The sequence below is a fragment of the Saccharothrix sp. S26 genome (assembly GCF_021390395.1).
Taxonomy (GTDB): domain Bacteria; phylum Actinomycetota; class Actinomycetes; order Mycobacteriales; family Pseudonocardiaceae; genus Actinosynnema.
On the sequence record NZ_JAJUWT010000010.1, the window covers coordinates 170,743 to 285,452 of the forward strand.

Below are 114,710 nucleotides of genomic sequence, written 5' to 3' on the forward strand. Positions count from 1 at the left end.
GCCCTCGACTTCTGCCTGCTGGCCACCCAGCGGCGGCACCGCGACGACCTCGCCGTCACGGCCGTGGGCGAGCACGCGCGGGCGTGGCTGCCGATCGCGCAGGCGTTCGCGGGTCCGCCCGGCCCCGGTCGGGAGAAGGGCCGGCCGTGATCCGCATCGGCAACGCCTCCGGCTTCTACGGCGACCGGTTCTCCGCCGTCCGCGAGATGCTCACCGGCGGCCACCTCGACGTGCTCACCGGCGACTACCTGGCCGAGCTGACCATGCTCATCCTCGGCCGCGACCGGGTGAAGGACGCCTCCCTCGGCTACGCGCGCACGTTCCTGCGCCAACTGGAGGAGAACCTGGCCGACGCCCTGGCCCGCGGCGTGAAGATCGTCTCCAATGCGGGCGGGCTGAACCCGGCCGGGCTGGCCGAGGCGATCGACCGGCTCGGGCTCGGCGCGAAGGTCGCCCACGTGACCGGCGACGACGTGCGCGACCGGTTCCCCGAAGCCCTGACCGCCAACGCCTACCTCGGCGCGTGGGGCATCGCCGAGTGCCTGAAGGCCGGTGCGGACGTCGTGGTCACCGGCCGCGTCACCGACGCGTCGCTGGTCGTCGGCCCGGCCGCGGCGCACTTCGGCTGGGGCCGCGAGGACTTCGACGCGCTGGCGGGCGCGACGGTCGCGGGTCACGTGCTGGAGTGCGGCACGCAGGCCACCGGCGGCAACTACTCGTTCTTCACGTCGATCGACGCGACCCGGCCGGGTTTCCCGATCGCCGAGGTGGAGGCGGACGGCTCGGCGGTGATCACCAAGCACGACGGCACGGGCGGCGCGGTCACCGTCGACACCGTGACCGCGCAGTTGTTGTACGAGATCGGCGCGCCCGCCTACCTCGGCCCGGACGTGGTCAGCCACTTCGACACGATCCGGCTCGACTCGCACGAACGCGGGGTGCGCGTCTCGGGGGTGAAGGGCTCGCCGCCGCCGGACACGCTCAAGGTGTGCCTGAACGCGCTGGGCGGCTTCCGCAACTCCACCACGTTCGTCCTGACCGGGTTGGACGTCGAGGCCAAGGCGGAGCTGGTCCGGCGGCAGCTGGAGTCGGCGATCGGCGCGGGAGGACTGACCTGGACCCTGGCCCGCACCGACCACGCCGACGCCGACACCGAGGAGACGGCGAGCGCGCTGCTGCACGTTAGGGTCAAAACGCCGGACGCCAAGCGCGCCAAGGCGTTCTCACGGGCCGGCATCGAACTCGCGCTGGCGTCGTACCCGGGCTTCCACGTCACCGCGCCGCCCGGCGACGGCACGCCGTTCGGCGTCTACCGAGCCGCGTACGTGCCGCGGTCGTCGGTGCCGCACCGGGCCGTGCTGCCCGACGGGAAGGTGGTCGAGGTATGAGGGTCCCGTTGGGAACCATCGCCGGAGCGCGCTCCGGCGACAAGGGCGGTGACGCCAACCTCGGCGTGTGGGTGCGCACGGACGCGCAGTACGAGTGGCTGCGCGCCGAGCTGACCGTGGCCCGGCTGAAGGAACTGCTGCCCGAGGCGGGCGAGGTCGACCGGTACGAGCTGCCGAACCTGCGGGCGCTGAACTTCGTGCTGCACGGCCTGCTCGGCGACGGCGTCGCCTCGTCCACCCGCTTCGACCCGCAGGCCAAGGCGCTGGGGGAGTGGCTGCGCTCCCGGCACGTCGACCTGCCGGAGGCGCTGCTGTGACCCCCACGTCCGAGCTGTTCGAGACACCCGAGCGCCGCGACCTGCGCGCGGTGGTGCGCAAGTTCACCGAGCGGGAGGTCGTGCCGCACCTGGCGGACTGGGAGCGCGCCGGCGAGCTGCCCCGGTCGCTGCACCGCGCGGCGGCCGGCATCGGGTTGCTGGGGCTCGGGTTCCCGGAGGCGGTCGGTGGCGCGGGCGACCTGCTCGACACCGTGGTGGCCACCGAGGAGCTGATCCAGGCCGGCGGGTCGTCCGGGCTGGTCGCCGGGCTGCTCACGCACGGCATCGCGCTGCCGCACATCGTGGACGCCGGTGATCCCGGGCTGGTCGACCGGTTCGTGCGGCCGACGTTGGCGGGCGAGCTGATCGGCGCGCTCGCGATCACCGAACCGGGTGGCGGGTCGGACGTGGCGGCGCTGCGCACCACGGCCCGTCGTGACGGCGACTCCTACGTGGTCAACGGGACGAAGACGTTCATCACCTCCGGCGCGCGGGCGGACTTCGTGACCACGGCCGTGCGCACGGGCGGTCCCGGTCACCAGGGCGTGAGCCTGCTGGTGGTCGAGAAGGGCACGCCCGGGTTCGCGGTGGACCGCCGGCTGGACAAGATGGGCTGGCACTGCTCGGACACCGCGGAACTGTCCTTCGTGGACGCCCGCGTGCCTGCGGCCAACCTGGTGGGCCACGAGAACGCGGGGTTCGCGCTGATCATGCGGCAGTTCCAGGTGGAGCGGATCTCGTTGGCCGTGCAGGCGTACGCGACGGCCCAGCGGTGCCTGGACCTCACGCTGGCGTACGTAAGGCAGCGCGAGACGTTCGGCAAGCCGCTCATCGCGCGCCAGGTGGTCCGCCACCGGCTGGTGGAGATGGCGCAGCGCATCGACCTGGCCCGCACCTACACCCGCGAGGTGGCGGTGAGGGTCGCGGCCGGCGAGGAGGTGGTGGCGCAGGTGTGCTTCGCGAAGAACGAGGCGGTGCGGGCGTGCTCGTCCGTCGTGGACGCGGCGGTCCAGCTGCACGGCGGCGCGGGCTACCTCCGCGTCACGGAGGTCGAGCGGCACTACCGGGACGCGCGGATCCTCGGCATCGGGGGCGGCGCGACCGAGGTGATGACGGAGCTGGCGGCACGGCGATTGGGGTACACGGCATGACTGTGTTGCACACGGCGGTCGACCCCCGGTCGCCCGAGCACGCCGAGAACCGCGAGGCGATGCTGGCGCGGATCGCCGAGCTGCACGCCGAGCAGGCCAAGGCGCTGGCGGGCGGTGGGCCGAAGTACACCGAGCGGCACCACAAGCGCGGCAAGCTGCTCGCGCGGGAGCGGATCGAGCTGCTGGTGGACCAGGACAGCCCGTTCCTGGAGCTGTCGCCGCTGGCCGCGTGGGGCACCGACTACCCGGTCGGCGCGAGCGTGGTGACCGGGATCGGGGTGGTCGAGGGCGTCGAGTGCGTGATCGTGGCCAACGACCCGACCGTGCGCGGCGGCGCGAGCAACCCGTGGACGCTGCGCAAGACGTTCCGGGCCAACGACATCGCGTTGGCCAACCGGCTGCCGCTGATCGGCCTGGTCGAGTCGGGCGGCGCGGACCTGCCCAGCCAGAGCGAGATCTTCATCCCGGGCGGCCGGGCGTTCCGCGACCTCACGCGGCTGTCGGCGGCGGGCATCCCGACGATCAGCACCGTCTTCGGCAACGCCACGGCCGGCGGGGCGTACGTGCCGGGCATGTCGGACTACGTGGTGATGATCGAGGGGCGCTCGAAGGTGTTCCTCGGCGGGCCGCCGCTGGTGAGGATGGCGACTGGCGAGGAGTCCGACGACGAGTCGCTGGGCGGCGCGCGGATGCACGGCACCACCTCCGGCCTGGCCGACTTCGTGGCCGAGGACGAGGTGGACGCGATCCGGCTCACCCGGCGCGTGGTGGCGAGGCTGAACTGGCGCAAGCTCGGTCCCGCGCCGCGCGCGGTGGAGCCGCCCCGCTACGACGAGGAGGACCTGCTCGGCCTGGTGCCGACGGACCTGCGCGTGCCGTTCGACCCGCGCGAGGTGATCGCCCGGATCGTGGACGGCTCGCGGTTCGACGAGTTCAAGCCCGACTACGGGGCGAGCCTCGTGACGGGGTGGGCCGACCTGCACGGCTACCCGATCGGGGTGCTGGCCAACGCGCGCGGCGTGCTGTTCAGCGAGGAGGCGCAGAAGGCCACCCAGTTCATCCAGCTGGCCAACTCCAGCGACACGCCGCTGCTGTTCCTGCAGAACACCACCGGCTACATGGTCGGCGCGCAGTACGAGCAGGGCGGCATCATCAAGCACGGCGCGATGATGATCAACGCGGTCTCGAACAGCCGCGTGCCCCACCTGACGGTGGTGATGGGCGCGTCGTACGGCGCGGGCAACTACGGCATGTGCGGCCGGGCCTACGACCCGAGGTTCCTGTTCACCTGGCCCAACGCCAAGTCGGCCGTGATGGGCCCGAAGCAGTTGGCGGGCGTGCTGTCGATCGTGGCCCGCCAGGCGGCGGCCGCGAAGGGCCAGGACTACCCCGAGGAGCACGACGAGGCCATGCGCCGGATGGTCGAGGACCAGATCGAGCAGCAGTCCCTGGCGGCCTTCCTCTCCGGCCGCCTCTACGACGACGGCGTGATCGACCCCCGCGACACCAGGACCGTGCTGGGGCTGTGCCTGTCGGCGATCCACAGCGGACCGGTCCAGGGCACCGACCGCTACGGCACCTTCCGGATGTGAGGCGACCCGTGATCCGCAAGCTGTTGATCGCCAACCGGGGCGAGATCGCCCGCCGGGTGATCCGCACGTGCCGCGAGGTCGGCATCTCGCCGGTGGCCGTGTTCTCCGACCCCGACGAGCGCTCGCCGCACGTCCGCGAGGCCGACGCGGCGGTGCGGCTGCCCGGCGCGACCCCGGCCGAGACCTACCTGCGCGGTGACGCCCTGGTGGCCGCCGCGCTCGCCGCCGGCGCGGACGCCGTGCACCCCGGGTACGGGTTCCTGTCCGAGAACGCCTCCTTCGCCCGCGCCGTGCTCGACGCCGGGCTCACGTGGGTCGGGCCGGACCCGGCGGTCATCGAGGCGATGGGGTCGAAGGTCGCCGCCAAGAAGAGGATGGCGGCGGCGGGCGTCCCGGTGCTGCCCGAGCTCGACCCGGAGTCGGCCCGGGAGTTCCCGCTGCTGGTCAAGGCGTCCGCCGGCGGTGGCGGACGGGGCATGCGGGTGGTGCGCTCGGCGTCGGAGCTGGCCGGGCAGGTGGCCGCCGCGCGTCGGGAGGCCGAGTCCGCGTTCGGCGACGGCACGGTGTTCTGCGAGCCCCTGCTGGAGCGGGCGCGGCACGTCGAGGTGCAGGTGCTGGCGGACGCGCACGGCACGGTGTGGGCGTTGGGGGAGCGGGAGTGCTCCATCCAGCGCCGCCACCAGAAGATCATCGAGGAGACGCCGAGCCCGGCCGTGACGCCGCCGGCCCGTCAGCGGTTGTTCGACGCGGCCACCGCCGCCGCCCGGGCCATCGGGTACGTCGGCGCGGGCACGGTGGAGTTCCTGTTCACCGACGACGGCTCGTTCCACTTCCTCGAGGTCAACACCCGCCTCCAGGTCGAGCACCCGGTCACCGAGGAGGTGTTCGGCGTCGACCTCGTCGCCTGGCAGCTCGCCGTCGCCGAGGGCGCGCGCCTGCCCGCCGAGCCGCCGACCCCGAACGGCCACGCCGTCGAAGCCCGCCTGTACGCAGAGGACCCCGCGCACGACTGGCGGCCCGCGAGCGGCACCCTGCACCGGTTCGCCGTGCCGGCCGGCGTGCGCGTCGACAGCGGCGTGGAGGACGGCAGCGAGGTGGGCGTGCACTACGACCCGATGCTGGCCAAGGTGATCGCCTGGGCCCCGACCCGGCACGCCGCCGTCCGCAAGCTCGCCGCCGCCCTGGACCGCGCCGAGCTGCACGGCCTGGTGACCAACCGCGACCTGCTCGTCCGCACGCTGCGGCACCCGGAGTTCGGCGCGGGCAACACCCACACCGGCTTCCTGGACCAGCACGGCCTCACCGCCGCCGAACCGGTCGACGTCCGCCCCGCCGCGCTGGCCGCCGCGCTCGCGCTGGCCGAACGGCGGCGCACCTCGCTGCCGCCGGGCTGGCGCAACGTGCCGTCCCAGCCGCAGCGGACCGCGTTCGAGCACGGCGACGACACCGTCGAGGTCGACTACCGGCACACCCGCGCGGGCGTGGAGACGAGCCTGGACCTGACCGTCGTCGCCGCCGCACCGGACGCGGTCACGGTGGAGCGCGACGGGGTGCGCACCACGTACCCGGTCGCGGTGTACGGCGACCGGGTCGAGGTGGGCGCGGTGTCGCTCCGGCTGCGGCCCCGGTTCCCCGAGCCGCGGGCGAAGGTGGCCGAAGGCGCGACCGTCGCCCCGATGCCCGGCACGGTGGTGCGGGTCGCGGTCGAGCCGGGGCAACGGGTCGACGCGGGCGCGGAGCTGCTCGTGCTGGAAGCGATGAAGATGGAGCACCGCGTGCTGGCCACCACCGGCGGCGTGGTCGCGGACGTGCTCGTGCGGGTGGGTGCGCAGGTCGATGCGGGCGACGTGCTCGCGGTTGTGGAGGCGGGGTCATGACGATCAACTTCACCGAGGGCGACGAGCGGCGGGCGTTGCGCGAGGCCGTCGCCGCCCTCGCCGGCAAGTACGGCCACGAGTACTTCGCCGCCAAGGCCAGGGCCGGCGAGAAGACCGACGAGCTGTGGGCCGAGGCGGGCGCGCTCGGCTACCTGGGCGTGGCCGTGCCGCAGGAGTACGGCGGCGGTGGCGGCGGGATCGGCGACCTGGCCGCCGTGTGCGAGGAGCTGGCCCGTGCGGGCTGCCCGCTGCTGCTGACCGTGGTCTCGCCCGCCATCTGCGCCACCGTGATCAGCCGCTTCGGCACCGCCGAGCAGAAGCGGCGGTGGCTGCCCGGGTTCGCCGACGGCACCACCAAGATGGCGTTCGCCATCACCGAGTCCGACGCGGGCTCGAACTCCCACAAGCTCGCCACCGCCCTGCACCGCGACGGCGACGAGTGGGTGCTCAACGGCGGCAAGACGTTCATCTCCGGCGTGGACGAGGTCGAGGCGGTCATGGTGGTCGCGCGGCACGTCGACGCCACCGGCCGGCGGCTGCTCCCTTCGCTGATGATCGTGCCGACGGACGCGCCCGGCTTCACCTACCAGCACATCCCGATGGAGGTGCTGTCGCCGGAGAAGCAGTTCACCTGCTTCTTCGACGACGTGCGGCTGCCGCTGGACGCGCTGGTCGGCTCCGCGGACGCGGGCTTGGCCCAGCTCTTCGCCGGGCTCAACCCGGAGCGGATCATGGCGGCGTCCTTCGCCACCGGCATGGCCCGCCGCGCACTCGACCAGGCGAGCGAGTACGCCCGCACCAGGACCGTCTGGGACACGCCGATCGGCGCGCACCAGGGCATCGCGCACCCGTTGGCGCAGTGCGCGATCCAGGTCGAGCTGGCGAGGCTGATGACCCAGAAGGCCGCGGCTCTCTACGACGCTGGGGAGGACCGGGCTGCTGGTGAGGCGGCCAACATGGCCAAGTACGCGGCGGGGGAGGCGGTGGCGGGTGCGGTGGACCAGGCCATCCAGGTCCACGGCGGCAACGGGCTGTCGTCCGAGTACGGGCTGGGCGCCATGCTGGCCGCGTCCCGGTTGTCCCGCATCGCCCCGGTCAGCCGGGAAATGATCCTGAACTTCGTGGCGCAGCACACGCTGAAGTTGCCGCGCTCCTATTGAGTCAGGCCCATTCCCAGCGCAGGCCGACCACGCCGGGACCGAAGTCGAGCGCGACCGCGTACGCGTAGCCCCACGTGTCCACCGGGGTCTCGCGTATGTCGGTTGGTTCTCCACCGGTCAAACCGGTCGTGAATTGCTCACAACGCACGGGCCGGCACCGCGAGTCGTACCGGACCTCCAGGACGTACTCGCGCACGGGGTGCCGGAAGCGCCGCGAGTGCGTGTTGTCGAACGTCGGGTGGTGCGGGGCGACGTGGATCAGCTCGTACTCGACGGCGGTGCGCTCACCCCGCCGCAGCGGGCGGTCCAGCAGCAGTTCGGCGACCATCAGACCGTTGCGCGGGTCGGCGGAAACCCGCCCCAGTCTGCACGAGCGCAGCGTGCCGATGACCGGCAGCGGGTCGCCGGGCAGGCGGGTGTCGTAGCCGAGCAGGACCCGGTCGACGCCCGAGCGCTCGGCGCGCAGCACCTGCCGGGACCGCACCCGGCGGGTGCTGCCGTCCATCGCGAGCTCCACCTGGTCGCGCAGGCTCAGCCGGGTCAGGTCCTGGTCGGTGCTCGTGTCGACGTCGGCCAGCAGCTCCGCGATGGTCGCGTAGTCGTTCTCGCCGACCCAGCCCTCCGGACCGGACACGCGCGCGCGCGGCCTGGCCTTGCCGCGCGGGCGCGGCGGCCCCAGCAGCGAGCTCAGCCCACCCGCGCCGACGTCGAGGATCTCCTCCAGGTGGCTGACGGCGGTCAGCGAGTCCGGTCGTTCGGGCCGCCTGCGGCCGGACTGCCAGTAGCTCAGCGCGGCGATGCTGACCGCCACGCCCCGCGTCCGCAGCTTGTGCTGGATGCGTTCCAGGCTGAGCCCTTTGGCGCGGATCGCCGCGCGCAATGCGTCCGCGAAGGGGTCGGCCCCCGCGTCGATCCGTCGGGGATCGCGCGTCCGCGATTCCGGTCCGACGACTGGCGTAGGCATCTTCGCTCCGTTCTCCCAAGGACAAGGCGAGCGACGTTATCGTGCGAAATCGCCGGCGCGGTACAGCCGATCGGGTTTCGGGTCGTGAATTTACCCGAATCGGACGGCAAAATCCGGTCCGCGGTGGAATGTTTGAATTCTCATTAACAGCAGCGCTGTGAAGAACCCGGTACCGGCGATCGGCGCACCGCGCTCGGTCGTCCGGCCCCTTCCCGGTACCCGAACCGGCCCAGGGCCTGGGTCACCCGGGTGATGCGCGGCACGACGAGCGAGTTCGAGGGCTTCGACGCCGATCGCAATGCGGTGCCGGTGGGCGTTGCCCGCGCAACTCGCGCGCCCCGCTATGCCGAAGCTCACGTTGACCGTCGCGCCAATACCCGTGACACGCGTGTACCCGCTGGTCGAGGACGTCGACTCGGCTCGGCCCGACGGCATCCGCCGCCCCGGCGGGGCGCTGATCCGGACAGTTGGTCGCATAGTTACCCCGAAGAACTCCTCGGCGGTGGCCGCGGACGCGCTCGACGCTCGTTTCGACGGACCGGTGGTCCTATTTCTCCACAGCGTTGAATCGGTTCTCAATCACGTTGTCGAACGCCTTCGATCGCGCCTCTCCGCCGTAGTGCGGGCCCGGCCGCCCCGACCCCCGTGGCGGTTCACCCGAACCGATCGCCCGGTTGGGCGCCCTGCGGCCCGGCGGAGTTAGGCACACTGGCAGGCCCGCGCGTGATCCGCGCCGGGGTTGCCTTACCCCGCAGAGGAAAGCCGATGCGCCAGCTCTCACCGGGCCTCGCCGTGGCCGCCCTGACCACCACCCCGCTCCCCGCGCCCGCCCACGCCGAGGGCGCCGTGCGGCACGCGGGTTCACCCGCCGCCGTGCCGGGCAGCCACCCGATCAAGGACCCGGCCGATGCCGTCGCGCTCGACCCGCGGCAGGCCCGGCGGCTCGCCGCCGACCCGGCGGTGGCCCACGTCGAGCACCGGATCGACCAGCCCACCCTGCCGCTGGACACCACCTACGGCCGCACCACGACGGGCGCGGGCGTCGCCGCCCACGTGGCCGACGCCGGCCTCGGCGGCCCGGCCTCGGTCGCCCACGCGCCGACCGACGAAAGGGCGTCGTTCTCCGACTACGGCTCGGGCGCGGAGCTGTACGCGCCCGGTGTCGGCACCACGTCGGCCTGGCACCCGAGCGACACCGCCACCACCACGCTCAGCGGCACGTCGACGGCGACCGGGTTCGTCACCGGCGTCACCGCCCGGTTCCTCCAGTCCAACCCCACCACCACCCCGGCCCTGGTGCACACCGAGCCGACCAAGCCGGGACCGGTGCGGTGGGGCGGGCGGCTCCTGCACTTCCCGCCCACCAGGTAGCGAGCAAGTCCCTTCCCCTGCAAAGGATCCCACCATGCGCACACTGCTGTCCGGCTTGGGCGTCGCCGCCCTCGCCGCCGTCACCCTCACCGCGCCGGCGCACGCCGAAGGCGTGGTGCTGCACGCCGGCTCGACCACCGCCGTGCCCGGCAGCTACATCGTCAAGCTCGCCGACGTCGCCGCCGCCGACGCGGTCACCGCCCGGCTCGACGGCCACGTCACCCGCACCTTCCCGGCGCTGCACGCGTTCGCCGCGACCCTGACCCCGCGGCAGGCGCGCCGGCTCGCCGCCGACCCGGCGGTCGACTACGTCGAGCAGGACCAGGTCGTGCGGGCGCACACCACCCAGACCAACGCGCCGTTCGGCCTGGACCGGATCGACCAACGCGCGCTGCCCGTGGACGGCAACTACAGCTACACGTCGACCGGGGCGCGAACCCGCGCGTACGTCATCGACACCGGCATCCGGGCCACCCACACCGAGATCGCCGGCCGCACGTGCCCCGGCTACGACGCGGTCGACAACGACACCGTGCCGCAGGACGACAACGGCCACGGCACCGCCGTCGCGTCGCTCATCGCGGGCCGCGTGAACGGCGTCGCGAAGCAGGCCCTGGTGTGCGGCGTCCGGGTGCTCAACGGCTCCGGCAGCGGCACCACCGCGGGCGTGATCGCGGGCATCGACTGGGTGGCGCGCAACCACGTCAAGCCCGCCTCGGCCAACCTGAGCCTGGGCGGCGGCGCGTCGACCGCCGTGGACGACGCGGTCCGCCGGCTGATCGCCGCGGGCGTCACGGCGTCGGTCACGGCGGGCGGCAGCAACACCGACGCCGCCAACACCTCGCCCGCCCGCGTGACCGAGGCGCTCACCTCCGGCGCGGCCACCCGGACCGACACCCGCGCGTCGTTCTCCAACTACGGCTCGGTGGTCGACGTCTACGCGTACGGCACGAACATCACCGTGGCGTGGCACACGAGCGACACCGCCACCAACACGATCAGCGGCACGTCGCTGTCCACCGCGTACGTCACCGGCGTGACGCTCCGGTTCCTCCAGCTCAACCCGACCGCCACGCCGGCGCAGGTGCACGCGGCGGTCGTCACCGAGGCGACACCGCTGTCGTGGGGCCGACTGCTGTACTGGTCGCCGACCCGCTGAGCTACTGCTCGGCGAGGTGGGCCGACGGGGCGAGCACGTGGCGCATCACGAGCTCGCCCCCGTCCACCTCGCCGGTGTCGGTGAAGCCGAACGCCGCGTACAGGCCGCGGGCCACCGCGTTGCCCGGCACCACGCTCAGCACGAGCTCGGTGCGGCCCTCCGACCGCGCCACGTCGGCGATCGCGGCCAGGCCCTTGCGGCCGAGTCCGCGGCCCTGCGCCCGCCGGTCGATCATGAACCGGACGATGTGCAGCGCCTCCGGCCGGTCGCGTTCCAGGAGGGTGAACCCGACCAGCTCCTCTCCCCCGTACAGCGCAAGGGGTTGCAACTTCGGGCGGTAGATCCAGGCGTCCGCGATCGACTTGAGGTTCGTCGCGACGAACGCCCGCTGCTCCTCGTGGACCTCCAGGCCGATGACGGCCCGGTAGTTGTCCTCGGTGACGGGTTCCAAGCGCATGTCCGGACGGTAGCGCCGCCGTCACGTGAGTGCTCTCGGATTCTGGGAACTGCCAGCTCAAGGCCGTTTTTTAACGCTGTGGGTTCAACTGGCAAATCTTCACACTTCCGAGTTAACGCGTCGGATGCCTACGTTGTGACTGTCAGCGAGGGCAAGGTGGCCCAATGTCACCCCCGAGCCCTGCAACGCTCCTCGGGGTGGGTTGGGGTCACCGTGGGAAAGAACGGAATCCGCATGCGACAGTCACGACAGGTCCGGGTCCTGGCCGGCGTCGGGGTGACGGCGCTCGCCGTCACCGCGACCTCCCTGTTGGCCGCCCCGGCGCAGGCCGCCGAGGGCGAGATCCGTGCCGCCGACGCGGCCCACAAGGTCCAGAACCACTTCATCGTGAAGCTCAAGGACGGCGCGTCCGCGTCCGCCGAGGGCCTCGCGGGCCAGTACGGCGGCAAGGTCGACACCGTGTTCCGCAGCGCGCTCAACGGCTTCGCCGTGTCGCTGCCCGAGAAGGCGGCGAAGCGGCTCGCGGCCCACCCGGCCGTCGAGTACGTCGAGCAGGACCAGGTCTTCACCATCCAGGCCACGCAGACCAACCCGCCCTCGTGGGGCATCAACCGGATCGACCAGCGCGACCTGCCGCTGGACTCCGCCTACAGCTACACCTCCACCGGGTCGGGCGTGAACGTCTACGTCATCGACACCGGCGTGCGGATCTCCCACAGCACGTTCGGCGGCCGGGCCCGCAACGGCTACGACGCCGTGGAGAACGACAGCGTCGCCCAGGACGGCAACGGCCACGGCACGCACGTCGCGGGCACCATCGCGGGCAGCCAGTACGGCGTCGCCAAGGGTGCGACGGTGTACGGCGTGCGCGTGCTGAACAACTCCGGCAGCGGCACCACCGCCGACGTGGTCGAGGGCATCGACTGGGTGACCAACAACCACGTCAAGCCGGCCGTGGCGAACATGAGCCTCGGCGGCGGCGTGTCCACCACGATCGACTCGGCCGTGAGCCGCTCGATCGCGGCGGGCGTCACCTACGCCATCGCGGCGGGCAACAGCAACGCCAACGCGTCCAACTACTCCCCGGCCCGCGTGGCCGCGGCCATCACGGTCGGCGCGACCACCAACACCGACGCCCGCGCCAGCTACTCCAACTACGGCTCGGTGCTGGACATCTTCGCGCCGGGCTCGTCGATCACGTCGGCGTGGAACACCAGCGACACCGCGACCAACACCATCAGCGGCACCTCGATGGCGACCCCGCACGTCGCCGGCGCCGCGGCCCGCTACCTGCAGGGCAACCGCTCGGCGACCCCGGCCCAGGTGGCGAGCTACCTGGTCGGCCAGTCGACGCCGAGCAAGGTGACCAGCCCCGGCACCGGTTCCCCGAACCGCCTGCTGTACCTGGCGCCGTCCGCCTGATCGAGCACCACGTCCCCGCCGGGGCCGTCCTCCGCTGGAGGGCGGCCCCGGCCGTTCGGGCAACGGCTCGCGGCCATCGCCCTGACCTGCGGATTAAAGGTTTGCTCAACGTTCGTTCAGCACCGACCGCGCACACTGGTGGCGCGGCGGCCCGGGGGAGGCCCTGGTAGGTGGGCCGAGGGGGAGGGCCGCCGCCCTCACACGTAGATCGACAGCGTCAGCGCCGCCACCCAGCACACCCCGATCACCTGGAGCACGTGGTCGCGCAAGGCGATGCGCTCCGGTTCGCCCGCGCCACCGTCGTCCACGTCCACCGCGTACCGCAGGACCGCCACCACGAACGGCACGATCGACACCATCGCCCAGCCGGAGTTGTAGTCGGCGCGCTCCCGCAGCTCGAACGCCCACAACGCGTAGGCCAGGATCAGGATCGCCGCCGCGGTGGCCCACACGAACCGCAGGTAGCTGGCCGAGTAGCGGCGCAGCGACGCCCGGATCCGCGCGCCCGTCCGCTCGTACAGCACGATCTCGGCGTACCGCTTGCCCGCCACCATGAACAGCGAGCCGAACGCCGTCACCAGCAGGAACCACTGCGACAGCGGGATGCCGGCCGCGATGCCGCCCGCGATGGCCCGCAGCAGGAAACCCGACGCCACGATGCACAGGTCGATCACCGGCTGGTGCTTCCACCCCAGGCAGTAGCCCAGCTGCGCGGCGCAGTACACCGCGATCACCACGACCAGCGGCGGGCCGGAGCACAGCGCGACGCCGACGGACGCGGCGAACAGCGCCGCCGCCGTGACGTACGCCGTGCGCGCCGAGACCGCCCCGGCCGCGATCGGGCGGTGCCGCTTGGTCGGGTGGGCGCGGTCGGCGTCCACGTCGATGGCGTCGTTGACCAGGTACACCGCCGAGGCGGCCAGGCAGAACGCGACCAGCGCCAGGGCGGTGTCCAGCAGCACGGCGGGCTCGCCGAGCCGGTTCGCCGCGAACGGCGCGGCCAGCACGAGGAAGTTCTTCACCCACTGGTGCGGCCGGGCCGCGCGAACCAACCCGGCGACCGCTCCGGTGGACCGGGTGGCGGCGGTGGTCGGGCTGGTCGCGGCGGTCCCGCTCACTTCGCCGGTGCTGTTCACCGCGCCGGTGCTGTTCACCGCGCCGGCCCCGCTCACCGCGCCGGTTCCGCTCAGACCGCCCGTCCCGCTCACCGCGCCGGTTCCGCTCAGCTCACCGGTCCCGCTCACCGCGCCGCTCCGTCCAGTTCGCGGCCGACCACCCGGCCGAGCAGCGCGCCCAACACCGCGCCCGCCGCCACGTCGGTGGGGTAGTGCACCCCGAGCACCAACCGGGACAACACCATCGGCGGCACGAGCACCGGTTCCAGCCGCCGCCCGGTCAGCCGCGAGAACAGCACCGCCGCGGCGGTCGTCGACACCGCGTGCGCGGACGGGAAGCTCAACCCGCTCGGCGTCCCGGCCAGCACGCGCACCGCCTCGTCGTCCGGCCGTCGCCGCCGGACCACCCGCTTGACCGCGATGGCCACGGCGTGCGACCCGGCCACCCCGGCGGTGGCCACCAACCAGTCCCGCCGCCGGGTCCGGTCCACCGCCGCACCCGCGAGCCCCAGCGCCAACCAGCCGGCGCCGTGCTCGCCGAAGAACGACAAGCCGCGCGCCGACGCCACCACCAGCCGGTGGCCGAGCGCGCGCTGCACCTGGCTCAGAACGGTGATCTCGGCACGCACGGCGGTCCTCCCGCGGTCGGTGGTCTTCACGGCACCTGCCCGGGTCGGAGGGTGGGTCCGCAGTGACCTCGGGGCGCGTCGCGCCGCGCGGCTTCGGCGCGGGCCAGGTCGGTGCGGACGTAGTCGCGCAGCGCCGCCAGTCGTGCCTCGTCCGCGACGGCGTCACGGCGCACCCAGTCCTGCGCGACCGGCCCGGCCGAGAGCACGTGGTAGTCCGCGGCCAGCCGCGGGTCGTCGGCGATGCCGGTGAGCCTCGACCACTCGCCGTGCGAGTGGATGAACGTCGGCTTCACCCGGTCGAACGCGTAGTCGCGCACGCCGGCCATGTCCCGCGCGCCCCACAGGTCCGCCATCCTCGGCTCGGCCAGCCCGACCAGGTCGACCACGGCCGGCCGGGCGGTCAGCGCGGTGCCGCCGACGTCGGGCAGCAGCAGGGTGGCGCGCTCGACGCCGAGGATGTCCGCCAAGCCGTTGAACCCGCGCCCGAACGTCTCGGCCACCAGGCACATCGGCACCGTCGGCGCGGCGCGGAACTCCCGCGCCGCGGTGGTGAACCGGGCCACCGTCGGCAGGACCGCCACGGCCAACGCCACCGCCGGCACCGCACGCCGCCGTGCCGTCCCGCGCCCCAGCACCCGGGCCGCGGCGAACACCGCGACCAACGCGCCCAGCACCCACACCGGCGTGGCGAACCGAAGCTCGCCCATCCAGTCCGGGGCCAGCACCGCGTACCCCAGCAACGCCAACCCCAGCGGCGCGAGCAGCGCGACCAGCACCGACCCCAGCCGCGAACCCCGCGCCAGCACCAGCCCCACGCACAGCGCCACCACCAGCACGGCCAACGCGCCCGCGTACTGCACCACCTCGCCGACCCGGGTGAACTGCGCGAGGGTGGGCGGGTCCTGGCTCTTCGCCACCGCGGGCAGCGCCAACCACCGGCCGAACTCCACCCGCCGCCACGCCACGTACGCGCCGAACGGCACCAGGAACACCGCCGTGGACAACGCCACCGACCGCACCGCCGCCGCCAACCCCACCCGCCGCACCGCCGTCAGCACCAGCAGCGGGTACGCGCCCGCGTAGACCAGCCCGTCCGGCCGGGTCAACGCCGCCACCGCGACCAGGAGCCCGACCGCGACCGCGACCCGCCCGGACAGCAGCCGGTCGTCCAGCACCGCCACGGACAGCACCACCGCAAGCCAGCACGTCACCAGCGCGTACAGCGGGTTCTCCAACCCGGAGAACACCCAGATCACGAACGACGGGATCGCCGCCAGCACCGCGCCGAACGCCACCGTCACCAGCCCCGGCCGGCGGAACACCCGGCGCGCGACCGCGTGGCACGCCAGCAGCACGCCCGCGCAGCACAGCACCGCCAGCGCCTTGGGGAACAGCACGTAGTCCGGCACGCCGAACACCGCACCCCGGTCGAACAGCCCCACCAACCGGCCCAGGGCCAGCAACGCCAACCACGCGGGGTTCGAGTACGCCTCGGTCGGCTCCGCGCCCGGCTGGAGCACCGGACCCAGGCCGTCGGTGATCGTGCGCGCGTAGGCGAACGTGATCGCGGCGTCGTCCACCAGCCAGTTGCCGTACAGCGCGCCGTGCGCGGCGATCAGCGCCGTGCCGCCCGCCACCGGCCACCACCACCGCACGCGCCGCGGACGCGAGGGCGCGGCGTCCGCGGCGTGCCGCTCGGGCGCGGTCGTCGCGGTCACGCCGGCAACCGCCGGAACACCGCGCGGGGCAGGTGCCGCAGCACCGACATCACCGCGCGCAGCGGCGCGGGGGCCCACACCAGCTCCCGCCGGTCGCGCGCCGCCCTCACCACCACCTCGGCCACCTGGTCGGCGGTGCTCGACAACGGCGTCGGCGGCAGCCCGTCGGTCATCCGGGTGCGCACGAAACCGGGCCGCACCACCGTGACGGTGACGCCGTGCGGGCGCAGCGCCTCGCCCAGCCCCTGGTAGAAGGCGTCCATCCCGGCCTTGGTCGACCCGTAGACGAAGTTCGACCGCCGCACCCGCTCGCCCGCCACCGACGACAGCGCCACGATCACGCCGTGCCCCTGCTTGCGCATCCGCTCGGCGAGCCCGACGCCGACCGACACCGCGCCGGTGTAGTTGACCCCGGCCAGCTCCAGCGCCGCCTCGTGGTCCTGCCAGGCCCGCTCGGCGTCGCCCAGCACCCCGAACGCCACCAGCGCCACGTCGATCCCGCCGTCGGCGAAGACCTTGTCCAGCACCGCGGGGTGGCCGTCGACGTCACGCGCGTCGAAGTCCACCGCCGTCACCGGCACGCCCGCCGCGGTCAGCTCCACCACCGCCGCGTCACGGCGGTACGAGGGCCGGGCGGCGAGCACCACCCGCGGCTTGCGCACCGCGGTGTAGCGCCGGACCACCGCCAGTGCGATTTCGGACGTGCCGCCCAGCACGAGCACGCTCTGCGGATTGCCCACCGCGTCGATCACAGCTCCAACCTCCTGGACATGTCGGATGCGAAAACGCCGTCCGGGTCGACCGAGGCGCGCACCGCGCGCCACTGCGCGAATCGGGGGTAGCCGCGGCGGACGGCCTCGGCCGTGGTCCGCGACTCCTTGGCCAGGTAGTGCCGCCCGCCCGCGCCGAGCACCAGCTCGTCCAGCTCGTCGCACAACCGCCCGAGACCCGGCCGCACCGGCAGGTCGACGCACAACGTCCAGCCGGGCATCGGGAACGACAGCGGCGCGCGGTTGCCCGGCCCGAACCGCTTGAGCACGTTCAACGCCGACACGTGACCGGAGGCGGCGATCCGCTCGACCACCTGCCGGACCACGTCGACCGCGGCGAACGGCACCGCGAACTGGTACTGGAGGAACCCCCGCGGGCCGTAGCCCCGGTTCCACTCGCCGATCACGTCGAGCGGGTGCAGGAACCGGGTGATGTTCTGCACCTGCCCGGACCGCGTGGGCGACTTGCGGTACCACAGCTCGCTGAACGCGCGGCCGGTCACGCGGTTGAGCAGCCCGGACGGCAGCCGGTCCGGCACGGTGAACAGCCGGGGCGCGTCGAAGGCCAGCGGGTCGCGCCGCAGCTTCGCGGGCAGCTCGTCCAGGCGGGCGTGGTTGGCCCTGGTGAGCACGCCGCGGCCCAGGCGCGGCCCGGTGGCCGTGACGTCGAACCACGACACCGACTCGGCGTAGCGGTCGTCGTCGGCGGACTGCCGGGCCAGCAGGTCGTCCAGGTTGTCCACCTGCTCGGTGTCCACCACGAAGTACGAGGTCTCCACCGGGACGACGTGCAGCGTCGCGCGCAGCACCACGCCGGTCAGCCCCATGCCGCCGACCGTCGCCCAGAACAGCGCCGAGCCCTCGCCGTCGGGGGTGAGGGTGCGGACCGAGCCGTCCGCGGTGAGCAGGTCGAGCGACCGCACGTGGTCGCCGAAGCTGCCCACCACGTGGTGGCCCTTGCCGTGCACGTCGGCGGCGATCGCGCCGCCCACGGTGACCTGGCGCGTGCCCGGCAGCACCGGCGGCCACAGCCCGAACGGCAGCAGCGCGCGCATCAGGGCGTCCAGCGAGACGCCCGCCTCGACGTCGACCAGGCCCGCGTCCACGTCGACCCGGCGGATGCGGTCGAACCGGGTCATGTCGAGCACGACGCCGCCCGCGTTCTGCGCCGGATCGCCGTAGCTGCGACCGAGGCCCCGGGCTATCACACCCCGTTCGCGGGACTTCTTCACGATATTCGCGACGGCCTCGAAATCGCGGGGCGAAACGAGCCGTGCGACCGTCGGCGCGGTGCGCCCCCAACCGGACAGCCGGACTAGCATCGGCGCAGACTAACGGACACGGTTATTCCATCCGAGAGGTGTCGAAAACAGTGGTGCGAAACGGTGGCGCGACCCGTCAGGTGCTGACGTTCGCGCTGGTGGGAGCGCTCTGCGCGCTGCTGGACTACGGGTCCTACCGCGCCCTGCTCGCATTCGGTGTGTGGGTGCACGCGGCCAAGTCGGCCAGTTTCGCACTCGGCACGACGGCGGCGTTCTTCCTCAATCGACGGTTCACGTTCGGGGTCTCCGCTGGGGGTGTGCGACAGGTCGCGGGGTTCGCCTCGCTGTACCTCAGCACATTCATCGTCAACGTATTGGTCAACGCGCTCGCATTGCACCTGTTGCCACCCTTTCGGGTGGAATACGCGGTGGCGTGGCTGGTGGCCCAGGGCGTCGCGACGGCGGTGAACTTCGCCGGCCTGCGCCTCGTGGTGTTCCGCGTCGGCAAACCTGGTGGCGTCGGGCACCGGGTCGTTGGCTAGCCTTGACGACCAGTCGTCAGTTGGGCCGACCCCCAAAGCAGCAACCACCGAGGAGAGCAGTTCCCGTGATGCGCACGCACGAGGCCGGGAAGCTCCGCGCCGAGCACGCCGGGCAGTCCGTCACCCTGACCGGGTGGGTGGCCCGCAGGCGCGATCACGGCGGCGTGATCTTCATCGACTTCCGGGACGCCTCCGGCGTGGCGCAGGTCGTCTTCCGCGAGGGTGAGATGGCCGAGCGCGCGCACAAGCTGCGCTCCGAGTACGTGGTCAAGGTCGTCGGCGACGTGACCCGCCGCCCCGAGGGCAGCGAGAACCCGGACCTGCCCACCGGCGAGATCGAGGTCTACGCCAGCGAGCTCGAGGTGCTCAACGAGGCCGCGCCGCTGCCGTTCCAGCTCGACGAGCACCTGGAGGTCGGCGAGGAGGCCCGCCTGCGGCACCGCTACCTCGACCTGCGCCGCAGCGGCCCGGCCAAGGCCATGCGGCTGCGCAGCGAGGCCAACCGGATCGCCCGCGAGGTGCTGCACGCCGAGGACTTCGTGGAGGTCGAGACCCCCACGCTGACCCGCTCCACCCCCGAGGGCGCGCGCGACTTCCTGGTGCCCGCCCGCCTGCGCCCCGGCTCCTGGTACGCGCTGCCCCAGTCGCCGCAGCTGTTCAAGCAGCTGCTGATGGTCGGCGGCCTGGAGCGGTACTACCAGATCGCCCGCTGCTACCGCGACGAGGACTTCCGCGCCGACCGGCAGCCGGAGTTCACCCAGCTCGACATCGAGATGAGCTTCGTCGAGCAGGACGACGTGATCGGGCTCGGCGAGAAGATCATCTCGGCGTTGTGGAAGGAGCTGGCCGACCACGAGATCGCCCGGCCGTTCCGCCGCATCTCCTACGCCGAGGCGATGGCCAAGTACGGCACGGACAAGCCGGACCTGCGCTTCGACCTCGAGCTGACCGAGCTGACCGAGTACTTCAAGGACACCCCGTTCCGGGTGTTCCAGGCGCCGTACGTGGGCGCGGTCGTCATGCCCGGCGGCGCGTCGCAGCCCCGCCGCACGCTGGACGCGTGGCAGGAGTGGGCCAAGCAGCGCGGCGCCAAGGGCCTCGCCTACGTGCTGGTCCAGGAGGACGGCACGCTCGGCGGCCCGGTCGCCAAGAACTTGTCCGACGCCGAGCGCGACGGGCTGGCCAAGGCCGTGGGCGCGAACCCCGGCGACTGCGTCTTCTTCGGCGCGGGCGACCCCGACGGCGCGCGCGCCCTGCTCGGCGCGGCCCGCGTGGAGATCGCGCACCGGGTCGGGCTGATCGACCCCAACGCCTGGTCGTTCGTGTGGGTCGTCGACTTCCCGATGTTCGAGGCGGTCGACAAGATCGGCGACGACGTCGCGGTCGGCAGCGGCAAGTGGACCGCGCTGCACCACGCGTTCACCTCGCCGACGCCGGAGTGGATCGACCGGTTCGAGGAAGACCCCGGCAACGCGCTGGCCTACGCCTACGACATCGTCTGCAACGGCAACGAGATCGGCGGCGGGTCGATCCGTATCCACCGCGCCGACGTGCAGCAGCGGGCGTTCCAGGTCATGGGCATCACGCCCGAGGAGGCGCAGGAGAAGTTCGGCTTCCTGCTCGACGCCTTCTCCTACGGCGCGCCGCCGCACGGCGGCATCGCGTTCGGCTGGGACCGCATCGCCATGCTGCTCGGCGGGTACGACTCGATCCGCGAGGTCATCGCGTTCCCGAAGAGCGGCGGCGGCTACGACCCGCTGACCGCCGCGCCCGCGCCGATCACCGCGCAGCAGCGCAAGGAGGCGGGCGTGGACTTCAAGCCCGCTCCGGCGGGGAAGCCCGCCCAGTAGCACCCGGCTGAGCGACCCCGTGCTGCACCTGCGCGCGATCTGCCCGGCCGAGCGCACCGAGGCGGTGCTGGTCGCGCTCGCGGAGAACCCCGGCGTCACGCACGTCGTGGTGCTGCGCGGCGCGGCCGTCGACCCGGTCGGTGACGTGGTGCAGTGCGACGTCGCCCGGGAGGCCACCGACGCGGTGGTGGCCTCCCTGTGCGCGCTCGGCGTGGACCGGGACGGCGGCGTCACGCTGGAGCAGGTCGACACCGCCCTGTCCGACGCGGCCGACCGAGCCGAGGAGGCCGCGCCGGGTGACGGCGCGGACGCCGTGGTGTGGGAGGAGCTGCTGTCCCGCACCGGCGAGGAGTCCCGGCTCAACGTCACGTTCCTGTCGTTCCTGGCCATCGCGTGCCTGCTCACGGCGGTCGCGGTGGTCACGGACTCGCCGGTCACGCTGGTGGGCGCGATGGTCGTCGGCCCGGAGTTCGGGCCGCTGGCCGCGATCGCCGTCGGGCTGGTCCTGCGGCGCTGGGACCTGGTGCGCCGGGCCGTGCTCGCCCTGGCGGTGGGTTTCCCGATCGCGATGGTGATCACCGCGGTCGGCACGTGGCTCGGGTCGCGCACCGGCCTGTTCGACCCCGACCTCGCGCTGGCCGGGCACGAGCTGGACTTCGTCTTCGAGGTCGGGCCGTTCTCGTTGATCGTGGCGCTGCTGGCCGGTGCGGCGGGGATGCTGTCGATGACCTCGGCCAAGTCCGCGGCGCTCGTCGGGGTGTTCATTTCGGTCACCACCGTGCCCGCCGCGGGCTATGCCGCGGTGGCCGCCGTTCTCGGCCAGTGGGACATATGTCTCCAGTCGATTGCACAGTTGGCGGTGAACCTCGTCGGCGTCGTGATGGCGGCGGCGCTGGTCCTGGCGTTGCGCAACCGCCGCGGACAGGTCCGCGACCTGGGGCGACCGCTCGGCAGCGGTTGACCGCGGCCGGTTTTCCACAAAAGGTGGAGCCGGGCGGTCCGTGAGCACTACCGTCACGGTGCCCGGACGGGTTCTGTCAGGACGGTCGCCACCGGGAGTAGGGTCGGAGGGGATGAGCGTGGAGATCACCGCCGGCCCGCAGGACATCGACGACGCTGCCCCCTCCGAGCTGGACGACGCGGTGGCAGCGGCCGAGTCGGTGTTGAGCGGCAGGTTCGGCGCACCGGTTCGGCTGGCCGACCCCGAGGACCTCGGGGGTGCGGGCCGGTCCGTGGTCGCGCGCGTCCGGGTGGCCCACACCCCGTTCTCCCTGCCCCGCACGCTCGTGGTCAAGCGCTACCCGTCGCCGGTCGCCGACCGCGACCCGTTCGCGCACGAGGTGGTGAGCCACAAGCTGCTCACCGCGCTGCCGTCCGAGGAGCGCCTGACGCCGGAGCTGGTCGCGCAGGACAACGCCAAGCGGCTCGTCGTGCTGGAAGACCTGGGCAAAGCGCCGCGGCTGGCGGAGAAGCTGCTCGGCTCGGACGCGCGGGCCGCCGAGCGCGGGCTGCTGTCGTGGGCGCACGCGATGGGTCGGCTGCACGCGACGACCGCCGGGCGTGACGCGGACTTCGACGCGTTGATGCGCCGCCAGGGCTCGCAGTGCTGCGCCGACCCGATCGCGGTGGACGTGCACGCCGCGTTGGCCGGGCTGCCGGAGCTGCTGCTCCACGTGCTGGAGGTCGACACGCCCGACTCCGTGCGCGCGTTCGCCGAGCAGGCCGTGCGCGGGTTCGCCACGTCCCGCCGGCGTGCGTTCAGCCCGTCCACGTCGTGCCCGGACAACCACCTGGTGACCAGCCGGGGCGTGCGGTTCCTCGACTTCGAGGGCGGGTGCGTGCGCGACATCGTGTTCGACGCGGCGTGCCTGCGGGTGCCGTTCCCGTCCTGCTGGTGCGCCTACGGGCTGCCCGCCGGCATGTCGGAGGCGATGGTGGCGGCGTGGCGGGCCGAGGTGTCCTCGGTGTGGCCGGACCTGGACGACGACGCGGTGTTCCTGCCCCGGTTGCTGGAAGCCCAGCTGTTGTGGGTGTGGCTGGGCACCTGGCGCGGCCTGCCGGGCCTGGACTCGGCCCTGCCCTCCGGCCACCGACCGCTGGACTCGCCGCCCCGGGTGGTCGTCCTGACCGCCCGGTGGGTGCGCCTGCGCTCCGACGCCCTGGCCGCGGGCGCGAAGCACCTCGCCGCCCACGCCGACGAGGTGATCGCCGCGCTGGTGGCCCGCTACGGCAAACGTGCCGCCGAACTGCCGCTGTACCCGGCGTTCCGGTAGAGGGCTGGTCCTTCCCGAGGCGGGTGGTGCTCGGCGTTCGGGGGTCGGAACTGCCGCTGTACCCGGCATTCCGTTGGCGTTGGGCTGTTCGTTCTCGGCCCGTCACGTCGCTGCGCGATCGTTCCCCTGTGGCCAAGACGGTGCGCAGCCTGGTGGTCCTGGGTGACTCGACGACGGTGGGCGTGGGCGATCCCGTGCCCGGTGGGTGGCGTGGCGTCGGCCCGCTGCTCGCGGCGGCGTTGCCGCACGCGCGGTACCTCAACGTCTCGTTCACGGGGGCGCGGGCGGTGTCGGTGCGGTACGAGCAGTTGCCGAAGGCGTTGGCCGCCCGACCGGACGCGGCCGTGGTGCTGGTCGGCATGAACGACACCTTGCGGTCCGACTTCGACGCGCGGCGGTTGCACGCCGACCTCGACGCGGTCGTGGGCGCGCTGGTGGAGGCCGGCGCGGCCGTCGTCACGGTGCGGTTCCACGACCACAGCCGGGTGTTCCGGCTGCCGGGCGCGTTGCGGCGGGCGTTGCGGGCGCGGATCGCGGAGCTGAACGCGGTCATCGACGCGGTCGTGCGGCGGCACGGCGCGCAGTGCGTCGACCTGGACCGGGTGGAAGGCGCGTACGAGCTGCGGACGTGGGCGGTGGACCGGTTGCACCCGTCGGAGTCGGGGCACCGGCGGTTGGCGGCGGCGTTCGCGGCGCGGCTGGCGGAGGCGGGCTGCGAGGTGCCCGGCCGGGTGTCGTTGACCTGCACGGGCGGGCTGGAGGTGACGCCGCTGCACCACGTGGGGTGGTTGGTGGTGAAGGGCATCCCGTGGCTGTGGCGGCGCGGCCGCGACCTGGTCCCGTACGCCGCCGCGATCGTGTACCGCTCGTGGGCGGGCCACCCCGAACCCGTCCGGCACGTCGCGGCGGAGGCGGTGGTCGGCCCGACCACCGCCTCCCCGGTGCTGCGTCAGCCCAGCTTGTAGACGGTCGTGCCGCCGACCTCCGCGGCCTGGTAGTTGGCCGCGACCCACGCGCTGATCGAATCGTCGCCGCGCATCCCGCCGCTGACGAAGTAGCCGATCCGGCCTTCCGCGACGTACTGCTGGAACTCCTCCAGCGTGGGCGCGGGGTCGCCGCCGCTCCAGCCGCCGATGCCGATCACCGCCTTGCCCGACTCCAACGACAGGTTCGCCGCGCTCTGCGCGCTGACCGTCGCCGCCGCCCACGTGCCGGTGGTGGCCTTGAGCAGGTCGACCACCTCATCGGACGTCTCGCCCATCGGCCCGCCGCCCATGCCGCCGTCGCCCGCGTACGACGCCGGGCCGGACATCGGGATGGAACCGGAGTGCGGGGTGGCGGCGGTGGCCACGCCGAACGCGGCGGTGGAGAGCACCGACGTGATCAGCGCGACCGCGGCGACCCGCCGCACGCCCATCACGATGGCCGTGGCCACCAGCACGGTCAGCGCCGCCACTACCCACCGCAGCGCGGGCATCCACTCGCCGAACCGCTGAAGCAGCGCGAACCCCCAGAACCCGGCGGCCGCGACCACCGCCGCCAACGCGATCCGCACCGGCAGGTGCTTGCGGCCGCGCCACAGCTCCCGGCCGGCGATGGCGACCAGCGCCGCGACACCCGGTGCGACGGCGACGGTGTAGTAGGGGTGCGTGATGCCGCTCATGAAGCTGAACACGACCCCGTTGCCCAGCACCCACAGCCCCCACAGGACCAGCGCCGCGCGGGTGCGGTCGGTGCGGGGCAACCGCCGGGTGAACCACAGCCCCGCCGCCATCCCGATCAGCGCGGCCGGGAGCAGCCACGAGATCTCGCCGCCCATGCTCGCACCGAACAGCCGACCGATGCCGGTGTCGCCGCCGAAGCCGATGTTGGCGTTGCCACCGCCCGCGACGGCGCCGCGGCCGCCGCCGAAGATCCGGCCGAGGCCGTTGTAGCCCATGGCCAACTCCCACAGCGAGTCGTTCGACGACCCACCGATGTACGGGCGGGACTCCTTCGGCCACAGCTCGACCAGCGCGATGAACCACCCGGCGGACACGACGACCGCCACGCCCGCGCCGAGCAGGTGCAGCAGCCGCTTGGCCAACGTCGTCGGCGCGGCCAGCAGGTAGGCGGCGGTGAACGCCGGCAGCACCAGCAACGCCTGGCCCATCTTGGCCAGGAACGCGAACCCGACCGCGACGCCCGCCAGCGCGAGCCACCAGCCGGAGCCCTTCTCCAACGCCCGCACGGTGCAGTACGCCCCGGCGACCATCAGCAGCACCAGCAACGCGTCGGGCAGGTTGAACCGGAACACCAGCACGGCCACCGGCGTCACGGCGAGGGCCGCACCCGCCATCAACCCGGCCACCTCGCCGGACGTGCGCTTCACCGTGGCGTACAACAACCACACGGCCAGCACGCCCTCGACGGCCTGCGGCGCGAGCGCGGTCCAACTGGAGAACCCGAACACTCGGGCGAACAACCCGCTCACCCACAGCGCGGCGGGCGGTTTGTCGACCGTGATCACGCCTCCGGCGTCCAGCCCGCCGAACAGCCACGCGGTCCAGCTCTGCGCGCCGGCCTGGGTGGCGGCGGAGTAGTAGCCGTTGCCCCAACCGGACGCGGTGACGTCCCACAGGTACAGCACCGCCGTGCCGACCAGCAGCACGACCAGCGCGGGCCTGGTCCAGGCGCGGCCCGGCGGTGGCGCGGCCGCGGTCGGTGCGGGTGCCGTCAGGGTTGCCGTGGTCATGGAAGGGATCCCTAGGGTCGACGGTGTGGTCATGAAGTGGCCCGCGCGGTGCGGCGGGGGCGGAAGACCCAGTTGCGCAGCAACAGGAAGCGCAGCACGGTGGCCAGCAGGTTCGCCCCGACGACCGCGACCAGCTCGGCCGGGCCGCCGGGCGCGGCGAACAGGTGCAGCAGGGCCAGCGAGCCGCTGGTCAGCGCGAGGCCGAGGCCGAAGACGAGCAGGCCCTCGAACTGGTGGCGACCCGCGCCGCGCCGACCGCGCACGCCGAAGGTGAACCGGCGGTTGGCCGCGGTGTTGGCGATCGCGGTGGCCAGCAGGGCGACCAGGTTCGCGCCCTGCGCGCCCAGCCCGCCGCGCAGCGCCACGAACAGCAGCAGGTAGGCCGACGTGCTCAGCACGCCGATCGCGGCGAACCGCACGAGCTGCTTGAACAGCCCGGCGGGCACGCCCGGCGTCTGCGGTTCCAGTGGTGCGCGCCCCAGCTGGGCGCGCAGCTCGCCGATCGGGATCCGCCCGGTGACCAGGCCGCGCGCCACCCGGGCCACGCCCTTGAGGTCGGCCACGGCGGTCGAGACGATGTCGACGCGGCTGTCCGGGTCGTCCACCCAGTCGACCGGCACCTCGTGGATGCGCGCGCCCGCCCGTTCGGCGAGCACGAGCAGCTCGGTGTCGAAGAACCACCCGGTGTCCTCGACGTGCGGCAGCAGCCGCCGGGCGACGTCGGCCCGGATCGCCTTGAACCCGCACTGCGCGTCAGTGAAGCGGGTCGCGAGCGTGCCGCGCAGGATCAGGTTGTAGCAGCGGGAGATGAACTCGCGCTTCGGCCCGCGCACCACCCGCGCCCCGCGCGCCAGCCTGCTGCCGATCGCGAGGTCGGAGTGCCCCGAGATCAGTGACGCGACCAGCGGCGCGAAGGCGGCCAGGTCGGTGGACAGGTCCACGTCCATGTAGGCCAGCACGGCGGCGTCCGACGCGGTCCACACGGCCTTCAACGCCCGGCCGCGCCCCTTCTCCGCCAGGTGCACGGCCGAGACGGCGGGCAGCTCGCGGGCCAGCTCGTCGGCCGCGGCACGCGTGCCGTCGGTGCTCGCGTTGTTCGCGATGGTGATCCGGAACGGGTACGGGAACGTCCGGGTGAGGTCGGCGTGCAGCTTGCGCACGCAGGGCGCGAGGTCGCGCTCCTCGTTGTGCACGGGCACCACCACGTCGAGCACGGTGGTCGTCGTGAGCGTGGTCATGGACCCACCCTCGGCGGCTTGGCTGGGCGGCTCGTGTGTCATCGCTGTGCGCCGGCTGTGAGGTCGTAGACGTCGACGCCGTCGACCGTGGTGGCGGTGAACGTGTCCGCGACCCACTCGGCGATGCGCTGGGACGCGTCGCTGCCGGTCTCGGCGGGCATCAGCGCGCCTCCGAGGAAGTAGTGGATCCGTCCACTTCGGACCAGCTCCTGGAACCGCTCCGGCGTGGGCGCGGGATCGGTGCCGTTGAACCCGCCCACGGCCAGCACCGGCGCGCCGCTGCCCAACTGGTACCCGGCCGCGTTGTTCGACCCGACGGCGGCCGCCGCCCACGTGAAGCCCTCGCTGTCGCGCAACAGCGCCACCAGCTCGTCGCCCGGTGTGGGCGCGTTGAGCAGACCGCCCATCCCGCCGCCGGGCCGCACCGTGTTGCCGCCGACGCCCATCAGCACCGGCCCGCCGGGCCGGATCGCCAACGCGGGACCGGCGCTGGGTATCGCGCCGGAGTGCGGTGTCGCCGCGGTGGCCACGGAGTACGCGCCCGGCCCCAGCAGCGTGGCCACGACCGCGATGGGCACCACCACGGCGGCCGGCGCGGTGGCGGCCAGGAACAGGCCGACCGCACCGACCAGGCCCAGGACCAGCACGACCGCGGCCAGCGCGGTGGACCAGTCCAGCAGCAGCAAGTAGCACTGCAACGCCGTCACGGCCAACGCGCCGGACAGCGCCGCCGCGGCGGCGGGCTCCTGCCGCCGGCGCCACAGCGCGACCGCGCCGATGCCGATCACCGCGCCGATCGCCGGCGCCAGCGCCACGGTGTAGTAGGCGTGGATGATGCCGTTCATGAAGCTGAACACCGCGGCGGTGACCAGCAGCCACCCGCCCCACAACGCGAGCCCGACCCGGTCGGCGGCACGGCCGGCCCACCACCCGGCGACCAGCAGCACCAGCGCGGTGGGCAGCAGCCAGGCGATCTGACCGCCCATCTCGTCGCCGAGCAGCCTGCCCCACCCGCTGGAGTTCCACCCGCCACCGCCGACGCTGCCGATCTCCTCGCCGGTCAGCCGGCCCAGGCCGTTGTAGCCCAACGCCAACTCCAGCACGCTGTCGCCCTGCGAGCCGCCGATGTAGGGCCGCGACCCGGAAGGCGTCAGCTCCACCGCCAGCACCCACCAGCCGCCGGTGACGACCAGCGCGCCCAATGCCACGCCCAGGTGCCAGACCTTGCGCACCAGCGGTGCCGGCGCGAACGCCAGGTACACCAGCCCGAACGCGGGCAGCACCAGGAACGCCTGGAGCATCTTGGCCAGGAACGCGAAACCCACCGCCGCCCCGGCCACCGCCAGCCACCGCACCGACGCCTTCTCCGTGGCGCGGACCGCGGCGTACGCGCCCGCCACGAGCAGCAGCACCATCAGCGCGTCGGGGTTGTTGAACCGGAACATCAGCACCGCCACCGGCGTCACCGCCAGCACCGCGCCCGCGATCAGCCCGGCGGCCTCACCGGCCGTGCGCTTCACCGCGGCGTGCAGCAACCACACGCTCGCCACGCCCATCAACGCCTGCGGGACCAGGATGCTCCACGCGTTCACCCCGAACAGCCGGGCCGACAACCCCATGACCCAGGTCGCCGCGGGCGTCTTGTCGACGGTGATCGCGCCCGCCGGGTCGGTCGCGCCGAAGAACCACGCGTGCCAGCTCTGGGCGCCGGCCTGGGCGGCGGCGGAATAGTAGGCGTTGGCCCAACCGGAATCGCCCAACCGCCACAGGTACAGCACCGCCGTCCCGGCCGACAGCAGCAACAGGGGGAGTCTCGCTCGCATGGGGCCGAGCCTGTCGGCGGACCCTAGGCGGTCCTTGTGCCCCGGCTGTGAGCGGGCTGTGCGCGATCAGGCCCGCGGCAGGTGGACGGTGAACGTGGTCCGGCCCGGCCTGCTCGCCAACCGCACGGAGCCGCGGTGCGAGGCCACGACGGCGGCCACGATCGACAGGCCGAGCCCGGTGCTGCCGGCGGCGCGGGACCGGGACGTGTCGCCCCGGCTGAACCGCTCGAACACCTCGGCCTGCAAACCGGCGGGGATGCCGGGGCCGTCGTCGCTCACCGCCACCCGCGCCCCGCCCTCCACAGTGGACAGCGACGTGGTGACCGTCGTGCCGGGCGGGGTGTGCGTGCGGGCGTTGGACAGCAGGTTGGCCAGCACCTGGTGCAGCTTGTGCGCGTCACCGGTCACCTCTACCGCGTCGGGCGGCAGCTCCAGCCGCCACTCGTGCTCCGGCCCGGCGATGCGGGCGTCGCTGACCGTGTCGACCACCAGCCGCGACAGGTCCACCGGCTCACGGGCCAGCGGACGGCCCGCGTCCAGCCGGGCCAGCAGCAGCAGGTCCTCGACCAGCGACGTCATCCGCACGGCCTCGGACTCCACCCGCCGCATCGCGTGCGCGATCCGCGGCGGCACCTCCTCGGGCGTGCGCCGGGTCAGCTCCGCGTAGCCGCGGATGGCGGCCAGCGGGGTGCGCAGCTCGTGGCTCGCGTCGGCGACGAACTGGCGGACCCGCGTCTCGCTGGCGTGCCGCGCCTGCAACGCGCTGCCGACGTGCCCGAGCATCCGGTTCAGCGCCAGGCCGACCTGCCCGACCTCCGTGCGGGGGTCGGCGTACTCGTCGGGCACCCGTTCGGCCAGCGCCACCTCGCCCTCGTGCAGCGGCAGCTCGGCCACCCGGCTCGCGGTCGCGGCGACCCGTTCCAGCGGGCGCAGGGTGCGGCGCACGATCAGCGCGCCCGCCAGGCTCACCGCCACCAACCCGGCCAGGGCGACCCCGGCCAGCACCCACCCCATCCGCCACACGGTGCTGTTCACGTCGGCCAACGGCATCCCGACGGTCACCACGTCGCCGTCGAGGGTGGCGACCGAGAGGACCCGGTGGTCGCCGAGCCCGTCCAACGGCAGCGTGCGCGCACGCCCGTCGGACGGCACGGTCCCCAGCTGCGAGGTCACGCCGGTGGACAGCCCTTCCCGGTCACCGGAGCCGGGCGGCTGCCGCTGGCTGTCGAACTCGCCGTCGCCGAGCCGGATCAGCGCGATCGTCCCCGGCGGGAAACCGGGGTTGTCCAGCGGACCCGGCCGCCGCACCCCCGGCGGCGGAGGGAACGGCAGCCGCTCGTGGTCGCGGTCGATCTTGAACGCGGCCTCGCGCAGCTTGTCGTCCAGCTGGGCCACCAGCGAGTCGCGCAACGCGAACCCCGTGGCCACGCCGATGATCGCGCACACGACCGCGAGCAGCACGACCTGGGCCGCCACCAGCTTGGTGCGCAGCGGCCAGCCCCCGGTCCGCGACGCGCGTTCAGGACGAGGGCTTGAGGACATAGCCCGCGCCCCGCATCGTGTGGATCATCGGGGCCCGGCCCGCGTCGATCTTCTTGCGCAGGTAGGAGATGTACAGCTCGACGATGTTGGCCTGCCCGCCGAAGTCGTAGCTCCACACCCGGTCCAGGATCTGCGCCTTCGACAGCACCCGCCTGGGGTTGCGCATGAGGAACCGCAGCAGCTCGAACTCGGTCGCGGTGAGGTCGATCGCCGTGCCGCCGCGCCGCACCTCGCGCGTCTCCTCGTCCAGCACCAGGTCGCCGACCACCAGCTCGGTGCCCGCGCCCGCCTCGGTGACGCCGGTGCGGCGCAGCAGGCCGCGCAGCCGCAGCACGACCTCCTCCAGGCTGAACGGCTTGGTCACGTAGTCGTCCCCGCCCGCGGTCAGCCCGGCGATCCGGTCCTCCACCGCGTCCTTGGCGGTGAGGAACAGCACCGGCAGCGCGGGCAGGTCCGCGCGCATCCGGCGCAGCACCTCCAGCCCGTCGAAGTCGGGCAGCATCACGTCCAGCACCACCACGTCGGGCCGGAACTCGCGCGCGGCGCGCACGGCGGACGTGCCGTCCAAGGCGGTGCGCACCTCCCAGCGCTCCATCCGCAACGCCATGGACATCAGCTCGGCCAACGTGGACTCGTCGTCCACCACGAGGACGCGCACCGGACTGCCGTCCGGGCGGCGGAGCTCAGGGGAGGTCCCCGAAGCGGACACTGGGCGCATGCTCCCATCCTGGACCCGGCACTTGAGCCGGACCTGTGCCGATCCTGTGTGCCGGCTGTGAACCCGCACGGCCCGCCGCGGCGCACGCACAGCCACCGCCCAACGGCCGCACAGCCGGCTCACAGGCTCGCCCGAGACCGTGGGTCGCATGACTTCCGAAACCGAGCAGCACCCGACGTGGGGTGAAGAGCCGCCGCCGCAGGTCGCCGCCGCGGGACCAGGCTGGAACGCCCGCAGGTCCCTCGCCGCGATCGCGATCGCCGCGGGCATCGCCGTGGTCGGGGGCGGTGTCATCTACGCCGCGAGCAACTCCGACGCGGCGCGGGGCATGGGCGGTCCGGGCGGCTACGGGCGCGGGCCCGGCGGGCTGATGATCATGGGCGGGCCGTTCGGCGACACCCAGCACGGCGAGTTCCAGAACGGCGAGGTCACCGCCATCAGCGACGCCTCCATCACGGTGCGGAGCCGCGACGGGTACAGCGGTACCTACAAGATCGACGACGACACGCAGGTCAACGGGGGCCAGGGGGACCTCGACGACATCTCCCAGGGCGACGTCGTGACCGTGATCGCCGACTCCACCGACGGCGAGGCCACCGTGGACAGCATCATGAAGGGCAACGTGCAGCGCGGCGGACCGCCGCAGAAGCAGGGTGACGGCCAGCCGCCGAACAGGCCCGTTCCGGACGACGACCAGCAGGGGACCCCGCCGACCCGGTAGAACTACCGCATGACCCGACTGGCGCTCTCGGCACTGCTGGCGACCCTGGCCCTGCTCGGGGCGGCGTCCCCGGCGTCCGCGCACACCGACCTGCGCTCCAGCGACCCGGCCAACGGCGCGTCGCCGGCGCAACGACCCACGCGGCTCACCCTCACGTTCACCGAGCCGGTGCCCGCCGAGAGCGCCACGGTCACGGTGACCGCCCCCGACGGCAGCACGTGGCCGACGGGCCAGGTCACCGCCGACGGGGCGACGCTGACCGTGCCGCTGCTGGACAGCGCTTCCCCCGCCGGGCTGCACACGGTGTCGTGGAAGGTCGAGTCGCTGGACGGCGACTTCGTCGACGGCACGTTCGCCTTCACGGTGCCCGCCCCGCCGCCGGCTCCGCAGCCGCCTGCCGCCACGACCCCCGCCGCCCCGCCCGCCGTGACGTCGGCGGACGCGGCCCCGACCTCGTCGTCCACCGGCGGCTCGGTCGCCACGATCACCGCCGTGTCCACCGGCACGTCCACCCCCGCGGCCGCGTCCGGCTCGGACGACGACGGCGGCGGCGTGCCGCTGTGGGTGTGGATCCTCGTCGTGGCGGTGCTGGCGGTGGTCGGCATCGCGGTCGGCGTCGGGCTGAACCGGCGGGCCAAGAACACCGCGGCGGGAAATCCGGGCGAGTAGTCAACGGTCAATGGCTACGGTCGCCGCATGATCCGATCAGCTCCGCACCGCCGCGCCCTGCTCGCGGCCGGTGGCGCGGCCGTGCTCGCCGCCGCCGGGTTCCGCACGGCGGCCCACGCCGCACCGGACGACCGGGCCGGCGGGCGGCGGTTCACCCTCACCGTCCTGGGCACCACGGACCTGCACGGCAACGTGTTCAACTGGGACTACTACGCCGACCGCGAGTTCGACGACGCCGCGCACAACGACGTCGGCCTGGCGAAGCTGTCCACGCTGGTCAAGGCCGTGCGGCGGGAACGCGGCGCGCACCGCACCCTGCTGATCGACGCGGGCGACACCATCCAGGGCACGCCACTGGCCTACTACTACGCCAAGGTCGAGCCCATCGGCCGCCGCCGCGTGCACCCGATGGCCGCCGCGATGAACGAGCTCGGCTACGACGCCGCCGCGCTGGGCAACCACGAGTTCAACTACGGCATCCCGCTGCTGCGGGCGTTCGAGCGGCAGTTGGACTTCCCGCTGCTGGCCGCGAACGCGATCGACACCGCCACCGGCACGCCCGCGTTCCGCCCGTACGTGGTCAAGACCGTGTGGCGGACCGGCGCGGCGCCGCTGCGGGTCGGCATCCTCGGCCTGACCAACCCCGGCATCGCGATCTGGGACAAGGCGCACGTCGACGGGAAGATGACCTTCCCCGGCGTGCTGGAGCAGGCGCGCGAGTGGGTGCCGAAGGTGCGCGCGGCCGGGGCCGACCTGGTGGTCGTGGCCGCGCACTCCGGCGCGGAGCTGTCGTCGTCGCTGGGCGATTTGCTGCCGTTCCCCGAGAACTGCTCCGCGCTGGTCGCCGAGGAGGTGCCCGGCATCGACGCGATCCTGGTCGGCCACGCCCACACCGAGATCGCCCAGCGGTTCGTCACCAACAAGGCCACCGGCCGGCCGGTGCTGCTGACCGAGCCGCTGTTCTGGGGCAAGCGGCTGAGCCTGATGGAGTTCGACCTGGTGTGGTCGCCGGGGCGGGGCTGGCGGGTCGAGGCGTCCCGCGCGCAGGTGCTCAACACCAACACCGTGCCGGAGGACCCGGCCGTCGTGCGCCGGCTGCGTGACGACCACGCCGCGGTGGTGGCCTACGTCAACTCCCGGATCGGCACGTCGAAGGCGGCGATGTCGGCCGCGACCGCGCGGTACGAGGACACCGCCGCGCTCGACTTCGTCAACCTCGTGCAGGGCGAGGCGGTGAAGGCGTCGCTGACCGAGGAGCTGCCGGTGCTCTCGCTCGCCTCGCCGTTCAACAAAGCGGCGGGCATCCCGGCGGGCGAGGTGTCGGTGCGCGACGTGGCCGGGCTCTACATCTACGACAACACGCTGCTGGCCGTGCGGCTGACCGGTGCGCAGCTCAAGGACTACCTGGAGCGGTCCGCGGGGTACTTCAAGGCCGTGACGACCCCCGGACCGCACCAGCCGGACGCGCTGACCAACGCGAACGGCACGCCCGACTACCTGTACGACGTGGCGGCGGGCCTGGACGCGCCGTTGACCTACGACATCGACCTGGCGCGACCGGTCGGGCAGCGGATCACCGGGCTGGCCTACGGCGGCGTGGCGGTGACGGCCGAGCAGGCGTTCGCGGTGGCGGTGAACAACTACCGGCAGTCCGGCGGCGGCAACTTCCCGCACATCGCCACCGCGCCCGTGCTGCACAACCGGCAGTCGGAGATCCGGCAGCTGATCATCGACTGGGTGCGCGAGCGCGGTGAGGTCGACCCGGCGGCGTTGCACCGCGTCGACTGGCGGCTGGTCGTCGACGGCGTGCCGGTGGTGGTCGGATGAACCTGCCCGACATCATCGGCCCGGGGCTGGACGTGCTGTTCTGCGGCATCAACCCCGGTCTGCTGTCGGCGGCCAAGGGGCAGCACTTCGCCCGGCCGGGCAACCGGTTCTGGCCCGCGCTGCACCGGTCCGGCTTCACGCCGCGCCTGCTGACGCCCGCCGAGCAGGAGGAGCTGCTGGAGCACGGGCTGGGCATCACGAACCTGGTGGCCCGCCCGACGGCGCGGGCCGACGAGCTCACGGCGGAGGAGCTGCGGGCGGGCGGCGCGCGGCTGACGGCGTTGGCGCGGCGGTACCGGCCGAAGGTGGTGGCGGTCGTGGGCGTGACGGCGTACCGGGCGGCGTTCGGGCGCAAGGCGGCGGCCATCGGCCCGCAGGAGGAGACGATCGCCTCGTCGCGGCTGTGGGTGCTGCCCAACCCCAGCGGGCTCAACGCGCACTACCAACTGCCCGCCCTGGCCGAGGTCTTCGGCCGGTTGCGCTCAGAGGTTGCGCAGGCCCACTAGCACCCGTTCCAGCAGGGTGAAGTCGGGGCCGGCGGGTGCGGCGGCGTTGTCGTGCACGGCGACCACGCCCATCGCGATCAGGTCGCCGAGCAGCACCCGCGCCACGCCCAGCGGCACCGAGAGCAGCGCGGACACCTCGGCCACCGACCTGGGGTAGGTGGCGCACAGCTCCACGATCGACCGCTGCTCCGAGGTGCTCTCCCGCAGCGCGATCGCGATGCCGTCCTCCTCCAGCGAGACCAGCGTCTCCAGCCTGAGGTCGTAGCCGGAGGACGTGCGGCCACCCGTCCACGCATAGGGCCGCACCAGCGGACCGGAGAACTCCTGCACCACCGGTTCCGGCTCGGGTTCGCGGTCCCGGACCGCCGGCATGGGCGGCGGGTCGAAGTGCAGGCCGCGGTCGAACGGCGCGGTGTCCTCCAGCGGCTCCTCCTCCAGGCTGCGCCGCAGCGCCGCCGAGCCGAACCGCGCTCCGGTCGCACCGACCTCGCCCCGTGACGACCTCCGCCGCCGGGGTGGCCGGGGCTGTTCCGTAGGCTGTTCGTCGAGGGTGCGCCGCAACGCGGGCGAACCGAACCGCGCGCCGGTCGTGCCGACGTCCCCGCGCAGGGACCGGCGGCGTCTGCGCTCGCCGCCGGTCGGCTCCGGGTCAGAGCTGCCTGTGCTCACATTCCGGGAACCGTAGACCGAACCGGGCCCGGCGGATGTCGGCCGTGTTTCGAGTGCGTGCAATCCTCGTTAACCGCGCCACCCGCGCCCCGTCGCGGGTGCGGTGGAGGATGATGGGACGATGCGCATCCGCGAGGTCGAGATCTCCGACGACATGATCAGGTTGGGCCAGTTCCTCAAGCTGGCGGGCTTGGCCGACAACGGCGCTCACGCCCGTGACCTGGTCGAATCGGAGGAGGTCACGGTCAACGGCCGCCTGGAGACCCGCCGCGGTGCGCAACTGCGCGACGGCGACGTGATCGCCGTGGGCAACGAGAAGGCCCGCCTGGTTACCGGTCGTTAGCATCCCGCCGGTCGTCCGCAGTCCTGCGTTGTGCATGGGCCGGTGATCGGCCGGATCGGCAGGGCGACGCGACCACGGCGATCGCACGGCTCAACCGCGTCACGTGGGCGGTGGGGTGCCTTGGCGCCGGTAGGCCCATTCCTCGTGCCAGCAGTGGGGGTAGACGCCGTGGCGGAAGTAGGTCCGCGGGTCGGTGATCGGGGACGCGGAGCGGTCGTGGTAGAGCAGCCAGTAGGGCAGGACGGTGGCGACGACCCAGTTCACCAGGACCAGGGGCAGGTAGAGGGGGCCGAAGAGGCGCGCTTGGAGGACGTGCACGGCTTCGTGGTCGTCCACGCCCATCGCGGTCCCGGCCTGCACCGGGCCGACGGTGGTGGCGAAGCCCTTGATCACGCCGTCACGCAGACCGATCGTGCCGCGGTGCCGGCTGAACGCCACGTCCACCCGGTTGCCCCGCGCCAGCGCGTACGCCAGGAACGCCGCGCCGGCCACCGTGTTCGGCAGGCTCCACGTGGCGTCCACCACAGCCAGCGCGACCCCGCGCCCGCCGCGCGGGTACAGCCGGGTCCGCCACGCCCACACCCCGTGGAACGCGCCCAGCAGTCCGCCGATCACGCACCCGACGACCACCCGGACATTGTGACCGGCGAAGTGGCGATGGTCACGCCAAGCCGGCCGACCACCGGTAAATGACGAACCACGGTCACCCGAAGTGCCCGCGCGGTTGCGCCGAATAGCTGCTTCCACCCTGTGAATGGGGGACCGCGGACCGCCCCGATGCGGTCTCGGCGTCGGGTCCGAGGCGCTTTTCGGGCATTTTCCCGCCCAGCTTCGACCGCGGTCGAAAACTCGCTGTAACGCAAGCCGTCCCAGATTCGATGGACGTGTCCACGTGCGTGCGCGAGCGCCCACCGGGCACAGTGGACCGTCGCGTCCCGCGAGCTGGACAGGGCTTTCACGTCACCGTTGTCGGTGACCCGAAGTCACCTGCCGACCCGTCTGGGTGTGCGCCGACTGTCATACCGAGGAATGGCCATCCGGACGCCCTTCACTGTCCGTGTAACGCGCGCCGCCGGCCCGACGAATGACGGTTTGGCTGGGCGAGAAATCACCGGCCGGCCATTTGCCTCACACCACGCGGGTCCGTCGGGGATGCCCTGCGCACGAGCACGTCCGCCAGCCGGTCCTACCCGGGGGAGTACCACGATGAGCGAGCAGGTCCAGCCCACGCGACGCAGACCCGTCGCGGGGGTCGGCGCCACCCATCGCACCACCAACCCCACCGTCGGGAGCTGGGAACCGGCCTACCGGTACGGCGTGATCGCCGCCGACGTCCTGTGCGCGGTGCTGGTCGTCGTGCTGGCGGGCTTCTTCCTGTCGTCGCGGCACGACTCGTTCGGCCCGCTGTCCCTGCTGGGGCTGGAAGCGGTCACCGTCGCGGTGGTCGTCGGATCGCTGTTCCTCAACCGCGTGTGGAACCCCGCGGTGCTGGGCCAGGGCGCGGAGGAGTTCCGCCGCCTGGGCCGCGGCTTGTTCGGCTCCGTCGTCGCGCTCGGCCTGGGCGCGCTGGCGGCCGGGCTGCCCGGCGCCCGCCTGTGGGTGTTCCTCGTCGGCCCGGCCATCGCGCTGGTCGCCTTCCCGGTCCGCTACCTGCTGCGCCGCCCGCTGCACCGCGCCCGCGGCGAGGGCCGCTGCCTGCTGCCGGTGCTCGCCGCGGGCAACCTCGACACCGTCGCCGACCTGATCGGCCGCACCCGCCGCGCGCCGCACCTGGGCTGGCGCGTGGACGCCGTGTGCACGGTGGACGGCCGCGCCGAGATCGGCCTCGAGCTGGACGGCGTGCCGGTCGTCGGCCGGTTCGGCGAGCTGGGCGAGCAGGTCCGCCGCGGCGGCTACCGGATCGTCGCGGTCACCGCCGACGCCTACTGGACGCCGCGGCGGTTGCAGCAGTTGGCCTGGGACCTGGAGGGCACCGGCACCGAGATGGTCGTCGCGCCTGCCCTGATGGACTTCGCCGGACCCCGCCTGCACGTCACCGGCGTGCTGGGGATGCCGCTGCTGCGGGTGAGCGAGCCGTCGTTCACGGGTTTCCGCCGCGTGGTCAAGACCGCGGTGGACAAGGTCGGCTCGGCCTTGCTGGTGGCGCTGCTCAGCCCCGTGCTGCTGGCCGTCGCGGTGGCGATCATGGTCGACACCAGGGGCCCGGTGCTCTACCGGCAGCGCCGCGTCGGCAAGGGCGGCGTGCCGTTCACCATCCTCAAGTTCCGCACCATGGTCACCAACGCCGACGCGCTGCGCGCCCAGCTGCACGCGGTGAACGAGGGCGCGGGCGTGCTGTTCAAGGTGCGCCGCGACCCCCGCGTCACCGCCGTCGGCCGGTTCCTGCGGCGCTACTCGCTGGACGAGCTGCCGCAGCTGTTCAACGTCCTGGCGGGCTCCATGTCGCTGGTCGGCCCGCGGCCGCCGCTGCCGGAGGAGAGCGCGAAGTACGGGCCGGACATGCGCCGCCGGCTGCTGGTCAAGCCCGGCCTGACCGGGTTGTGGCAGGTCTCCGGGCGCAGCGACCTGTCGTGGGAGGAGTCCGTGCGGCTCGACCTGCGCTACGTCGAGGAGTGGTCGCTCGCCCTGGACGTGTTGATCTTGTGGAAGACCATCCGCGCCGTCTTCGGCGGCCAAGGGGCCTACTGATGACCCACCGACGCACGTCGCCCGGCGGAGGCGATGAGAGGGAGAACGAGATGGACCAGCCGATCGGCATCGCCGTCGTCGGCGCGGGCTACTGGGGGCCGAACCTGGTGCGCAACGCCCAGGCCACCCCCGGCCTGACCCTGCGCTACCTGTGCGACCTGGACGTGGAACGGGCCCGGCGCGTGCTGGGCGACTACTCCACCGTCCGGGTGTCCGGTTCGCTGGACGACGTGCTGGCCGACCCGGCGGTCGACGCGGTCGCCATCGCGACCCCGGCCGCCACGCACCTGCCGGTGGCGCTGGCCGCGCTGCGGGCGGGCAAGCACGTGCTGGTGGAGAAGCCCCTCGCGGCGAACTACACCGACGGCCTCGAACTCGTCCGCGAGGCCGAGAGCCGGGGCCTCACGCTGATGCTCGACCACACCTTCGTCTACACGCCGACCGTGCAGCACCTGCGCCACCTCGTGCGCAGCGGCGAGATCGGCACCGTGCAGTACCTCGACTCGGTGCGGGTCAACCTCGGCCTGGTGCAGCCGGACGTGGACGTGTTCTGGGACCTCGCGCCGCACGACCTGTCGATCTTCGACGCGATCCTGCCCGACGGCGTGCGCGTGGCGCGGGTCGCCGCGCACGGCTCGGACCCGATCGGCGCGGGCCGCGCCTGCGTCGGCCACCTGACGCTGGAGCTGTCCGACGGCGTGCTGGCCCACGTGCACGTCAACTGGCTGTCGCCGACCAAGATCCGCACGATGATCGTCGGCGGCTCCCGCCGCACGGTCGTGTGGGACGACGTCAACGCCGTGCAGCGGCTGTCCGTGCATGACCGGGGCGCCGACCGCATCGAGGACGACGAGGACCGCCGCCAGGCGATCATCTCCTACCGGCGCGGCGACACCGTGGCGCCCGCGCTGCCGGAGAAGGAGGCGCTGCGCGGCGTGATGGCCGAGTTCGCCGCCTCGATCACCGAGACGCGCGCGCCGCTCACCGACGGCTGGTCGGGCCTGCGCGTGCTGGCCATCCTCGAAGCCGCCTCCGCCAGCCTCGCCGCCGACGGCGAGTTCGTCACCGTCGCGCGGGTCGACCAGCCGGCCGCGCTCCAGCTCGCCACCGCGTGACCCAGCAGAAGGAAGGACCAAGCACCATGTCGGACGCCGCCCAGCCGATCACCGGCCAGCGCGCCCTCGTCACCGGAGGAGCGGGCACCATCGGCTCCGCGGTGGTGGACCGGTTGCTCGCCGCCGGCGCCGCCGAGGTGGTCGTGCTGGACAACTTCGTCCGCGGCCGCCGGGAGAACCTGGCCGACGCCGCCGCGCTCGCGGGCGACCGGCTCACCGTGGTCGAGGGCGACATCAACGACCGGGCCCTGCTGGCACGCCTCAGCACGGGCACCGACCTGGTGTTCCACCTCGCCGCGATCCGCATCACGCAGTGCGCCGAGGAACCCCGGCTCGCGCTGGAGTGCCTGGTCGACGGCACGTTCACGGTCGTCGAGGCCGCCGCCGCGGCGGGCGTGAAGAAGGTCGTGGCCTCGTCGTCGGCGTCGGTCTACGGGCTGGCCGAGGAGTTCCCGACCACCGAGCGGCACCACCCGTACAACAACGACACGTTCTACGGCGCGGCCAAGGCGTTCAACGAGGGCATGCTGCGCAGCTTCCACGCCATGTACGGGCTGGACTACGTGGCGCTGCGCTACTTCAACGTCTACGGGCCGCGGATGGACGCGCACGGCAAGTACACCGAGGTGCTGATCCGCTGGATGGAGCGCATCGCCGACGGCAAGCCGCCGCTGATCTTCGGCGACGGCGCGCAGACCATGGACTTCGTGCACGTGCACGACATCGCCCGCGCGAACGTCCTCGCGGCGCAGGCCCCGGTCACCGACGCGGTCTACAACATCGCCAGCGCGCGCGAGACCAGCCTCAAGGAGCTGGCGCACGCGCTGCTCGAGGCGATGGACTCCGACCTGCCGCTGGAGCACGGCCCGGAACGCGCGGTCAACGGCGTCACCCGCCGGCTCGCCGACATCTCCGCCGCCGCCCGCGACCTCGGCTGGAAGCCGGACATCGAGCTGGTCGACGGACTGCGCGGCCTGGTGGCGTGGTGGCGTTCGGCGATGGCCGAGGTGTCGCGATGATCCCGGTGATGAAGCCGTGGCTGGGCGCGGAGGAGGCCGAGGCCGCGTCCGCCGCCGTGCTGTCCGGCTGGGTCGCGCAGGGCCCGAAGGTCGCCGCGTTCGAGGACGCCTTCGGCCGCCGCGTCGCCGCGCTGCACGCCGTGGCCACGTCGTCGTGCACGACCGCGCTGCACGTCGCCCTGCACCTGCTCGACGTGGGTCCGGGTGACGAGGTCGTGGTGCCGTCGCTGTCGTTCATCGCCACCGCCAACGCGGTGCGCTACTGCGGCGCCACGCCGGTGTTCGCCGACGTGGAGCCGGAGACCGGCAACCTGTCCGCGGCGACCGTCGAGGCGGTGCTCACCGAGCGCACCCGCGCGGTGATCCTGGTGCACCAGGCCGGTGTGCCCGCCGACGTCGACGCGATCCGCGCCCTGACCGGCCCGCGCGGCGTCACGGTGGTGGAGGACGCCGCCTGCGCCGCCGGGTCGACCTACCGGGGTGTGCCGGTCGGCGCGGACGCCGAGCTGTCGGCGTGGTCGTTCCACCCGCGCAAGCTGATCACCACCGGTGAGGGCGGGATGCTCACCACGAACCGGGCCGACTGGGCGACCAGGGCCAGGCGGTTGCGCGAGCACGGGATGAGCGTGAGCGCCGCCGAGCGGCACAGCGGCGGCGGCGCGGTCGTGGAGAGCTACCTGGAGACCGCGTTCAACTACCGGATGACCGACATCCAGGCCGCCGTCGGCCTGGTGCAGTTGTCCAAACTGGACGCCATCGTGCGGCGGCGGCGGGAGCTGGCGGCGCGCTACCACGAGCTGCTCGCCGACGTGCCGGGGCTGCGCGCGGTGCGCGACCCGGAGCACGGCACGACGAACTACCAGTCGTTCTGGGTCATGCTGCCCGACGAGGTCGCGGTGTCGCGCAACGACGTCCTGGCCCGGCTCGCGGAGCGGGGGGTGTCGGCGCGGCGCGGGATCATGGCCGCGCACCTGGAACCGGCCTACGCCGGGCACCCGCGCGTCGACCTCCCGGTGACGGAGGCGATCACCGCGAGGTCGTTGATCCTCCCGCTCTACCACGACCTCACGGCCGAGCAGCAGGACACCGTGGTGGAGGAGCTGAAGTCGGCGCTGCGCCTGCCGCTGCCGTCGCACTGACGACCGCGGTTCGACACAGCCTGCGTTCGGCGGTACGGATCCTTCCGTTGTGGTGTAACGCGAAGCCGGCTTCCAACGACGATCGGAGCAACAGGGCTCCGCTGGTCGATGCAGTGCGCACGCGATCACCACCCGTCACGACAGCTTGTGTTCGAAAGGTGAACCCATGACCGCCGACCGGAAGCGGGCCAGACCCGTTCTCGCGGTGACCCTGCTGCGCCTGGCGGTGGTGCTCGCCCTCGTGGCGTCCACCATCGCGGTGGTCGGTCTGCTGCGCGCGCCCGAGGCGGCGGCCGCGCCGTGCGACGCGCCGGTGGTCAACAAGGTGGCGTGCGAGAACACCAAGGCGGGCACGCCCGACTGGCAGGTGCCCTACCGCGACGACGGCATCCTCGGGTTCACCACCGACATCAGCGTCAACCCGGGCGGCCGGGTCGACTTCAAGATGCTCACCAGCGCGTCGTCCTACTACATCGACATCTACCGGCTCGGCTACTACGGCGGCGTCGGGGCGCGGTTCCAGGAGCGGATCACCCGCAACTCGTCGCAGAACCAGCCGCCGTGCCTGCGCGGCGAGGACGGCAGCGCGTTGATCGACTGCGGCAACTGGGCGGTGTCGCTGAGCTGGAACGTGCCGCCGACCGCGGTCTCCGGCCTGTACTACGCGCGCACGCACCGCAACGACACCGGCGCGGAGAACGAGATCGTCTTCGTCGTCCGCGACGACAGCAGCACCTCGAAGATCCTGTTCCAGACCTCCGACTCGACCTGGGTGGCCTACAACCGCTACGGCGGCAACAGCCTCTACTTCGGCGACGGCCCCGGCCAGGGCGGGCAGGCGTACAAGGTCAGCTACAACCGCCCCTACACCGGCGGCGACGGCGACGACAACTTCATCTTCAACGCCGAGTACCCGATGCTGCGCTTCCTGGAAGCCAACGGGTACGACGTGAGCTACACCACCGACGCCGACTCGGCCCGCCGCGGCCACCTGATCCGCAACCACCAGGTGTTCATGGCCGTGGGGCACGACGAGTACTGGTCGAACGAGCAGCGCGCCAACGTCGAGGCGGCCCGGGAGGCGGGCGTGCACCTGGCGTTCCTCACCGGCAACGAGATCTTCTGGAAGACCCGGTGGGAGAAGAGCATCGACTCCTCCAGGACCGACTGGCGCACCGTCGCCTGCTACAAGGAGACCAAGGGCACCCAGAACGACGGCCTGAGCGACTGGACCGGCACCTGGCGCGACCCGCGCTACCCCGAGCAGGACGGCGGTCGGCCGGAGAACGCGCTGCTGGGCAACATCTTCACGGTCAACGGCCGCCGCGAGGACTCCCTCCAGGTCCCGGCCGCCTACGGCAAGATGCGGCTGTGGCGGCACACGTCGTTGCAGGGCATGGCCGCCGGCACCACGTACACGTTCCAGCCCGGCACGCTCGGCTACGAGTGGAACTCGGTGGAGGACAACGGCTTCCAACCTCCGGGCGTCGCCCAGTTGTCCCGCACCACGGTGAACATGCCCGAGGGCCCGTACGTGCTGCAGAACCACGGCGACCTCTACACCCCCGACACCAAGACCCACGCCATCACCTACTACAAGCACCCGAGCGGGTCGCTGGTGTTCGGCGCGGGCACGGTCCAGTGGGCGTGGGGCGTGGACGACGAGCACGCCTTCCTCACCAACACGCCGACCTCCGACGTGCGGATGAAGCAGGCCACGGTCAACTTCCTGGCCGACATGGGCGTGCAGGCGACCACGTTGCAGCCCGGCCTGGTGCAGGCCACCAAGAGCACCGACACCCAGGCGCCCACGGCCGCGTTCACCTCCGTGCCGCCGATCTCGACCGTGGGCGCGCCCTACACGTTCTCCGGCACGGTGACCGACGTCGGCGGCCAGGTCGGCGGCGTCGAGGTGTCCACCGACGGCGGCACGCGCTGGCACCCGGCGGTGTGGCAGGCCGGGCAGACGGCGTGGAGCTACACCTACACCCCGGGCAAGTCCGGCCCGGCGAGCCTGCGGGTGCGCGCGGTGGACGACTCGGCGAACCTGTCCACCCCCGTGGTGGCGACGCCCGGCGTGAACCCGCGCACCTGCCCGTGCGGCCTGTGGACCAACGCCGACACCCCCGACGTGCCCGACAGCGGTGACGCCTCGCCGCTGGAGCTGGGCGTGAAGTGGCGCGCCAACAGCGACGGCTACGTGCGCGGGGTCCGGTTCTACAAGGGCCCGGGCAACACCGGCACGCACACCGGCACCCTGTGGGACCACAACGGCAACCAACTGGCCACCGGCACCTTCACCAACGAGACCGCGAGCGGTTGGCAGACGCTGACCTTCGCGATGCCGGTGCAGGTCACCGCGGGCGTCACCTACGTCGTGTCCTACTTCGCGCCCAACGGCCACTACTCCTACGACCTGGAGTACTTCCTCCAGCAGCCCCGCTACCTCGAACCGCTCACCGGCCTGAAGAACGGCGAGGACGGACCCAACGGCCTGTTCCGGTTCGGCGGCCCCGGCTTCCCGACCCAGTCGCACTGGGGCAGCAACTACTGGGTGGACGTGGTGTGGGCGCCGGACCCCGGCCCCGACCAGCGCGCGCCGTTGCAGGTGTCCACCACGCCGGTCCACGGCGAGGGCACGGTCGCGCTCACCCCGGTGATCTCCGCGACCTACGACGAGGCGGTCGCGCCCGGGTCCGCGCAGTTCACCGTGACCGGGCCGAACGGCGCGGTATCCGGGTCGACCGCGCTGTCCAACGAGAACAGGACGGTGACCTTCACGCCGAGCCAGGCGCTGACCCCGAACACCGGGTACGCGGTGGCGTTGCGCGTGTCGGACGCGGCGGGCAACCAGACGCCGCAGTCGACGTGGTCGTTCACCACCGGCGCGACCAGGCCCGCCACCTGCCCGTGCACGATCTGGGACGACTTCGCCCGGCCCGCCGTGTACGCGGCGGGGGACACCACGCCGATCGAGGTCGGCACCAAGGTCCGCTTCAACGGCAAGGGCGAGGTGCTGGGCGTCCGGTTCTTCAAGGGCTCGGGCAACACCGGCACGCACACCGGCTCGCTGTGGTCGTCCACCGGTCTGCTCCTGGCCACGGGCACGTTCACCAACGAGACCGCGAGCGGTTGGCAGAAGCTGACGTTCGCCTCGCCGGTCGTCGTGCAGGCGAACACCACCTACGTCGTGTCCTACTACGCGCCGAACGGCCGCTACTCGGTCAGCGCCGGCTACTTCACCGGGCAGGGCGCGAGCTACGCGGGCCTGCGCGCGCTGGCCGACGGCGTCGACGGACCCAACGGCGTGTACCGCTACGGCAGCGGCGGCGGGTTCACCACCGCGTCGTACAACGGGACCAACTACTGGGTCGACGTCATCTACCGCAACGGCCTCAACGGCGACTCCACGGCGCCGACGCTGACCAACCGCACCCCGGCCCCGGACGCGACCGACGTGCCGTCCACCACCCCGGTGACGGTGACGTTCAGCGAGCCGGTCGACCCGGCCAGCGCGCAGATCTGGCTGACCGACCGGCGCGGCGCGCAGCTCGCCGGCTCGGTGTCGCTGTCGGGCGACCAGCGGACCGTCACCTGGACGCCGTCGGGCAAGCTCATGCCGCTGACCCGGTACACGGCCAACGTGCTGATCGCCGACGTCAACGGCAACCCGATGCCCAACCCGGTGACGTGGTCGTTCACCACCGGCCTCGCGGTGATCTGCCCGTGCACGCTGTTCAGCGGGGCGACCGTGCCCACGGTCACCTCGTCGGACGACGGCGGCGCCTACGAGCTGGGCGTCCGGTTCACCCCCACCGCGGGTGGGCGGATCACCGGCGTGAAGTTCTACAAGGGCTCGGGCAACACCGGCACGCACACCGGCACGTTGTGGTCGCCCAGCGGTCAGCGGATGGCCACGGGCACGTTCACCGGCGAGACCGCGAGCGGCTGGCAGACGCTGACCTTCGCCTCACCGGTGCTGGTGGCGGCGGGCCAGACCTACACCGCCTCCTACACCACGACCAGCGGCCACTACGCCGTGGACGCCGGGTACTTCGACAACTACGCGGTGTCCAGCGGTCCGCTCAGCGCGCCGTCGGGCCTGGACGGCGGCAACGGCGTCTACCGCGCCGGCTCGGGCTACCCGACGAACTCCTACGCGGGCGGCAACTACTGGGTCGACGTGGTCTTCCTGCCCAACGACGACACCGTGCCGCCGGTCGTCAACGGGCGCACGCCGCTGGACGGTGCCGGCGAGGTGTCCCGCACGTCGCCGCTGACCGTGGCGTTCGACGAGCCGGTCGACCTCAGCACGGCCCAGTTCGCGCTGGCCGACTCCGGTGGCGCGAAGATCGCGGGCACGCTGTCGCTGTCGGCCAACCAGCAGCAGGTGACCTGGACGCCGGCCGCACCGCTGGGTGGTGGCATGACCTACACCGCGAGCCTGCGCATCGCCGACGTCTACGGCAACCTGATGACCGCGCCCACCACCTGGTCGTTCACCACGACCACCGAGGGCGACTGCCCGTGCTCGCTGTTCAGCGCGGCGACCGTGCCCACCGTGGCGGCGGCCGACGACACCGGCTCCTACGAGCTGGGCGTGCGGTTCGTGCCGTCGGTGAGCGGGTCGGTCACCGGGGTGAAGTTCTACAAGGGCTCGGGCAACACCGGCACGCACACCGGCACGTTGTGGGACGCGGAGGGCAACCCGCTGGCCACCGGCACGTTCACCAACGAGACCGCCACCGGCTGGCAGACGCTCACGTTCGCCTCGCCGGTGACCGTCACCGCCGGGACGAGCTACGTGGCCTCCTACACCGCGCCGAACGGTCGGTACTCCGTCGACACCGGGTACTTCATGGGCAACGCCGTGACCAGCCCACCGCTGAGCGCGCCGGCCACCGCCGAGGGCAGCCGCAACGGCGTCTTCCGCTCCGGTCCCGGGTTCCCGGACTCGTCCTACGCGGGCAGCAACTACTGGGTCGACGTCGTGTTCACCACCGGATGAGCGCGGCCCGGCCACTGCTGCTGGTGGGTGGCGGCGGGTTGGCCCGCGAAGTCCTCGCGGCCGTCCGCCTCCTGCCGCACCTGTGGCGTCCCGTGGGCGCGCTGGACGACGACTCGGCACGGCACGGTGCGGACCTCGACGGCCTGCCCGTGCTGGGCGGGACGGAGTTGGCGGGCTCGACGGACGCGGCGGTCGTGGTGTGCGTGGCCAACGCGCACCGGCCGCTGGGCAGGCTGAACCTGGTCGCCCGGCTGGGGTTGACGCCGGACCGGTGGGCGACCGTGGTGCACCCGGCGGCCTCGGTGGCCGTCGGCGCGGAGGTGGGGCCGGGCACGGTCCTGCTGGCCGGTGCGGTGGTGACCGCGCCGTTGCGCTTGGGGGCGCACGTCGTGGCGATGCCGCACGTGCTGATCACGCACGACGACGAGGTCGGCGACGGCGTCACGTTCGCCGGCCGGGCGTCGCTGGGCGGGTCGGTGCGGGTGGGTGAGGGCGCGTACCTCGGGCAGGGCAGCTCGGTCCGGGAGGGCGTGTCGATCGGGGCGGGTGCGGTGGTGGGCATGGGTTCGGTCGTGCTCGCCGACGTCCCCGCGGGTGAGGTCTGGGCGGGCAACCCCGCCCGGAGACTGCGAGAGGGGAGCGGTTCGTGATCGACATCCCGCTGGTGGACCTTCGTGCCCAGCACGAGCAGGTGGCCGACGAGGTGGCCGACGGCTGGGCGGAGGTGCTCAAGAACACCGCGTTCGTCGGCGGTCGCCAGGTCGGCGAGTTCGAGGCGGAGTTCGCCGCCTACCAGGAGGTGCCGCACTGCGTCGCGGTCGGCAACGGCACGGATGCCATCGAGCTGGCGCTGCGCGCGTTGGACGTCGGTCCGGGCGACGAGTGCGTGCTGCCGGCCAACACGTTCATCGCCACGGCCGGCGCGGTGGCGCGGACCGGCGCGACGCCCGTGCTGGTCGACTGCGTGGCCGAGACCGGGTTGATCGACGTGTCCCTGGTCGCGGAGGCCGTGACGCCGCGGACCAAGGCGTTGCTGCCGGTGCACCTGTACGGGCAGGCCGCGCCGGTGGAGGAGCTGCGGTCGTTCGGTGTGCCGATCGTGGAGGACGCGGCGCAGGCGCAGGGCGCGCGGCGGCACGGCGTGCCGGTCGGCGGGCTCGGCGACCTCGCGGCGACCAGCTTCTACCCGGGCAAGAACCTCGGCGCGTACGGCGACGGCGGCGCGGTGCTGACCACGTCCGCGGAGCTGGCCTCCGCCGTGCGGTTGCTGCGCGAGCACGGGTCGCCGCGCAAGTACGAGCACTCCGTGGTCGGCTTCAACAGCCGGTTGGACACGCTTCAGGCCGTGGTGCTGTCGGCGAAGCTGCGGCGGCTGGAGGGGTGGAACGAGCTGCGCCGCGCGGCGGCCGACCGCTACTCGGCGCTGCTGGCCGACGTGCCGGGCGTGACGCTGCCGGTGGTGCTGGAGGGCAACCTGCCCGTGTGGCACTTGTACGTCGTGCGCGTGCCGGCACGTGACCGCGTGCTGGCGTCGTTGCACGAGGCCGGGATCGGCGCGGGCATCCACTACCCGACGCCGGTGCACCTGACGGGCGCGTACGCGCACCTCGGCCACGCACCCGGTGACTTCCCGGTCGCCGAGGCGGTGGCGGGGGAGATCGTGTCGCTGCCGCTGTTCCCGGAGATCACGGTGGCGCAGCAGGAGCGGGTCGTGGCGGCCCTGGCGGAGGCCGTGCGATGAGCGACGTCTTCGTCCACCCCAAAGGTTTGTGCGAGAGCACCGACGTGGGCCCCGGGACGCGCGTGTGGGCGTTCGCGCACGTGCTGCCGGGCGCGCGGGTCGGCCGGGACTGCAACATCTGCGACGGTGCCTTCGTGGAGAGCCGCGCGGTGCTGGGCGACCGGGTGACGGTGAAGAACGGCACGCTGGTGTTCGACGGCGTGGTGTGCGAGGACGAGGTGTTCCTGGGCCCGAACGTGCTGTTCACCAACGACCTGCGGCCGCGGGCGGCGATCAAGCGCACGGGTGACGCCCTGCTGTCCACCGTCGTGCGCCGTGGGGCGACCCTGGGTGCGGGCACCGTGGTGGTGTGCGGCGTGGAGATCGGTGAACACGCCTTCGCCGCCGCCGGCTCCGTGATCACCAAGGACGTCCCGGCCCACGCGTTCATCGCGGGCAACCCGGCCACCCACAAGGGCTGGGTCTGCACGTGCGGCCAACGCCTGGACGCGGGCCTGGTCTGCCCCGACTGCCACACCCGCTACACCGAAACCGACAAGGGCCTGACCCCAACCCCCTAACCCGCGTGTCCTACGTTCAGAACGCGTGTGTCGTACCTTCAGAACGCGTGTGTCCTACGTTCAGAACGCGTGTGTCCTACGTTCAGGACCCCCGAATTCAACGCTCAGAACGTGCGACCTGCGCGTTCACGCCCCTGGGAGCCCGATCCGTGGACCGGTGGACGGCGGAGGCCGAGCAGGCACTGCGGACGGCCGGGTGGCACCCCGGTCGACAGGTCGACACCACGCTGTGGCAGGTCTGGTTCGAACCCGACGGCCTGCCCATGCACTGGGCCGCCCAACGGTTCCTCGGCGAGTTCGGCGGCCTGGTGTTCGACATCAGCGGACCGGGGATCACCCGGGCCAAGGAGCCGTTCGAGCTCGACCCGATGCTGTGCGACGGGGAGGACGACCGGTTCGTGGAGTGGGGCGCGGACATCGGCCGGTCGCTGTTCCCGATCGGCGAACTCGACCACGGCCGGTTCTCGCTGGGCATCGACGAGGACGGCTTCCTCTACCTGGTGTCCGACTTCCTGAGAAAGTTCGGCGCGGGCGAGAGCGGGATGGAGGACCTGCTCCTCGGCGTCATGGGCGAGGAGATCGACGGCTGACCCGCGCCCTCACGCCTCCTGCGCCACGGCCTCCGCCGCCGTACGTCGACGCTCCTCCTTGGCCACCCGCAGCAACGCCCCCGTCACACCGATCATGGTGAACACCAGGCCGGTCGCCACGCCGAAGCCCAGCAGGTCGAACGTCACCGACGCGATCCCGCCCGCCACCACGCCCGCCACCAGCGCGCTCGCCAGGCTGCGCAGCTGCTCGTCCTTGCTGATCATCCGCACCCGGATCGCCGCGAACGCCGCCGCCAGGAACATCCCGATCAACGCGAACAGCCCCAGGTAGCCGTTCTCGATCAACGTCAGCAGGAACTGGTTGTCCAGGATCGTGTACTTCGTCGGCAGGTACGTGCCGAACCCCCGCCCCAGCAACGGGTTCAGGTCGATCTGGTGCCACGCCGCCTCGTAGTCCGCCGTGCGCGCCTTCACGCTGGGGTCGTCCTCGATGTTGGAGAACATGCCCCGCAACGTCCCGAACAGCCCCGGCACCACCAGGCTCGCCCCGAGGAACGACCCGCCGCCCACCACCGCCGTCGTGATCTTCCGCCGCCGCGGCAACGTGAAGATCATGATCAACGCACCCACCGCCATCCCCAGCAGCGCGGTCCGCGACAACGACGTCAGCGCGCCCAGCCCCACCAACGCCAGGCACAACGCCCAGCGCACGTGCGGCGTGCCGTCGTCACGCGCCTTGAACAGGTAGTGCACGCCCAGCGGCACGGCCATCGCGCACACCAGGCCGAACTCGATCGGGTGGTTGGTGGTGCCGGTCGGCCGCCGGAAGATCGACCGCGCCTCCATCGCCGAGTACCCGTTGTCCTGCACCCGCAGCCCGGGCAGCGACACGTACGACGCCAGGTCGACGCCCAGCCCGAACTGCACCAGCCCCACGAACGCGATCACCGCCGCGCACGCCAGCAGCAGCTTGAGGACCCGGTCGAGCCGGTCCTTGGTGCGCACGGCGTCGCACACGAACACCGCGACCGCGATCATCGACGTGATCCGGATGATGCTGCTGTCGGCCACGGTCAGCTCGTCGGTCGGCAGCCACCGCCGGGTCGCCACGCCGTAGGTCGCCAGGTGCGACGCCAGGTACAGCGCCACGGCCGTGCGCACGACGTTGCGCCCCTTGCCCATGCCGACGTCGTCCACCATCTGCCCGGACACCCACAGCACGCCCAGCAGCAACGCCACCACCAGCGCGGGCGGCAGGGTCATCGGCACGAACGACAGCACCAGCCGGGCCGGGATGATCAGCAGCGCCAGCAGGAACACGCTCACGAGCGTGGCGCCGTCCGTCCGCCGCCGCGCGGGCCGCTCCGGCAGGAACCGCTCGGTCACGGTCAGGGTTGGTCGTCGTTGGTCGGCCACGCGGGCGCTCCGGGCCGGCCGGCCGCGCGCGGACCCGGCGCGGCGATCTTCACGGTCTGCTCGCTGGCGGTCGGCTGGGGGCGGCGGACCGGCGGGCCGGGGGGACGGCGCGGCCCACCGTTGTGCGACGGCGGGGGAGCACCGACCGGCGCGGCACCGACGGCCGGGGCAGCACCGACCGGCGGGGTGGCCGCCGGGGCAGCGGCGGCGGGCTCCGGCTCGTCGTCCTTGCCCTCACGCGCCTCACGCCGGCGCCGCAGGTGGTTCAGGACGCTGTCACCGCCGAACGTGGCGGCCGTCGTCAACAGCATCAGCAGCACGAACGCCGCGCCCGCGTACCGGACCTTGCCGCCGATCTGCGCCTCGGCCGCGGTCGGGTTCACGATCACCTGCGAGGTGATGAACGTCGACTCCGGCGCCTTCAGCGCGGTCTGCTGCTTGTCCAGCTCCTTGGCCGCGAACTCCATCACGGTGGTGACCAACCGCTCGGCCGACTCCGGCGTGCTGCCGTCGGCGGTCACGAACAGGAACGGCCCGCTCATGCCGCCGCCCGCCGCGGTGAAGTTCTCCTTCGAGTCCTTGTCCAGGCCCAGCGACTCCTTGCGGGTCTTCGGGTCGGCCAGGATCTGCGCCAGGATCTGCGCGGTGGTCGTCAGGCTGCCGTCGAACGCCAGCAGCGGGTTGACCCGGACCGCGTCCTCCGGCGACAGCTTCTCGGAGAACGTGCCACCGGCCGACGGCGACGTGAGCACCATGACCCCGGAGGACTGGTACCGCGTCGGGATGGACAGGAACACCCCGGCGGCCACGGCGACAGCCGTGATCGCCGCCGGCAGGGCGATGTACCACCGCCTGCGCAGCGTTCGCACGGCGCCCCAGAAATCCATCCGCTCCCCGATCCACGTTTACCCTGCGTGTGTGCGCGCACGGTGTTGTTACTCTGAAATCGGCCGACTCGCGCCTAGTCGTTACAGGTGGTGATGGACTTGGGCTACCGGCGGGTCGTGTTCGCCGTCGCAGCCATCGTACTGGTCGTCGGGGCCGCGGTGGTGTACGTGACGTCGGTCGTGCGCGACACCTCACCCGTTGCGGTGAGCGCGGTCGACGGCGACCTGATGTTCGTGTCGCTCGCCGACGGCCGCGACCGGGTCGAGCAGGTCCGGCTGGCCGACCCGGCGGCCCGCGGCGCGACGCCGATGACGTGCCGGCGGGTGTACCGGGCCGGTGGGACGACGGTGTGCCTGAAGCTGGCCGGACCGGGGCCGACGTACGCGGCCGAGGTGTCGCGGGACGGCGCGGTGGTGCGGACCGTGCCGCTGCCGGGTGTGCCGAGCCGGGCGAAGGTGTCGGCGTCGGGGCAGGTGGTCACGTGGACGTCGTTCGTGACCGGTGACTCCTACGCGGTGCCCGGTGGGTTCTCCACCCGGACCGGCTTCCTGGACCTGCGCACGGGTGCGGCGGTCGAGTCGCTGGAGGGGTTCGCCGCGGTGATCGAGGGGCAGCCGCACACCGCGCAGGACGTGAACTACTGGGGCCTGACCGTGGCCGCCGACGACCGCACGTTCTACGCGACGCTGGCCTCCGGCGGCTACACCTGGCTGGTGAAGGGCGACCTGGTGGACCGTCGTCTGGAGTCGCTGCGCCGTGACGCCGAGTGCCCGTCGCTGTCGCTGGACGGCACGAAGGTCGCGTACAAGAAGCGCATCGGCCGGCTGGGGCCGTGGGAGTTGGCCGTGCTGGACCTGGCGACCGGTGAGGAGCGCAGGCTGCCGGGCACCGCCGGGGTGGACGACCAGGCGACCTGGCTGGACGACGAGCGGATCGCGTTCGCCGCCGTGCCGAAGGACGCCAAGCTCGCGTCGATCCACGTCGTGCCCGCCGACGGCTCGGCCGCCGCCGTGCTGACGATCCCCGACGCCACCTCGCCGTCCCCGCTCTGACCTCGCGGCTAACGCCCTCCGCGGCAGTCCGATTTCCTTCTGGTCAAAGGAAATCCTGCTGCATCGGAGGCGGAAGTTGTTATTCCTTCCCGCAAACGAATACCTGACCGCAAGAATAGTATTACGCGGCAACGGTTGCCCGCCGTGTTCCGCCGGTCGGCCCACGCGCCGATGACGAACGCCCCAGCCCCCGTCCCGGCGCCGGAGTCGGCGCCCGAGTCGGCCACCCCGCCGCTGCCACCGGTCCGGCTGCCCTCGCTCACCGGCCTCCGCTTCCTCGCCGCGTTCGTCGTCTTCGGCTTCCACCTGCACGCCGGCGGCCTGTTCACCGGAACGGGCGCGGAAGGCGTCCTGGCGGCGGTGTTCGGGCAGGGCGCGACCGGGGTGGGGTTCTTCTTCCTCCTGTCCGGGTTCGTGCTCACCTGGTCGGCTCGCGAGGGTGTCCCCACGAGCGTCGGCCTGCGGCGCCGGGCGGCCAGGGTGCTGCCCAACCACGTGGTGGTCTGGGTGGTCGTGTTCGCGGGCCTGGCCTGGACGGGCGGTGCGTCGCCGCTCGCGGGCGTGCTCGGCCTGGTCCTGCTCCAGGCGTGGATCCCGGTGCAGGAGATCTACTTCGGCGTCAACACGCCGGCGTGGTCGTTGTCGTGCGAGGCGGCGTTCTACACCGCCTTCGCGTGGTTGCTGGCGCGGGTGGACCGGGTGCCGCACCGACGGCTCTGGGCGTTGGCGGTGGGCCTCGTGGCCGCCGTTGTCGCGGTCCCCGCACTGGCCCTGCCGCTCCCGGACGGCCTGGAGTACTGGTTCGTCTACGTCTTCCCGGTGACCCGGGCGCTGGAGTTCGCGCTGGGCATGGTGCTCGCGCGGATCGTGCGGGCGGGCCGGTGGATCCGGTTGTCCCTGTGGCAGGCGGGTGCGCTGGCCGTGGTCGGCTACGTCGCCTCCGGCCACCTGCCGGGCACGTTCGGCTACGTGGCGGGCACGGTGGTCCCGCTCGCGCTGCTCATCCCGGCCACCGCCGCGGCCGACATCACCGGCTCGCGGTCACCGTGGCGCGGCCGCACGGCGGTCTTCCTCGGCGAGGTGTCCTTCGCGTTCTACCTGGTGCACCAGGTGGTGATGCGGGCGGCGGAGGCGTTCGGGCCGCGCGAGGTCGGCCTCGCCGGCGCGATCGGGATCTCGGTCGCGCTCCTGGGCGTCTCGCTGGCCCTGGCCTGGCTGCTGCACCGGCTCGTCGAACGGCCGGCGCAGCGGCGGCTGCTCAGGCCGAGAGCTCCCGCCTGAGCACCTTCTCCAGCTCGTGCCCGGCCGCGTCCCACGACCGGCCGGACACGCTGGCCGAGGCGGCCCGCGCCACCGCGCCGAAGTCCGGCGTGGTGACCACATCGGACAGTGCGCGGGCCAGGTCGTGCGGTGTCGCGGGTGCGTAGCGGACGTGGTCGTTGTCCAGCACCACGCGGTTGTGCACGGCGTCGTTGACGACCGGCAGGCAGCCCGCGGCCAGCATCTCGTGCGGCACCAGCGACACGTTCGTCATCGACAGCGTGAGGCCCGCGTAGCACCGGTTGTAGATGTCGTTGAGCCGGTCGGGCGTGACCAGGCCGTGGTCGACGTGCCGGGGCCCCAGCGACCCGATCTTCTCGCCGTAGGTGTGGATCACCACGTCGGGGTGCCGCTCGGCGAAGAGCTCCAGCGCCAGCAGCCCGATCTCGATCGCCCGCCGCGGCGCGAGCCGGCGCGCGTAGAACACCACGCCGTCCCGCGGCACGCCCTCGCGCAGGTGGTAGCGGTCGACGTCGCAGCCGAAGTCGAACGAGTCGGCCGCCATGCCCGTCTCGGCACGCAGCTTCTCGGCCAGGAACCGGCCCGCGGTGAAGCCGTGGAACCCCATCCGGTAGGTGTTCTCCGCCAGCGCCGACAGCCCGCCGACCGGGAAGAACCACGGCTCGTAGTCCTGCACCAGGTAGAACCGCCTGCCCGCGCACGGGTCGTTGAACGCCGGGTAGGCCGTCATCCACGCGGTGGCGAACACGGCGTGCGCGTCGGCCATCCCGTCCAGCACGTCGTGCACCGACCCGCGGAACCCCGGGAACGCCGACCTGATCACCGGCTCGTGGTCGGCCGCGCGGCTGCCGTACACGTCGTACAGGTACAGCCGGCACGTGTGGCCCAGCGACTGGAGGTGCTCGATCAGCCGGAACATCGTGGTGTGCCCGCCGGAGCCGGGTGACGGCGGCGTGCTGACCCAGTTGACCGTCAACCGCCCGTCCTGCGGCAGCGGCGGCACGACCACCGGCCGCGGCGCGCCGAGGTCGGCCGCGCGCACGTCCTCCAACCGCACCGGGAACACCTCGGCGTCCGCGCCGAACCGCCGCGCCGCGCGGCCGAGCGCACGGGCGCCGACCTGGCGCACACCCTGGTCGCGCACGATGCGCGTGACCTGGTGCGCCCGACGCCGCAACTGCTGGACGACCCTCACGCGCCACTCCTCCGCAACAGGCCCAGCACCTCGTGGCGCAGGGGGAACACCACGGCCGCGTAGGCCAGCGACGCCAGCGCGCCACCGATCAGCAACCGCCACAACGGGCCGTCGACGACCCACTGCACGCCCGCCGCCACCACGACCATCACCACGCCGCCCAGCACCGGCCGGGCGACCGCCGCGCCGAGAGCGCGCGCCCGCAGCCCGTAGGGCCGGAACGCGATCAAATACGCGGGCACGATCACCACCAGCACGACCACGCTCTGCGCCAGCGCCACGCCCCGGATGCCGTCCAGGTGCGCGCCCAGCGCGAGCAGCGGCACCAGCGCCGCCAGCCACACCAGGTGGATCACCAGGATCGCGCGGGACCGCCCGGCGCTGGCCAGGTAGTCGTACCCCAGCTCCAACGCCACCCGCAGCGCGCCCAGCAGCACCAGCGCCGCCAATGCCTGCGCGGCGGGGGCCCACCGCTCGCCGTAGATCGTGCGCACGAGCGGGTCGGCCAGCGCCGCCAGCAGCACGCACGCGGGCACGGTCACCAGCGCCAGCAGCCGCAACGCGCGCGCGAACGTGCGCGAGAACAGCTCCGGGTCATCCCTGACCTGCGAGAACGCGGCGAGCGACACGCTGCGCACCGGCTGCGAGAACGCACCGACCGGCCAGTTCGCCAGGTTGAACGCGAGCAGGTAGAAGCCCAGCGGCACCGTGCCGAGGACGCCGCCGACGATGATGTAGTCGACGTTGAGCACCCCGAACACCAGCAGGCTCGCGCCCGCCAGCGGCAGCCCGAACGCCAGCAGCCCGCGCGCCTGCACCGCGTCGAACCCCGGCCGGTAGCGCCGAGGCGTGTAGGCGAACATCACCGCGGCGGCGACCAGGTTGGTGGCGATCCGCGACCACGCCAGGCTCCACGCGCCGAAGCCCAGCAGCGCCAGCACCACCACCACGGCCGTGCCGACGACGAACGCCGACGTGTCGGCGACGAACTTGTGGTCCTGGCGGAACTCGCGTTGCAGCAGCGCGCCGGGCACCGCCGACGCTCCCGCGACCACCAGCGACAACGACATGAGCTGGATCACGCCCGTCGCCTGCGGTGTGCCCATCGCCCCGGCGAACCACGGCGCGCCGACCACGCACACCAGCGCCAGCAGCGCGCCGGACGTGATCGACAACGTGGTCACGGTGGGCGCGAGCTCCTCGACGGGACGCTCGGTGCGCACCAGCGCGACGCTCACGCCCATCTCGCTGACGCTCATCACGATGTTGAGCACCACCAGCGCGACCGCGAACACGCCGAACTGCTCGGGCGCGATCAACCTCGCCAGCAGCACCCCGACACCGACCTGGCCGAACCGCTGCACCAGGCTGTTGACCGCGCTCCACCGGATCGCCGAGGAGACCTTGCGCCGCAGCTCCGGCCGCTCGGCCCGGGGCGGCTCCACGTCGGCGGTCACTGGCCGCGCCACTTCCAGACCTGCTTGCCCACGACGCCCGCCCCGCGCTTGGCCAGGTGGCTGCCCACGAACAGCTGCGTGCGGCTGCACACCTTCGGCCCCAGCGCCCGCCGCCGCCGCAACGCCCGGTACTCGGCCAGTCGCTCGGTGTCGGGGAACACCCGCCGGGCGAACGCCACCAGCTCGTCCACCGGGATCTCGTCGAGCTTGTCCCGGTCGTAGGCGCGCACGGCCCGCCACAGGGCGTCCTTGGCGATCGACCGGTTGGCCAGCGACCGCAGCCGGGGCGGCAGGTGGGGGTGCTCGGCGAAGAACCGCTCGAACACCGCCTGCCGCTGCTCCAGGTCGGCGAACAGCGACGAGAACCGCGTGCGCATCATGCTCTGCTGGTGCACCCGGTAGTACGCGGCGGGCTTGCCGCGCACGTACCCGATGTCGGACACCGCGGCGATGCGCATCCACATCTCCAGGTCGCCCGCGTGCGGCAGGTCCGGCCGGTAGCCGCCGACCTCCTGCTGCACCGACGTGCGCACGACGGCCTCGGGGGAGGACAGCACGTTCTGCCCGGTGCGGCAGCGCGCCTCGATCCAGTCGACGCCCGACCACACCGTGCGGCCGGCGGGCGGCGTCAGCACGGACGGCAGGTCGTTGTGATCGCTGTAATAAACAACACGTCCGTAGACCATGCCGACGTTCGGGTGCGCCTCGAACACCTCGGCGGCACGGGCCAGGGCGCCCGGCGCCAACAGGTCGTCCGCCGAAAGCAGCACCGTGTAGTCCGCCTTGGCCCACTCCAGCAGGCCCTCGTTGTAGGTCGCGATGTGACCCCGGTTGACCTCGTGCCGGCGGCCCTCGACCCGCGGGTCCTGCGTCAACTCGGCCATGACCTCGGGCGTCTCGTCGCTCGACGTGTCGTCGATGATCAGCACCCGCACGTCCACGCCGGGTTGGTCGAGCACGCTCTTCACGCAAGCACGCAGGAACCGCGCGTAGTTGTAGCAGGGGATGACGACGTCGACCGTTGGCCGTGCCGGAGGCTCTGTCACGCCCTACTCATCGTGCCCGACCGCGGATCGTTAACGGCGGGCCCCCGATCCCGATGTAGAGGGACATACGGGAAGGGGTTCCATGGACCACGTCGTGCTGACGCGTTTCAACCTGCCGTCCGTGGGCGCGGAGAGCGTCGTGCGGGCGCGGGAGGGGTGGTTGACCGAACGCGTCGCGCTGTTCGAGCGGTACTGCCTGCCCTCGGTGGCGGCGCAGACGTCCTCGAACTTCCGGTGGCTCATCTACTTCGACCCGGAGAGCCCGCGGTGGCTCAAGGACCGCGTCGAGGCGCACGGCGACGCGTACACGCCAGTGTTCCGCACCCAGGTCGGCCGCGACGAGCTGGTCGAGGACATCTCGGCGCTCTTCCCGGTCAAGGGCGACGTGCTGATCACCACCAACCTCGACAACGACGACGGCCTGGCCGCGGACTTCGTGGCCCGGTTGCAGGCCGAACGGCCCACCGGCCGCCGCACCGCCCTGTACCTGGCCAACGGGCTGGTCAAGAGCCCGACCGGGCTGTTCGCCCACCACGACCGCGACAACGCGTTCGCCTCCATGCGGGAGAGCTGGGACGCGCCGGTGACGTGCTGGGCCGACTGGCACAACCGCCTGCACCGGCACGCCGAGGTGGTGTCGCTGGGCGGACCGCCCGGGTGGTTGCAGGTCGTGCACGGCGGGAACGTGAGCAACCGCACCCGCGGCCGGCTGGTCTCGCCCGCCCCGTACCGGGCGCTGTTCGGCCCGGCGCTGGACGACGTGCCCGAGCCCGCCGGCGGCGTGCTGGCCCGGGACCGGTTCGTCGGCCACCCGCTGCGCACGGCCCGTGACGGCGCGCGGTACGTGGCCAAGACCGCGGCGCAGCGGCTGCTCGGCCCGGGCGGCTTCGAGAAGGCGAAGCAGGTGCTGGCCGCGCGCGGGCGGGTCCGGTCGCCGCGGTGAACAGGACCGCCGCGCTGGCGGCGCTGGCCTTCGCCGTGACCGCGTGCACGGCCGAGGCGCACCGGCCGGCCGACCCGCCACCGGTCCTCGCCGGCCCGTCCGTCGACTACTACGAGAAGTGGGCCAACGGGCCGAACCCGACCGGCGACCCGAACGTCTTCCCGATCAACGTCTGGATGCAGGACCCCTCGGGCATCGAGAACGGCGAGAAGCTCGGCCGCGCGTACCCGAAGATCGGCATCGACGCCGGCATCGGGCTGTGGGAGGACGAGTGGTGGTACCTGCGCCAGGAAGGGCTTCACGAGACCGACTGGCGCGTGTACGTCGACGGCACGCGCGTGGACGCCGTGCTGGCCGACACCGCGCACGCCCGCAACTACATCGGCTACCTGATCGCCGACGAACCGGACATGACCAAGGTCTACGGCGACGTGTTCCACCCCGACATGCAGCCGTCGGCGATCGTGAAGGCCGCCGACGCGGTGCGCGCCAAGGACCCGACCCGGCCGACGTACCTCAACTTCAGCCCGTGGATGGGCACGCCGACCGGCGAGGTCGGCTACGGCCACATCGAGGAGTCCTACGAAGAGGACATGCGCACGTACTGCTCGGCCGCGGACATCGCGTCGGCCGACTACTACGGCTGGACGCACCCGGACCGCAACCACACCGTCGGCGCGTACAGCTACGGGCAGGTCATCGACACCATGCGCAAGTGGTGCGGGCCGGACAAGCCGCTGTACGGGTTCGTGGAGACCGGCCACCCGCACGACCGCGGCGAGATCATCGACCCCGACCAGCTCGAGTCCGCGGTCTGGAACACGATCCTGCACGGCGCGACGGGCATCAACTACTTCGCGCACAGCTTCTACACCGACGGCACCGGCGAGTACTCCAGCGTGCTGACCCGGCCGGAGATCACCGCCCGCGTCGCCGCGGTCAACGCGCGGCTGAAGTCGCTCGCGCCGGTGCTCAACGCACCCAACCTGCCGGGCGTCAGGGCGTCGAGCGACAGCGGCATCCCGGTGTCGGCGCTGCACAAGCGGGTCGGCGACGAGCGATGGGTGTTGGCGCAGACCGACGGCACCAAGGACCACCCGCGCAGCCTCGCCGGCCGCGTCACGCTCACCGTGCCGGTGTCGTCGGGCACGGCCACCGTCGTGGGTGAGGACCGGGCCGTGCCGATCGTCGACGGTCGGATCGTGGACGACTTCGGCCCGTACCAAGTCCACGTGTACCGATTCTGACCTGCTAACGGCGCAGCGCTCCCCGCCGATTGGGGCACTGCGGGATTCGAACCCCTGGAGGCCGACAGTGCTGCTCAGAAAGATCCGCAAGGCGCCGGCCGCGTGTGGCGCGATCGCGATGGGAGCAGCGCTGCTGCTCGTGCCGTCCGGGACGGCGGTCGCGCAGGGCCCGGTGCGCGTGCTCGGGTACGTCGCCAACAACGGCGGCGGGGTGTCGGTGCTCGACACCGCCACCAACGCCGTGACCACGACCCTCGTCGACTCCACCGGCGACTCGCCGTACGGCGTCGGCGTGGCGTTCGACGGCACGCGCGGTTACGTGACCAACGTGCGTGACGACACGTTGACGGTCATCGACACGCCGACCAACACCGTGGACGCGGCGGTGCCGGTCGGCGACGGGCCCGCCGGCGTGGTGGTGTCGCCGTCCGGCGGCCACGTGTACGTGTCCAACTACGCGGCGGGCACGGTGTCGGTGGTGGACGCGGCGACGTTGACGACCACCGAGACGATCCCGGTCGGCGCGAACGCGGACGGCATCGCGATCACGCCCGACGGCAAGCGGCTCTACGTCGCCCATGACGTGGTCGGCCCGGGCACGGTGTCCGTGGTGGACACCACGACGAACGCGGAGATCGCCGACATCCCGACCGGCAACACCCCGACCGCGGTGGCCGTCACGCCGGACGGCGCGAAGCTGGTCGTGGTCAACAAGTTCTCCAACAACGTGGCCGTGGTCGACACCGCGACCAACACCGTGACGGGCACGGTCCCGGTGAGCTTCATCCCGCACGGCGTCGCCGTCTCGCCCGACGGCGGGCGCGCGTACGTGACCAACAGCGAGGGCCACAGCCTGTCCGTGGTGGACCTCGTCGCGTTGGCCCCGGTGGCCCAGGTACCGGTGGGCAGCAGGCCGATCGCGGTGGCGCTGACGCCGGACGGCGCGAAGGCGTACGTGACGAACTTCACCAGCGGCACGGTGTCCATTGTGGACACGGTCACGCTCGCCGTCACCGGCACGGTGCCCGTGGGCGCGAACCCGGTGGGCATCGCCATCCACGCCGTGCCACCGGCGCCGACCAAGCTCACCGCCGGTTACGCGCAACTGCAACCGCGCCTGCTCGGCTTCACCGTCCGGGGTCTGGACGCCACGCTCACCGAGTCCCACACCGGCAACCCGGTGGCGAACAAGCAGATCACGTTCCGCACGGTCAAGGGGCACCCGCTCTGCACCGCCACCACCAATGCCAACGGCAAGGCGCAGTGTGACGCCAACGTGCCCCTCCTGGTGGGCGTCGCGACCCTCCTCCAGGGCTACACGGCCGGCTACGCGGGCGACCTGACCCACGGCCGTGCCGCGGCCCACGGTCCGATCGGCCTGCTCTGAACCGGGTGTAGCGAGCCGGACCGAAGGGCATTCCCCCAGGAGGACGCGACCCACCTCCTGGGGGAGTGACATGCGCTCGAACTTCGACGACGTGGAACTGGCCGAGGACGCGGACCCCGGCAGCTTCCCGACCGAGCGGTCCCGTCGCCGGGCCATCGGCTTCGACCGCTGGTCGGGCCGCCACCCCGTGCTGGTCACGGTGCTGACCGGCGTGGGACTGGGCCTGCTGGTGTGGCTCGCCCTGCGGCACGCCCCCGGCGGTGAGGGGTTCGTCGTCCGCCTGGTCTGCTACCTCGCGTTCGTGGTCGGCTCGATGGTGGTCATCGCGCGGCTGGCGTTGAGGGCGCGGAAGAGGTACCACGAGCGTTGAGCCACCACGCGACCACGACGGCGACGAGCAGTGAACCGACGGCCGCGCACACCGCCGTGCCGAACGCGGCGAACTGCAAGAGCAGGCCGAACGCCACGGACGACACCAGCCGGGCCAGCGCCTGCCCCGTCTGCACCACGGCCAGACCGGACGCCCGCAACGACTCCGGCACCAGGGTGCTCACCCGGGCGGACAGGACACCGTCCGTCGCCGCGTAGAACAGGCCGTGCAGCAGCAGCGCCGCTCCCACCCCGAAGTACCCGGTGCCGGGGGCGAACAGCAGGAGATACACGGCCAGCAGCAGCACGTGCCCGCCGAGGAACACCGGCCACCGGCCGACCCGGTCCGCGAGCCGACCCACGGGCGCGGCGGCGACCAGGAACACCAGCGCGGTCCCGAGCGGCAACAACGGCAACAGGTGCAGCGGCGCGTCCGTCGCCTTCTGCACCAGGATGAACACGAACGCGTCCGACAACGTCGCCAGCCCCAGCACCGCGGCGCCGATCGCCAGCCGCCGGTATGCGGGCTCCCGCAGCAGCGCCGGCCCCGCGCGCAACGACAGGCGCGGCCCGGTCGACGCCGGTCGGGGGTTCTCCCGCACGAACGCCACCAGCACGATCAGCCCCACGGCGGCGAAGCACGCGCTCACCGCGAACACCGGGCCGGCCACCGTGCCGATCCAGTACATCAGCCCGAACGTCACCAACGGCCCGAGCAGCGCGCCGACCGTGTCCATGCCGCGGTGCAGCCCGAACGCCGCGCCCAACCGGTCCGGCGGCGTGGCCAGCGAGATCAACGCGTCCCGCGGCGCGGTGCGCAGCCCCTTGCCCGCCCGGTCCGCCGCCATGGCCGCACCGATGCCGAACGCCGACGCGCCCACGAGCGGGAAGATGAGCTTCGTCACCGCCGACAGCCCGTAACCGACCGCGGCGACCGCCTTGTGCCGGTGCGTGCGGTCGGAGACGTGGCCGCCGACGAGCCGCAGCACCGCCGTCGCGCCCGTGTACAGCCCGTCCAGCACGCCGAACTGCGCGTAGCCCATGTTGAGCGTGAACAGCAGGTAGACCGGCATGAACGCGGTGACCATCTCGGCCGAGACGTCGGTCAGCAGGCTCACCGCGCCCAGCGCCACCACGGTGCCGGGGACCTTGCCCTCGACCCGCTCGCGAGGCCGGACGGACGCAACGTACATGCACCCGATATCGGTCACGTGCGGTGACCGTTACCGCCATCCGGGCCTGTCGTAACGGGGACCGCCCGGAACCCGATGACGCGGGTATGCCGGACATCCCGCAGCCCCGCGTCCGCGTGGGCGCCGTCGACGTGTGGTCCGTCCCCGAGTCCGGTGTCGCCGACCACGTCGCGCGGGCCTGGCGGCGGGCCGAGGGCGGCGCGATCGTCACGGCCAACGTGGACATCGTGCGCGCCGCGACCCGCGAGCCGGACCTGGCCGCGCTGATCGCCGAGTCCGAGCTGGTCGTCGCGGACGGGATGCCGGTGGTGTGGGCGGGCAGGCTCGCGGGCGTCCCGGTGCCCGAACGCGTCACCGGCTCGTCGCTGGTGTTCACCCTGGCCGAGGCCGCCGCGCGCGAAGGGCGGTCGGTCTACCTGCTCGGCGGTGAGCCGGGCGTGCCGGAGAAGGCCGCGGACGTGCTGCGCGCCCGCTACCCCGGGCTGCGCGTCGCGGGCACGGCCTCGCCGCCGTTCGGGTTCGACGCCTCCGCCGAGGCCACCGCCGCCACCGTGGCCGACGTCGTGGCGGCCGAGCCGGACCTGGTCCTGGTCGGCCTGGGCTTCCCCAAGCAGGAACGCCTCATCCGCCTGCTGCGCGCCGAGCTGCCGCGGGCGTGGTTCCTCGGTTGCGGCGCGGGCATCCCGATGGCCGCCGGTGAGTTCCGGCGCGCGTCGGGCGTGGTGCAGAAGATGGGCGCGGAGTGGCTGCACCGCCTCGCGCTCGAACCCCGCCGCCTGGCCAAGCGCTACCTGCGCGACGACCTGCCGTTCGCATTCCGCCTCCTCGGGGGCGCGCTGCGCACCCGGTTCCGCCGCCCTGCCGCCGACGGCGTCGGCACCCGGACCGGGGAGTAGCCGTGCCGCTTGCCGTCGTCGTCGTGACCTACCACAGCGCCGATGTGGTCGAGGACTGCCTCACCTCGGTCGCCGTCGCGCTGGAGTCCATCCCGGACAGTCGGGTCATCGTGGTGGACAACGCCTCCGGTGACGACACCCTGGAGATCGTGGCCCGCGTCGCGCCGGACGCGCAGGTCGTCGCCCGACCGTCCAACGACGGGTTCGCGGCGGGCGTCAACGCCGGGTTCGCCGCCGCGCCGGACTGCGACGTGCTGGTGCTCAACCCGGACGTGCGGCTGCACCGCGACGCCGTCGCGTTCCTGCGCGCCGCGCTGGCGCTGCCCGGCACCGGGATCGCGGTGCCGCGCCTGGCCGGCGTGGACGGCGCGCCGCAGCTGTCGTTGCGCCGTGCGCCGAACCCGTTGCGCGCGTTGGGTGAAGCGGTCCTGGGTGGCACGCGGGCTGGACGGTCGGAGGCGCTCGGGGAGCTGGTCGTCGACCCCCTCCGGTACGAGACGGCGGGCACGGCGGACTGGGCGACCGGCGCGGCGTGGCTGATCTCGCGCGAGGCGCGCGAGGCGACCGGCGTGCTGGAGGAGCGGTACTTCCTGTACTCGGAGGAGACCGAGTACATGCTGCGCGCGGGCAAGCGCGGTTACGTCGTCCGTTACGAGCCGCGGGCGCGCGCCGTGCACATCGGCGGCGAGCAGTCGACGTCGCCGGTGCTGTGGTCGATGGCCACCACGAACCGCGTCCGGATGGTCCGCGAGCGCCACGGCCGGGCGGCCGCGTTCGCGATGTGGTGCGTCGTGCTGCTCAACGAGCTGCTGCGCGTGCCGCGGGGCGCGAAGCACCGCCAGGCCGTCGGCGACCTGCTGCGCTGGCGGCGGTGGCCGCTACGCCCCGGAGCGGGCCCCGAGCCGGGCTGGGTGTGCTTCTCCGCGCAGGACTGGTGGTACCACAACCGGGCGCACTCGGACTTCCAGCTGATGCGGTCGATGGCCGGGCAGCGCAGGGTGCTGGTGGTCAACAGCATCGGCATGCGGATGCCCACCCGCGGCAACAGCACCCACGTGTCCCGCCGCATCCTGCGCAAGCTGCGCAGCGTGGCCAAGTTCGTGCGGCGGCCGATGCCGGACTTCTACGTGATGTCGCCGTTGCCGCTGCCGTTCTACGGCTCGCCGTTCCTGCGCAAGGTCAACGCCGTGCTGGTCCGCGCACAGGTCCGCCTGGTCGCGCTCGCGCTGGGCCTGCGCACGCCGGTGATCATGGTCACCATCCCCACCGCGTGGGACGTGGTCGCCCCGATGCGCCGCCACCGCCTGGTCTTCAACCGCTCGGACCGGCACTCCGACTTCCCCGAGGCCGACCGCGCGTCGATCGAGGCGCTGGAGAACGAGCTGCTGGCCAACGCCGACCACGTCGTCTACGTCAGCCACGCGCTGATGGACGAGGAGCTGCCGCGCACCGGCTCCCGCGCCCACTTCCTCGACCACGGCGTGGACGTCGACCACTTCACCGCGCGGCCGCAGCACGAGTGGCCGGACGACGTGCGCGCGATCCCGGGCCCGCGCATCGGCTTCTTCGGGGCCCTGGACGACTTCGTGGTCGACTTCGACCTGCTGGAACGCGTCGCCGCCGAGCTGCCGCACGCGTCGCTGGTGCTCATCGGCGACGCCACGCACCCGATGGAGCGCTTCGACAAGTACCCGAACGTGCACTGGCTGGGCTTCCGGCCGTACAGCCTGATCCCGGCCTACGGCTCGGCGTTCGACGTGGCGATCATGCCGTGGCAGGACAACGACTGGATCAAGCGGTCCAACCCGATCAAGCTGAAGGAGTACCTGGCGCTGGGCCTCCCGGTCGTCAGCACCGACTTCGCCGAGCTGGCGGCCTACACCGACCGCGTCCGCGCCGCCCGCACGCACGCCGACTTCGTCGACGCCCTGCGCACCACCCTGGCCGCCGGCCCGCTCCTGCCCGCCCACCGCCTGCGCGCCTCCGTCGAACCGCACTCCTGGCACGCCCGCGCCCTGACCCTGCTCACCCTGACCCAGAACGCGAGTGTCCTACGTTCAGAACGCGAGAGTCCTACCTCCAGAACCCCCGAGTTCAACGCTCAGAACACGCGCGACGGCTCCTGAGGCGTCCTCGACTTCGCGACCGCGGTCGAGGTTGCGCGGCTGTGGGGTGCACCGCGAACCTGCCCGTCCTGGCCAAGCGGGGTGGCCCGCACATCTAGTGTGGGTGTCGTGCAGCCACTGCCCCCGAACGCCCCGTCGCGGATCGGCGACTACACGCTGCTCGCCGCACTCGGCCGCGGCGCGATGGGGTCGGTCTACCTGGCGCGGTCACGCGGCGGGCGGCCGATCGCGGTCAAGGTCGCGCGCGCCGAGCTGGCCGACAACCCGCAGTTCCGCGAGCGCTTCCGCCGCGAGGTCGAGATGGCCCGCGCGGTCGGCGGCTTTTGGACCGCCACCGTCGTGGACGCCGACCCCGACGCCGACCGGCCGTGGATGGCCACCGAGTACATCCCCGGCCCGAGCCTCCAGCAGGCCGTCCAGGACCACGGCCCGCTGCCCGAACGCGCCGTGCGCCGCCTCGCCGGCGGCCTGGCCGAGGCGCTGGTCGCGATCCACGGCGCGGGCCTGGTGCACCGCGACCTCAAGCCGTCCAACGTGCTGCTGGCCGACGACGGCCCCCGCGTGATCGACTTCGGCATCGCCCGCGCGCTGGAGCACTCCGCGCTCACCGAAGCGGGCATCGTGTTCGGCACCCCCGGTTACCTGTCGCCCGAACAGGTCGTCGGCCACCAGATCACCACCCAGAGCGACGTGTTCGCGCTCGGCTCGGTGCTGGTCTACGCCGCCACGGGCGGTGGGCCGTTCGGCGAGGGCGCGACGTCCGCGCTGGTCTACCGCGTGGTCCACCAGGAGCCGGACCTGACCCGCGTGCCGCCGGGCCTGGTGCCGCTGATCGTGCCGTGCCTGGTGCGCGAACCGGCGAACCGGCCGACGCCCGCCCGGCTGCTGGAGGCGATCGGCCCGCCGTCCGCCGAGCCGTCCTGGCTGCCCGAACGGGTGCGCACCATGGTCGAGCAACGGCACACCGAGCTGGGCAACCTGCCCGCCAAGCCGCCGACGCGGGTGCTGGTGGACGACCCGCCGCCCAAACCGCCGACCCTCGTCGCACCCACACCCGCACCCGTGCCGACCCGCACGCCGTCACCCAAGGCCGCGCCCGTCCGCATCGAGCCCGAGCGCAAGGAGGTCCGGCCCACCGGCGTCCGGTTCAAGACCTCCCGCATGGTGGGCCTGAGCTGGGCCGGGGCGAACGTGCTGGCCGCCGTCGTCACGGCCTCCATCGCCGACCCGGCCGCCGGCGCGCCCGGCGCGGTGCGGCTGGCCGCGTTCCTCGCGTTCCTGGCGTTCGCGGTGGCCGGTGTCCGCCTGCTGGTCGGCGCCGCCCGCTCGCCGCTCACCCTCGACGTGGGCCCCGACGGCATCACGCTGTCCAACGGAACGGAGTCCCGCCGCCTCCCGTGGTACGCCATCGCCCGCGTCAAGGTCGAGGCGCACCACGCCCGCCCGTGGCTCATGGTCTGGCTGGTCCCGGCAGCCAGGACGCCGGCCACCCTGGGACGTGGCAGCTTCACCCAGCACAAGGGCGGCCTGCGCGTCTACCCGATCTCGCACGAGCGCTACCGCAAGCGCCGCGACCGCGACGTGGTCGAACTGCGCTCGGCCCTGGCCTGGTACGGCTCCGCCGCTTACGACCCCCGATAGAGGTGCCGGCCGTGGACGAGCCCGAGCAGCCTTCTCCGACCGGGCTCGCGTTCCCGCTGGTCGCGTTGACCACGGTGTTCGCCGTGCTGCGGCCGTACTTCGCCTGGCGGCCCCTGCGGGTGCTGATGGGGGAGTCGCTCTCCCGGTTCCGCGGTGAACGAGCTGTTCGCCGAGTACCAGCGGATCTGGGACCGGCAGAGCGCCAGGTGGGCGGAGTTGCGCCGGGTCAGCGACCGCTGAACACCGCCCGGCCCGGGCCGTCGGCCAGGAACGACCGCACCGCGCCACGCAGGTCCTCGCTGTCGAACAGCTCGGCCGCGATCGCGGTGACGTGTTCGTTCGCCTCGGCCACCCCGCCGCTCTCGTAGTGCGCCAGCACCCGCTTGGTCGCCGCGTGCGCCAACGTGGGCCCGGTCGCCAGCGCCACGGTGAACTCCAGCGCGGCGTCGTCGAAGCCCTCGTCCGGCAGCACCCGGTTGACCACGCCCCAGCGCTCCAGCGTGGCCGCGTCGTAGCGCTCGCCGGTCATCACGAATTCCTTGGCCCGCCCCACGCCCGCCCGCGCGGCCAGCCGCTGCGTGCCGCCCATGGTCGGGGTCAGCCCGACGACCTTCTCCACCAACCCGAACGACGCCCGCTCGCAGGCCAGCACGATGTCGCACGCCACCGCCACCTCGAACGCCCACGTCAGGCACAGCCCGTGCGCGGCGAACACGGTCGGGAACGGCAGCGCGGCCACCCGGTCGGGCAGCTCCAGCATCCGGTCGAACAGGGCCTTGGCCTGCGCGGACGTCTTCTGCTCGGCGAACAGCCGCACGTCGACGCCGCCGCTGACGACCTTGCCCTCGAAGCGGATGAGCAGCGCCCGCGCGGGTCGTCGCTCCAGGTCCTCGACCGCCGCCTCCAGCAGGTCCTGCAACTCGGCGGTGTAGAGGTTCAGCGGGGGAGCGTCGACGGTGAGCACGGCCAGTCCCACGGCGTCCCGCTCCAGCCGGACCTGTTGCGCTGCCACGGACCTGGACTTTACACGCGTCCGGAATGCCGAAAACCAGGTGGCCAAATGGCCCAGTGGGGCGAAAATCGGCCTATGAGTTCCTGGACCGTTCAGCCCGAACCGGTTGACAGCCCGACCGCGGTGGCCGTGATCCGCACCTACCTGGCCGACATCATCGCCCGCTACTACGGCCGCCCGGCCACGCCCGCCGAGGTCGACCAGGCGATCGCCGACGACCCGACCGACGACCTGGCCCGGTTCTTCGTCGGCCGGCGCGACGGTCGGGTGCTGGGGTGCGTCGGCTTCCGCATGGTTGACCGCGAAACGGCGGAGATGAAGCGGATGTTCGTCGATCCGGCGGCCCGGGGCACCGGCGGGGGCGCGGCTCTGCTCGCGGCGGTCGAGGAGGGGGCCGTCTCATTTGGAGCCGCGGCCATTCGCCTCGACACCCGTACTGACCTGGTCGAAGCGCGGGCGCTGTACGCGCGGCACGGCTACCGTGAGGTGCCCGCGTTCAACGACGACCGCTATGCGGAGCACTGGTTCGAAAAGCGGCTATAGGGGCCATTGGGTTCCCATATCACTGTTGTGATGTGTCTCACTTGACACTGAATAAACGCCCCAGTTGAGTATGTGGCGAAAGTCGGCCGCGGAATGAAATGGGGATCAGTCCAGTGGCTTTCGCCGTTGAGTTGACATTTCGTGATGCGCGCCAGGTGCGGAGATCCATTCATCTCGCACACCGGGAATATTGGCGTCCCTTAGCCGAGCAGGGTGTGCTCGTCGGAACCGGCCCGTGGGCCGACGGTTCCGGCGTGCTTCTCATCGTGCAGGTGCCGGACGACGCCGCGGCCCGGGACCTGGTGCGCGGTGACCCGTACGTGCGATCGCAGTCGATCGCGGAGGTGCGCATACGCCAGTGGCACGTGCTGCTGGGTGTGCCGGAAGGTGAGCGCGTGCCGGGCATGGTCCGGCCGCGTGACGGGCAGAGCGCCGAGGCGCGCTCGCGCGAGCCGTTGACGCCGCACGAGCACCGGATCGCGCTGATGATGTTGGAGGGCATGACGAACCGGCAGATCGCCGAGCACTTCTCGGTGTCGACCCGGGCCGTCGAGCTCCACATCACCCGCATCTACCGCAAGCTCGACATCGGCAGGCGGGCCCAGCTCGCCGCGGCGATGCCGTGGGGCCAGCGCTCGTACCTCTAGTCGCACGTACCGGTCGGACGCAGTGACGCGAGGATCGGCGGGCCAGCCCGTCGGTCCTCGCTGCGTCCCGGCCCAACCCTCAGCCCAGCGGGTCCGCCCAGCGCGGCCACCGCCTCGCCGTCGCCGCGCTCCAGTGCCACCAGCGTGATCGAGTTCTCCGCCGACCGCACGCCGCAGTCGGCCAGGTGCCGCTCGGCCGCGTCCCGGTCGCCCCGCGCCACGGCCAGGCACCCCGGCACCAGGACGATCTCCCCGGCGACCGGCAGCATCTCCTGGACGGGTCGCGGACCTCCAACGCCCGGTCCGCGGCGGCCTCGCCGTGCCGCAGCCAGTCGGGCCGCAGCCCGGCGCGGCGGCTGTGTTCGGCCGGCTGCATGAATGGGGCGGGGCGTGACGTCGTCCAGGGCGCGCAGCGCGCGCAGGTGCAGCCGTTGCCACTCGGGGCCGGTGGGCGCGGCCCTGGCCTGTTCGGGCGCGACGGCGCCGACCTCGGCCAGCAGCCGTTCGGTGGCGGGCACGCCGAGCACGGCGGCGGCCTCGGCGACGCGCCTGCCCGTGACGGACGGCCCGGCCAGCCGTTCGGCCATCGGGCAGGCGAGTTCGGGCACCAACGGCCTCAGCACGCCCGTCACGGGACTCAGTGACACCCGACCGAGGTAGTCGCCCGCGGTGCGCAACGCGTCGAGCACCGCGCCGTGCGGGAACGGCTCGCGCAGCGGCCAGCCTGCTCTTGCCGACGCCCGCCTCACCGGCCACCGGCGCCACGGACGGCTGCGAGGCCACCGCCGAGCAGCGCTCGAGCGGACCCCGGTATTGGAACCCGAATCCTTCCGTCGGAGCAGCCCCCTTGCCTAGCTGTAACGATATGGGGCTGTTCGGGTGGTAATCGCGGCGAACGAGCACTTCGAGTGCCGTGGAAAGGTTACCGACCGTGCGGTATGTCACATGATTAGGCGATCCGGGTGGCTTCTGTCAATACTCCTTACCCGTCGGTAACGTGAGCAGTGGGAGTCCCGTTGGTGCGCAACTTCGTCGTCGGATCGACCGTGCTCGCCGTGCTGCTCGCCGGCTGCGGCGCGCCGGACGAGGACCCGGTCAAGACCGGTCCCGGCGTCACCGACGACACCATCTCGCTGGGCGTGCTCACCGACATGACGGGACCGTTCTCGGCCACGTCGCTCATCCGGATCAAGGGCTACGAGCTGTTCCTGGGCGAGCTGAACGAGCGCGGCGGCATCTGCGGGCGCAAGGTCGAGCTGAAGCAGGCCGACCACGGCTACGACGTGAACCGCGCGTTGACCGCGTACTTCGACCTGGAGCCGCAGGTGCTCGGGTTCATGGACGTCACCGGCGCGCCGATGACCGAGGCCATCGAGCCGGACCTGATGCAGACCCGCGCCCTCGCCGCGCCCGCGTCCTGGTCGGCGAGCCTGCTCGGCAACCCGCACATGATGGTCGTCGGCACCACCTACGACCTCGACGTGATCAACGGGCTGGACCACGTGAAGCGGTCCGGCGCGATCCGCGAGGGTGACACGATCGGGCACGTTTACGTCGACAGCGACTACGGCCGCAACGCGGTGGAGGGCAGCACGTTCGCCGCCCAGCAGTGGGGCATGGAGCTGGTCGCGAAGGCCGTGCCGGAGACCGCGGACGTGGCCGCGCAGGTCGGCGAGCTGCGTGCGGCCGGGGCGAAGGCGGTGTTCCTGAGCACGTCGCCGCAGCAGACCGCGACCGCCGTCGCCACCGCCGAGCGGCTGGGCTGGGACGTGCCGTTCCTGGTCAACGCGGCCGGCTACGACCCGTTGATCCTCGACTCGCCCGCGGCGGCGGCCGTGGTGAAGCGGGTGCGGGTGGTGTCGCCGATCGCGCCGTTCGCGACCGACCTGCCGGGGCCGCGCGCGGTGGCGGAGGCGTTCACGCGCGAGTTCCCCGACTTGGAGCCGACCGGGTCGGTGGACCACGGGTACGTGATCGGGGTGGCGTTCGCGGCGGTGCTGCGCAAGGCGTGCGGGGAGCGCGACCTGACCCGTGACGGCGTGTTGCGGGCGTTCCAGGACACCAACGAGGTGGACACCGGCAGCCTCACCGGGACGCTCCGGTTCTCGCTGGTGGGGCGACCGTCGGCGACGCAGTCCTACATCTCGCGGCCCGACCCGGCGACACCCGGTGGGCTGGCCGTGATCGCCAACCTGTTCGAGTCGGACCTGGTCAAGCTCAAGGGCACCCGGGCGAAGTAGCCCCGCCGGGTAGTTTCCGCCGGTCCGCGCGGGGAATCCGAGGCGCATGATCGAGGTGCGCTGGGCGGTGCCCACGTCGGTGGAGCGGGTGTTCGCGGTGCTGGCCGACGGCTGGTCGTACGCGGGCTGGGTGGTGGGCGCGGCGCACATCCGCGAGGTCGACGCGGGCTGGCCGGGCACCGGCACGCGGATCCACCACAGCGTCGGCGCGTGGCCGTTGGCCGTGAAGGACGTGACCAAGGTGCTGGACGTCGACCCACCCCGGATGCTCGAACTGGAAGCCCGCATGTGGCCGCTGGGAGCCGCCCGCATCCGCTTCACCCTCGCCCCGACCTCGGACGGCTGCGAGATCACCATGGCCGAGGAGGCCGTCAAGGGCCCGCTCTCCCTCCTCCCGACCGCCGCCCAAGCCCTCTTCCTCACCCCCCGCAACCGCGAATCCCTGCGCCGCCTGGCCGACCAAGCCACCCGCCGCGGCAACCCCTGACCCGAGAGTCCTACCTCCAGCACCCGAGAGTCCTACGTTCAGGACCCCCGAATTCAACGCTCACGTCAGGCCACCGCGTCCTGAGCGTTCAACTCGGGTGTTCTGAACGTAGGACTCTCGCGTTCCGAACGTAGGACTCTCGGGGTAGAGGGAGTGGTGGAGGGTGCGGAGGAGGAGGTGGTAGGCGTCGCCGGCCAGGGCGTTGCGGGCCAGGGCGGCACGGGCGGCGTTGGCGCCGGCGGCACCGTGGACACCGCCGCCCGGGTGGGCCGACGCGGAGGTCAGGTAGAGGCGGTCGATCGGGGTGTCGGCCCGGCCCAGGCCCGGGACCGGGCGGAACACCAGCTGCTGGTGGATGCCGGCCGTGCCCGAGTTGATCGAACCCGCCACCAGGCTGCGGTTGCGGGCCTCCAGGTCGTCCGGGCCCTGGATCACGCGGGCGCGGATCAGGTCGCGGAAGCCGGGCGCGTGCTGCTCGACCAACTGCTCGACCCGGTCGGCACGGCGGCGCAGCCGGTCCGCCGACCACCGCTCACCCCGCGGCACGTGCGTGTACGCCCACGCCGTCTCCGTGCCCGCCGGTGACCGCGTCGGGTCCGTCGTCGTCATCTGCCCCATGATCACGAACGGCGTCCGCGGCACCCGGCCGCACGCGATCTCCGTGCTGGACATGGCCAACCCGTTGAAGTCCCCTCCCAAGTGGACGGTCCCCGCACCGCGCACCGCCGGGGCCGTCCACGGCACGGGCCCGTCCAACGCCCAGTCCACCTTGATCGTCGCGTCGTCCCACTCGAACGCCGCCAGGTCGGCCACCAACCGCGACGGCAGGTGCTCCGCACCCACCAACCCGAGGTACAGCGCCGGCGCGGGCACGTCCGCCAGCACCGCCTTCCGCGCCCGCACGTACCCGCCCTCCGCGTCACGCACCCCGAGCGCACGCCCACCGGCCACCACCACCCGGTCGACCGGCCGACCGCACTGCACCACGCCACCCAGCCGCCGCACCATGGCCCCGGTCAACGCACCGGCCCCACCTTCCGGAACCGGGTAGCCGACGTCCTGCGCGAGCATCGACAGCAACCACCCGAACGCCGCACCACCGGCCTGGTCCGGCCCGAGGTCGGTGTGCATCGCGTTGCCCGCCAACAACAACGGCGCGCCCTCGCCCGCGAACCGCTCGTCCCCGAACGCCCGCACGGACTGCACGAACGACCGCGCGAGCCGCAGCGCCCCACCCGCGCCCAACGCGCCCAGCAGCCCGACACCGGCCCGCACCGGCGGGAACGGCCGCATCAACGCCTCGACCAACTGCGACCGGACCCGCGTCCACTGCGCGAACTCCGCCCGCCACGCGTCACCGTCACCCGCGCCGAACTCCTCCACCGACGCCGCCGTCCGGTCCACGTCCCGCGACAGCACCACGGCCCGGTCGTCGGGCAGCACGTGCGCCAGCACCTCCGGCGCGCGCCGCCACCGCAACCCGTGCCGCTCCAGCCCCAGCCCGGAGATCACCGGCGACGCCGCGCCCAGCGGGTAGAACGCGCTGAACAGGTCGTGCCGGAACCCCGGTTCGGTCAGCTCGGCCGTGCGCACCGCGCCGCCGGGCTCGTCGGCGGCCTCCAGCACGAGCACGTCCCACCCGGCGTCGGCCAGCAGGTTCGCCGCCACCAGCCCGTTCGGGCCCGACCCGATGACCACCGCGTCCACGACATCGCTCAACGCACGTCTCCCTGGCTCTGATACGCCGGCCGGCCGAAGCCCAACCGCCGCCACCGTCCCACGTGGCACGGCGCGAGCGGCCCCCACGTACCGCGCCCCTCGGCGATCGCCGCCACGAACTCCGCCAACGCCTCCCGCGGCGGGTGCCGCGGTTCCCAACCCAACGCCCTCATCCGCGTGCAGTCCATGAGTGCCGCCTGATCCGCCAACCGCAACCAGCCGGGGTGCAGGGGCTGCACGCCCAGCCGCCACGTCGGCCAGGCCACCGCGCGCAGCACCGCGAACGGCACGGGCAGCAGGAACCCGCCGAACACCGAGGCCAGCTCACGCGTGCTCAACGGGGGATCGGCGGCCACGTTGAACGCGCCCTCCGCGCGGTGCGCGAGCACCACCCGGATCGCCCGCGCCACGTCCTCGGCGTGCACCACCTGGGCGCGCAACCCCCGCCACAACGGCATGGGCAGCCACCGCCGCCCCACCATCCCGACGGGCAGCAGGGGGCTCAGCACCCACCGGGCGATCTCGCCGCCCGCGTCCGGCTGCACCACCGCGCACGGCCGCACCACCGCGATGCCGGGCCGGCCGCTCAGCATCCGCTCCAGCTCGGCCTTCTGCTTGCTGTAGGCGCTACCGGGCACCCCGCCGCACGGCCACTCCTCGTCCACCGGCACGGAGGAGGGCGTGTACGCCCCCACCGACGACGCCACCACGACGTGCGGCACCCCGGCACGTCGCGCCGCACGCAGCACGTGCGCGCTGCCGGTGATGTTGGTCCGCCGCATGTCGGGCTCACCCCGCGCGGGCTGGATGGCCCACGCCAGGTGCACCACGGCGTCCGCGCCGGTGAACGCCCTGGTCAAGACGACCTCGGCGGCCGGCGCGCCGAGGTCGCAGCTCACCCAGTCAGGTGACCCGGCCGGGATGCGCCGCGCGATGCCGACCACCGAGTCGCCCGCGTCGGCGAGCACCCGGCGCAGGGCCGTCCCCACGTTGCCGCTGGCACCCGTGACGACGACCCTCATGGCCGCCGGGTACCCCTACTTGCCGCCGCCAAGCCCCGCGCGCCGCAACGCCTCGGCCATCGCGCCGTTCGCGGGCGGCCGCTCCGGCTGACGCGGCCTGCCGCCGCCACCGCCGCGCTGACCACGCGGTCCGCCACCGCCCTGGCCGCCACGCGGCTGCTCGCGCGGCGGCTTGCGGCCCGGCTCGTCCTCCAACCGCAGCGTCAGCCCGATGCGCTTGCGCGGGATGTCGACCTCCAGCACCTTCACCCGCACCACGTCACCGGACTTCACCACGTCCCGCGGGTCCTTGACGTAGGTGTTGGACAGCGCCGAGATGTGCACCAGGCCGTCCTGGTGCACGCCGATGTCCACGAACGCGCCGAACGCGGCCACGTTGGTCACCACGCCCTCCAGCACCATGCCCGGCTTGAGGTCGGCGATCTTCTCCACCCCGTCGGCGAACGTGGCGGTCTTGAACGCGGGCCGCGGGTCGCGTCCCGGCTTCTCCAGCTCGCGCAGGATGTCGGTCACGGTCGGCAGGCCGAACTTCTCGTCCACGAACTCCTGCGGCCGCAGCGACTTGAGCACGGCCGTGTTGCCGATCAGCTGCTCGCCGCCCGCGCGCTCCTGCATCCGCCGCACCACCGGGTACGCCTCGGGGTGCACGGCGGAGGCGTCCAGCGGGTCGTCACCGTTGGGGATGCGCAGGAAGCCCGCGCACTGCTCGAACGCCTTCGGGCCCAGCCGCGCCACGTCCTTCAACGCCCGCCGGGAGCGGAACGGCCCGTTGGTGTCGCGGTGCAGCACGATGTTCTCGGCCAAGCCCGCGGTGATGCCGGAGACGCGGGTCAGCAGCGGCACGGACGCCGTGTTCAGGTCCACGCCGACGGCGTTCACGCAGTCCTCGACCACCGCGTCCAACGACCGCGACAGCTTCGCCTCGGACAGGTCGTGCTGGTACTGGCCGACGCCGATCGACTTCGGGTCGATCTTCACCAGCTCGGCCAGCGGGTCCTGCAACCGGCGGGCGATGGACACCGCGCCGCGCAGCGACACGTCCAGCCCGGGCAGCTCGGCCGACGCGAACGCCGACGCCGAGTACACCGACGCGCCCGCCTCGGACACCACGGCCTTGGTGAGCTTCAGCTCGGGGTGCCGCTTGAGCAGGTCGACGGCGAGCTTGTCGGTCTCGCGCGAGGCGGTGCCGTTGCCGATGGCGATCAGCTCGACGGAGTGCTTCTTCGCCAGCGCGGCCAGCTTGGCGATCGACTCGTCCCACCGGTTCGCGGGCACGTGCGGGTAGATCACGTCGGTGTCGACGACCTTGCCGGTCGCGTCGACCACGGCCACCTTCACGCCGGTGCGGAAACCGGGGTCCAGTCCCATCGTGGCCCGGGTGCCCGCGGGCGCGGCCAGCAGCAGGTCGCGCAGGTTCGACGCGAACACCTTCACGGCCTCGTCCTCGGCGAACGCCCGCAGCCGCGACCGCAGGTCGATGCCCAGGTGCACGAGGATCCGGGTGCGCCAGGCCCAGCGGACCGTGTCGCCGAGCCAGCGGTCGGCGGGCCGGCCCTGGTCGTCCACACCGAACCGGGAGGCGATGCGCGCCTCGTAGCCCGTGGGCTCGTCCTCGTCGGCGGGGTCGAACTGGAGGTCGAGCACCTCTTCCTTCTCGCCGCGCAGCAGCGCCAGGATGCGGTGCGAGGGCAGCTTCGTGAACGGCTCGGAGAAGTCGAAGTAGTCGGCGAACTTCGCCCCGTCCTCCTCCTTGCCCTCCCGCACCTTGGACGCCAGCCGCCCCTGCGCCCACATGCGCTCGCGCAGCTCGCCGATGAGGTCGCCGTCCTCGCCGAACCGCTCGACCAGGATCGCCCGCGCGCCCTGCAACGCGGCGGCGACGTCCGGGACCTCCTCGGTCACGAACGCCTTCGCCACCTCCTGCGGGTCCTGCGTCGGGTCGCCCAGCAAGCCGTCGGCGAGCGGTTCGAGGCCCTGCTCGCGCGCGATCTGGGCCTTGGTCCGGCGCTTCGGCTTGAACGGCAGGTAGAGGTCTTCCAGCCGGGCCTTGGAGTCGGCGGCCAGGATCGAGGCCTCCAGCGCCTCGTCCAGCTTGCCCTGCGACCGGATGGACTCGAGCACAGCCGCCCGGCGTTCCTCCAGCTCGCGCAGGTAGCCCAGCCGTTCCTCCAGCGTGCGGAGCTGGGCGTCGTCGAGCGCGCCGGTCGCTTCCTTGCGGTAGCGGGCGATGAAGGGAACGGTGGAACCACCGTCGAGCAGGTCGACGGCGGCGCTGACCTGCCCGGCCCGCACCCCGAGCTCGTCGGCGATCCTCTGGTGAATGGCTGTGGTCACAGCGAGCCATTGTGCCCTGCCCGCCGGGGCGCGTTCGGGCACCCCGACCCGGCCGGCTGGGCCGACCGGGTCAACGCCGGTCCGCCCGCCGGCGCCGCCGTCACGGGAGGAGCTTGGTGAGGACCGCGACGTCCGACTCGTCCTCGGGCAGGTACATCGCCTTGACCACCATGCCGCGCTGCACCTGCGGGATCGACATCGGCGGCAGCTTCTTCTCCTGCGTCACGTCGAACGTGGTGCCGTCCGGGCGGGTCACGCGCAGGCTCAGCCGCAACGCGGTCCGGCCGTCGGGGGTCTGCCCGGTCGGGACCATGTCCAGCACGACGGCGCTGGTCTCGACGCCCTCCTCGGTGATGCGCAGCTGGTGCGGCGTCAGGATGCCCTTGGCCACGTGCACGCGGTCGAGGGCGGCTTGGAGCTCGTGCGGCGGCGCGTCGGTGGCGAGCACCGCGCGGCCGTCGGACAGGTAGCGGACCGGCAGGATCGCGCCCGGCTGCACGAGGGACAGCTCGGTGATGTCGACGACCTGCCGCGCGGTGGCCGGGAACGTGCGGCCGTCCGCGGTGTCGACCTGGAACCGGATGTCGAGCTGGGGCTGGTCGTTGACGGTCAGGCCGGTCCGCGCCACGCCCACGACCGTGCCCATGCCGATCGGCGCGTCGCGGAACTCCTTGGGCACGCCGCCGGTCAGGGCCGCGAAACCGCCGGCGAACAGCCTGCTCGTCGAGAACAGGGTGGGCACGGCGAACACGAGGACGAAGGGGCCGACCAGCCAGCCGTTCAGCCAGGCGGACACGTCGTCGCCCGAGAGGCCGCCCGCGACCCACGCCGCGGTGAGGCCCAGCCCGACGGTGAGACCGAGCCAGGGGAGTGCCTTCATGGTGTGTCGTCCTTCCAGTGATCAGCGGTGGGAACCGAAGAAGTCGGCGAGGCCGATGCCGAGGGGCACCACCTGCCCGTCACCGCGGGCGGCGGCGAGCAGCTCGCCCGCGGCGAGCGCCGTGACGCCGTCCGGGCCGACGAGGGCGCGGTCCACCCGTGAGTCGACCGCCAACGTGGCGGTGACCTGCCCGGTGGCCAGGGAGACCAGGCTGAGCGCGAGACCCTGGTCGTTCACCGAGCGCTGGTGCTCGACCAGCACGTGCCCGGTGGCGGCGGCGACCGCGGTGACGCCGTCGACCACCAGCCGCGCGCCCTGGAACGCGGTCGCGCCCACCGGGACCTCGCGGCCGTCGGCGGTGACGCGGACCAGCACGCTGCCCGGCGTGCCGTCCGGCGCCTGCCGCAGCGCGACCCGTTCGACGCCGGAGTTCAGCAGGGCCTCGACGCCGGTCGCGCTGGTCGGCGCGCCGGGTCCGCGCTGCACCGACAGCCGGCCGGACCAGGCGGCGGCCGTCGCCGCGTCGACCGGCGTGGCCGCCACCTCGTCCAGCCCGATCGCCACCACCCCTCCGGTGGCGGTCATGGCCATCACCCGGTGGCCGTCCGGGTCGTAGGCGTAGGCCGTCCGCACCGCCGCGAACGCGTCGCCGAGCCCCTCGACCCCCGCGCCCTCGGCGATCACCGACCCGTCCGCCAGCGCGACGACGACCAGCCCGGAGTCGGTGGCCAGGTAGGCGTACCGCCGACCGGCGGCCAGCACCGACGCCTCCCAGATCAACCGGTCGGACAGCTGCGTGTCCCACAGCACCTCGCCGGTGGCCGGGTCGGTGGCCGCGAGCCGCACCTGGAACAGGTCCTGCGTCATCATCTGGAACATGCCGCGCACGCCGTGCCGCGCGTAGGGCGCGAGCACCACGTCCCGCCCGTCGACCTCGGCGAACGCGAACCCGGGCTGCATCTCCACGTCCGGCTCCGGCGAGATCGCGTAGGAGCCGCCGAAGAACAGCAGCGCGAACAACACGAGCGGCGCCAGCAGCAGTGGGAGCACGCGTCGGCGGGGTGGCGGCGGGGTCTCGTAGGGCATCACCGGCGGGTACTGCGGCGGTGTCTGGTACATGGGTTCCCCCCGTTCGGTCGTGACGGGGGAGAGCTTCGGCCGCCCGGCTCGCCTACCGGTCCCAGGAACGCCGGTTCGCGAGTCCGCCACCAGCGGTGATCGGGTTCCACTACGCTCGGACGGGTGACCACCGCCCGAGCCGCGACGCTGCCGCGCGGCGCGCTGGTCGCGCGGGCGTGGGCCGGGCTGGGCGACGCGGTCGCGCCGCTGAGCAACCCGGCGGGCCGCCCGCTGACCCGCACGGTGAAGCTGATCCTCGACCCGCTGGTGCTGCGGCCGGTGCTGCACCCCGAGTTCGCCGCGGGCGCGATCGCCGTCGAGCACGCCGACGCGCTGGTGTCCCGGATCGCCGACGCGGGCCCCGTGCTGGCCGCGACGGCGAGTTGGTTCGCGGTGCTGAAGAGGGAGCGCCGCCGCCGCTGGATCACCGACGGCAACCCGCAGGACCTCTACTTCCAGCGCTGCTTCGAGCTGGCCACGGCGCACGGCGAACCCGGCCCGGACGCCGCGGACGTCGCCGCCGACGTGCTGGCAGAGGTCCACGGCCGGGAAGGGCCGACCGTCGCCGCGCTGCGCGACCACGTGACCGACCCGGCCAACGCCACCGAGCTGACCGAGCTGCTGGCGTCCGCGTGGGCCGCCCGCGCGCCCGAGCCCGTCCCGCACACCCCGCCGGCGACCTCCGCGTTCCTGGCCACCTGCGCCGTCGCACCGGACCGCGCGTTGTTCGACGCGCTGGTCGCGGGCCGCGCCGGCACCGCGGGCGCGGCCGGCCTCGACCGGCCCGGTGTGGCGCTGGCGCACGGGCTGACCTCGCGTGACGTGCCGGTGCGCCCCGAGCTGGGCCGGGACGCGTCGAAGGCGAACCTGCCGCGGCCGTTCGACCGGTCGATCGTCCAACGGCTGTTCGCGCCGCTGACCAACGCGTTCCAGCGGGCGGGCCTGGCGGACGTGCCGACGTTGGTGCGGCGCGAGATCGCCCGGTCGGCGGGCCCGTGGCAGCTCGCCGCCGAGGAGAGCCGGCTGGTCGTGGTCCTGGGCCGGGACGCGTCGGCCGACCTGGTCGGCCCGCCGGCGGGCGAGCCGGGCTCCGCCGCGGCCAGGTTGCGGTCGCGGTGGGAGCGGGAGGCGTACGTGCACCGCGTGCTGCGGGTGCCGTCGGCCGCGCCGCCGGAGGTCCGCGCCGACGTGCGCGGGGTGCGGGAGGCGTACCTGCGGCGGCTGTGGGTGCGGCTGCACGGCCGCGAGCTGCGCCACGACCCCGTGACGCCCGACCAGGTGTGGGACGTGCTCGACGGCGTGCTGCGGTCGGTGATCCTGGACCAGCGCGACCGGCTGCGGTCGGCGCTGGAACGGGAGGCCGTGGCATGAGGGTCACCCGCGCGGCCGATGTCGTGGTCGGCGACTGGCCCACCTCACCCGAGGTGGTGGCACTGCTGGAGTGCTCCGGCGCGCTGCTGGCGTGGGACGTCCTGGCCGACGACCCCGTGCCCGCCGCCCGCGTGCACGACCCGGGGCGCGCGGCCGAGTGGCTGTGGGAAATCTACGGCGACGCGGCGGACGCGATCCTCGGTGACGCCGAGGAGGTGGCGGCGACCGACCCCGGCGATCGGCACGTCCGCGACGCGTGCCGCCGGGCCGCGCAGCTGAACTGGGCCGGGGCGTGGTGGCCCGCGTCGGTCACGGCCGGTGTGCCCGCGCTGGACCCCGCCGTGCTGCACGCGGAGCTGGCGGTGGCGCTGTCCACTGTGGAGCACCTGCTGGACGATCCCGACGCGGTGGAACGGGCGTTGGCGTCGGTGGTGGAGCCGGACGCGTCCGAGCCCGCGTTGACGGCGTTGGCCGAACGGGTCGTCGCCCTGGCCGAGGACTACGGGGTGGTCCTGCGGCCGGCCGAGGTGCCGGTCAGGTCCGGCTACGCCTTGGCCGCCGGTGGTTCCGCCCTGGCCGGTACCACCGCCCTGTCCGGCTCGTCCACTGTGGACTGGGCCTTGGTGCCGCACGGCGCGGTGGACGCCGCCGCGCCCGCCACGTGGGCCGTCGTGCGGCGGCAGGGGCGCACGGTGCTGGAGGTCTCCGTCGTGCCCGGACCGACGCCGACCGCGCGGTTGGCCGCCCGGTTCGGCGAGGTCGACGTGACGCTGGACGGCGTCGACGAGGCGGGCCGGATCACCGGCTCCACGCCGGTGTCGGCGGCGGTGCTGCTGCTGCCGCCGGACCGCCGCGTGCTGACCGTCCACGCGCCGGGCTTCGCCGAACCCGCCGCACCGGACCCGGATGCCGCGGCCCGCCGTGACGCGATCATCGCCTACGCCCGCGCCCGGACCTCTTCGCCGACCGCGACCCTCACCGAGCGGACGGCGCGGTGAGCGACTGGATGGGGTCGAACGACGAGGGCGTGCGGCTCGCCGCCGCCGGTGACCTGGTCGGCGCGCGTGCCGCGCTCGAATCGGCCGTGGCGGCCGCGCCACCGCACGACCGCCCGCGGGTCCTGGTGAACCTGGCGCACGTCGTGGACCTGTCCGGCGATCCGCAGCAGGCAGCCGACCTGCGGACCCGGGCGTGGCAGGACGTCGAGGCGGCCCTGGTCGACGCCGACCCGCCGCGCCAGGTGGTGCTGCGCGACACCCGCGTCGCCCTGCTGATGACGGCCGGTCGCCTCGCCGAAGCGGAGGCCGACGCGACCGACCTGGTCGACCTGGCCGCGCGGCACGCCCCGGAGTACCTGGAGAACCTCTACACCAACCTGGCGCTGCTCGCCGAAGCGGCGGGCGACGACGAGCGCGCCGAGACCTACCGGGTGCTGGCCGACAACCCGGGTCGACAACCCCTCGGCCCGCGGTGGCGTCGGTTCGTGGAGCTGAACGCGGAGGGCGCGGTGCTCCTGGCCTCCGGTGACCGCGCCGCCGCCAGGTCCGCCTTCGAAGCCGCGCACCGCGAGGTCGTGGACCTCGCCGGACCCGACGACGTCGAGGCCGTGGTGTGCCTGGCCGGTGTCACCGGCAACCTCGCCGGGGTGGCCGACGACCCCCGTGACGCCGAGCGGTGGAGCACCGAAGCGGTCGAAGCCGCCCGGACCGCGTTGGCCGCCGTCGGTGACGCCTACGGCTCCGCCACGGTCCTCGTGAACGCCCTGGTGTCCCGTGCCGCGTCGCGGCACGCGCAGACGCGGCTGCCCGAGGCGTTGGCCGACCTGACCGAGGCCGTCGACCTCGTCACCGGGGCCGACGGCGGCGAGTGGTTCGAGGCCACCATCCGCACCGCCCGCGCCCGCGTGCTGACCACCGGCGGCTGGTTCGCCGAAGCGGCCGACGAGGCGCGGGCCGCGGTGGACCTCGCCCACGCCGTCGCACCGGAGCTGGCCGCGTCCGTGCACCTCACGTTGGCCGAGATCACCAGTGCGACCGGTGACCTCGCCGGGGCCGCCGACCACCTGGACCTGGCCCGCGAGTTCAGCGCCGCCACCGGTGACGTGCCCGGCCAGGCGACCGCCCTGCTCAGCTCCGCGCGCCTGGCGTACCTCGCCTCGGACCCCGACCGCGCCGACGCCCTGTACGGCGAGGCGGAAGCCCTGGTGGCCGACGACCCGCGCCGACTGGCGGCGTGCCTGCACGGCCGGGCGGCCGTCGCCGTCCTGCGCGGTCGGCCGGCCGAGGCGCTGGCGTTGGCCGACCGGGCGCTGCCGCTGCTGGACGCGCCGCTGGAGGCGCTGGCGCTGCACCAGGTCCGCGGCTCGGCGTTCGAGGCGGCGCAGGACTTCGCGGCGGCGGAGTCCTGCTACGCCGAGGCGACGCGGGTGTGCGAGGCGGCCGGGCTGTGGCACGTCGCCCTGGGCATGGCGTGGTGGCGCGCGGACGCCCTGGTGCGCCGGGCCGCGACCGCCACCGGGGACGAACGCCGGCGGCTCGGCCACCGCGCGCTGGACCTCGCGCTGCCCGCCGCACTGGCGTCGGAGGCCGTGCGGCACCGGTTCCCGCACGGCCCGCTGCGCGAACGCTGGGTCGCCCTGGCGAGCGCACCCGCCATCCGCTCGGCGTTGCTGGCCATCAGGGCCGTGCAGGACGTGACCCTGGCCGCCGAGTACGTCGACCACCTCGCGGGCGCGGTGTCCCTGCACGCCGAGGGCGTCGCCCACCTCGACCGCACCGAGCTGGTGGGCCTGCCGGAGCCGCCGCCCGCCGAGGACCACCTGCCCTACGCCGCCGCCGGCCTGGCCACCGGTGCCGACCCCGCGTTCCCGGTGACGGGTTTCGAACCGCCGCCCAGGGTCAGGGCCGACCCCGCCGTGCCGAACGCCCTGGACGCCTGGATCGACGTCGCCGAGCGGCGCTACGGCTTCCCGGTCCGCTCCGGACGGGCGGTGGCGTCGTGGTGACCGTGCAGCTCAAGCTGGTCGACGCGGGCGACCTGTACGTGTCGTGGCGGTGGGAGCACGAACCGGGCGAACCTCGCGTGATCGCCGTGCCGCGCGACCTCGTGGCGGCCACGCTGGACGAGTGGGCCGAAGCGGTGCCGTCGCCGTTGCCGGGGGAGACCGCCGACCGGGCCCTGCGCCGCGCGCTCACCCGCGGCCCGCTCGTGGACCCCGAGCGCGAGCGCGACCTGGCCACCAGATTGGCCCGGGCCCTGATCCCGCACCGGCTGGCCGTCGAGCTGAACTCGTTCCTCGCCCAGGGGGTCCGGCCGCACCTGCGCGTGCAACCCTCGCCCTCCACCGCCCTGGTGCCGTGGGAGGCGCTGCGGATCGACGAAGGCCGACGGGCGGTGCACGACACCACCGTCTCCGTGCTGCCGCCCGCCACCGTGGCCAACGCCCCGACCCGCCGCGTCACCCCGTTCGATCCACAAGGGACGGTCGTCGCCGTGCTCGACCCCGTGGTGCCGGGGTTTGCCGACGACTCGGCCCTGGGCTCCGTCCTGGGGCCCGCGCCGGAACTGGCCGGGCTGGGCCGCGTGCGCCGCGACGACCTCGACCGCGACCACCTCGAACGGGCGCTCGCCACCGCCGCGCGCCTGCTGTACGTCGGCCACGTGACCACGGGCGGCCACGGGCTGGGCGCCTGCCTGCACCTGTCCTGCACCGCCGCCACCACGGGTCGGGCCGCCCCGCTCGGCGCGCACCGCCCCCTGACCGCCGCCGACCTCGTGCTGGGCCACCGCCCCGGCCCCGTGCGCCCGTGGCGCCTGCCGCCCCGCGTGGCCCTGGTGGCCTGCGAGAGCGGCGGCGACTTCCGGTTCGCCGAACCGTCCGGCCTGGTCACGGCCATGGTGCACGGCGGGGCGGAGCACGTCGCCGCGACGAGGTGGACGCTGCCGACCGACGAAGGGCTGCGCCGACTGGTCCCCGGCTTCCCGCCGACCCCCGTGCTCGCGCCGGCCGTGCTCGCCCTGGACGCCGCCCACCGCGCGCCCGACCCGGTGACCGCCCTCAACGACTGGCAACGCGCCGCCGCCACCCGGTGGGAGGACACCGGCGACCTCACCTGCTCGCCGCTGGTGTGGGCCGCGTTCACCACCACCTGGGCACCGCCGCCGCGGCGGACCTGGGACCGGTAGGGGAGCCGGCCGCGCCTAACGTCCTGCGTCAAAAAGGGGTGAGGACGTGTTCGGGTCGAAGGACGAGGCGCTGCACACGCGGTTGCGGGAGCTGGAGGGCCGCGTCGAGCGGCTGACCAACCTCCTGGGCGCGCTGGCAGATGACGGGGAGCGGTACGCGCGGCTGCACGAGCTGGCGGAGCGGACCGACGGCGCGCTGCGGTCGTTGGAAGGTCGGGCGGCGCGGGCGGGCATCGGCCTGCCGCGCTTCCAGGCCGCGCTGGACACCGTCTACCAGGCCGAAACGTACGGCTACGTGGCCGTGTACTTCGTCGGCGGCCGGACCGCGCGGGTGCGGCTGCTCGTCGGGCCCCAGAGCCCGCCCACCACCAGCGTGGGCTACGCCGATTCGGGCAGCGACATCAACTCCTACATCGGCGGCGTCGTGCGGCCCGGCGAGTTCTGGCTGGTCGCGACCCACCGGCCGGGGATGCGAGCCGGTTTCGAGTGCGTCTTCACGCCGCTGTTCTGAAGCGGGGATCCCGCCCGCGGCGCGTCCGACATCGCGAGCCGCGGCACGTGCCGACCTACTTTGCGCGGCTGTGGCGTCCGGAACCTGCGCTCAAGGAGGGCGTTTGAGCGCCTGAACGAGTGGAGCGGGCCGGCTCGGAGAGTTAAGGAGCGGGCGATCACCGGTCACGAACCGGTGGGAGAACCGCGACAACTGATGAAACCGCTCGGCGACCGGGACGTGGCGGCGCGACACCGTGTCTCATGGGAAGGATCGGTTTCGCCGCTGAGAGGGGAACGTCCTGGTGAACGTCCGAGCGCACGACCGCGAGGCCGCGCCGAGCTGCCCGTTCCGGCACGACGTGGCCTTGGAGCCCGACCCGTTCCTGACCCGGATGCGGCGGGAGGACCCGATCGCCAAGGTCCGCCTGCCCCACGGCGAGGGCGAGGCGTGGCTGGTGACGCGCTACGACGACGTCCGGGTGGTCACGTCGGACCGGCGGTTCAGCCGGGCGGCGCTGATCGGGCGCGACTTCCCCCGGATCACCCCCGCACCCATCGCGCAGCGCGAGGCGATCAACCTGATGGACCCGCCCGAGCTCAACCGGGTCCGCCGGCTGGTCGCCAAGGCGTTCACCACACCCCAGGTCGAGGCGCTGCGACCGTGGACGCGGCGGACCGTGCACACCCTGCTCGACGCCATGGTCGAGCACGGCCCGCCTGCGGACCTGGTCGAGCACCTGGCGGACCGGCTGCCCCTGATGACGATCTGCGAGCTGCTGGACATCCCGGCGGACGACCGACCGCGCGTGCGGCGGTGGGCGACGGCCATGATGTCCATGAGCGCCGCCGACCGGTCCGCCGCGGCCGAGGCCAAGGCCGCGATGCGCGCCTACTTCGACCGGCTCACCGCCGCGCGCCGGCGGCACCCCGGCGACGACCTGGTCAGCGCCCTGGCCACCGCCCGCGTCGGTGACGACGTGCTCGCCGACGCGGAGCTGTCGGTGCTGGCGATGCTCCTGGCGGTCACCGGCCACGACACCACGACCTACGAGATCGCCGACATCACCTACACGCTGCTCACGCACCCCGAGCACCTGCACCGGCTGCGGGTCGAGCCGGAGGCGTTGCCGAGGGCCGTCGAGGAGCTGCTGCGGTTCATCCCGTTCCGCCAGGGCGTCGGCATCCCGCGCGTCGCGCTGGAGGACGTCGAGCTGGGCGGCGTCACGATCAAGGCCAGCGACGCGGTGCACGTGTCGTACCTGACCGGCAACCGCGACGAGCTGGCCTACGAGCGGCCCGACGAGCTGGACTTCGACCGCGCCGAGCCCGCGCCGCACCTGACGTTCGGCCACGGCGGCCACCACTGCCTGGGCTCCCACCTGGCCCGGATGACGCTCCAGGAAGCCATCGGCGGGCTGCTGGCCCGGTTCCCGACCCTGCGGTTGGCCGTGCCGGCGGCGCGGGTGCGGTGGAACACCGTCTCGATCTGGCGGTACCCACTGGCCCTGCCGGTCGCGTGGTGAGGGCGGTCGTGGCCACGCTCTGCCGTCCCGCCATCGCGGTCCCCGAGCACGTCATCACCCGCGAGCAGACCCTGGAACTGGCCCGGGAGCGCCACCGCGACCACCCGCAGCTCGACCTGGCGTTGCGGCTCATCGGCAACACCGGCGTCCAGACCAGGCACATCGTCCAGCCGATCGAGGACACCCTCAGGCACCCCGGCTTCGCCCAGCGCAACGCCCTCTACGAGAAGGAGGCCAAGTCACGGGTGCCGGACGTGGTGCGGCGGGCGTTGGGCCACGCCGACCTGACCGCCGCCGACATCGACCTGATCGTGTACGTCTCGTGCACCGGGTTCATGATGCCGTCGATGACGGCCTGGCTGATCAACACGATGGGGTTCCGGTCGTCGACCCGGCAGCTCCCGATCGCCCAGCTGGGCTGTGCCGGGGGAGGCGCGGCGATCAACCGCGCGCACGACTTCTGCACCGCCTACCCGCGGTCCAACGTGCTGGTCGTGGCGTGCGAGTTCTGCTCGCTGCTCTACCAGCCGACCGACCTGGGCGTCGGCAACCTGCTGTCCAACGGGCTGTTCGGCGACGCGCTGGCGGCGGCCGTGATGCGCGGTGAGGGCGGTGAGGGCGTGCGGGTCGAGCGCAACAGCTCCCGCCTGGTGCCCGACACGGAGAACTGGATCGCCTACGACGTGCGCGACACCGGCTTCCACTTCCTGCTGGACAAGCGCGTGCCCGGCACGATGTCCGTGCTCGCGCCCGCCCTGCGGGACGTGGCCGAGCCGCACGGCTGGGACATCGCGGGCCTGGACTTCTACATCGTGCACGCGGGCGGCCCCCGGATCCTCGACGACCTCGGCAAGTACCTGCGGCTGCCACCGCAGACGTTCCGCTACAGCCGGACGACGCTCGCCGAGCGCGGCAACGTGGCCAGCGTGGTCATCTTCGACGCCCTGGAGCGGCTGTTCGCCGACGGCGGGGCCGGGCACGGCGCGCGAGGTGTCATCGCCGGGTTCGGCCCCGGCATCACCGCGGAGATCGCGCTCGGCACGTGGACCGCGCCGGCGTCCCGCCCGGCCGCCGTGACGTGACCCGGTGTGGGACGCTGCCGCCATGCGTTGCGGGATCGTGCTGCCGTTCTTCGACGCGCCGGACGTGGCGTCGTGCGCGGCGCTGGCCGAGGAGTGCGGCTGGGACGGCGTCTTCCTGGCCGAGGCGGTGTGGGGCGTCGACGCCTGGGTGGCGCTGACGGCGGCGGCGATGCGCACGTCGTCGCTGCGGCTGGGCACGATGCTCACGCCGCTGCCCCGGTTCAAGCCGTGGGACGTGGCGTCCAGGGCGGCGACGCTGGACCGGTTGTCCGGCGGGCGCGTGCAGCTGTCGGTGGGGCTGGGCGCGCTGCACCCGGGCTGGACGGCGTTCGAGCGCGGGACGAGCCGGGCCGAGCGGGCGTTGCTGCTGGACGAGGGCCTGGCCGTGTACGACGGGCTGATGCGCGGACAGCCGTTCGCGTTCCGCGGGCAGCGCTACGACGTGCGGGAGACCGACTTCTTCCCACCGCCGCCGCCCGTGCAGCGGCCGAGGGTGCCGGTGTGGGTGGTGGGCGCGTTCGACCGGCCCGTGTCGATGCGGCGTGCGGTGGCGTGGGACGGGCTGCTGCCCAACCTGGTCGACGGCGGCGAGGCGCGGGGCCCGGCGAACCCGGCGGAGCTGGCGGCGGTGGTGGCGCAAGCGCGGGAGCTGCGCACGTCGCTCGGGCTGCCGTGGGACGGGTTCGACGTGGTCGCCGAGGGCGTCGCGACCGACGTGGGTGAGTGGGCCGACGCGGGCGCGACCTGGTGGGTCGAGTCGGACTGGGAGACCACGGTCGACGCCGTGCGCGACCGGATCACGGCCGGGCCGCCGTCGTTCTAGAGCGCGGCCAGGACCTGGTCGGCCAGTTCGCCGGGTGTGTGCCGGTCGCCTCGCAGGACGAGCGTGTCCGGCGGCAGGGCGTCCCGTGCGGCGACGCCGCGGTCGACGTTGCCCAGGCGGAACCCGCGGATCCGGTCGTCCGCCTCCTGGTTGTACTGGTCCATGACCTGCTCGTTGATGCGGCGGCGCAGCTCCTCGGCCGGCACGTCCAGGAAGACGTGCAGCAGCGGGACGTCCGCGGCGGCGAGGAGCGTGAACACCTCCTCCTGGTAGGCCGGGTGGACCAGGGTCATGGGCGTGATCAGGTGCCGCCGGTACTCGCGGTGCAGGGCGACGGCGAACTCGGCGGTCAGCTTGCGCCACGGCGGCATGTCCTGGAAGTCGCCGCTCTCCGGCAGGGGAGCCCACTGGCGCAGCAGGAAGCCGACGTACTCCGGGTCGAACGCCAGGGCGTCCGGCAGGCGGCGGTGCAGCTCCTGCGCCAACGTCGTCTTGCCCGCGCCGAACGCGCCGTTGATCCACACGATCATGGTCACCACATTAGGTGACTTCGTTCGTTCGCCCCGGTGCGCCGGTCCTCGCTCCGCCCGGGACCGCTCGGGCCGGGCGGCGCGGATCGAGGGGTCCGGTCCCGACGGCCACCGGTCCCGGACATACTGACCGGTATGACCACACTCGACCACTGGGGCGGGACGAGCCGGCACGTCGACCTCGACGGGGCGTCGGTGCACTACGTCGACTTCGGCGGCGAAGGCCCGCCGATGGTGCTCGTGCACGGCCTGGGCGGCTCGCACCTCAACTGGTGCCTGCTCGCGCCCCACCTGGTCGGCCGGTACCGCGTGCTGGCCGTCGACCTGGCCGGGTTCGGCCTCACCCACCCCGAGGGGCGTGCCACGACGGTGCCCGCCAACGCGCGGCTGCTCGACCGGTTCCTGGCCGAGGTGGTCGGCGAGCCGGTGGTGCTCGTGGGCAACTCGATGGGCGGGATGATCTCGATCCTGCACGCCGCCCGCCGACCCGCGTCGGTGACGGCGCTGGCGCTGCTCGACCCGGCCGTGCCGATGCCGTTCGGCGTCCGCCCGGACCCGCAGGTCGTGGCCGCGTTCGCGATGTACGCCGTGCCGGGGCTCGGCCAGTGGTTCCTGGCGAAGTCGCGGGCCGGGGTGTCGACGCGGCGGCAGGTCAAGCGGGTGCTGAACCTGGTGTGCGCGAACCCGAAGTCGGTGCCGGAGGAGATGGTCCTGGCGTCGATGTCGTTGCTGGAGCAGCGGGCCGAGATCCCGGGGCTGGACGAGGCGTTCCTGGCGGCGGCGCGATCGGTGGTGTGGACGGGGGCGACGGCGCGCCGTTACTACACGGCGATGAGCCGGGTGCGCGTGCCGGTGTACCTGATGGCGGGCGAGAAGGACCGGCTGGTGCCCGTGGCGTCGGCGCGCGCGGCGGCCCGGCGCAACCCGTCGTGGCGCTTCGAGGTGCTGGACGGCGTCGGCCACGTGCCGCAGCTGGAGGTGCCGGAGCTGGTGGCCTCGCGGCTCGGGGACTGGCTGGCGACGGTGGGCTGAGGTGGACCAGGTCCGCGCGGTCGTGGAGCTGGTCGGCGACGGCGCGCTCGGCGTCTACCTCCACGGCTCGGCCGCGCTCGACGGCCTCAAGCCCGCCAGTGACCTGGACTTCCTCGTGGTCACGCGGCGGGGATTGGGCACTGCGCGACGACGGGCGCTGCTGGACGGCCTGCTGGCGATCTCCGGTCCGCGCCCGGTCGAGCTGACGGTGGTGGCCCAGCCGGAGGTCCGGCCGTGGCGCTACCCGCCGATCGCCGACTTCCAGTACGGCGAGTGGCTGCGCGAGGGCTTCGAGGCGGGCGCGGTCCCGGTGCCCGCGCCGATGCCCGATCTGGCCCTGCTGATCACGATGGCGTTGGCCGCGGACCACCCGCTGTCCGGCCCGCCGCCGGCGGAACTGCTGGACCCCGTCCCGCACGCCGACGTGGTGCGGGCGAGCGTGGCCGGGGTGCCGGACCTGCTGGACGACGTGGACCACGACACCCGCAACGTCGTGCTGACGCTGGCCCGCGTCTGGACCACGGTCGTGACGGGCGGGATCAGGTCGAAGGCCGCGGCCGCTGATTGGGCCCTGCCCCGCCTGCCACCGGAGCACCGCCCGGTGCTCGCGCACGCCAGGCGGCTGTACCTCGAGTGCCGCTACGACCAGGAGAGCTGGCCCGATGACCTGCGGGCGCGCGTGCCCGAGCACGTGCGGCACGTCGTCGCCTCGATCAGCGCCTCGATCAACGCGGAGGTCGGCCGCCTCAACGGTTGAGGAACTTGCTCCACGCGGAGCGGGGGAACGACAGCACCGGGCCGGTGGGGTTCTTGGAGTCGCGGACGTCGATCGCGTCGGGCACGAACCGCACCTCGACACAGGCCGGGTTCTCGGCGCTGCGGCTCGACTTGAACCAGCCGGTGCGGTCGTTCCGGTTCACTCCAACTCCTTGCCGATCTGCTCGATCAGACCGAGTGATTCGACCCGGTCGAGCGCGAAATCCATCGCCTGGCTGTGCGCCAGACTGTACTCGCGGATCCGCATGGGCTGGTCGATCAGGTCGGTGGTCGAGACGGTCTCCTGCCACACCAGGTCGGGCAGCCTGCTGCTGGCGAAACCGAGGATGTAGAAGGTCGACCCGCCGATGGCGTTGTGGTAGTCGGCGCTGAACGGCACGATCCGCACGTCGAGCGTGTCCGGCTGCTGGTGGATCTTGCAGGCCAGGTGCTTGAGCTGCGCCGCCATCACCTCCCGGCCGCCGACCATCTGCCGCAGCCCCGACTCCGTGATCACCGTGGTGAGCCGGATCGGGTCGTCTCCCCCGAGTCGTTGTTGGCGCTTCATCCGCACTTCGACCCGGCGGTTGGCCTCGGCCAGCCGGATGCTCGGCGCGCCACCGTTCATGATGGCCATGGCGTAGTCCTGGGTCTGGAGCAGGCTGGTGATCATGCCCGCGCTGTAGGCCCGGATGCTCTCCGCCCCGGCCTCGAAACCGAAGTACCGCAGCACTTCCGCGTTGAACATGGCCGAGTAGGGGTGCCACCACGCGCGCTTGGCCGCCGCTTCGCGGAGCGCTTGCAGTTCCTGCAGTTCCTCCTGGTCGAAGTCGAGCACGGCGGCGAGTTCGGCCAGCTTGCGGGCGTTGATCTTCACGCGGCCGGTCTCGACGCCCGACACGAACGACTGGCCGGTGTGGATGGCCTTCGCCGTCGACGCCGCCGTGAGGTCCATGAGCTCGCGCCGCTCGCGCAGCCGCAGGCCGAGTTCCCAGGCCGCGACCGTAGGGGATGCCGATGCCATGCCGCTCCTCGCCCGATCGAGTGAAGCCATTTGCTGATATCACCAACACCGGACACCATGGTAGCAGCGGATGTTGACCGGTCGTGGGAGGACTTGATGGGTCGGGCTCAGGTGCACCTGTGGGCGCAGGTGCCGGGTGACGTGTGGATCAACTACGATGTGGAGCCGGGAGGGGGTGCGGTGGTGTTCAAGATCGGTCAGGACGTGGAGCTGTACATCGAGCCGAAGGCCCTGGCCAAGATAGGCGAGGTGGCGGCGGAAGCGGCGGAGTTGGCCGGCGCGGTGGCGGCCGACCGCCTCCACTCGCGGTAGCGCTCTCCGCTCGCCGCAGCGCTGCCCGAAAGGCGCTGACCCGGTCGGTCGGCCAGTCAGGCATCACCTGGCATTCGGTCAGGTGGTCGTGCTTGGCGAACTGGTTGCCGTAGTCGCGCGTCACGGCCGCGATGATCACCTCGTCCTCCGTGTCCCCGGCGACCCGGCGAACGGCCATGATCTCCGCGAGGTCCGCCCGAGCCCGTACCTCACCGGCGGTGCGGTCCGACCGGCCGTTCCAGGGCTTCGGGTGCATGCGGTGAGCCGGACGGGGTCGCGGACCATCGACGGCACCGCGCAAGGATCGAGACTCGCCGGTACTGGCGCAATCAACCGCCACGAAACATCATGGTCACCTGGGGTTCGCTCGACGCGGAGCGGGGGAGGGGCCATGTCAGCACTGCCGCACGTCCCACCGGACCACCCGGACCTGGAGCCCGCCGTGACGCCGGGTTCCGCGCCGGGCCTGCTGTGGTACCTCACCGAACCGACCCGAACCGCTGTCGGCATCGGCCAGTTCGCGGCGACCCGTTCCCTGCTGCGTGCCGCCCCGAGCGGTGACGGCCACACCGTCCTCGTGCTGCCGGGCCTCGGCGGGACCGACGCGACGACCGTGCCGCTGCGCAGGTTCCTGACCGGCTTGGGTTACGACGTCCGCGGTTGGGGCCTCGGGCTGAACATCGGCCCGTCGGTCGGAGTGGTGCGCGGGATGCGCGACCTGCTGCGGGAACTGGCCGTGGGCGGCAAGGTGAGCATGGTTGGCTGGTCCCTGGGCGGCATCTTCGCCCGCGAACTGGCCCGCGAGCACCCCGGCATGGTCCGCCAGGTGATCACCCTGGGCAGCCCGTACGCCATGACGGACCTGCGCCAGACCAGGGTCAACCCGGTCTACCAACTGCTGGCCAGGTTCTACGTCCCGGGTGCCACCCTGCCACCGCCGGAACACACCCGCCCACCGTTCCCGGTCCCGTCGACCTCGGTCTACTCGAAGTCGGACGGCATCGTCGCCTGGCAGACCTGCATCTCACCCCCGAGCGCCCGCCAGCAGAACGTCGCGGTCAACTCGACCCACCTGGGCTACGGCTACAACGCCACCGTCCTCTGGCTGATCGCCGACCGCCTCTCCCAACGCCCAACCCGCTGGCAACCGTTCACCCCACCACCAGGAATGTCCCGCATGTTCCCCATCACCTGACCGACTCCGATCCCCGGCCCACCCGCACCACCGGCCATGCTCGCTCGTTCCTCATCTCCCGAGCCACCGCACGCCTGACCTGCCGCCTGACCGGCTCTCCCGCGCCCCGGCTTGGACCCCTGGCGCCGATGCGAGGCCGCCCGCTTCGAGGCACCTTTCAGCGCATTGCTGGATCATGGCCCCCGCCCACACCGCCGCCCCACTCGAGCGACCGGCCATGCCCGCATGCTCCTGTCTCCTGACCCACCGCCTGACCCACCACTGACGCATCTCGCCCACCCCCAGGCCCGGCCCGCACCGCTGGCCACCCGCGCCTCGGCGCTGAGCCCCGGCACCGGTCCGAGGATCCGCACCGAGGCAGCTTCAGCACAGCGCCGGATCGAGGCCCGAACCTCGGCCCGCGCCGCCGCCCACCCCCTCACCACCCGATCACGGCCGCGCGCCTGCACCCGAAGCGCCTCACGCTGCGCCACACGACATTCCTCGGTCTACGACATTCCTCAGTGGACCAGACATTGCTCGATTCAGGTGACACAGCCGATTTGTCAACCACCTGACCACAGTGGTTCAGCACGTGGGCGCTCTTGTTCGTGCACCGGCGAAGTGGCTACGGTTCCGCCGCCCACGGCAGCCGCCGCACCGTCCCACCCCCGCGATGCCACCCACCCCGGAAGGACTTCGCCATGAGCGTGTCCGCGCGACCGCGCCCGCGTGCCCTCGACTCGCCGGCTCCCAAGGTCGTCGCCGCCCGCCACCCGTGGCGGTGGGTGGGGATCGGCGTCGTGTTGGTCCTGCTGGCCCAGTTCGTCCACGGCCTGGTGACCAACCCGGGCTGGGACTGGGCCACGTTCGCCCGCTTCATCACCGCCAAATCCATCCTGGACGCCGTCGTGGTCACCCTGGAGCTCACGCTCTACGGCACCGTGATCGGCTTCGCCCTCGGCATCCTGCTGGCCCTGATGCGGTTGTCCCGCAGCCGTTTCCTGGAAGCGGTGAGCTGGACCTACGTCTGGGCGTTCCGCTCGATCCCCCTGATCGTGCAACTGCTGTTCTGGTTCAACATCTCCTACCTCTACGAGGAGCTGAACTTCGGCATCCCGTTCGGCCCCACGTTCTTCGGCTTCCCGACCAAGGACCTGATCAGCCCGATGGGTGCGGCCGTGTTGGGGCTCGCGTTGCACCAAGCGGCGTACGCGGCGGAGATCGTGCGGTCCGGTGTGATCTCGGTCGACCACGGCCAGCTCGAAGCCGCCGCCGCGCTGGGCATCCCCCGGTCGCGCCAACTGCGCCGGATCGTGCTGCCGCAGGCCATGCGCTCGATCCTGCCGAACGCCACCAACGAGGTGATCAGCCTCTTCAAGGGCACGTCCGTGGTGTCCGTGGTGGCCATCGGCGAGCTGTTCTACCAGGTCCAGGTGATCTACGGCCGCAACGCGCGGGTGGTCGCGCTGCTCATGGTCGCCACCGCCTGGTACATCGCGCTGACCACCCTGCTGTCGATCGCGCAGCACTACGTCGAGAAGCACTACGCCAAGGGCGCGACCAGGAACGAGGACGGGTGGAAATGGGCGAGGTGATGGTGGACGTCCGCGGCGTCCACAAGAGTTTCGGCGACAACGAGGTGCTGCGCGGGGTCGACCTCCAGGTCGGCGCGGGCGAGGTGGTGGTCGTGCTCGGGCCGTCCGGCTCGGGCAAGTCGACGTTGCTGCGCACGATCAACCACCTGGAGAAGGCCGACCGCGGCCTGGTCGGCATCGACGGCGACCTGATCGGCTACCGCCGCCGCGGCGACAAGCTGTACGAGCTGCGGGAACGCGAAGTGCTCCGGCAACGCGCGCACGTCGGCTTCGTGTTCCAGAACTTCAACCTGTTCCCGCACTTGACGGTGCTGGAGAACATCGTGGAAGCCCCGATCTCCACGCGCCGCACCTCACCGGCCGACGCCCGCGCGCAGGCCCGTCGGCTCCTGGACCGGGTCGGCCTGGCCGACAAGGAGTCCGCCTACCCGCGCCACCTGTCCGGCGGGCAGCAGCAACGCGTCGCGATCGCCCGCGCCCTGGCGCTGGAGCCGAAGGTGCTGCTGTTCGACGAGCCGACCTCGGCGCTGGACCCGGAGCTGGTCGGCGAGGTGCTGGACGTGATCCGGGACCTCGCCCGCAGCGGCACCACGATGATCATCGTCACGCACGAGATCGGGTTCGCCCGGGACGTGGCCGACACCGTGGTCTTCATGGACGGCGGCGTCGTGGTCGAGCAAGGACCGCCCGCCCAGGTGCTGGACGACCCGCAACACCCGCGCACCCGCGCGTTCCTGTCCAAAGTGCTCTGAAGACCCGAGGAGATCCGTTGTCCCTGTTGAAGATCGCCGCCGCGATCACCACCGCGGCCACCGCCGCGCTCGCGCTGGTCGCGTGCGCGGACGCCGATGGGACGACCGAGGACCAGGTGGTCGCGGGCGGCCGGACCGTGAACCTCGGCCCGGACCAGAACCGCGTCACGGCCGAGAAGGTGGACGCCATCGCCGCCAAGGTGCCGGAGGAGATCCGCCGGAGCGGCAAGCTCGTCGTCGGCGGGTCCGCGGGCACCGCGCCGCCGCTGCGCTTCTACGCCACCGACGACAAGACCGCGATCGGCGTGGAGACCGACATCGCCGTGCTCATCGCGGGCGTGCTGGGGCTGGAGGCCCAGCTGGAGAACACGTCGTGGGAGAACCTGTTCATCGGCTTGGACAGCGGCGCGTACCCGCTGGGCCTGTCCAACATCACCGTCACCGAGGAGCGCAAGGAGAAGTACGACTTCGCCACCTACCGGCTGGACACCCTGGCCTTCGAGGCGAAGAAGGGCGGCTCGTGGCGCGTGACCAAGCCGGAGGACGTGGCCGGCAAGGTGATCGCGGTCCTGTCCGGCACGAACCAGGAGAAGATCCTGGTCGACTGGAGCAAGGCCAACGAGGCACGCGGCCTGGCCCCCACCGACATCAAGAACTTCCAGAACTCGTCGGACTACTACCTGGCGCTGGAGTCCGGCCGCATCGACGCCTACCTGGGACCCAACCCCACCTGCGCCTACCACGCCACGACCTCAGGCAAGACGGAGGTGATCGGCACGTTCTCCGGCGGCGGCGCGATCGTGGGCAAGATCGCCGCGACCACCAAGAAGGGCAGCGGCCTGGTGGAGCCGGTCGCCGAGGCCATCGACCACCTGATCGCCAACGGCAAGTACGCCGAGGTGCTCGACCGGTGGGGCCTGGGCGGCGAGGCCGTCGAGAAGAGCGAGATCAACCCGCCCGGCCTGCCCAAGACGGGCTGAATCCCGCACGGTGGACGACCTTGAGGGCCGCCGACGACGTTGCCATGCTCGGTGCGTGAACCAACCACTCGTCGTCGGCGTCCTGGTCGGCAACCCCCGTCCCGGATCGCGCACGTTGAACGCCGCACTGGCCCTGCGGGAAGCGGTGCGCCACGCCGTCACCGCACAAGGCGTGGAGGTCGCGCCGGACGGCCCGGTCGTGGACGCCGCGGAGCTCGCGCCCGCCGTGTTCGCGCCGGGTTCGACGGCCGTCCGGGAGGCGTTGGACGGCCTCTCGGCGGCCGATGTGCTGGTGGTCGCGTCACCGACGTACAAGGCGACGTACACGGGCCTGCTCAAGGCGATCCTCGACCAGGCACCGGGCAACTGGCTGCGCGGCAAGACCGCCGTGCCGCTGCTCGTGGCCGCCGCCGACAAGCACGCGCTGGCCGTGGAGGTGCACCTCAAGCCGTTGCTCGCCGAGCTGGGGGCCGCCGTGCCGGGCCGAGGGGTGTTCGTCAACGAGGCGTTGCTGGCCGGTGGCGGCCAGACCTGGCTGGCCGGCGCGCTGGGCGAGCAGCTCGCCGAGGCGGGCTGGTTCGCCGCACCGTAGCCCCCGGTGGCTCAGGCCACCGACTCGTCCGCGCCACCGGCCGCCGCGGCGAGGAAGCGCAGGATGTCCCGCGCGACCTCGTCGCTCTGCCGGAAGTTCGGCGCGTTGGTGTTCGGCCGGGCGAAAGCCGCGTACGCCTTGCGGGTCGTGTAGGGCCCGACGGCGAAGCGGCGCGCGTGCGGCCTGCCCGTGCCGTCGACGACCCGGCTGTCGGCCGGGTCGACCAGCACCAGGCCGTCGACGTCGGTGACGTCACCGGCCGCCGCCATCGACCTCAGCAACGGGTCGGCGGTGTGCGGCAGGCTGTGCACGGGCAGGCGGGCCTCGATCAGCCCCGTCGCCCGCACCACGTGCGACGGCACGCTGGGGCTGCCGGCCAGGAACACCCCGCCCTGCGCCCGGACCCACGTGTCCGCGCCCAGGAACCGCACCACGCCCGCGCGGGACAGCGCCAGCAGCTCCTCCAACCGGTCCGGCGGCGGCCCGCTCGCGATCGAGCTGAAGAAGCCGTGCCACCACCCGTCATCGCCCCGCAGCCGCCCGGACGCGGACAGCTCCGCGAACTGCCCGTACACGCCCAGCAGGGCGAGGAACGCGCCCAGGTCCGCGCTGAACCCCGCATCCGAGCGCCGGGCCACGTCCGCGGTGACGTGGCCGCGCAGGAACTCCTGGAAGTCCTCCGGCGAGGGGAACGTCAGGCCGTCGATGGGGCGGTCCAGCCGCTCGAAGTCGATCCGGTCGGCCTGCGCGGGCACCGCGGCGCGCTCCAACGCCCTCATGTCGTCGCTGTACCAGTCCAGCTCGGTGAACCGCGCCGAGAACGCCTCCCACGACCCGCGCACCCGCTCGGGGTGCCCGGTGAACAGCTCGCGGTAGTGCCCGTGCGCGATCTCCTTGGCCATCAACGGCCACGCGTCCCGGCGGAAGTCGACCTCACCCGGCCGGTCCAGCAGCCGTGAGGCGACGAAGAACCGCGGTGGCTCCGGTGGCGCGCCGCGCAACCGGTAGCCGGTCTTGGAGTGGTACGGCGTGCCCCGGCGGGAACCGACGTGCAGGCGGGGTTCACGGCCGGAGGGCACGTAGCGCAAGGTGCCGTCCTCCCGCACGAACCGCCCGCCGCGCCCCTCGCCCAGCAGCACGGCGAGGTCGACGAACGCGAGCCCCATGCCCCGCACCACCACGTCCGCGCCCGCCGGCACCACCGACAGGTCGGTGTCGGCCGTGTAGTCCGGCGGCAGGTACGTCAAGCCGTGCGCGGCGGCGTAGTCGACGAGTTCCCGGTGCTCGGGCGCGAGCACGGTGTCCAGGTGACCCAGCACGAGCACGACCACGTCGGCCACCAGCGGCTCGGCGCGGTCGGCCAGCCACACCCGCTGCCGCACCTGCGCCGACCCGGTGATCCGCACGACCTTCGTCGGGTGCGCCGTGACCGAGCTGCCGGGCGGCAACGACGAGACCGCGCGGTCGTGGAACCACTTCAGGTACGCGCTCTGCACCCGCCTGCTCGGGAACGACGTGGGTTCCATCGCCGCCAGCTCGGCCCGCACGCCCGGCTCCAGCTCCACCCCGGCCAGGCACGACGCGGCCCACTGCGCCAGCGACGGGCCGGGCCGGATCGGACCCTCGCACGTCACCGAGGCGTCGGTGAACATGGTGACGTCCTCGGCCATGGAGTTCATCCGCAGCAACGGCGACTGCTCGTGCCGCCACACCCGCCCCGCGCCCGGCGCGAACGGGTCCACCAGGTGCACCTCCAACGGCCCGTCGAACAGCTCCGGGGCGTTCGCGCCGAGGCGTTCCAGGATGCCCGAGGCCCTGGGCCCCGCGCCCACCAGGACGATGACGCTCATCGCGCGCCACGCCCGTAGTAGCGCTCGACGTAGTGCTGGGCGACGCCGAGCACGCTGGTGACCACGACGTACCAGAGGGTGGCGACCAGCAGGAGCGGGATGATCAGGTAGTTGCGGTTGTAGATCAGCTGGACCGAGTACAGCAGGTCCTGCACGGCCAGCACGCTGACGATCGACGTGCCCTTCAACGTGCCGATGAGCAGGTTGCCCGCCGCCGGCACGATCGAGCGCATCGCCTGCGGCAGCACGATCCGCCACAGCACCCGCCCGCGCCCCAGCCCCAGCGCCGCCGCCGCTTCGCTCTGCCCGGAGTCCACCGACAGGATGCCGCCGCGCACGATCTCGGCCGCGTAGGCGGCCTCGTGCAGCACCAGGCCGATGATGATCGACGTCATCGGGCCGATCACCGGGGTGGCCCCCGACAGCGCCGGGTACAGCGCGCCGAAGTTGAACCAGAACAGCAGCTGCACCAGCAGCGGCACCGAGCGGAACAGCCAGACGTAACCCCAGCCCACGGCCGCGAGCACCGGGTTGCCGGACAGCCGCATGACGGCGAGCACCCCGCCGATCACGAAACCGAGCACCACGGTCAACGCGGTCAACCACAACGTCAGCCACAGCCCGCGCAGCACGGCGTCGGTGGCGAAGTACCGGGCCACCACGTGCCACTGGAACTGCTCGTTGGTCGCCGCGGACCACACCACGACGCCGAGCGCGACGAGCACGAGCGCGGCGCTGGTCCAGCGCCAGGGACGGCGGAGGGGCACGATCTCGACGGCTTCGGGGGACCGCGGCGGCGAGAGGGTGGACGCGCTCATCGGCTGCTCCAGGGCAGGAGGGATCACGGGAACGGGCCGCGTCCCTCAACGCCGCACGGTGATCGTATGCGCGCGCCGACGAGGCCCGTCAAGGCATTCCGTCATTTGGACGGGGATCGAACCGACGTTGACGAAGGCCCGCGTCGCTGTTGCACTGGAGCCGTGGAAAGCACGCGGCTGGTCACCCGCGACCACATCGACTTCGGTCGGGTGTGGTCGGCCTCCTGTCGAGGCTGACGCCCCCGCGTTCCCGCGTTCCCTTGCTTCGCGTCGACCCCGCGCGTCTCCCTCAACGTCGTGTGCGCGTCGACGTCTTCTTCCCTACCTGACGGAAGGTACTGACGTGCCTGTTGAGTTCCTGGGGATCGGCGGCACCAACGACGGTTCCGAGACGCACCCGCGCAGCGGCTTGGCGTTCGACAAGGACTACACCCTGCGGCTGGCCCGCGCGCACGAGGACCACGGCTGGGACCGGGTGCTGTTCGCCTACGGCTCCGGCTCGCCCGAGCCCGCGCAAGCCGCCGCCTACGTGGCCACGAAGCTGGACAAGCTCCAGATCCTGTTGGCGCACCGGCCGAACGTGTCCTACCCGACGTTCGCCGCGAAGACGTTCGCCACGCTGGACCAGATCAGCGACGGCCGGCTGACGGTGCACTTCATCACCGGCGGCACGGACCACGAGCAGCAGCGCGAGGGCGACTACCTGACCAAGGACGAGCGCTACTCGCGCACCGAGGAGTACATCCGGATCGTCAAGAAGGCGTGGACGTCGCGGGAGCCGTTCGACCACGAGGGCGAGCACTACAAGTTCGCCGACTTCGTCAGCGACGTGTTCCCCGTGCAGCAGCCCCGTCCACGCGTGTCGTTCGGCGGCTCGTCGCCCGCCGCGTACAAGGCCGGCGGCGCGGAGGCGGACATCTTCTGCCTGTGGGGCGAGCCGCTGGCGGACACGGCCGCGCAGATCGAGTCGGTCAAGCAGGCCGCCCGGGACGCGGGCCGCACGGACACCCCGCGCATCCAGGTGGCCTTCCGCCCGATCCTCGGTGCGACGGAGGAGCTGGCCTGGGAGAAGGCGTACCGGACCGTCGACGCGATCAAAGCGCGCACCGGGGGAGTGAAGGGGGTGAACCCGTTCACCCGCAGGCACAAGTTGACGGAACCGGAGAACACCGGCTCGCAGCGGTTGCTGGAGATCGCCGAGCGCGATGAGCGGTTCGACCGCGCCCTGTGGACGCCGACCGCCGCCGCGACCGGTGGCGCGGGCAACTCCAACGCGCTCGTCGGCACGCCGGAGACCGTGGCGCAGGCGTTGCTCGACTACTACGACCTGGGCGTGGACATCCTGTCCGCGCGCGGCTACGACATGGTCAACGACACGATCGACTTCGGCCGACACGTGATCCCGATCGTGCGCGAGGAGGTCGCCAAGCGGGACCGGGAACGCGCGGCGGCCGTCCCCGCTGCCCGTGAGATCGCGGTGGACGGATGACCGCGTGACCACCTCGGGAACCCTCGTCGCCCGCCGGGTCCTGTGGGAGGACCCGGTCACGGCGCCGTTGAAGGAGGAGCTGACCGCCGAGTACGTCTCCCGCTACGGCGACCGCGCCCGCGCGGAGCTGACGCGGTACGACCCGGACGTCTTCACCCCGCCGCACGGCACGCTCGTCCTGCTGTTCGAGGACGGCGAGGCCGTGGCGGGCGGCGCGTTCATGCGGCACGACGAGCGCACCGCGGAGCTGAAGCGGATCTGGACGCACTCCCGGCACCGCCGCCGCGGCCTGGCCAGGCGGGTGCTGGCCGAGCTGGAGCGCGACGCGGTCGAGCTCGGCTACTCGCGGCTGTACCTGACCACCGGCCCCCGGCAGCCGGAGGCGCGGGCGCTGTACCTGGCCACGGGGTACGCGCCGCTGTTCGACCTGACCGCCGACCCGCTCACCATCGACCACCTGCCGTTCGAGAAGGACCTGGGGTAGACCCATGCGCGCACGTTGCCTCTTGCTGCTGACCGCCGTGCTCACGCTCGTCGTGTCCGGGTGCGCGGCGCCGGCGGACGCCCTCGACCCACCCGCCTCAGGGGTGCGGCCGTCGGCGGACGTGCTGTCGGGGCTGTCGCGGGACGACACGATCGCCGCCCTGCTGCCGCCCGCCGTGCGCGAGGCGGGCGTGGTGAAGTTCGGGTCGTCCGTGGGCGGGCAGCCGCCGTCGTCGTACTACGCGGAGGACAACAAGACGGTGCTGGGCCTGGACGCCGACGTGTCCGAGGCGGTGGCGCGGACGTTGGGGCTGCGCATCGAGCGGGAGGTGGCGAGCTTCGAGACCATCCTGCCGTCGTTGGCGAGCGGGAAGTACGACATCGGCACGGGCAACTTCGGCGTGACCGAGGCGCGGAAGAAGACGATCGACTTCGTCACCTACATCAACGACGGCCAGGGGTTCGCGGTCCGCGCCGACGAGGACCGGGTGACGCGGGTCGAGAGCCTGGTGTCGCTGTGCGGGTTGAAGGTCGGCACGGGCGCGGGCACGACCTTCGAGGCGACGTTGGAGCGGGAGAAGCACGTCTGCGGCACGGCGGGCAAGCCGGACTACGAGGTGCTGAGCTTCTCCGAGAACGCGGCCATCTTCCTCGGGTTGCAGCAGCGCCACATCGACGTCGTGATGAGCACGATCAACGGCCTGCGTTACGCCGCGGCGAACCAGCCGAACCTGAAGTTCCTCGGCGAGTTCAAGCGACTGGACGTCGGGTTCGCGCTGCCCAAGGGCTCGGCGCTCGCGCCGGCGCTCCAGGCGGCGGTGAACAAGCTCATCGAGGACGGCGCGTACGAGAAGATCCTCGACAAGTGGGGCACCAAGGACTCGGCGATCCCGGAGTCGTTGATCAGCCCGCCGGAGCACGCCTGAGGCGTGCGCGGGGTGGACCGGGGCGCTTCGACCGCCCCGGTCCGCCCTGCGGCCTCCCGAAGCCTCTTGCCCGCCTCCCGAGCACGCGGACGGCAATGATCACCTGATCCACCCCTTGCGTTGGCTGCGGCTTCACCCCAGGGTTCAGCGCGGCCCGTTGGCTCCGACGGGCAACCCTGACGGAGGTGGAGCATGTTCCCCGCACGCAAGATCGCCGCGTCCCTGGCCGCGGCGGCGACGTTCTCGGTGTTCCTCACCACGCCCGCGCACGCCGCCACCGACGCCGAGCTGGCGTTCCACTGGGCGCCGGTGCACTACCAGGACACCGACTCGTCCGACTACGACGCCGACTTCTTGTCCACTGTGGACTTCGATGGTGACTGGAACACCCTGGACAACTGGGAGGCGCAGGACGATTCGGTGGCCCGCCTGACCGGTGCGGCGTACTACTCGGTGGTGGAGACCTCGACGCACTGGTTCCTGGTCTACAGCTTCTACCACCCGCGTGACTGGGAGGACTTCGCCGACCCGTTCGGGCAGTTCACCCACGAGAACGACATGGAGGGCCTGCTGGCGACCGTGCGCAAGGACGGTTCCGCGTTCGGGCGGTTGGAGGCCGTGATCACGGTGGCGCACAGCGACTTCTACTCGTACGTGCCGGCCGGGAGCACGTTCACGTCGGGCCGGGAGAGCGTGGACGGCACGTTGCGGCTGGACGGCACGCGGCCGACCACGCGCCAGGAGGCCAAGGGGCACGGGCTGTACGCGTGGAACGGCGCGGAGTTCCCGGGCGGTGACGGCGTGGTGTACGTGCCGAGCGCCACGGGTGAGGTGCCGTCGGGCGGCAACGACCGTTCCGTGGGCTACCGACTGGTGGACACCTTCGCCGCCGGCGGGTTGTGGGCGCAGCGCGACAGCTCGGCGACGTTCGCGAGCTGGGGCACGTTCCGCGGTGACAACGGCAAGGACAACGCCGCCAACAGCGCGTGGGGCTGGGACGACGGCAACGACGGCAACGACGTCCCGCGCGGCCTGCTCGCCACCGACCCGGCCTACGTCGTCTCCGTCTACTTCGCCAACCGCGGCTCGTTCAGCCTGACCTACACCCGCAACCCCTACCTCTGACCCGCGAGAGTCCTACCTTCACCCCGCGCGTGTCCTACGTTCGGAACGCGCGTGTCCTACGTTCAGAACACCCGAATTCAACGCTCAGGACGGCAGGCCGTGTTCTGAGCGTTCAACTCGGGGGTCGCGAACGTAGGACACACGCGTTCTGAACGTAGGACACACGCGTTCTGAACGTAGGACTCGCGGGGTGGATTAGGCTTTGGCGATGACGCTGAGGCTCGACACCGCAGGCCCGGTCGCCACGTTGACCATCGACCGGCCGGCCAAGCGCAACGCCATGAGCTACGAGATGTGGTCGGCGCTGCCCGGGCTGCTGGCCCAGGTCCAGGACGACGACGAGGTGCGTGTGCTGGTCGTGCGCGGCGGCGAGCACTTCTCGGCCGGTGCGGACATCAGCGAGTTCTCCACCCTGCGCAAGGGCGCGGCCGGCGCGGCCAGGTACAGCGAGGCGGTCCACAACGGCGAACGCGCCATCGCCACCCTCGGCAAGCCCACCATCGCCGCCGTCACCGGCTTCTGCATCGGCGGCGGCTGCGAGGTCGCCCTGGCCTGCGACCTGCGGGTCGCCGCCGCCGACGCCCGGTTCGGCATCACGCCCGCCAAGCTCGGCATCGTCTACAACTTCACGTCCACGAAGCAGTTGGTCGACGCGGTCGGCTCGGCGTGGGCCAAGCAGATCCTGTTCAGCGGTGAGATCATCGACGCCGCCACGGCCCTGCGCATCGGCCTGGTCAACGAGATCCACCCGGCCGACGCGCTCGACGCCCGGGTCGAGCACCTGGCGGGCACGATCGCGGCACGCGCGCAGGTCAGCGTCCGGGGCGCGAAGCACATCGTCAACCGCATCACCGACGGCCAGTACGACGAGGACGACGCCGTGCGCGCGCTGTACGACGAAGCGGTGCACAGCCCTGAGTACGCCGAAGGCGTCGCGGCCTTCCTGGAGAAGCGCACGCCGAGGTTCTGAACCGGTGGCACGCGGGTACCTCGACCCCATGACCGAACACCCGCTCGAAGGCGACCCGAACGACCCGGACCAGCACATCAACCCCGACCCGCCGCACTCGCCGGGCACGCCCGAGCCGCCCGACCTCGACGTGGACCCGGAGCAGTTCCTCGACGAGGACGAGCGGCGCGGGAAGGAGGACGAGCCCCCGTCCTAGACCCGGAGGACCCGCAGGGCCCGGGGCGCGTCAGTCGTACTTGTTCGTGTCACCGGGCCACTCGCCGGTGAGCTTGTCGTAGCCGGCCGCGCCACCCCGGTCGATCGCGGCCTTCACCAGGCCGAAGATCGCACCCTGGATGGACGCGGCCAGGAGCACCTCGCCCCAGCCCCGGTCCTTCTGGGTCGGGGTCGGCGCCTCCTTCGTGCCGGTGATGACCTTCCACACCTGGCCGAACACCGCGCTGGCGGCCAGACCGCCGAGCACGCCGAACAGCATGCCCAGCGGCCGGTACAGGAGCTTGTTGACGTTCACCGGCCCCTCCGCAGGAGCTTCCACAGCACCAGCACGACCGCCGCGACACCGGCCGCGACCGCCGCCGGGTGCCTGCGGGCCTGCTGCACGCCCTGCTCGACGCGCTGCTGCACGGGCGGCGGCAGCGACTCGACCGCCTGCGCGGCCTTCGTGCCGACCTGCTCGGCGACCACGCCCGCCTTCTGGCTCACCTGCTCGGCCACCTCACCGGCCTTCGAGCCGACCTGGCCCGCGACCTCGCCGGCCTTCTGGCTGACCTGCTCGGCCACCTCGCCCGCCTTCTGCCCGACCTGGCTCGCCACGGCACCGGCCTTCTCGCCGATCACGGCGGCCTTCTCGCCGATCGCCGCACCGGCCGCGTTCGCCGCCGCGCCCGCCTTGCCGGCCTGCTCGCCCGCCTTGTCGGCGACCTCGCCTGCCTTGGCGGTGGTCTTGCCCGCGGCGGCCGCCACCGCCGCGTTGGCCCGCGTAGCGGTCTCCTTCACCTGTTTCACTCCTTCGTGCGCCTTGTCCTTCACCCGTCCGGACACGTCGGTCTTGTGCACCAGCGCTTCCACGGTGTCCCCGAGCTCCCGCCGGGTCTGCTCGACATCGGCGCGCAGCTCGTCCGGGTCCGTGGGGACGTCCTTGCCGCTCATCGGTGTGCCCTCTCGCTCACGGTGGCGATGTCCTGCTTGACACCCGCTATGGCTTCCTCCGGCACCGGCGGGGTGCCGCGCTCCAACTGCTTGCGGCCGATCAGCGCGAGCACGCCCGCGACGACGAGCACGGCCGCCGCGACGACGAACGCCGCGAGCCACGCCGGCATGACGGTGGCCAGCAGCAGCACCAGGCCCGCGAGCACCGCCATCACGCCGAACCAGGCCAGCACGCCCGCGCCGCCGAGCAGCCCGGCCCCCGTGCCGACGCGCTTGCCCTTCGTGCGCATCTCGGCCACGGCCAGCCGGATCTCGTCCCGGGCCAGCCTGCTCACCTGCTCGGACAGCCGGTGCACCAGCTCGGCGGTGGACGGTTCCCGCTCGGGGGTGCGATCCGTGACGCGGCCCGTGACCCGATCGGTGACGCGGTCAGCCGCACGGGTGTCGGCGACGTGACTCATGGCCGTCTCCTCTCTCCACTCGCCCTCCGACTACCCGAAAACGCGCGGGTGTACGCACGGTATTCGGGGGAAACCCGTCGCCCATGGCGCACGCACCGGAGGCCCCGACCCAACTGCCCAAGCGCTCGTGGTGGGGCGTGCTCAAGCGGACGGTCAAGGAGTTCAACGACGACAACCTGACCGACTGGGCGGCAGCCCTCACCTACTACGCGGTGCTCTCGCTGTTCCCCGGCCTGCTGCTGCTGACCGCGCTGCTGGGGCTGCTCGGCCCGGACGCCACCAAGTCCATTGTGGACAGCCTGGACGCGCTGGGTCCGGGCGAGGCGAAGGACACGATCGCGGGCGCGCTGGAGAACCTGCAGAAGTCGCAGGCCAGCGGCCTGCTGGCGATCGTGGGCCTGGTGACGGCGCTGTGGTCGGCCTCGGGGTACGTGGGCGCGTTCATGCGCGCGTCGAACTCGATCTACGACGTCGAGGAGGGCAGGCCGTTCTGGAAGGTCATCCCGCTGCGGCTGGGCCTGACCATCGGCGTGGTGGTGCTGCTGGCGCTCACCGCGCTGGGCGTGACGCTGACCGGCGGCGTGGCCGAGTGGCTGGGCGAGGTGCTGGGGCTGGGCTCGACCTTCGTCACGGTCTGGGACATCGCGAAGTGGCCCGTGCTGTTCCTGCTCGCGAGCCTCGCGATCGGCCTGCTGTTCTGGGCCTCGCCGAACGTGCGGCAGCCCAGCTTCCTGTGGATCACGCCGGGCGGCCTGCTGACCGTGGTGGTCTGGGTGGCCGCGTCGCTGGGCTTCGCGTTCTACGTGTCGAACTTCGGGTCGTACAACAAGACCTACGGCTCACTGGCGGGCGTGATCGTGTTCCTGGTGTGGCTGTGGATCTCGAACCTGGCCCTGCTGCTCGGGGCCGAGCTGGACGCGGAGCTGGAGCGGGGCAGGCGGATGGAACAAGGGCAGCCCGAGGAGCGGGACCCGGTGGCCCCGCCCCGCGACACGACTGCGATGGACTGACGCTGCGATGGACTGATGCCGCGCCGGCCTGGCCGCCCGGTCAGGCCTGCTGCTGCTGCTGCTCCGCCACCTGCTTGCGCACGTCGTCCATGTCGACCTTGCGGGCCTGGTCGATGAGGTCCTCCAGCGCCGCCTCCGGCAGCGCGCCCGGCTGCGCGTAGAGCACCACGCCGTCGCGCACGATCATCAGGGTCGGGATCGACCTGATCTGGAACGCGGCGGCGAGCTGCTGCTGCGCCTCGGTGTCGACCTTGCCGAACACGATGTCGGTGTGCTTCTCGGCGGACTTCTCGTAGGTCGGGGCGAACTGGCGGCAAGGGCCGCACCAGTCCGCCCAGAAGTCGACCAGGACCATCTCGGAGCCGCCGACAACCTCGTCGAAGTTCTCCGCGGTCAGCTCCACGGTGGCCATAGGTCCTCCTCGCTGTGGACATGGGGTCGCCCCCTTGTACCCGGACCAACGACGTCCACACGCCCACAATTCCCTTCAACGAATTGTGGACACCTTCAACAAGGAGTTGTAGTTTCGCCTCACTCGAACGCAGGAGGTGTGCCGTGCGCGGGACCGCAGCCCTCGCCCTGTCCCTGTTCGCGCTGGTGGCGTGCGGTGCGCCGGTCGAGGACCCACCGGCCGGGCCCGCCGACGACCTGCCGTCGACCTCGGCGATCGTGGAGGCGGTCACCGAGGACGAGGCGCTGGCCGCGACCCTGCCGGCCGCCATCGCCCAGGCGGGTCGGCTGCGCGTCGGCTCGAACATCCAGAACCCGCCGAACAACTTCTACGCCGCCGACGGCAGGACCCCGGTCGGTTCGGAGGTCGACCTGGTCAAGGCACTGGGCGCGAAGCTCGGGCTGACCGTCGAGCACCAGGACATGGCGTTCGGCTCGCTCATCACCAGCCTTCAGGCCGGCCGGATCGACGTGACCATGGCCGCGATGAACGACACGCCGGAGCGGCGGCAGGCGATCGACTTCGTCGACTACTTCACCTCCGGCATCACGATCACGGTCCAGAAGGGCAACCCGGCGGGCATCAAGAGCCCGGACGACCTGTGCGGCAAGTCCGTCGCGGTCAACCTCGGCTCCAGCCAGGAGACCTACGCCAAGCAGTTCCAGTGCCTGTCCGGCGACCCGATCGCGGTCACCGCCACCGACAGCGACACGCAGAACCAGAACCAGCTGCGCACCGGCCGGGTCGCCGCCATCCTCAACGACCTGCCGACCGCCGTCTACGTGGCCAAGACCGCGGGTGACGGCGAGTTCTTCGAGGTCGTCGACCTGGCCCCGATCAACGGCGGTCCGTACGGCATCGGCGTCGACAAGAACACCCCGGAGCTGACCACGGCGTTGCGGAAGGCACTTCAAGCGCTCATCGACGACGGCACCTACGGCAAGATCCTCGAAGCCTGGGACGTCGAGCAGGGCGCGGTCACGAAGGCGACCGTCAATGGCGAGTGAGGACCGCGGGTCGCCGGACGCCCACGACGACTTGGTGGTCGTGCCCCTGCGGCACCGGGGGCGGTGGGTCGGCGGCGCGGTCATCCTGGCGGTGGTCGGTGCGCTGGGCTGGTCGCTGGCCGGGGCGAAGATCGACTACGCGGCCGTGCCCGGGTTCTTCACCCACGACGTCATGCTGCGCGGCCTGGTCAACACGGTCGTGCTGGCGCTGGCCGCCCAGGCGGGCGCCATCGTGCTCGGCGTCGTGATCGCACTGCTGCGCCGCTCGGCCAACCCGGTCGCGCGCTGGTTCGCCGCCGGGTACGTGTGGCTGTTCCGCGGCCTGCCCGTGCTGCTCCAGATCCTGCTGTGGTTCAACCTCGCGCTGGTCTTCGAGAACATCTCCGTGTTCGGGCTGGTCGAGGAGAAGACCAACGTCCTGGTGACCGCGTTCGTCGCGGCGCTGCTCGGGCTGGGGCTCAACGAGAGCGCGTACATGGCCGAGATCGTGCGGGCCGGGCTGAACAGCGTCGACCACGGCCAGGTCGAGGCGGCCAAGGCCATCGGCATGACGCCCGCGACCACGCTGCGCCGCGTGGTGCTGCCGCAGGCCATGCGGGTGATCATCCCGCCGACCGGCAACAACTTCATCAACATGCTCAAGGGCACGTCCATGGCTTCGGTCATCGGGTTCCTGGAGCTGGTCCACGCGGCCAACAACATCGCCTCGCGCAACCTCCAGATCATGGAGACGCTGCTGGCCGCCGCCGCGTGGTACATGGTCGTGGTCAGCGTGGCGAGCGTCGGGCAGCACTTCCTGGAGCGCCACTACGGCAAGGGGGTGGCCCGGTGAGCCTCGTGCGGGCGGTGGGCGTGCGCAAGTCGTTCGGTGACGTCGAGGTGTTGCGGGGCGTCGACCTGTCGGTGGAAGCGGGCCAGGTGGTGTGCCTGCTCGGGCCGTCCGGCGCGGGCAAGTCGACGTTCCTGCGGTGCGTGAACCACCTGGAGACGATCGACGCGGGCCGCATCTGGGTCGACGGGCAGCCGGTCGGGTTCACCGCGCGCCGGCGGGAAGCTGTTCGAGCTGCGCGAACGGGAGGTGGCGCGGCAGCGGCGGGGCATCGGCATGGTCTTCCAGCGGTTCAACCTGTTCCCGCACCGCACGGCCCTGGAGAACGTCGCCGAAGGGCCCGTGCACGTGCTGCGGACCCCTCGGCGGGTCGCGTCGGAGCAGGCGCGGGCGTTGCTGGACCGGGTGGGGCTCGCGGACAAGGCCGACGCCTACCCGCACCAGCTCTCCGGCGGCCAGCAGCAGCGGGTCGCGATCGCGCGGGCGCTGGCCATGCGGCCGAAGCTCATGCTGTTCGACGAGCCCACCTCGGCGCTGGACCCGGAGCTGGTCGGCGAGGTGCTGGACGTGATGGTGGACCTGGCCCGAGACGGCATGACCATGATCGTGGTCACGCACGAGATCGGGTTCGCCCGGCAGGTGGCCGACTCGGTGGTGTTCCTCGTGGACGGTGCGGTGGTCGAGGCCGGGCCGCCGGCACAGGTGCTGGACAATCCGCGACAGCAACGCACGCAGCAGTTCCTCGCGAAGGTGCTCTAGGTGGTCATGCGCATCCCGTCGTCCTACCTCGTCCAGTTCCACGAGCCGGAGGGGTACCTGGACTTCGCCCGCTTCGGGCCGCCGTCGTTCGCCGTGGTGGACACCACCGCCCGGCTGGTCGAGGCGTCGGCGGCGGCCGGGCCGTCCACGGTGGACGACCTCATGCGGCAGGAGCTGCGGGCGAAGGCGGCGGTGGCGCGGCTGTGCCGCGGGGACACCGACCACGTGACGCTGCTGCCGAACACGAGCACCGGGCTGTTCCAGGCGGCGCTCGGGGTCAGCGGCGAGGTGCTGGTGTCGTCGGGTGAGTTCCCGGCGAACACCTACCCGTGGGCGCGGTCGCCGTCGGTGGACGTGTCGTGGCTGCCGCCGGGGCCCGTGACGGCGGACGTGGTGCGCGAGGCGTTGACACCGGAGACGGTGGCGCTCTCGGTGAGCGCGGTGGACTTCCGCACCGGGTACCGCGCGGACCTGGCGGCGTTGCGCGAGGTGGTGGGCGACCGGCTGCTGGTCGTGGACGGGATCCAGGGCTTCGGCGTCGTGGACGAGCCGTGGGAGGTGGCCGACGTGCTGGTCGTCGGCGGCCAGAAGTGGGTGCGGGCGGGGTGGTCGACCGGCTTCATGACGTTGTCCGACCGGGCGTTGAGCAGGCTGGACCCGGTGCTGTCGGGGTGGACGGGAGCGGAGGACGCCGGGCTGTTCGACAACGGCATTCACCCGGTCGGGGAAGGGGCGGCGGGGTGGTCGATCACGAACCTGAGCCCGGTCGCGTCCGAGGCGTTGGCGGCGGGGTTGGAGTTGGTCGAGCTGGCGGGGGTCGAGGCGATCTTCGATCGGGTTGTTGAACGATCCGACGAGTTGGCGGAGGTGATCCGGGCGGTCGGGGGTGAGGTCGTGTCGGCCGTGGACCGGCGGGCGGGGATCCTCGCGTTCACGCTGCCCGGCCACCCGCCGTCGGTGGTGGGGGCGGCGTTGGCGGACGCCGGGGTGACGGCGACCGTGCGGCCGGAGCACGTGCGGTTGTCGCCGCACGCGTCGACCACGGGGGAGACGGTTGCCCGGTTCGCGGCGGCGTTGAAGGAGATGCGCGGGCCGGCTGCGGTCGTGGTGCCGTCGGGTTCGGCCGGGTCTGTTGGGTCCGTGGGGTCTGCGGGGTCTGCGGGATCTGCGGGGTTCGAGCGGGCGGGGGCGGTCACGGCGGAGGTGCTCAACGCCCTCGTTCCCACGGTGAACAGCCTGGCGGCGGCGTTGGGGCCGGGTACCGAGGTGGTGCTGCACGACCTCGGCGCGTTGCCGAACTCGATCATCGCGATCGCCGGGGACCTCACCGGGCGCAAGGTCGGTGGGCCGATGACGGATCTGCTGCTCGGGCTCGTCCGGCGGGGGACCACGCAGGATCTCGCCGGGTACGAGACGTATGCGCCGGACGGGCGGGTGATCCACTCGTCGACGGTGTTCCTGCGGGATGAGCGGGGGGTGGCGGTCGGGTGCTTGTGCGTGAACCGGGAGCCCGGACTGGACCGTGGTCCGGAGCCGGCTGCGGTGGTGAGGGCGGCCGGGGCTCCGGTGGAGGTGTTCCCCGGTGATGTGGACACGCTCCAGCGGGTGTTGGTGGAGCGTGCCGTGGCGGCGGTCGGGGTGCCGGTGGAGTTGATGAAGAAGTCGCACAAGTCGCAGGTGGTGAAGGTGCTGGACGAGGCTGGGCTGTTCCTCATCCGCGACTCCGTCGACTACCTGGCGGGCGTGCTCGGCGTGACCCGCTACACGATCTACAACTACCTGAACGAAATCCGCGCCTGACCCCAGCTCCCGCGCGTGTCCTACGTTCGGAACGCGTGAGTCCTACGTTCGGAACGCGAGAGTCCTACGTTCGGAACGCGTGTGTCCTACGTTCAGAACGCGAGAGTCCTACGTTCGGGACCCCCGAGTTGAACGCTCAGGTGCGGTGGGGGAGTCCGGGGTGCGAGTCCGGGGGCGGTTGGCTGTGCTTGCTTCCGGCTCGATTTGACATGGGGCCCTTACGGGCACTCCAGGCAGGCCAAAGCCGGCAGGCCCGGCGGGGAAAAGCGTCCCGCCAGGCCTGCCGGCTTCGACCAGCCTAAAGCACCCGAACCCATGTCAAATCGGGCCTCGGTGGGTGGGCTGCGGGTCCGTTGGGGGTGGGGTGAGGATGGCGAGGTGGGGTGGGGGGAGTGGTTCAGTGCCCTGGTGGATGGTGTTGTAGGCGGTGGTGCGGGCGGTGTTGGCTTCTTGGTCGGTCAGGGTTCTGGTCGGGTGGCGGAGGTGGAGGCGGAGGAGGACGTTCTTCTGGGTTGGGGTTGCGCCCAGGCGGGCGGCGGCGGTTGGGGGCAGGGCGGTGATCGGGGTTTCGTTGAGGATGGTGACTTCTTCGACCAGGTCGCCGATGGCGGTGCGGACCAGGTCGCCCAGGGTTTCGCTGTCGGCGTGGTGGTCGACGGCGACGGAGATGTCACGGGTGATCGAGGGGTGCTTGGAGACCGGGCGGTAGGGGGTCAGGTCCAGCATCTGGGTGCGCACGCGGGGGTCGTCGGAGGTCAGCAGGCGGATGTCCGGGATGCCCTTGCGCAGCATCAGCAGGCGGTCCAGGCCCAGCCCCAGGGCCAGGCCGTGGACTTTGGGCGGTAGCCACGCGCGGCGCAGGACGTGGGTGGCGGCGAGGCCGCACTCGGCGACCTCCAGCCAGTGGCCGTCCACCAGGACGTCCACTTGGCGGCCCTCGGTGGTGTAGGGGTGGGTGGCCGGTGTGGTGCGGTAGGGCAGGCCCGGGAGGGCGGTGGTCAGGACGGTCTCGATCAGTTCGTCCAGGTCGGCGCGGTGGTGGGAGATCCGCCACAGGTCCAGTTGGTGCGGGGTGCCCGAGTGGACCCGGTCCACCGCGTCACGGCGGTAGACCATGCCCACGCACGCCAGCAGGACGTCGTCCCAGTCGTGCTGGGTGCCCAGCAGGCGCAACGCCGGCGGCACCATGGCGGTCGTGTGGCTGCGCAACATGCGGTTCTCGCTGGTGTAGCGCGTGTAGCGGGCGTCACGGGTGACGGCGTCGGGTGGGTAGCCCAACGCGGTGTAGTTGTCGTCGACGGACACCTCCGGGTGGTCGCGCAGCACGCGCAGTTCACCCGGCAGGGCGGCGAGGATGTCGTCTACCAGCAGTTGCATGGCGTGCGGCCCGTAGGCGGGGTCGCTGAGGTCGCGAGGCATGGTGGTCCCTTCGAACGGTGGCTCGGGCCGGGTGAGAACCCCCTGGCCGGTCCCGCCACCGGGACCGCGTGAGCTAGCGCACGTCCCCAGCGGCCGGGTCTCCCGGCCGGGGGTGGCTAAATCGGCGCGTCACGTTTTCCACGATAGCCCGCGCGTGCCGCATGATGCAC

Annotated in this window: 103 protein-coding genes and 2 pseudogenes (1 of these 105 running past the window's edge); 68 read left to right on the forward strand and 37 right to left on the reverse strand. The window is 72.6% G+C overall.

Annotation, left to right across the window (positions count from 1 at the left end):
• From LZG04_RS17950 to LZG04_RS17975, 6 genes and pseudogenes are all read left to right on the forward strand, one after another.
• A protein-coding gene (locus LZG04_RS17950) for a TIGR03084 family metal-binding protein (protein ID WP_233818425.1) crosses the window boundary here: on the forward strand, positions 1-150 show its 3' end. 600 nt of this gene lie to the left of the window's left edge; 150 of the gene's 750 nt are visible here — the last part of the coding sequence; the start codon falls outside the window, past its left edge; its stop codon occupies positions 148-150.
• Positions 147-1,705 (forward strand): annotated as a pseudogene (locus LZG04_RS17955) (acyclic terpene utilization AtuA family protein). Before LZG04_RS17950 ends, LZG04_RS17955 begins: the two are co-directional and overlap by 4 nt.
• Complete coding sequence (locus LZG04_RS17960; protein ID WP_233818427.1) at positions 1,702-2,856, forward strand: acyl-CoA dehydrogenase family protein; 1,155 nt, start codon at positions 1,702-1,704, stop codon at positions 2,854-2,856. The pseudogene LZG04_RS17955 and the gene LZG04_RS17960 overlap by 4 nt, the downstream one beginning before the upstream one ends.
• Positions 2,853-4,448, forward strand: coding sequence for an acyl-CoA carboxylase subunit beta (locus LZG04_RS17965; protein WP_233818429.1), 1,596 nt, complete (start codon positions 2,853-2,855; stop codon positions 4,446-4,448). Before LZG04_RS17960 ends, LZG04_RS17965 begins: the two co-directional genes overlap by 4 nt.
• 8 nt (positions 4,449-4,456) lie before the next feature.
• Positions 4,457-6,325: a biotin carboxylase N-terminal domain-containing protein gene (locus tag LZG04_RS17970; RefSeq protein ID WP_233818671.1), complete on the forward strand. Its 1,869-nt coding sequence runs from the start codon at positions 4,457-4,459 to the stop codon at positions 6,323-6,325.
• Positions 6,322-7,485 (forward strand): acyl-CoA dehydrogenase family protein, encoded by a 1,164-nt coding sequence (locus LZG04_RS17975; RefSeq protein WP_233818431.1) that lies wholly within the window; start codon positions 6,322-6,324, stop codon positions 7,483-7,485. Before LZG04_RS17970 ends, LZG04_RS17975 begins: the two co-directional genes overlap by 4 nt.
• A gap of 1 nt (position 7,486) precedes the next feature.
• Here LZG04_RS17975 and LZG04_RS17980 read toward each other — a convergent pair whose 3' ends face one another.
• Positions 7,487-8,449 (reverse strand): hypothetical protein, encoded by a 963-nt coding sequence (locus LZG04_RS17980; RefSeq protein ID WP_233818433.1) that lies wholly within the window; start codon positions 8,447-8,449, stop codon positions 7,487-7,489.
• A gap of 765 nt (positions 8,450-9,214) precedes the next feature.
• On the opposite strand from LZG04_RS17980, the gene LZG04_RS17985 reads away from it, so the two are divergent.
• Together LZG04_RS17985 and LZG04_RS17990 are read left to right on the forward strand one after the other, a co-directional pair.
• A complete protein-coding gene (locus tag LZG04_RS17985; RefSeq protein ID WP_233818435.1) occupies positions 9,215-9,820 on the forward strand; it encodes a S8 family serine peptidase in 606 nt (201 codons plus the stop codon).
• A gap of 34 nt (positions 9,821-9,854) precedes the next feature.
• A complete protein-coding gene (locus tag LZG04_RS17990; protein WP_233818437.1) occupies positions 9,855-10,979 on the forward strand; it encodes a S8 family peptidase in 1,125 nt (374 codons plus the stop codon).
• 1 nt (position 10,980) lies between these two features.
• On the opposite strand, the gene LZG04_RS17995 is transcribed toward LZG04_RS17990, so the two are convergent.
• Positions 10,981-11,436, reverse strand: coding sequence for an N-acetyltransferase (locus LZG04_RS17995; protein WP_233818439.1), 456 nt, complete (start codon positions 11,434-11,436; stop codon positions 10,981-10,983).
• A gap of 234 nt (positions 11,437-11,670) precedes the next feature.
• Here LZG04_RS17995 and LZG04_RS18000 point away from each other — a divergent pair, with 234 nt between their 5' ends.
• Complete coding sequence (locus LZG04_RS18000) at positions 11,671-12,858, forward strand: S8 family peptidase (RefSeq protein ID WP_233818441.1); 1,188 nt, start codon at positions 11,671-11,673, stop codon at positions 12,856-12,858.
• Between the two features lie 197 nt (positions 12,859-13,055).
• Here the strand turns inward: LZG04_RS18000 and LZG04_RS18005 are convergent, their stop codons facing one another.
• The 5 genes from LZG04_RS18005 to LZG04_RS18025 form a co-directional block, all read right to left on the reverse strand.
• On the reverse strand, positions 13,056-13,994 hold the full coding sequence (locus LZG04_RS18005; RefSeq protein WP_374202833.1) for a decaprenyl-phosphate phosphoribosyltransferase: 939 nt from the start codon (positions 13,992-13,994) through the stop codon (positions 13,056-13,058).
• Positions 13,995-14,098: 104 nt separating this feature from the next.
• The gene (locus LZG04_RS18010) at positions 14,099-14,632 is read right to left on the reverse strand and encodes a phosphatase PAP2 family protein (protein ID WP_233818443.1); all 534 of its coding nucleotides are present in this window, start codon (positions 14,630-14,632) and stop codon (positions 14,099-14,101) included.
• On the reverse strand, positions 14,629-16,320 hold the full coding sequence (locus LZG04_RS18015) for a hypothetical protein (protein WP_233818445.1): 1,692 nt from the start codon (positions 16,318-16,320) through the stop codon (positions 14,629-14,631). The genes LZG04_RS18010 and LZG04_RS18015 overlap by 4 nt, the downstream gene beginning before the upstream one ends.
• A complete protein-coding gene (locus LZG04_RS18020) occupies positions 16,317-17,072 on the reverse strand; it encodes a decaprenylphospho-beta-D-erythro-pentofuranosid-2-ulose 2-reductase (protein ID WP_233818447.1) in 756 nt (251 codons plus the stop codon). The genes LZG04_RS18015 and LZG04_RS18020 overlap by 4 nt, the downstream gene beginning before the upstream one ends.
• On the reverse strand, positions 17,069-18,412 hold the full coding sequence (locus LZG04_RS18025) for an FAD-binding oxidoreductase (protein ID WP_233818449.1): 1,344 nt from the start codon (positions 18,410-18,412) through the stop codon (positions 17,069-17,071). Before LZG04_RS18025 ends, LZG04_RS18020 begins: the two co-directional genes overlap by 4 nt.
• Before the next feature lie 38 nt (positions 18,413-18,450).
• Here LZG04_RS18025 and LZG04_RS18030 point away from each other — a divergent pair, with 38 nt between their 5' ends.
• The 5 genes from LZG04_RS18030 (at position 18,451) to LZG04_RS18050 (ending at position 23,982) form a co-directional block, all read left to right on the forward strand.
• Positions 18,451-18,894 carry a GtrA family protein gene (locus LZG04_RS18030; protein ID WP_233818451.1) on the forward strand — a complete coding sequence of 148 codons (444 nt, stop codon included), beginning with the start codon at positions 18,451-18,453 and terminating at the stop codon, positions 18,892-18,894.
• Positions 18,895-18,959: 65 nt separating this feature from the next.
• Positions 18,960-20,744: an aspartate--tRNA ligase gene (gene aspS / locus LZG04_RS18035; protein WP_233818453.1), complete on the forward strand. Its 1,785-nt coding sequence runs from the start codon at positions 18,960-18,962 to the stop codon at positions 20,742-20,744.
• Between the two features lie 19 nt (positions 20,745-20,763).
• Positions 20,764-21,705 (forward strand): DUF389 domain-containing protein, encoded by a 942-nt coding sequence (locus LZG04_RS18040; protein ID WP_233818455.1) that lies wholly within the window; start codon positions 20,764-20,766, stop codon positions 21,703-21,705.
• Positions 21,706-21,817: 112 nt separating this feature from the next.
• Positions 21,818-23,017, forward strand: coding sequence for a hypothetical protein (locus tag LZG04_RS18045; RefSeq protein ID WP_233818457.1), 1,200 nt, complete (start codon positions 21,818-21,820; stop codon positions 23,015-23,017).
• A 128-nt stretch (positions 23,018-23,145) separates the two neighbouring features.
• A complete protein-coding gene (locus LZG04_RS18050) occupies positions 23,146-23,982 on the forward strand; it encodes an SGNH/GDSL hydrolase family protein (protein ID WP_233818458.1) in 837 nt (278 codons plus the stop codon).
• On the opposite strand, the gene LZG04_RS18055 is transcribed toward LZG04_RS18050, so the two are convergent.
• From LZG04_RS18055 to LZG04_RS18075, 5 genes are all read right to left on the reverse strand, one after another.
• Complete coding sequence (locus LZG04_RS18055) at positions 23,967-25,751, reverse strand: glycosyltransferase family 39 protein (RefSeq protein WP_233818461.1); 1,785 nt, start codon at positions 25,749-25,751, stop codon at positions 23,967-23,969. The two genes, LZG04_RS18050 and LZG04_RS18055, sit on opposite strands and share 16 nt — an antisense overlap.
• A gap of 29 nt (positions 25,752-25,780) precedes the next feature.
• Positions 25,781-26,989, reverse strand: coding sequence for a bifunctional glycosyltransferase family 2/GtrA family protein (locus LZG04_RS18060; RefSeq protein ID WP_233818463.1), 1,209 nt, complete (start codon positions 26,987-26,989; stop codon positions 25,781-25,783).
• A 38-nt stretch (positions 26,990-27,027) separates the two neighbouring features.
• The gene (locus LZG04_RS18065; RefSeq protein WP_233818465.1) at positions 27,028-28,812 is read right to left on the reverse strand and encodes a glycosyltransferase family 39 protein; all 1,785 of its coding nucleotides are present in this window, start codon (positions 28,810-28,812) and stop codon (positions 27,028-27,030) included.
• Between the two features lie 66 nt (positions 28,813-28,878).
• Positions 28,879-30,354: a cell wall metabolism sensor histidine kinase WalK gene (locus tag LZG04_RS18070; RefSeq protein ID WP_233818467.1), complete on the reverse strand. Its 1,476-nt coding sequence runs from the start codon at positions 30,352-30,354 to the stop codon at positions 28,879-28,881.
• The gene (locus tag LZG04_RS18075) at positions 30,332-31,072 is read right to left on the reverse strand and encodes a response regulator transcription factor (protein WP_233818469.1); all 741 of its coding nucleotides are present in this window, start codon (positions 31,070-31,072) and stop codon (positions 30,332-30,334) included. The genes LZG04_RS18070 and LZG04_RS18075 overlap by 23 nt, the downstream gene beginning before the upstream one ends.
• A gap of 148 nt (positions 31,073-31,220) precedes the next feature.
• Between LZG04_RS18075 and LZG04_RS18080 the strand changes: the two genes are divergently transcribed.
• The 4 genes from LZG04_RS18080 to mug are packed head-to-tail and all read left to right on the forward strand — an operon-like array spanning position 31,221 to position 34,795.
• The gene (locus LZG04_RS18080) at positions 31,221-31,793 is read left to right on the forward strand and encodes a hypothetical protein (protein ID WP_233818470.1); all 573 of its coding nucleotides are present in this window, start codon (positions 31,221-31,223) and stop codon (positions 31,791-31,793) included.
• 9 nt (positions 31,794-31,802) lie between these two features.
• Entirely contained in the window at positions 31,803-32,462 is a 660-nt protein-coding gene (locus LZG04_RS18085) for a copper resistance CopC family protein (RefSeq protein ID WP_233818472.1), read from the forward strand.
• 27 nt (positions 32,463-32,489) lie between these two features.
• Entirely contained in the window at positions 32,490-34,289 is a 1,800-nt protein-coding gene (locus LZG04_RS18090; protein WP_233818474.1) for a bifunctional UDP-sugar hydrolase/5'-nucleotidase, read from the forward strand.
• A complete protein-coding gene (mug, locus tag LZG04_RS18095; RefSeq protein ID WP_233818476.1) occupies positions 34,286-34,795 on the forward strand; it encodes a G/U mismatch-specific DNA glycosylase in 510 nt (169 codons plus the stop codon). Before LZG04_RS18090 ends, mug begins: the two co-directional genes overlap by 4 nt.
• Here mug and LZG04_RS42595 read toward each other — a convergent pair.
• A complete protein-coding gene (locus tag LZG04_RS42595; RefSeq protein ID WP_233818478.1) occupies positions 34,772-35,464 on the reverse strand; it encodes a DUF742 domain-containing protein in 693 nt (230 codons plus the stop codon). The genes mug and LZG04_RS42595 overlap by 24 nt on opposite strands.
• A gap of 121 nt (positions 35,465-35,585) precedes the next feature.
• Between LZG04_RS42595 and LZG04_RS18105 the strand changes: the two genes are divergently transcribed.
• Positions 35,586-35,807 carry an RNA-binding S4 domain-containing protein gene (locus LZG04_RS18105; RefSeq protein WP_233818479.1) on the forward strand — a complete coding sequence of 74 codons (222 nt, stop codon included), beginning with the start codon at positions 35,586-35,588 and terminating at the stop codon, positions 35,805-35,807.
• A 99-nt stretch (positions 35,808-35,906) separates the two neighbouring features.
• On the opposite strand, the gene LZG04_RS18110 is transcribed toward LZG04_RS18105, so the two are convergent.
• The gene (locus tag LZG04_RS18110) at positions 35,907-36,437 is read right to left on the reverse strand and encodes a hypothetical protein (protein ID WP_233818481.1); all 531 of its coding nucleotides are present in this window, start codon (positions 36,435-36,437) and stop codon (positions 35,907-35,909) included.
• 576 nt (positions 36,438-37,013) lie between these two features.
• Between LZG04_RS18110 and LZG04_RS18115 the strand changes: the two genes are divergently transcribed.
• From LZG04_RS18115 to LZG04_RS18155, 9 genes are all read left to right on the forward strand, one after another.
• A complete protein-coding gene (locus tag LZG04_RS18115; RefSeq protein ID WP_233818483.1) occupies positions 37,014-38,495 on the forward strand; it encodes a sugar transferase in 1,482 nt (493 codons plus the stop codon).
• Between the two features lie 50 nt (positions 38,496-38,545).
• On the forward strand, positions 38,546-39,610 hold the full coding sequence (locus tag LZG04_RS18120) for a Gfo/Idh/MocA family protein (protein ID WP_233818484.1): 1,065 nt from the start codon (positions 38,546-38,548) through the stop codon (positions 39,608-39,610).
• A 26-nt stretch (positions 39,611-39,636) separates the two neighbouring features.
• Positions 39,637-40,629 carry an SDR family NAD(P)-dependent oxidoreductase gene (locus tag LZG04_RS18125; protein ID WP_233818486.1) on the forward strand — a complete coding sequence of 331 codons (993 nt, stop codon included), beginning with the start codon at positions 39,637-39,639 and terminating at the stop codon, positions 40,627-40,629.
• A complete protein-coding gene (locus LZG04_RS18130; protein ID WP_233818488.1) occupies positions 40,626-41,768 on the forward strand; it encodes a DegT/DnrJ/EryC1/StrS aminotransferase family protein in 1,143 nt (380 codons plus the stop codon). Before LZG04_RS18125 ends, LZG04_RS18130 begins: the two co-directional genes overlap by 4 nt.
• 166 nt (positions 41,769-41,934) lie before the next feature.
• Positions 41,935-46,776 carry a DUF4082 domain-containing protein gene (locus LZG04_RS18135; protein ID WP_233818490.1) on the forward strand — a complete coding sequence of 1,614 codons (4,842 nt, stop codon included), beginning with the start codon at positions 41,935-41,937 and terminating at the stop codon, positions 46,774-46,776.
• Positions 46,773-47,426, forward strand: coding sequence for a NeuD/PglB/VioB family sugar acetyltransferase (locus LZG04_RS18140; protein ID WP_233818492.1), 654 nt, complete (start codon positions 46,773-46,775; stop codon positions 47,424-47,426). Before LZG04_RS18135 ends, LZG04_RS18140 begins: the two co-directional genes overlap by 4 nt.
• Entirely contained in the window at positions 47,426-48,517 is a 1,092-nt protein-coding gene (locus LZG04_RS18145) for a DegT/DnrJ/EryC1/StrS aminotransferase family protein (RefSeq protein WP_233818675.1), read from the forward strand. The genes LZG04_RS18140 and LZG04_RS18145 overlap by 1 nt, the downstream gene beginning before the upstream one ends.
• Positions 48,514-49,077: an acyltransferase gene (locus LZG04_RS18150; RefSeq protein WP_233818494.1), complete on the forward strand. Its 564-nt coding sequence runs from the start codon at positions 48,514-48,516 to the stop codon at positions 49,075-49,077. Before LZG04_RS18145 ends, LZG04_RS18150 begins: the two co-directional genes overlap by 4 nt.
• Positions 49,078-49,226: 149 nt before the next feature.
• On the forward strand, positions 49,227-49,667 hold the full coding sequence (locus tag LZG04_RS18155; protein WP_233818496.1) for an SUKH-3 domain-containing protein: 441 nt from the start codon (positions 49,227-49,229) through the stop codon (positions 49,665-49,667).
• Between the two features lie 9 nt (positions 49,668-49,676).
• Here LZG04_RS18155 and LZG04_RS42600 read toward each other — a convergent pair whose 3' ends face one another.
• Together LZG04_RS42600 and LZG04_RS18165 are read right to left on the reverse strand one after the other, a co-directional pair.
• On the reverse strand, positions 49,677-51,044 hold the full coding sequence (locus LZG04_RS42600) for an O-antigen ligase (protein ID WP_233818497.1): 1,368 nt from the start codon (positions 51,042-51,044) through the stop codon (positions 49,677-49,679).
• Positions 51,017-51,931, reverse strand: coding sequence for a hypothetical protein (locus LZG04_RS18165; protein ID WP_233818499.1), 915 nt, complete (start codon positions 51,929-51,931; stop codon positions 51,017-51,019). The genes LZG04_RS42600 and LZG04_RS18165 overlap by 28 nt, the downstream gene beginning before the upstream one ends.
• Positions 51,932-52,024: 93 nt before the next feature.
• Between LZG04_RS18165 and LZG04_RS18170 the strand changes: the two genes are divergently transcribed.
• Together LZG04_RS18170 and LZG04_RS18175 are read left to right on the forward strand one after the other, a co-directional pair.
• On the forward strand, positions 52,025-52,984 hold the full coding sequence (locus LZG04_RS18170; RefSeq protein WP_233818501.1) for a hypothetical protein: 960 nt from the start codon (positions 52,025-52,027) through the stop codon (positions 52,982-52,984).
• A 171-nt stretch (positions 52,985-53,155) separates the two neighbouring features.
• Positions 53,156-54,265, forward strand: coding sequence for an acyltransferase (locus tag LZG04_RS18175; protein WP_233818503.1), 1,110 nt, complete (start codon positions 53,156-53,158; stop codon positions 54,263-54,265).
• On the opposite strand, the gene LZG04_RS18180 is transcribed toward LZG04_RS18175, so the two are convergent.
• Genes LZG04_RS18180 through LZG04_RS18190 form a run of 3 tightly spaced genes read right to left on the reverse strand, consistent with a single transcriptional unit; the run spans position 54,243 to position 57,963 of the window.
• On the reverse strand, positions 54,243-55,460 hold the full coding sequence (locus LZG04_RS18180; protein ID WP_233818505.1) for a glycosyltransferase family 1 protein: 1,218 nt from the start codon (positions 55,458-55,460) through the stop codon (positions 54,243-54,245). The genes LZG04_RS18175 and LZG04_RS18180 overlap by 23 nt on opposite strands.
• Complete coding sequence (locus tag LZG04_RS18185) at positions 55,457-56,929, reverse strand: lipopolysaccharide biosynthesis protein (protein ID WP_233818507.1); 1,473 nt, start codon at positions 56,927-56,929, stop codon at positions 55,457-55,459. Before LZG04_RS18185 ends, LZG04_RS18180 begins: the two co-directional genes overlap by 4 nt.
• A complete protein-coding gene (locus tag LZG04_RS18190; protein ID WP_233818509.1) occupies positions 56,914-57,963 on the reverse strand; it encodes a glycosyltransferase in 1,050 nt (349 codons plus the stop codon). The genes LZG04_RS18185 and LZG04_RS18190 overlap by 16 nt, the downstream gene beginning before the upstream one ends.
• 94 nt (positions 57,964-58,057) lie before the next feature.
• Between LZG04_RS18190 and LZG04_RS18195 the strand changes: the two genes are divergently transcribed.
• From LZG04_RS18195 to LZG04_RS18210, 4 genes are all read left to right on the forward strand, one after another.
• The gene (locus tag LZG04_RS18195) at positions 58,058-58,906 is read left to right on the forward strand and encodes a glycosyltransferase (protein ID WP_233818512.1); all 849 of its coding nucleotides are present in this window, start codon (positions 58,058-58,060) and stop codon (positions 58,904-58,906) included.
• Complete coding sequence (locus LZG04_RS18200; protein ID WP_233818514.1) at positions 58,903-60,153, forward strand: hypothetical protein; 1,251 nt, start codon at positions 58,903-58,905, stop codon at positions 60,151-60,153. Before LZG04_RS18195 ends, LZG04_RS18200 begins: the two co-directional genes overlap by 4 nt.
• Before the next feature lie 67 nt (positions 60,154-60,220).
• Positions 60,221-61,540, forward strand: a complete 1,320-nt coding sequence (locus LZG04_RS18205) for a cytochrome D1 domain-containing protein (protein ID WP_233818516.1) — start codon at positions 60,221-60,223, stop codon at positions 61,538-61,540.
• Positions 61,541-61,610: 70 nt separating this feature from the next.
• Positions 61,611-61,910, forward strand: coding sequence for a hypothetical protein (locus LZG04_RS18210; protein WP_233818518.1), 300 nt, complete (start codon positions 61,611-61,613; stop codon positions 61,908-61,910).
• On the opposite strand, the gene LZG04_RS18215 is transcribed toward LZG04_RS18210, so the two are convergent.
• Positions 61,861-63,102, reverse strand: coding sequence for an MFS transporter (locus tag LZG04_RS18215; RefSeq protein WP_233818520.1), 1,242 nt, complete (start codon positions 63,100-63,102; stop codon positions 61,861-61,863). The two genes, LZG04_RS18210 and LZG04_RS18215, sit on opposite strands and share 50 nt — an antisense overlap.
• Positions 63,103-63,188: 86 nt before the next feature.
• Between LZG04_RS18215 and LZG04_RS18220 the strand changes: the two genes are divergently transcribed.
• The 3 genes from LZG04_RS18220 to LZG04_RS18230 all read left to right on the forward strand — a co-directional run bounded on the left by LZG04_RS18220 (position 63,189) and on the right by LZG04_RS18230 (position 67,765).
• Positions 63,189-63,998 carry a WecB/TagA/CpsF family glycosyltransferase gene (locus LZG04_RS18220; RefSeq protein ID WP_233818522.1) on the forward strand — a complete coding sequence of 270 codons (810 nt, stop codon included), beginning with the start codon at positions 63,189-63,191 and terminating at the stop codon, positions 63,996-63,998.
• Between the two features lie 2 nt (positions 63,999-64,000).
• Positions 64,001-66,124 (forward strand): glycosyltransferase, encoded by a 2,124-nt coding sequence (locus LZG04_RS42605; protein WP_233818524.1) that lies wholly within the window; start codon positions 64,001-64,003, stop codon positions 66,122-66,124.
• A 108-nt stretch (positions 66,125-66,232) separates the two neighbouring features.
• Positions 66,233-67,765, forward strand: a complete 1,533-nt coding sequence (locus LZG04_RS18230; RefSeq protein ID WP_233818526.1) for a serine/threonine-protein kinase — start codon at positions 66,233-66,235, stop codon at positions 67,763-67,765.
• Positions 67,766-67,991: 226 nt separating this feature from the next.
• Here the strand turns inward: LZG04_RS18230 and LZG04_RS18235 are convergent, their stop codons facing one another.
• Positions 67,992-68,777 carry an enoyl-CoA hydratase/isomerase family protein gene (locus tag LZG04_RS18235; protein ID WP_233818528.1) on the reverse strand — a complete coding sequence of 262 codons (786 nt, stop codon included), beginning with the start codon at positions 68,775-68,777 and terminating at the stop codon, positions 67,992-67,994.
• 48 nt (positions 68,778-68,825) lie between these two features.
• Between LZG04_RS18235 and LZG04_RS18240 the strand changes: the two genes are divergently transcribed.
• Together LZG04_RS18240 and LZG04_RS18245 are read left to right on the forward strand one after the other, a co-directional pair.
• Positions 68,826-69,320, forward strand: coding sequence for a GNAT family N-acetyltransferase (locus LZG04_RS18240; RefSeq protein ID WP_233818530.1), 495 nt, complete (start codon positions 68,826-68,828; stop codon positions 69,318-69,320).
• Between the two features lie 98 nt (positions 69,321-69,418).
• The gene (locus tag LZG04_RS18245; protein WP_233818532.1) at positions 69,419-69,967 is read left to right on the forward strand and encodes a LuxR C-terminal-related transcriptional regulator; all 549 of its coding nucleotides are present in this window, start codon (positions 69,419-69,421) and stop codon (positions 69,965-69,967) included.
• On the opposite strand, the gene LZG04_RS18250 is transcribed toward LZG04_RS18245, so the two are convergent.
• A complete protein-coding gene (locus tag LZG04_RS18250) occupies positions 69,964-70,716 on the reverse strand; it encodes a hypothetical protein (protein WP_233818689.1) in 753 nt (250 codons plus the stop codon). The two genes, LZG04_RS18245 and LZG04_RS18250, sit on opposite strands and share 4 nt — an antisense overlap.
• A gap of 270 nt (positions 70,717-70,986) precedes the next feature.
• On the opposite strand from LZG04_RS18250, the gene LZG04_RS18255 reads away from it, so the two are divergent.
• Positions 70,987-72,207: an ABC transporter substrate-binding protein gene (locus LZG04_RS18255; RefSeq protein WP_233818534.1), complete on the forward strand. Its 1,221-nt coding sequence runs from the start codon at positions 70,987-70,989 to the stop codon at positions 72,205-72,207.
• Between the two features lie 46 nt (positions 72,208-72,253).
• Positions 72,254-72,694: an SRPBCC family protein gene (locus LZG04_RS18260; RefSeq protein ID WP_233818536.1), complete on the forward strand. Its 441-nt coding sequence runs from the start codon at positions 72,254-72,256 to the stop codon at positions 72,692-72,694.
• Positions 72,695-72,754: 60 nt separating this feature from the next.
• Here the strand turns inward: LZG04_RS18260 and LZG04_RS18265 are convergent, their stop codons facing one another.
• From LZG04_RS18265 to LZG04_RS18285, 5 genes are all read right to left on the reverse strand, one after another.
• Positions 72,755-74,413, reverse strand: a complete 1,659-nt coding sequence (locus tag LZG04_RS18265; RefSeq protein ID WP_233818538.1) for an NAD(P)/FAD-dependent oxidoreductase — start codon at positions 74,411-74,413, stop codon at positions 72,755-72,757.
• The gene (locus LZG04_RS18270) at positions 74,410-75,435 is read right to left on the reverse strand and encodes an NAD-dependent epimerase/dehydratase family protein (RefSeq protein ID WP_233818540.1); all 1,026 of its coding nucleotides are present in this window, start codon (positions 75,433-75,435) and stop codon (positions 74,410-74,412) included. Before LZG04_RS18270 ends, LZG04_RS18265 begins: the two co-directional genes overlap by 4 nt.
• A gap of 15 nt (positions 75,436-75,450) precedes the next feature.
• Positions 75,451-77,769, reverse strand: coding sequence for a Tex family protein (locus tag LZG04_RS18275; RefSeq protein WP_233818542.1), 2,319 nt, complete (start codon positions 77,767-77,769; stop codon positions 75,451-75,453).
• A 100-nt stretch (positions 77,770-77,869) separates the two neighbouring features.
• Complete coding sequence (locus LZG04_RS18280; protein WP_233818544.1) at positions 77,870-78,649, reverse strand: hypothetical protein; 780 nt, start codon at positions 78,647-78,649, stop codon at positions 77,870-77,872.
• A gap of 21 nt (positions 78,650-78,670) precedes the next feature.
• Positions 78,671-79,768: a PA2928 family protein gene (locus tag LZG04_RS18285; protein ID WP_233818546.1), complete on the reverse strand. Its 1,098-nt coding sequence runs from the start codon at positions 79,766-79,768 to the stop codon at positions 78,671-78,673.
• 123 nt (positions 79,769-79,891) lie between these two features.
• Between LZG04_RS18285 and LZG04_RS18290 the strand changes: the two genes are divergently transcribed.
• From LZG04_RS18290 to LZG04_RS18325, 8 genes are all read left to right on the forward strand, one after another.
• A complete protein-coding gene (locus LZG04_RS18290; RefSeq protein ID WP_233818548.1) occupies positions 79,892-81,139 on the forward strand; it encodes a hypothetical protein in 1,248 nt (415 codons plus the stop codon).
• Positions 81,136-82,137: a hypothetical protein gene (locus LZG04_RS18295; RefSeq protein ID WP_233818550.1), complete on the forward strand. Its 1,002-nt coding sequence runs from the start codon at positions 81,136-81,138 to the stop codon at positions 82,135-82,137. The genes LZG04_RS18290 and LZG04_RS18295 overlap by 4 nt, the downstream gene beginning before the upstream one ends.
• A complete protein-coding gene (locus tag LZG04_RS18300; RefSeq protein WP_233818552.1) occupies positions 82,134-84,143 on the forward strand; it encodes a hypothetical protein in 2,010 nt (669 codons plus the stop codon). Before LZG04_RS18295 ends, LZG04_RS18300 begins: the two co-directional genes overlap by 4 nt.
• Positions 84,137-85,324: a CHAT domain-containing protein gene (locus LZG04_RS18305; protein WP_233818554.1), complete on the forward strand. Its 1,188-nt coding sequence runs from the start codon at positions 84,137-84,139 to the stop codon at positions 85,322-85,324. The genes LZG04_RS18300 and LZG04_RS18305 overlap by 7 nt, the downstream gene beginning before the upstream one ends.
• Before the next feature lie 46 nt (positions 85,325-85,370).
• Positions 85,371-85,835, forward strand: coding sequence for a hypothetical protein (locus LZG04_RS18310; protein ID WP_233818556.1), 465 nt, complete (start codon positions 85,371-85,373; stop codon positions 85,833-85,835).
• A gap of 283 nt (positions 85,836-86,118) precedes the next feature.
• Complete coding sequence (locus LZG04_RS42610) at positions 86,119-87,339, forward strand: cytochrome P450 (protein ID WP_233818559.1); 1,221 nt, start codon at positions 86,119-86,121, stop codon at positions 87,337-87,339.
• 8 nt (positions 87,340-87,347) lie between these two features.
• Positions 87,348-88,421 carry a type III polyketide synthase gene (locus tag LZG04_RS18320; protein WP_308199160.1) on the forward strand — a complete coding sequence of 358 codons (1,074 nt, stop codon included), beginning with the start codon at positions 87,348-87,350 and terminating at the stop codon, positions 88,419-88,421.
• 22 nt (positions 88,422-88,443) lie between these two features.
• Positions 88,444-89,244 (forward strand): LLM class flavin-dependent oxidoreductase, encoded by an 801-nt coding sequence (locus LZG04_RS18325; RefSeq protein WP_233818561.1) that lies wholly within the window; start codon positions 88,444-88,446, stop codon positions 89,242-89,244.
• On the opposite strand, the gene LZG04_RS18330 is transcribed toward LZG04_RS18325, so the two are convergent.
• Positions 89,241-89,774: an AAA family ATPase gene (locus LZG04_RS18330; RefSeq protein WP_233818563.1), complete on the reverse strand. Its 534-nt coding sequence runs from the start codon at positions 89,772-89,774 to the stop codon at positions 89,241-89,243. The two genes, LZG04_RS18325 and LZG04_RS18330, sit on opposite strands and share 4 nt — an antisense overlap.
• A gap of 135 nt (positions 89,775-89,909) precedes the next feature.
• Between LZG04_RS18330 and LZG04_RS18335 the strand changes: the two genes are divergently transcribed.
• Both LZG04_RS18335 and LZG04_RS18340 read left to right on the forward strand, forming a co-directional pair.
• Positions 89,910-90,806: an alpha/beta fold hydrolase gene (locus tag LZG04_RS18335; protein ID WP_233818565.1), complete on the forward strand. Its 897-nt coding sequence runs from the start codon at positions 89,910-89,912 to the stop codon at positions 90,804-90,806.
• A gap of 1 nt (position 90,807) precedes the next feature.
• On the forward strand, positions 90,808-91,563 hold the full coding sequence (locus LZG04_RS18340; protein WP_233818567.1) for an aminoglycoside adenylyltransferase family protein: 756 nt from the start codon (positions 90,808-90,810) through the stop codon (positions 91,561-91,563).
• Here the strand turns inward: LZG04_RS18340 and LZG04_RS18345 are convergent.
• Both LZG04_RS18345 and LZG04_RS18350 read right to left on the reverse strand, forming a co-directional pair.
• Entirely contained in the window at positions 91,553-91,726 is a 174-nt protein-coding gene (locus LZG04_RS18345) for a DUF397 domain-containing protein (RefSeq protein ID WP_233818569.1), read from the reverse strand. The genes LZG04_RS18340 and LZG04_RS18345 overlap by 11 nt on opposite strands.
• On the reverse strand, positions 91,723-92,586 hold the full coding sequence (locus LZG04_RS18350; protein WP_233818571.1) for a helix-turn-helix transcriptional regulator: 864 nt from the start codon (positions 92,584-92,586) through the stop codon (positions 91,723-91,725). The genes LZG04_RS18345 and LZG04_RS18350 overlap by 4 nt, the downstream gene beginning before the upstream one ends.
• Positions 92,587-92,682: 96 nt before the next feature.
• On the opposite strand from LZG04_RS18350, the gene LZG04_RS18355 reads away from it, so the two are divergent.
• From LZG04_RS18355 to LZG04_RS18380, 6 genes are all read left to right on the forward strand, one after another.
• Positions 92,683-92,898, forward strand: coding sequence for a hypothetical protein (locus tag LZG04_RS18355; protein ID WP_233818573.1), 216 nt, complete (start codon positions 92,683-92,685; stop codon positions 92,896-92,898).
• Between the two features lie 391 nt (positions 92,899-93,289).
• Complete coding sequence (locus tag LZG04_RS18360) at positions 93,290-94,093, forward strand: triacylglycerol lipase (protein WP_233818575.1); 804 nt, start codon at positions 93,290-93,292, stop codon at positions 94,091-94,093.
• Between the two features lie 683 nt (positions 94,094-94,776).
• Positions 94,777-95,670 (forward strand): amino acid ABC transporter permease, encoded by an 894-nt coding sequence (locus LZG04_RS18365; protein ID WP_233818577.1) that lies wholly within the window; start codon positions 94,777-94,779, stop codon positions 95,668-95,670.
• Complete coding sequence (locus LZG04_RS18370; RefSeq protein ID WP_308199161.1) at positions 95,658-96,422, forward strand: amino acid ABC transporter ATP-binding protein; 765 nt, start codon at positions 95,658-95,660, stop codon at positions 96,420-96,422. Before LZG04_RS18365 ends, LZG04_RS18370 begins: the two co-directional genes overlap by 13 nt.
• Before the next feature lie 17 nt (positions 96,423-96,439).
• Positions 96,440-97,402, forward strand: a complete 963-nt coding sequence (locus LZG04_RS18375) for an ABC transporter substrate-binding protein (RefSeq protein ID WP_233818579.1) — start codon at positions 96,440-96,442, stop codon at positions 97,400-97,402.
• A 55-nt stretch (positions 97,403-97,457) separates the two neighbouring features.
• Complete coding sequence (locus tag LZG04_RS18380) at positions 97,458-97,994, forward strand: NADPH-dependent FMN reductase (RefSeq protein WP_233818581.1); 537 nt, start codon at positions 97,458-97,460, stop codon at positions 97,992-97,994.
• 11 nt (positions 97,995-98,005) lie between these two features.
• Here LZG04_RS18380 and LZG04_RS18385 read toward each other — a convergent pair whose 3' ends face one another.
• Complete coding sequence (locus LZG04_RS18385; protein WP_233818583.1) at positions 98,006-99,844, reverse strand: FAD/NAD(P)-binding domain-containing protein; 1,839 nt, start codon at positions 99,842-99,844, stop codon at positions 98,006-98,008.
• Positions 99,841-100,662 (reverse strand): amino acid ABC transporter permease, encoded by an 822-nt coding sequence (locus tag LZG04_RS18390; RefSeq protein ID WP_233818585.1) that lies wholly within the window; start codon positions 100,660-100,662, stop codon positions 99,841-99,843. The genes LZG04_RS18385 and LZG04_RS18390 overlap by 4 nt, the downstream gene beginning before the upstream one ends.
• A gap of 343 nt (positions 100,663-101,005) precedes the next feature.
• Here LZG04_RS18390 and LZG04_RS18395 point away from each other — a divergent pair, with 343 nt between their 5' ends.
• From LZG04_RS18395 to LZG04_RS18420, 6 genes are all read left to right on the forward strand, one after another.
• Positions 101,006-102,151, forward strand: a complete 1,146-nt coding sequence (locus tag LZG04_RS18395) for an LLM class flavin-dependent oxidoreductase (RefSeq protein WP_233818586.1) — start codon at positions 101,006-101,008, stop codon at positions 102,149-102,151.
• A gap of 4 nt (positions 102,152-102,155) precedes the next feature.
• Positions 102,156-102,635, forward strand: coding sequence for a GNAT family N-acetyltransferase (locus LZG04_RS18400; RefSeq protein WP_233818588.1), 480 nt, complete (start codon positions 102,156-102,158; stop codon positions 102,633-102,635).
• Between the two features lie 4 nt (positions 102,636-102,639).
• The gene (locus LZG04_RS18405; protein WP_233818590.1) at positions 102,640-103,560 is read left to right on the forward strand and encodes an ABC transporter substrate-binding protein; all 921 of its coding nucleotides are present in this window, start codon (positions 102,640-102,642) and stop codon (positions 103,558-103,560) included.
• A gap of 192 nt (positions 103,561-103,752) precedes the next feature.
• Positions 103,753-104,685: a hypothetical protein gene (locus LZG04_RS18410; protein WP_233818592.1), complete on the forward strand. Its 933-nt coding sequence runs from the start codon at positions 103,753-103,755 to the stop codon at positions 104,683-104,685.
• A gap of 208 nt (positions 104,686-104,893) precedes the next feature.
• The gene (locus LZG04_RS18415) at positions 104,894-105,655 is read left to right on the forward strand and encodes an enoyl-CoA hydratase/isomerase family protein (protein WP_233818594.1); all 762 of its coding nucleotides are present in this window, start codon (positions 104,894-104,896) and stop codon (positions 105,653-105,655) included.
• 28 nt (positions 105,656-105,683) lie between these two features.
• Positions 105,684-105,851 (forward strand): hypothetical protein, encoded by a 168-nt coding sequence (locus LZG04_RS18420; protein WP_233818596.1) that lies wholly within the window; start codon positions 105,684-105,686, stop codon positions 105,849-105,851.
• A gap of 30 nt (positions 105,852-105,881) precedes the next feature.
• On the opposite strand, the gene LZG04_RS18425 is transcribed toward LZG04_RS18420, so the two are convergent.
• The 3 genes from LZG04_RS18425 to LZG04_RS18435 are packed head-to-tail and all read right to left on the reverse strand — an operon-like array spanning position 105,882 to position 107,265.
• Complete coding sequence (locus LZG04_RS18425; RefSeq protein ID WP_308199165.1) at positions 105,882-106,166, reverse strand: DUF4235 domain-containing protein; 285 nt, start codon at positions 106,164-106,166, stop codon at positions 105,882-105,884.
• Positions 106,163-106,804, reverse strand: coding sequence for a DUF3618 domain-containing protein (locus LZG04_RS18430; RefSeq protein WP_233818598.1), 642 nt, complete (start codon positions 106,802-106,804; stop codon positions 106,163-106,165). Before LZG04_RS18430 ends, LZG04_RS18425 begins: the two co-directional genes overlap by 4 nt.
• Positions 106,801-107,265, reverse strand: coding sequence for a phage holin family protein (locus tag LZG04_RS18435; RefSeq protein WP_233818600.1), 465 nt, complete (start codon positions 107,263-107,265; stop codon positions 106,801-106,803). Before LZG04_RS18435 ends, LZG04_RS18430 begins: the two co-directional genes overlap by 4 nt.
• Positions 107,266-107,348: 83 nt before the next feature.
• Here LZG04_RS18435 and LZG04_RS18440 point away from each other — a divergent pair, with 83 nt between their 5' ends.
• On the forward strand, positions 107,349-108,275 hold the full coding sequence (locus tag LZG04_RS18440) for a YihY/virulence factor BrkB family protein (RefSeq protein WP_233818602.1): 927 nt from the start codon (positions 107,349-107,351) through the stop codon (positions 108,273-108,275).
• A gap of 40 nt (positions 108,276-108,315) precedes the next feature.
• Here LZG04_RS18440 and trxA read toward each other — a convergent pair whose 3' ends face one another.
• Complete coding sequence (gene trxA, locus LZG04_RS18445; protein ID WP_233818604.1) at positions 108,316-108,687, reverse strand: thioredoxin; 372 nt, start codon at positions 108,685-108,687, stop codon at positions 108,316-108,318.
• A gap of 143 nt (positions 108,688-108,830) precedes the next feature.
• Between trxA and LZG04_RS18450 the strand changes: the two genes are divergently transcribed.
• From LZG04_RS18450 to LZG04_RS18465, 4 genes and pseudogenes are all read left to right on the forward strand, one after another.
• Positions 108,831-109,733, forward strand: coding sequence for an ABC transporter substrate-binding protein (locus LZG04_RS18450; RefSeq protein ID WP_374202831.1), 903 nt, complete (start codon positions 108,831-108,833; stop codon positions 109,731-109,733).
• Positions 109,723-110,565: an amino acid ABC transporter permease gene (locus LZG04_RS18455; protein WP_233818606.1), complete on the forward strand. Its 843-nt coding sequence runs from the start codon at positions 109,723-109,725 to the stop codon at positions 110,563-110,565. The genes LZG04_RS18450 and LZG04_RS18455 overlap by 11 nt, the downstream gene beginning before the upstream one ends.
• Positions 110,562-111,321 (forward strand): annotated as a pseudogene (locus tag LZG04_RS18460) (amino acid ABC transporter ATP-binding protein). Before LZG04_RS18455 ends, LZG04_RS18460 begins: the two are co-directional and overlap by 4 nt.
• Before the next feature lie 6 nt (positions 111,322-111,327).
• Entirely contained in the window at positions 111,328-113,121 is a 1,794-nt protein-coding gene (locus LZG04_RS18465) for an aminotransferase class V-fold PLP-dependent enzyme (protein ID WP_233818681.1), read from the forward strand.
• Positions 113,122-113,439: 318 nt separating this feature from the next.
• Here the strand turns inward: LZG04_RS18465 and LZG04_RS18470 are convergent, their stop codons facing one another.
• Positions 113,440-114,540, reverse strand: a complete 1,101-nt coding sequence (locus tag LZG04_RS18470; RefSeq protein WP_233818608.1) for a hypothetical protein — start codon at positions 114,538-114,540, stop codon at positions 113,440-113,442.
• Positions 114,541-114,710 lie beyond the last annotated feature (170 nt).

Excerpts from the sequence above, each read along its gene's own strand:
- LZG04_RS17965 (WP_233818429.1), top strand. The coding sequence starts at position 2,853 with ATGACTGTGTTGCACACGGCGGTCGACCCCCGGTCGCCCGAGCACGCC.
- LZG04_RS17975 (WP_233818431.1), top strand. The coding sequence starts at position 6,322 with ATGACGATCAACTTCACCGAGGGCGACGAGCGGCGGGCGTTGCGCGAG.
- LZG04_RS17980 (WP_233818433.1), bottom strand. The coding sequence starts at position 8,449 with ATGCCTACGCCAGTCGTCGGACCGGAATCGCGGACGCGCGATCCCCGA.
- LZG04_RS17985 (WP_233818435.1), top strand. The coding sequence starts at position 9,215 with ATGCGCCAGCTCTCACCGGGCCTCGCCGTGGCCGCCCTGACCACCACC.
- LZG04_RS17990 (WP_233818437.1), top strand. The coding sequence starts at position 9,855 with ATGCGCACACTGCTGTCCGGCTTGGGCGTCGCCGCCCTCGCCGCCGTC.
- LZG04_RS17995 (WP_233818439.1), bottom strand. The coding sequence starts at position 11,436 with ATGCGCTTGGAACCCGTCACCGAGGACAACTACCGGGCCGTCATCGGC.
- LZG04_RS18000 (WP_233818441.1), top strand. The coding sequence starts at position 11,671 with ATGCGACAGTCACGACAGGTCCGGGTCCTGGCCGGCGTCGGGGTGACG.
- LZG04_RS18025 (WP_233818449.1), bottom strand. The coding sequence starts at position 18,412 with ATGCTAGTCCGGCTGTCCGGTTGGGGGCGCACCGCGCCGACGGTCGCA.
- LZG04_RS18045 (WP_233818457.1), top strand. The coding sequence starts at position 21,818 with ATGAGCGTGGAGATCACCGCCGGCCCGCAGGACATCGACGACGCTGCC.
- LZG04_RS18055 (WP_233818461.1), bottom strand. The coding sequence starts at position 25,751 with ATGACCACGGCAACCCTGACGGCACCCGCACCGACCGCGGCCGCGCCA.
- LZG04_RS18060 (WP_233818463.1), bottom strand. The coding sequence starts at position 26,989 with ATGACCACGCTCACGACGACCACCGTGCTCGACGTGGTGGTGCCCGTG.
- LZG04_RS18065 (WP_233818465.1), bottom strand. The coding sequence starts at position 28,812 with ATGCGAGCGAGACTCCCCCTGTTGCTGCTGTCGGCCGGGACGGCGGTG.
- LZG04_RS18070 (WP_233818467.1), bottom strand. The coding sequence starts at position 30,354 with ATGTCCTCAAGCCCTCGTCCTGAACGCGCGTCGCGGACCGGGGGCTGG.
- LZG04_RS18075 (WP_233818469.1), bottom strand. The coding sequence starts at position 31,072 with ATGCGCCCAGTGTCCGCTTCGGGGACCTCCCCTGAGCTCCGCCGCCCG.
- LZG04_RS18080 (WP_233818470.1), top strand. The coding sequence starts at position 31,221 with ATGACTTCCGAAACCGAGCAGCACCCGACGTGGGGTGAAGAGCCGCCG.
- LZG04_RS18085 (WP_233818472.1), top strand. The coding sequence starts at position 31,803 with ATGACCCGACTGGCGCTCTCGGCACTGCTGGCGACCCTGGCCCTGCTC.
- LZG04_RS18090 (WP_233818474.1), top strand. The coding sequence starts at position 32,490 with ATGATCCGATCAGCTCCGCACCGCCGCGCCCTGCTCGCGGCCGGTGGC.
- mug (WP_233818476.1), top strand. The coding sequence starts at position 34,286 with ATGAACCTGCCCGACATCATCGGCCCGGGGCTGGACGTGCTGTTCTGC.
- LZG04_RS18105 (WP_233818479.1), top strand. The coding sequence starts at position 35,586 with ATGCGCATCCGCGAGGTCGAGATCTCCGACGACATGATCAGGTTGGGC.
- LZG04_RS18115 (WP_233818483.1), top strand. The coding sequence starts at position 37,014 with ATGAGCGAGCAGGTCCAGCCCACGCGACGCAGACCCGTCGCGGGGGTC.
- LZG04_RS18120 (WP_233818484.1), top strand. The coding sequence starts at position 38,546 with ATGGACCAGCCGATCGGCATCGCCGTCGTCGGCGCGGGCTACTGGGGG.
- LZG04_RS18125 (WP_233818486.1), top strand. The coding sequence starts at position 39,637 with ATGTCGGACGCCGCCCAGCCGATCACCGGCCAGCGCGCCCTCGTCACC.
- LZG04_RS18130 (WP_233818488.1), top strand. The coding sequence starts at position 40,626 with ATGATCCCGGTGATGAAGCCGTGGCTGGGCGCGGAGGAGGCCGAGGCC.
- LZG04_RS18135 (WP_233818490.1), top strand. The coding sequence starts at position 41,935 with ATGACCGCCGACCGGAAGCGGGCCAGACCCGTTCTCGCGGTGACCCTG.
- LZG04_RS18140 (WP_233818492.1), top strand. The coding sequence starts at position 46,773 with ATGAGCGCGGCCCGGCCACTGCTGCTGGTGGGTGGCGGCGGGTTGGCC.
- LZG04_RS18150 (WP_233818494.1), top strand. The coding sequence starts at position 48,514 with ATGAGCGACGTCTTCGTCCACCCCAAAGGTTTGTGCGAGAGCACCGAC.
- LZG04_RS18165 (WP_233818499.1), bottom strand. The coding sequence starts at position 51,931 with ATGGATTTCTGGGGCGCCGTGCGAACGCTGCGCAGGCGGTGGTACATC.
- LZG04_RS18170 (WP_233818501.1), top strand. The coding sequence starts at position 52,025 with ATGGACTTGGGCTACCGGCGGGTCGTGTTCGCCGTCGCAGCCATCGTA.
- LZG04_RS18175 (WP_233818503.1), top strand. The coding sequence starts at position 53,156 with ATGACGAACGCCCCAGCCCCCGTCCCGGCGCCGGAGTCGGCGCCCGAG.
- LZG04_RS18210 (WP_233818518.1), top strand. The coding sequence starts at position 61,611 with ATGCGCTCGAACTTCGACGACGTGGAACTGGCCGAGGACGCGGACCCC.
- LZG04_RS18215 (WP_233818520.1), bottom strand. The coding sequence starts at position 63,102 with ATGTACGTTGCGTCCGTCCGGCCTCGCGAGCGGGTCGAGGGCAAGGTC.
- LZG04_RS18220 (WP_233818522.1), top strand. The coding sequence starts at position 63,189 with ATGCCGGACATCCCGCAGCCCCGCGTCCGCGTGGGCGCCGTCGACGTG.
- LZG04_RS18240 (WP_233818530.1), top strand. The coding sequence starts at position 68,826 with ATGGCCCAGTGGGGCGAAAATCGGCCTATGAGTTCCTGGACCGTTCAG.
- LZG04_RS18245 (WP_233818532.1), top strand. The coding sequence starts at position 69,419 with ATGGGGATCAGTCCAGTGGCTTTCGCCGTTGAGTTGACATTTCGTGAT.
- LZG04_RS18260 (WP_233818536.1), top strand. The coding sequence starts at position 72,254 with ATGATCGAGGTGCGCTGGGCGGTGCCCACGTCGGTGGAGCGGGTGTTC.
- LZG04_RS18270 (WP_233818540.1), bottom strand. The coding sequence starts at position 75,435 with ATGAGGGTCGTCGTCACGGGTGCCAGCGGCAACGTGGGGACGGCCCTG.
- LZG04_RS18280 (WP_233818544.1), bottom strand. The coding sequence starts at position 78,649 with ATGAAGGCACTCCCCTGGCTCGGTCTCACCGTCGGGCTGGGCCTCACC.
- LZG04_RS18285 (WP_233818546.1), bottom strand. The coding sequence starts at position 79,768 with ATGTACCAGACACCGCCGCAGTACCCGCCGGTGATGCCCTACGAGACC.
- LZG04_RS18295 (WP_233818550.1), top strand. The coding sequence starts at position 81,136 with ATGAGGGTCACCCGCGCGGCCGATGTCGTGGTCGGCGACTGGCCCACC.
- LZG04_RS18325 (WP_233818561.1), top strand. The coding sequence starts at position 88,444 with ATGCGTTGCGGGATCGTGCTGCCGTTCTTCGACGCGCCGGACGTGGCG.
- LZG04_RS18330 (WP_233818563.1), bottom strand. The coding sequence starts at position 89,774 with ATGATCGTGTGGATCAACGGCGCGTTCGGCGCGGGCAAGACGACGTTG.
- LZG04_RS18335 (WP_233818565.1), top strand. The coding sequence starts at position 89,910 with ATGACCACACTCGACCACTGGGGCGGGACGAGCCGGCACGTCGACCTC.
- LZG04_RS18350 (WP_233818571.1), bottom strand. The coding sequence starts at position 92,586 with ATGGCATCGGCATCCCCTACGGTCGCGGCCTGGGAACTCGGCCTGCGG.
- LZG04_RS18355 (WP_233818573.1), top strand. The coding sequence starts at position 92,683 with ATGGGTCGGGCTCAGGTGCACCTGTGGGCGCAGGTGCCGGGTGACGTG.
- LZG04_RS18360 (WP_233818575.1), top strand. The coding sequence starts at position 93,290 with ATGTCAGCACTGCCGCACGTCCCACCGGACCACCCGGACCTGGAGCCC.
- LZG04_RS18365 (WP_233818577.1), top strand. The coding sequence starts at position 94,777 with ATGAGCGTGTCCGCGCGACCGCGCCCGCGTGCCCTCGACTCGCCGGCT.
- LZG04_RS18370 (WP_308199161.1), top strand. The coding sequence starts at position 95,658 with ATGGGCGAGGTGATGGTGGACGTCCGCGGCGTCCACAAGAGTTTCGGC.
- LZG04_RS18385 (WP_233818583.1), bottom strand. The coding sequence starts at position 99,844 with ATGAGCGTCATCGTCCTGGTGGGCGCGGGGCCCAGGGCCTCGGGCATC.
- LZG04_RS18390 (WP_233818585.1), bottom strand. The coding sequence starts at position 100,662 with ATGAGCGCGTCCACCCTCTCGCCGCCGCGGTCCCCCGAAGCCGTCGAG.
- LZG04_RS18405 (WP_233818590.1), top strand. The coding sequence starts at position 102,640 with ATGCGCGCACGTTGCCTCTTGCTGCTGACCGCCGTGCTCACGCTCGTC.
- LZG04_RS18410 (WP_233818592.1), top strand. The coding sequence starts at position 103,753 with ATGTTCCCCGCACGCAAGATCGCCGCGTCCCTGGCCGCGGCGGCGACG.
- LZG04_RS18415 (WP_233818594.1), top strand. The coding sequence starts at position 104,894 with ATGACGCTGAGGCTCGACACCGCAGGCCCGGTCGCCACGTTGACCATC.
- LZG04_RS18420 (WP_233818596.1), top strand. The coding sequence starts at position 105,684 with ATGACCGAACACCCGCTCGAAGGCGACCCGAACGACCCGGACCAGCAC.
- LZG04_RS18430 (WP_233818598.1), bottom strand. The coding sequence starts at position 106,804 with ATGAGCGGCAAGGACGTCCCCACGGACCCGGACGAGCTGCGCGCCGAT.
- LZG04_RS18435 (WP_233818600.1), bottom strand. The coding sequence starts at position 107,265 with ATGAGTCACGTCGCCGACACCCGTGCGGCTGACCGCGTCACCGATCGG.
- LZG04_RS18440 (WP_233818602.1), top strand. The coding sequence starts at position 107,349 with ATGGCGCACGCACCGGAGGCCCCGACCCAACTGCCCAAGCGCTCGTGG.
- trxA (WP_233818604.1), bottom strand. The coding sequence starts at position 108,687 with ATGGCCACCGTGGAGCTGACCGCGGAGAACTTCGACGAGGTTGTCGGC.
- LZG04_RS18455 (WP_233818606.1), top strand. The coding sequence starts at position 109,723 with ATGGCGAGTGAGGACCGCGGGTCGCCGGACGCCCACGACGACTTGGTG.
- LZG04_RS18465 (WP_233818681.1), top strand. The coding sequence starts at position 111,328 with ATGCGCATCCCGTCGTCCTACCTCGTCCAGTTCCACGAGCCGGAGGGG.
- LZG04_RS18470 (WP_233818608.1), bottom strand. The coding sequence starts at position 114,540 with ATGCCTCGCGACCTCAGCGACCCCGCCTACGGGCCGCACGCCATGCAA.